The organism is Caballeronia sp. DA-9 (assembly GCF_051615025.1).
GTDB lineage: Bacteria > Pseudomonadota > Gammaproteobacteria > Burkholderiales > Burkholderiaceae > Caballeronia > Caballeronia sordidicola.
Window position 1 is genome coordinate 1 of the sequence record NZ_CP195133.1, and the last position, 115343, is coordinate 115343.

A 115343-nucleotide genomic window follows, 5' to 3' on the forward strand; every position below is an offset into this window, starting at 1 on the left:
ATGACCGATTTTTGGCAACACTGTTCCGCATTGCTGGAGCGCGAACTCACGCCGCAGCAGTACGTCACGTGGATTAAACCGCTGGCCCTCGTCGATTTCGATGCCGATGCGAGCACGCTGCGCATTGCCGCACCCAACCGGTTCAAGCTCGACTGGGTGAAAAGCCAGTTTTCGGGCCGTATCGCTGACCTGGCCCGGGATTTCTGGAAGGCGCCTGTCGATATCCAGTTCGTCCTGGATCCCAAAGCCACCGCGCGAAAGGCGATGGGCGGCGCGCCCGCGCCCATTCCGGCGCCGTCGTCACCTTCGCCTTCGCCCGCGTTCCAGCCGCGCGCCCAGGCGGACGCTGCCGCGGAACGGCCAAATGGTGGCCACGCGAACGCCAGCGCCCATATCAACGCGCTCGCCGCGGAAGCGGCTCAGGACGCGCAATCGCGGCAACTCAACGATCAGTCCGACGTCGGCGACCTCGACTTGCCGAGCCTCGACGCCAACGAAGCCGCCGTCGCGCGCCGCACATGGCGGCCGGGCGGCACGGCCTCGTCCGGCGAAAACGATTCGGCCTACGAGCGCTCGAAGCTCAACCCCGTTCTCACCTTCGACAACTTCGTGACGGGTAAGGCGAACCAGCTCGCCCGCGCAGCCGCGATCCAGGTCGCCGATAACCCCGGCATTTCGTACAACCCGCTCTTCCTCTACGGCGGCGTGGGGCTGGGCAAGACGCACCTGATTCACGCCATCGGCAATCAGTTGCTGCAGGACAAGGCCGGCGCGCGGATTCGCTACATCCATGCCGAGCAATACGTGTCGGACGTGGTCAAGGCTTACCAGCGCAAGGCTTTCGACGACTTCAAGCGTTACTACCATTCGCTCGACCTGCTGCTGATCGACGATATCCAGTTCTTTTCGGGCAAATCGCGCACGCAGGAAGAGTTTTTCTACGCGTTCGAGGCGCTGGTGGCGAACAAGGCGCAGGTGATCATTACCAGCGATACCTATCCGAAGGAAATTTCGGGTATCGACGACAGGCTGATCTCGCGCTTCGACTCGGGCTTGACGGTCGCTATCGAGCCGCCGGAACTCGAAATGCGCGTGGCCATCCTGATGCGCAAGGCGCAGTCGGAAGGCGTGAGTTTGTCGGAAGATGTTGCGTTTTTTGTCGCAAAGCACTTGCGTTCGAACGTGCGCGAACTGGAAGGCGCGCTGCGCAAGATTCTGGCGTTCTCGCGGTTCCATGGGCGCGAGATTTCGATCGAATTGACGAAGGAAGCACTGAAGGACTTGCTGACGGTCCAGAACCGGCAGATTTCGGTGGAAAACATCCAGAAGACGGCGGCGGACTTCTACAACATCAAGGTCGCCGACATGTACTCCAAGAAGCGCCCGGCGAACATTGCACGGCCGCGCCAGATCGCCATGTACCTGGCCAAGGAACTCACCCAGAAAAGCCTGCCCGAAATCGGCGAACTGTTTGGCGGCCGCGATCACACCACGGTGCTTCACGCCGTGCGAAAAATCTCCGCCGAGCGCGGCACGGACGCGCAGTTAAACCACGAACTGCACGTGCTCGAACAGACGCTCAAGGGCTAGCTGCGCGGGCATGTCGGCGGGTCGGAAAACGGGCTTGTTTATTGACGAAATTGCCCCCATTTTCGGGGTAAGGGCGGGTTTTGAGGCACAATATGGGTTTAACCGTCCAGCGGCGCTGGGCGGCGTTTTGGCGCAAGCCTGGCACGTGTGGGCGGCAGTGACCGCAGGCACGTGACACGAGACCGTCCCAAAGCAATCCATGCGGTGGCAAGGCCTCCATGAAAGTGGCGGCAAAAGCGGCGGGCGGCCGTCACATCAACGAAGGAACTCTATGCAACTGGTCAAGACCGAACGAGATAATCTCCTAAGGCCGCTGCAAACCGTGAGCGGAATCGTCGAGCGCCGTCATACGTTGCCGATCCTCGCCAATTTGCTGATCACCAAGACTGGCGCCGACGTGTCGTTCCTCTCGACCGATCTCGAACTGCAGATCACCACGCGTGCCGACTTCGGCACCGGCAGCGACCAGGTCGCGACCACCGTCGCCGCGCGCAAGCTGCTCGACATCCTGCGCGCCATGCCGCCGGGCGAAGTGTCGCTGGATCTCACCGACAAGAAGCTGACCGTGCGCTCCGGCAAAAGCCGCTTCGCGCTCCAGACGCTTGCTGCCGACGAGTTCCCGACCGTCAATCAGGCAACCGAATTCGGCGCGAGCCTCTCCGTTGCGCAAAAGACATTCCGGCAATTGCTCGGCATGGTCCACTTCGCCATGGCGCAGCAGGACATTCGCTATTACCTGAATGGCATGCTGCTGGTCGTCGACGGCGACCAGTTGATGGCGGTTGCAACGGACGGCCACCGGCTTGCGTTTTCATCGATGAAAATCGAGGGCGGCACGTATGCCCGCCAGGAAGTGATCATTCCGCGCAAGACCATTCTGGAATTGCAGCGCCTTCTGGAAGACATTGACGACGCGCTGGTCATCGACATTGCCGCGAGCCAGGTCAAGTTCACGTTCGGCCAGGTCGAACTCGTATCGAAACTCGTGGAAGGCAAGTTCCCCGACTTCCAGCGCGTGATCCCCAAGTCGCACAAGAACACGTTCCTGATTGGCCGCGAGGAATTGCAGCGCTCGCTGCAGCGCGCGGCTATTTTGACGTCGGACAAGTTCAAGGGCGTGCGCTGCCTGATCGAGCCGGGCCAGTTGAAGATCATGTCGACCAACGCCGACCAGGAAGAAGCGCAGGAAGAGCTGGAGATTGCTTACCAGGGCGACAGCGTGGACATCGGCTTCAACGTCACGTATTTGCTCGACGTGCTCGCGAACCTGAAGATCGACATGCTGCAAGTGAGTCTTGGTGACGCGAGTTCGAGCGCCCTGATCACGATTCCCGAGAACGACGAATTCAAATATGTGGTGATGCCAATGCGCATCTGATGCGGCCAAAACCAAAAAACTTTCCAAGGGGCGCATTGCCCCTTTGGCATTTTTAAGGTGTTTCGAAAAGTCTCGATCAGCGCCGCGCACCACCCCCGCAGTGATCGCTCAGCGACCGCGTATTGACCCAGTAGTGACGCAGAACCGGAAAAAACCTCATGACTGAAAACCCAATTTCGCAACCCGACAACGCTTATGGCGCCTCCTCCATTCAGATCCTCGAGGGTCTGGAGGCGGTTCGCAAGAGGCCGGGTATGTATATCGGCGATACGTCGGACGGCACGGGTCTGCACCACCTCGTTTTCGAAGTGCTGGACAACTCCATTGACGAAGCGCTGGCCGGCCATTGCAACGACATCCACGTCACCATTCACGCCGATAACTCCATCTCCGTGACCGACAACGGCCGCGGCGTGCCAACCGGGCTCAAGCTCGACGACAAGCACGATCCCCGGCGCAGCGCCGCCGAGATCGTGATGACCGAACTGCACGCGGGCGGCAAGTTCGACCAGAACAGCTACAAGGTCTCTGGCGGCTTGCACGGCGTAGGTGTGTCGTGCGTGAACGGCTTGTCCGAATGGCTGCGGTTGACCGTGCGCCGCGATGGCAAGAAGCACTTCATGGAGTTCCGCCAGGGCGTGGTGCAGAACCGCGAACTCGTGGCCGAAAACGGCATTACATATTCGCCCATGCCCGTTGTGGGCGACACCGAAAACCGCGGCACCGAAGTGCACTTCATGCCCGATGTCACCATCTTCGGCAACGTGGAGTTCCATTACGACATTCTCGCCAAGCGCATGCGCGAATTGTCGTTCCTCAATAACGGGGTGCGGATTCGCTTGACCGACCAGCGCAGCGGCAAGGAAGACGATTTTGCGTTTGTCGGCGGCGTGAAGGGCTTTGTTGATTACATCAACAAGACCAAGCAGGTGCTGCATCCGACCGTGTTCCACGCGACCGGCGAGAAAGACAATGTCACGGTCGAAGTGGCCATGCAGTGGAACGACAGCTACAACGAAAGCGTGCTGTGCTTCACGAACAACATTCCGCAGCGCGACGGCGGTACTCACCTGACCGGCCTGCGCGCCGCGATGACGCGCGTGCTGAACAAGTACATCACCGATCACGACATCGCGAAGAAAGCGAAGATCGAAACGAGCGGCGACGACATGCGCGAAGGTCTGTCGTGCGTGTTGTCGGTGAAAGTACCCGAACCGAAATTCAGTTCGCAGACGAAGGACAAGCTGGTTTCGTCGGAAGTGCGCGCGCCGGTTGAAGAGGTCGTGGCGAAGGCGCTCGAGGAGTTCCTGCAGGAAACGCCGAATGACGCGAAGATCATCACGAACAAGATTATCGATGCAGCGCGTGCGCGTGATGCCGCCCGGAAGGCTCGTGAAATGACGCGCCGGAAAGGCGTGCTCGATGGCGTCGGGTTGCCGGGTAAGCTTGCCGATTGCCAGGAGAAGGATCCGGCGAAGTCCGAGATTTATATTGTGGAGGGTGACTCGGCAGGCGGGTCGGCGAAGCAAGGACGTGACCGGAAGTTCCAGGCCATCTTGCCGCTGCGCGGGAAGGTCTTGAACGTGGAACGCGCGCGTTTCGACAAGCTGATTTCGTCGGAGCAGATCGTGACGCTCGTGACCGCGCTTGGAACCGGGCTTGGCAAGGACGACTACAACCTCGACAAGTTGCGCTATCACCGCATCATCATCATGACCGATGCTGACGTGGACGGAGCGCATATCCGCACGCTGTTGCTGACGTTCTTCTACAGGCAGATGCCGGAGATCGTGGAGCGCGGGTTTATCTACATCGCGCAGCCGCCGCTTTACAAGATCAAGGCCGGCAAGGACGAGCGGTATCTGAAGGATACGCACGAGCTGAACCAGCATATGCTGAAGCTCGCGTTGCAGGGTTCGGAGCTGATTCCAAGCGAAGGCGCCACGCCGATTACCGGCGATGCGTTGGGCGAGCTCGCGCGTGCTTATCTGTTGGCGCAGGCTGTGGTTGATCGCGTCAGCCGGTTCTATGACGTGAACGCGCTCGAAGCGGTAATGGACGGCATCGTGCTGGATTTGTCGACGCAAGAATCCACTGTGGCTTCGGCCGCGGCGTTGCAAGAGGCGTTGCGCGCCGATCCGTTGAAGCCTGAAGTGACGGTTGAGCCGGCTTACGACGCGGTGCGCGAGATCCGGTCGCTGCATATCAATCGCCGGCATCATGGGAATGTGAAGGTTTCGGTTATCGATGAAGACTTCCAGTTGACCGCCGATTACAAGCAATTGCAGACGACAGCGAATACGTTCAAGGGGCTCATCGGGCCGGGCGCGTTGATCAAGCGCGGGGAACGGTCGATGGCTGTTGGCGATTTCAAGAGCGCGATGAAGTGGCTGATCGCCGATGCTGAACGCAACGTCACCAAGCAGCGCTATAAGGGCTTGGGTGAAATGAATCCGTCGCAGTTGTGGGAAACGACGATGGACCCGACAGTGCGGCGTTTGTTGCGCGTTCAGATTGAAGATGCGATTGCCGCCGATGGCATTTTTACCACGCTGATGGGCGACGATGTTGAACCGCGCCGGGCGTTCATTGAATCGAATGCGCTGCGGGCGGGGAATATCGACGTTTGAGGGTTTGTGTAGCCGTAGGGCGCCAGAGTAATTGCTACTGGCGCCACAGTTTTGCTACTAGGCGCCGAATTTGGTGCTAATGCCCTACACGGGGGTTGTTTCTCGGAATACCTGTTCGTGTTCTCCCCAGCACGCCCGCGCACAGCCGCGGCCGGTGCGCGAATGGCGGCGACCCAGCCGTTCTAGGAGAAAGCTAGCCTGTTTGGCCATGGTCGGCGCCGGCCCACTTGGACAGGCGCGAGCAGCGATAGGAAAGTCGCTGAATACCACGGGTTCGCATCACTACACGATTGGCTGAAGACGACCCACAACGGACGGCGACCGCAGCGGGCATCGGTCGTTCAAATCGCCCCGTGCGATACTTTAGATTTAATCTTGGCTCGATCCGTGAACATCGTCCAATATCGTCGTATCAACGTCGTCGGGGCTCCGGGATCAGGAACCACGACGCTGGGTCGCGCGTTATCGGTCCAGCTTGGCTTCAGCTTTGCGGACGCTGACAGCTTTTATTGGAAACCCACCGTTCCACCGTTCAAGGAGAAATTCGATCCCGAGGTGCGATTGGAGATGCTTCTCGCTGAACTCGCGTCATCCAATGCATCGATTGTTTCCGGCTCGGTGTGCGGCTGGGGCCGCGAACTGGAAGATGCTTTCGATCTAGTTATCTTTCTCTCACTGCCAACTGATCTACGACTTCGGAGGATAGAGGCGCGGGAGATATCCTTGTTCGGCCGCGCCGATCCGGAATTCATCGCTTGGTCTGCGCAGTATGAGCAGGGAGAATTACCAGGGCGCAGTCGGGCGCGGCACGAAGCGTGGTTGAAAAGTCGTCAGTGTCGTGTCTTGCGATTCGAACAAGATCAGGCCATAGAAGATCGGGTGCAAAAAGTCATCGAGTTGCTTTCAACCGCTGGCTGATTTTCCATCACTTGGATTGTCGCAAACGGAAAGGTGAATGCCGGTTCATGGTCGCGTGCCGCCTCATGCACCGTGGGTACGCGCATTTAGATAGTCATCAACGCGCTTAAACAGCAATTCGCAGCGTTGCATCGTCGCGTGACTATCAACCAATTCGTTACGGTCGAGGATGGCGAATTCCTGAACAACCGAATCGACTGGAAACTGCTGCCAGCTTAGATCAATGTGGTACCAGTCATCGCCGCCACGAAGCCCATTCCAGAAGTGAACATCTGCTTTTTCTCCGGTCCAGACCTTCCCTTTAATGATCTCAGTTTCGGGGTAGTAGCGCTGCACCACTCGGGATGTCGGATAGCACTGACCCAGGGCAGGATTTCCCGCTAGCTCAACTTCCAAATAGGCGGTTCGTTTGTCCCAACAGGCGATCAGCGCTTCACGAAGGCGAAGCATGAAATTCGGGGGGTGTGCCATAGTCGGGTCCGATTTATCGATACAGAGCCACGGTGCTTACATCAGACTGGGTTGCCGCCAATAGTGCAGCGGGGCGTCGAAAGATTGTCGGCGTTTCAGGTAGTCATGTCGAGCGACCGCTCCTGGCCCGGTCACTGCCTGACGGCGATCGGCAGCAGGCGACCCCACAAGAAACGATCGCGTTGATTGAAACCGGACATCCGGACCGATGCCGTGCGCGGAACTTCGCCCCTGTCTGACCGTCACAAGTGCTTGACGGCGAAGGATTTGTAACGTCTGACGGCAGAGGGAGGAATCCACACGATGTCAATAGCCGCGAGTCCGATTGATCCGATCACTGGCATTCTTGAAGCTTTCAAATCTCACAATGTCGTCTCGATTTGCGATGGTGGCCACGGCTGTGAACAAGCTTATGCCTTTCGGATTTCGCTGATCCGGGACCCGAGATTTGCTTGCATCGTGAACGATATCGTAGTTGAAAGTGGCAACTCCCTTTATCAGGAGATGATGGACCGATTCATTGCAGGGGAAGACATATCCGAAAAGCAAATCCGGCGAGCCTGGCAAAATACTACGCAGCCCCACGATGTGTGGGATCGTCCCGTCTTCGAAGGGCTTTTTCGTGAAGTCCGCCATGTAAATGCCTCGCTCCCAAGAGACCGTCAGATTCGTGTATTGCTAGGCGATCCGCCGATAGACTGGTCGAAGATCAAGAGTGCCGAGGAGCTTGATGAAGCGTGGCGAACGGTAGGCGACCGCGACAGTTGTGCAGCAGAAATTATCCAACGTGAAGTGCTGGAAAAGCAGCGCCGCGCCTTGGTCGTCTACGGCGGCATGCATTTATTGCGTAAAAAACTCTGTTGGCAAGCGAAGAACCAAAAGCAGGCGGAACAACGATTTACCCCCCTACCGAATAGCATCGTTTCGTTGTTGGAAGGCCGAGGCGCCGAGGTCTATTCTGTTTGGGTGCCGGTCTTTGTTGATCCGGCGACTCTGCAGTCCGAAGCCTCGTCATGGCATAAGCCGTGTCTTGCGCGCATCCGGGGCACACCGCTCGGAGAAGCAAGTTTTCGTTCGTATTATCCGCATCCGATGTTCATCAAGGACGGCGATGTCACGGTGGAAATTTACGTTGATCCGACACGATCTCCTGTGATGCAAGATTTGTTCGACGCCATCCTTTATCTTGGGGCGCCTTCCGGGTTGACCTGGAGCCAACTCTCTCCTGGGCTTTCATCTGACCCGGAATACATCGAGATGCGGTCGACCCGAGTTGCATGGGCTGGAATTCCCGATCTCGGTTAAGGAACGAGAATCCAGTCAGCCTCGTATTCTGGCTGATTTCATCGCGTTCGCTCCCTATCGTCCACGGCGCAACGGGTCCGTTCGATTGTCGACAAGTTGGCCGCCAACGTCGAACGTCCCAGACTGGCCGAACTTTGTCCGATGCGATCGATCCAGTTCGACCCGCAGACTCAATCAGACGCAAGACAATCGTGCAGGCGTCCATGCGACCGACAAGTTCTTATCATCGTTCAGCGGATCAGGCCCCGTGTCGAACGCGACAAGAAATCGTAAAAGGGTTGAACCTCAGGGTGAGCAGCCGCAATCCGGGCTATTTCCGGCTTCGCTTCTTCCAAAGTTTTTCTACTCCGGTAGAGTACTCTGTAGGCTTCGCGAATTGCCTGAATCGCGTCTTTGCTGAAACCTCGACGCTCCAACCCAATGGTGTTCACGCCCTTTGGAGATGCATGATTGCCTTGCGCCATTACATAGGGTGGCACATCCTGCGCAATGCCCGAGCAACCGCCGACCATGACATGAGCACCAACCGAACAGAATTGGTGAACCGCGCACAAGCCACCGATGATCGAATGTTCATCTATCGTGACGTGGCCTGCGAGTGTCGCGTTATTAGCCAAAATACAGTGGTGAGCAACGACGCAATCGTGCGCAACGTGGGCGTTGACCATAAGAAGGTTGTCGCTGCCGACCTTTGTGACCCCACCGCCTTGGACAGTCCCGCGATGGATCGTGACACTCTCACGTATTTTGTTGCGATCTCCTATCTCGACGAGAGTCGGCTCTCCGGCGTACTTCAGGTCCTGGTTGTCTTCTCCGATCGTGGCGAACGGATAGACTATGTTGTCTCGGCCAATGCGGGTGTGCCCGCTTACGACGACGTGAGACCTGAGTACGGTGCCATCACCAATCTGCACATCGCTGCCAACGCAGCAATACGGGCCAATGCGGACGCGAGCGCCGATGATAGCGCCTTCTTCAATAACTGCGGTCGGATGGATGACAGCCGTTTTATCGATCACAAATATAGCCTCGCGGAAATGCCAAGGTTTGGCCTTGTAGTTCAATTCGAATGGAATAGCAGCAAACTGCAATTCGCTTTTCGGGCAAATTATACGAGTCTTCGCTCTCGCCCGCCGCCGACCTTTCAGCTAGCTATCGTCGCCTGATATCAGGATCGCTTGTCTACGGTCGCGGCGCATCCCCGAGCGTTCGAAATTGGCCGGACCGCGCCTGACTGATGGTCGCGCTAACGATTCTGGATGGGCCTAACTATTCACGCAAGGGTGAATCCAGCATCTCAAGGAGGCACACTCCGTTCTAAATCAGTTCGGCGACGCGTACGATAATGAGCGCGGCCGGCACGAGCATTACTTGTGCACACAAGGTCCCGATAACACGTGCCCCGGCAAGGGTGGTCATAGCTCGCCGAAAGCTGTTTTCGGAGATTCGGCCTTCGATCACGTCGTCCGTCATGACCGAAACCTGCGGGTCGATGACCACAGCCAACACTACCGTCGCAAAGCCATTAATGACCGAAGAAAGATTAGCGCATGTCACGCGCAAATCTGGCTTTATGTATCCCGCATAGAGCGACGCGAATACACCGACGGTCCAAATGGCCATAGCGAAGATGTTTAGAGCTATGACCGTCCCGGAGACGCCGGCACCGTTCGCTAACTGAGATATGTTTTGGCGCGACGGAACCCGTGCGCCGTCCCGCATATAGTTGATGCCGCCACGGCTGAAAATGTGGAGCAAAAGGCGCGGCAACGAACGATTAGCCTGGAAATGCTCGACAGCGCGACTGAAATAACGCTGGAACGTTGGGATCAGCAACGCGCCGGCTATGCTTGCCGCGGTGGCCGTGATTAGGAAGAGCCGGAAATCACCGAGCAGGCCACCCTCCAGATGCCGAGCAATATCAAGCTCCACGCGCTTAGCTATGAACGGCCCTTGAAAGGAGTTCGCCGTTCGGGATACTAGGGCGATGATTCCGAACAGAGAGAACGAAACGGCGATACGTCGAGTGTGAACACCTGCGATCCGCACAGCATAAGCCAGCGTCGCGATGACATGGATTACGAATGTAAGTGCGCAGATGAACAAAAGCTGGGTGTCCATGCCATCCCGGCGAGGTTGGGCGAGAGTTGAAGTCTAACCGGAGCGCCGCCAGCCGGTTCGATTGTCACCAAACTGACGGTCGATACCGAAGGTCCGAAATTGGCCGCAAGCGCACGCTCGCCGGCCACCGCCAATCACACTTCGGTTTGCTCCGCCATTTCGAGAGCATCGTCTACCTCGATCCCAAGGTATCGCACGGTGCTTTCGATTTTTGTATGGCCCAAGAGCAATTGGACCGCGCGCAAGTTCTTAGTGCGTCGATAGATCAATGACGCTTTCGTTCGTCGCATGGTGTGGGTACCGTACGCGGTGTCGTCAAGCCCGATCGACGCGACCCAACGATGAACGATTCGCGCATACTGGCGCGTCGACACATGCGCTGAGGCATGCAGTCGACTTGGAAACAAATAGTCGGCAGGCTTCAACCCCCGCGCCGAAATCCAGGCAGCGACACTTTGACGAGTCTGCTCCGTAATTTCGAACTGCACTGGTCGATGCGTTTTCTGCTGCATGAAAGTCGCGCGAGCTACGACATGACCTCCCATGGAGACGTCATGCACTTGCAAGCGCGTCAAATCGCACGCTCGAAGCTTACTGTCGATCGCAAGGTTGAACATCGCCAACTCGCGAGCGTTGGACGACATCTGCAGCCTTGTTCGAATCGCCCAGATTTCCCGGAGCTTCAGCGGAGGCTTCTGGCCGGTTAGCCTTCCCTTATTCCACGGCACCCGACGGGCGCCGGAAGAAGTAAGCGTTTCCATGACAATCTCCTCTTCAACAAAGGGAGATCGATTGTGCGCTTTGCGGAACGGTCGATCTTCGACCCCTATCTGCCCTTCGCGACGAGCTTAGAGACATCCAGAGATCGATCATTCGACGGCGATAGATCGTCTTCGCCGGAAATATCGCCCGACGGAAATGCTGCTCACTCAGGCCTCGACGGTTCCGGGGCGACCGAGTTCGATACAGGTCGAAAAAACTCCAGCAGCCATCTGCCATCCGGCCCCGGCAGACGGTCAGATGGATAGACGGCCTGAAAAGGCATCATGCCTGCGGATGGCCCTTCCAGCTCGATGCGCGTCAAACGTCCTGCCTCCAGGTCGTGCTCTGAGCCATCGCGGCATGTGTCCCCAGCCCAAGCCCGCGCGCAAAAAAAGCATGCTTTGCGCCGAGATTAGCCAGCCGCCAGATGTTCTTTCCCTGCAGCCCGTAATCAACGCCGCTCGTCAGCGACGAGCGATCGGTGAGAACCAGTTGCGTGGCATCCTGCAAGTCACGCAGCGCAACCGACCCGCGTCCGGCACGGGCTTTTCGCACTACGTGGCGTCAAAGATGGGCGCGATTCGTCTCGTTTGCGCACTCGCCAATGAGCTTGCTGCCGACAATATAATCGTCAATGCAGAGCATCCGGGACGATGGCATGACATGGGAAACAACGTCATCGTCTCCGGACGTGCTGGGCTTTAAGGCTACGTGGGCGCCGAACGCCGACGCAGCACCCGGCTCCTTGCGGAGAAGCCGGAGCATTGCGTTGTCGATTTTTCCGACATCGTCATGCCGGGCATGAACGGCATAGAGTTGGGTGAGGAGATTCGCAAACGCTACCCGCACATGCCTGTAATTCTTGCGAGCGGCTACAGCCACGCGGTCACTCAAAGGCATGGGCAAGTGTTCAAGCTCCTGCAGAAGCCCTATGCGATCGACGAACTCGCCCGCACGCTATGAGAGGTTATCCGCCGCAGATAGCTGTGGCGCGACAATCTGGATGAGAGACACCGTTCTCATCTTGACGGGCAGCAGATCGCGTTCCGCAACCTCAAGCGTCGTGTTTAGTTATTGGTTTAGGACGACGGTTGTATGCGCAGAGAAAGCCGCTCTGGCGTCTTTGCAATGATTCGCTGCAGCCGCTCAGTGGCTTCGACGACGGCGGCAAAACGCACCTCTCGCAGTTGTCGATCGTGTTCATTTAAAACAACGCCGACGGCGTCGACAGGTGCCGAGCGGATTGTCCAACACCTTCGGCATTCCCGCGATTGCCGCGATCAAGCACAGCCGTCACTCTGGCTTCGACTTCCTGGACCCTAGACAGCCAGAATTCCAAAGCCCGACTCGGCGAGGAGTCGGGTAAACAATACCGATTGTGCCAACGATACCGCCTCGCGCCGGCCGCTGCGTCCCAGGCGCGCCGCTTCGAAACCTATCCGAACCTGAAGAACCATTGCGTCTGCCTCTGAAAGAGGTATGGGGAGCAAGAACGACTTCGCAGTGCGACCTCAAGACCCCTTTACCGATCTTTTCTTGTTTGAACTCGGCATATGTGAGCAAGGGCGGTTGGTAAGCGATCGCTACTGCGTCGACGTAAGCACACGTGACCAATCGGCAATGTGTCGGGTTGCCCGCAACGCACGCGCGAATTGCCTGCCTTATATCCGCACAGACTTCTTCCTTCCAAAAAAAGCAGCCACCCATTCGTGTGACAAATTATCCACACACGGTCGTTCGCGGAGCCACTTAAAACTTCACCTTATATCCATTTCTCCCTTAACAAAAGGGACCTTTAACAGTGGTGAAAAGTAAGGATATCGATATCGCATGCCAACCGCTTGACAGTGCTTGATCGCACGCGCAGCATCACGAAACGCTGCATTCGGATCGCTGATTTATCTCTGGTAGCAAACCCATGCAATAGATCGGACGAATTCGACCGATTGCTAGGACAAGAATCGCCGTGCACTCAGGTTCACGGCGCAAATCAGATCGGTGGTTAATCCTTATCGTGGCGAGGCGCTTAGTGAGCACTGGCGAATATTTGCTTCCGAAACGCGTTTTGCGCTTTCCGGCGATTCAACGCAAGCCTCGTCGACTTGCTGCTCTACTTGTCTTCGTTGCATTGCTGGATGCGTGCCAGAGTACCAATCAAACGGTCGGTACGCTGAGCGGCGCCGGTGTGGGCGCCGGCGTAGGCAAGATCTTCGGAGGCAATACTGGCGCACTCGTCGGCGGGGCGCTCGGCGCGGTGATCGGCAATCTCATTGGTCGGCAGCTCGATGCGCGTGACCAGGCCCGGCTCGAAGAAGCCAAACGAACTGCGCAGGCCACCAATCAAACGGCGCGTTTTTACGCCAACAGCGCAAAGTCGGAGGTCGTGGTTCAGCCGAAGACGTATGTCGTCTCGCGCCCCGCTCTGCTGCTTGCAGACGACGTCGGACTAACGCCGCTCACGGTGATTCCCCCGAAAACGACCTATCTGGCCGTCGATACGCCTGTCTATCGCCGCCCCTTCGACGGCGAAGCACCCAAGATGGTGATCGAGAAAGGCACACCGCTCACGGCGATCGCGACCGTCGATGGCGCCGCATGGCAGCTCGTCGGTCGCGGCGATTACGGCATCGGCTACGTACCCGAACGATATCTGCGGGAGCGCAGCGCCACCGCAAGAAACACTCAGGCGCCCGCTGCCAGCGCGGCACGTAAAAGCTCGCCGGCATCGTCACGGCAAGCGAAGCCGACGCCGAGCGGCCCTACCACCAACGACTTGCTCAGCGCCAATGCCGACTACACGCCGCCACCAGGCGCAGCACCGGTGGTCAAGGCCACGCAGGCTGACTACGAACGTGCGTCGTACCAGGGTCAGGCTCGGGCAATCGCGGTCAAGAGCGCGCAGGCGGGGACGGGGTCTAGGCAACTCACCAACGCAAACGTGGTGTGCCACGATCTGACGACCACGCTGTTGAGCGACCACAGCACCGAGACGTCGGAGCAGTGCGGGAACGATCCGCCGACACTGCGCAAATAGATCGGGGCGCCGCTCGCCAGAATAACGACCGCCGTCAACTGCGATCGTCATGATCCGCGGCGCGATACGAGCAACGCTGCCAAGCCTGATGGACGACCAACGTGGAAACTTATCAAATGCATGCTTCGACTTCGCACGCCCCGCAGCCGCATTCCGCCAGGTGGCGCATCGCGTGGATCAAGATCGCCATGTCGTTGTTCATGATGCTGCCTGGCGCATGGATCGGCGTCAGCTTTGCCCAAGGTGCATCGGGTTCGTCTCCTGCGATGAGCGCCAGCGCCTCGGCAGACTCCGATGCTTCATCAGGCAATCAGGATGCCGCTTCACCGAACGGCGGGGGAGATACGGCGGCTATCCAGGGCGATCTCCAGCTCTTGCGTGCGATGGCGTGGGGAAGCACGGTCGTGGCAGTCCTGATCGCGCTCGCGGCCTACGTCTATATGCACAAGAACCTCTGGCCCAACGACTCGCTGTATGGCCTGATCATTACGCTGGTGCTCGCGCCGCTCTTCCTGCTGCTCTGCACGATGCTCATCCTCTCGCCAGCGGCCAAAGACTGCGTCGACGCCACGCTGCAAGCCACGTCGGACATTCCCTACGATGCGGTCTGCGGCAAAGCACGCGAAGGCGTCGCGGATTTCGCCGGCATGAAGTCGCTCTGGGCTCTTGCCTCGCCGCCGGCGGTCAACGCCGCTGGCCTTCCTATTCCCTACCCTCCCACGTTCGTCAAGATTCTGATGTACGTGTCGACGCTCATTACGGGCGTGGTGCTGTATTTCATTCTGAAGCCATCGTGCAGGCGTTTCCTGGCACACCGCCGACGCTGAGCGCGGACGAGCGTTCCGGTGGCAGCGCGACGATGGCCTGCCGCCTAACACTAAGAGGAGGTGCCATGAACAACGTACTCATCGGCGTGGGTGGTTCGGGACAACATGTCGTCCATGCGTACCTGCGCATGCTGGCGTTGATTCAATGCAATGCGCGCGATGTGCCGCATGTCTACATCATCGATGCCGATGCCACGCTCGGCGGTGCAACCGATGGCCGGCTCAACCTGTGCTATGAAATCGACCGTCTGCATCGGCAACTCGTCAGTGCCCTGTCGCCCAAGCATCGGGCCCATTTCGCCCTTGTCAGGCCGTACTTCCAGAGCGATTCAGAAAGTCAGCCCGGCCGCGTAGAGACCGCGCTCGAACTGTCTAAATGCCCCGCCTATCTGACCGATATCTTCCTGACCGACGACCCGCACCCGTCCGGGCGGCACGCCGAGGCAAATGACCGTACGGTGGATCTGTTGCAAGGCATGATGGCGAACGCCAAGATCGGCGCAACGGCATTCGCCTACAAAATCCAGCGCACGCGCAACGACGACCGTTTGAAGAGCATCAACTTCGGTTATGCCGACGAAGGCTCCGGCATGCGCAGTAGTCTGCTCGACGACGTGCGCGGAGCTAGGGTTGCCATCGTGGGGTCCAGCTTCGGCGGCACCGGTTCGGGCGTGATTCCCGCGCTCGTGCGGCACCTGGCGTCCCTGTCCAGCGCAGGTCCCGCGGCGACGCGTGCGTTCATGACGCTGCCGTGGTTCGACATCGATGCGGGCGGCGCGTCGGCCGCGGCAATCCGGCCCAACGGCATCGACCCGAAGACGCGCAATGCCGCCACCGGCTTGCGCACCTATCTCGGCGAACTCGACAACGGTATCGCCAACGCGAACTACGTTATCTCGCAATGTCTCGGCGACAATGCGACCCGTGCGGATCGCGGCAATACCCATCAGGGCGAAGACCCGCACGTCTTCAATCTGGTGCTCGCGAGTTCCATCGAGCAGTTTCTCTGGGACAAGTCCGACTCGGGCGCCGTGGCGGGCAGTCAGGCAAACAGGAAGCTGTTTGGTCTGGTCGTGTCTCAGCCCGAGGAAAAACGCGGTCGCTTCGACGCCCAGAAATCGGCGCACTTGCGGTTTCGAATCGACGCCGACAAGTATCTGCAGCTCGTCGATATCGTCAAGGAAGCGGAAGTGCTGGCGCTGGCGCTGGAGAAAGGCGCTGAATTCATTGCGCCGGGCGATCGTCGCTTCTCCGTGGGCGGTGACAAGCATGACGAGCCCGAAGCCTTGCGGGAATTGTGCAAGACCATCGCGACCACCTACGATCAAAAGCCGCTCAAAAAGGCCTGGCTCGGGCTTGGCAAGGAAACCGCCCCAGACGAGATCTATCAACGTCTGGCCGACGCGCTCAAGGAGTACGCCGAGACCCTGCGGCGTTCGCTCGTCTGGCTGGACGCGCATCGGGCCGCCGACGACGGGCAACAGCAAGGCTTCACCGGCCTCGCGCTGGATCACCTGTTCGACAGCGAGCTGGGCGAAGGCGGCCGGTATAAAAGTTCGCGCGCGATCGGCGAACAGACACTGGCTTCGCGCTGGGACGCGTATGGTCTCAAGGTCATCAGCGTCGCCACCGGCAATACCGAGCTGGGTCGCACCACGCCCCGCGTGGCGCAAGCGTTCGCGCTTTTCATGAATGGCCTGTCCGGGCAGCAGAGCTTCGTTGGCGAATTGGCCGAACTCGTCGCCAATCAGCCTGGTTCGCCCATTTATCATGTGGTCGCGGCCATGCTCGCCCGGCAAGTGGCCAAAGCGGTCGAGAAGGCGCGAAACCAGCGCATGGTGCTCACCGCCGCGCAAGACAGCGCCCCGCGCGGCGAAGCTACGGCGTTCATCAAGCGGCTGAATACCGAAGCGACGCCCGAGAGCGCGCGCCTGTGCGTCATCGACAAGCTGAAGCTCGATGCGCCTATAGGTGACGTGGACCAGCAGGACTATGACAGCCCGATACAGGAAACGCACCCGCTCAGTCTGCGGCAGATCGATCCCTACCTCGGCGTCTCACCGTTCGGCGACAAGGACGTGGCGGCGGTGCGCAAGATGGCCGACGAACGCGGCGCCTTCCCAGAAGCCGCGCTGCAAGGCATACCGAACATCCTGGCGCCCAAGCTGCTGCAGCAATGGCGGCTGAAACGCGCCGATTTCGTGGTGCCGGGAAGCCGCCCCTTGCTGGACGAATCCGGTCGCCCCGTGTTGCGGTCTTCGGAACAAGGGCTTTATCTACATGCTTGCCGGATCATCGAGGCGGCCTTCTGGCTGCTCTTTACCGACGATGCCCGCATCGCCCTGAAAGAGTATCAGGATACGGAGCACTCGCCCCGATCGCCGTTGGTCGAGTTGATCAATTCGGAAATCAAACGGCTCGAACCGCGCGGCCCGGAGAACCGGCTGCCACGCAAAGTCATCGTGTCGCAGCCTGGCGCGCAGGGCGCGGGCCGCGTCGTGTTCGTGAACGATCCGCAATGCGCCTGGTATCTGGCAGCCAATCACGAGGCGCGGCGTTTCTTTGCCCACGTCTATGCCGAACTGCCGACCGTGCGTTACGGCAACTCGGAACTGGATCTCGCGTGGCGTCACAACACTTCGCGCGCGACGGTCCGCCCTGAACGCGGTTCGTATCAGGAGCGAATGATCGTCGGCTTTCACGACTATCTCGCCCGGATTTCGGCCAATCATCAGAACCGGAACCTGCCCTGGGCGCGCGCGCTAAAAGACATTTGCGCCGCACTGAAAGCGATCGTCGCCGACGTCAGTCTCGACCCGCCGACCACCGCGCGCGTGGCCGATATCGACGTCATGACCGACGCCGCAACGGGACAACTCGGCTCGCTGGAAATCCGGCGACCGGTCGCGCTCTCCGCCTTGCAGGGTATCTTCGTCAAGGACCCCATCTACTTCTTCGTCGGCGACGACACCCGGGGCGAAGCTCAATGGGCGGGACTCTGGCCGGTCACAGGCGCCGCCTGGGAACATCTAGTGCCGCCGGAAGGCGGCCGGGAGATGGACAATCCCATGACGGTGCAGCACATGCGCGATACCGCGCTGGACCCGGTCGAGCGCTCGTCGTGGAACGTCCAATCCATCCGCCTGAAATTCAAGGAATTGGGGCTTTACGAAATCAGCCGGCCTTTCGACAAGGGCGGCACGGGGCGGCCCACGATCATTCCAGGGACCAACGAAACCTTGGACAACCTCGACTGGGCCGCGGCCGTGTGGCCCAACTTCGAGGCGCCCGACTGGACTACCTACGTAGCGGGCGGCTTTTGGCAGGGCGCAAGAAAGCTCGAAGATTTCGACCTCTACGCTCACGATTTCGAACTGAAGGACTGGTGCCTGATCTTCTACGGTGACGTTCGCGACCGGAGCGGCGCGACGAAATTCGGCGAGATTGGACGCATTGAAAAGCGCATGCCGGTCAAGCTTCGCGGCGTGCCACGCGCGGTCGAACTGGTGATCAATCAACGCATTCTCGGCTCAATGCCGATCCGCCTCGGCCAGCTTCCGCCCAACACGCAAAGCGCGGCCTGCGAACTGGCGCTCGATTTCGGTACCTCGAACACCTGCATGGCCATCAAGCTCGGCGATGAGCCCAGACCCATGCATCTGGCCTTGCTGGCCGGCGAAGCCATGCCGCTTCGCAATGCCCGCCATGAGCCGCTACCGGAGCTCACCGCGTTCATTGGACCGCGCAAGCCACCGGGGCTGCAAGCTTCGATTGCGGACATGCAGTTCCGTACACCGAAGAGCCCGCTCTTCGTGTTTCAGAGTTTCGACATTCCCGACAAAAAGCACACGCCGCGCAGCGTGCCTTCGGAACTCATCAGCCTGAAGCCGAGGGACGATCCGGAAATCGCGGTCTGGCTGGCGCAACGGACCACGAAATTCGAAGCGGAGCTCGCAGTCGATTCGACCTTGACCAAGCACCCGGCCGAGCTGCGCGAAGCGGTGGTCACGCCGCATTACACGCCCTTCCCGCCTCATCCCGGCGGGATGAAAGAAGCGCGCGATCTGGCGCAGTTCTTGGGTAGCGGCTTCCACCAGGACTTCAAGTGGCCACCGCCAAGCGGTGAAGAGGACAACATCGCGTTTCGGGCGGTGTACATCGAGCAGATCCTGCTCGCTGCGGCGGCCACCTTGCGGTGCGCGGGCATCAGGATGATCAAGCGTCTGGTCGCCACGTATCCGGGCGCCTTTCGGACCGAGTACCGCGACCGCTACATCGCCGATGTCAACAAGATCGTCGACCACGTGCTTGCCGCGACGGGCATCGAGTTCGACCGGACCAGCAACCTACGGGTCCAGCCGCGTTCGGAGACCGTGGCGGCGCTGGCAGCCACCAATCCTGGCGAAGAGACCATGAAGGTGACCATCGACATGGGTGGCGGAACCACGGATGTGGGCATCATCGTGCCGAAGCCGCAATCGGCCCAGCAGCCCTTGTTCTCCTACATGTCGAGTATTCGCTACGCTGGCAACGATTTGCTGCGCGCGGTGGCGAAGTCGCCCTCGTTCCTGACCTCGCTCGATACCTCGCCGGCCAGCGCCGACGACGCCGCCGCGCGTTTGAAGATCGTGATCCGCAACAGCATGCAGCGCTTCAACGACGCCGCCGCGCGGGTGGTCGCACGGGCCTTCTTTGAAGGCCTGTTCGAGTACATCGTCACGGTGATCGCGGCGGTCGTGAACCAGCCGGATTTTCCGGCTGGCAAGCGCATCGATATTTATTTGTTCGGCAATGGCTTCAGGCTCTCGAATGTGTTTCTCGAGCAGAACGCGTTCGATATTTTCGGGGCCGTGGTGCAACAGTGCGTGCGGCACGGGCTGATTTCACAGGCTGTTGCCGACACCATACATCCGATCGAGAGCGACAACGACCCGAAGCTCGACCTCGTATCGGGCGCACTCAAACTCTCTTCCGAAGCGAATCGTATCGACCTCAGCCGGGCCGCTGAGATGCTTCAACGTGTAGACAACGCCGGGCACAACCGGGTACCGATCTGGTACCCCTGCGTGCACAAGGGTTCGCAGACCAGCGAGCATCCGGTGCTCGGCACGCTCGAGGAGCGCGAAAAGATGCTCAGCGATCCGGGCTTCGTGGATGCGATCAGGATCGACGAAATGGACACCGAGAAGCTGAAGGCGAGCTTTCCGATTACCAGCCAGTACTGGCGCAACGGCCAGCAAATTGCCGCCATCTTTCACAACGCACCCGGTGGCGCCCTGATGGCGCTCGGCCAATATTATCTGGAAGGCGTGCGTCATACCGAGTCGTCTTTCGCCGCCGTGGTCTTGAATAAACTGGCCGGTGAACCCCAGCAGCGTCCCTACGATTCGCCCTACTGAGACCGTCCATGCGCACAGTGACAACAGGAGGACGGCGGGCAGCGATCATAGTCGGCGCCTTGCTTTGCATGATCTGCACCGATGCCGAATGCGCCAAGGCACCGTCGGCCAGTTCGGCGAATGCCGCGTCGGAGGTCGCGCCGGCTCATGGACGGAAAGCGAGCGATGAAATACCCCTTTTGGCCAACGGTCGTTTCACCGAACCGGCATCGCCAGCCAGCATCGCCAAACCCGATCCTGGTAACGGATCGACCGCCGAGCCGCGGGCCGATCCCGAACTGGCGCAACGCCTGGAAGAAGAGCTGGGCAGCGTCCGCCGGTACGCCGTTTTCGCCACCGTCGCGGCTATCGTCTCGGTGCTGATCGGTGCGGTGACCTTATTGTTCATGGCGCACTTGCACAACCGCATGGGCAAACAAACGCCATCCGGCGATCGCGACGATCGCGCCGATATCCCGACCGCCCTCGACGCAATCGTGAAGCGACACGTCGCCACGCTGTCGGCGGCCACCACGGACGGCCTGAAGCGCATCGAACGCCAGTTGGAGTGGCAACGCACGTCGAGCGATGCATCGTCCGATCTCATGGATAACGCATCGCCCACGCAGGCTTCGTCACCATTGACGGAGCCTGGCGATCCGCTGGCCACGGCGTCGAACCCAACGCAAGTCGCGCGGCCCGACCGGTTCACTGGATTAGCCCCTTCCCCTGCGCCGAGCGGCTTCGAGCGGCCGGCCGAACGACCGACTGCCATGACGCGCGCCGAACTTGGCGCCTTGATGTCGGCTATCAGGCAGGCCATTCGCACGGTGGCGGAAACCGGCTCACCGATCACCGCGGCCAACGTCGCTACGCGGATCGCTTCGGCCATGACCGACGAAAGCCAGCGCGCCGAGTTGGCGCGCGCCGGTCTGACGGTCGAGTTCTACGACAGCACCGGCCGTCCTTCGAGCCAGGCCACCGATCTGATGGCGATCTGCCTGGAAGCCGTCGGCGGGTCGACACGCTTCGTGTTTCCGTTTCCCTACGCCGGCAAAGTGGCGCGCTACGTCTACTGGTTCGGCCAGGGCGACTACAAGACGGGCCCTGTTCTGGCGGAGCTGCCCGCGACCGCGGAAGTCGGCACGGATGGCCTTCTCACGAAAACCAAGAACGGTATGCTGCGCAAGACCTGAGAGGAAAGCATGAACCGACAATCGTCCATGCGGGTAGTTCTGACCGTCATCGCGCTTCACTGGGGCTTGGTAGCGAGCGCCGCAAGTTCCGTGAGCGCTGAACAAACGGCCACGACCACGGCCGCGGCCGCAACCGCAACCGCTACGCGCGGCGGCATACACGTCGTTCTCGATGCATCTGAAAGCATGTGCGGCTTCTTTCATGCACAGGACCCGAAGCGAGTCATGCTGACGCTGCTGAGAAAGGGCGTGGTGCTCACGGACGATCAAGCGGGCAACCAGCTTTATTTGCTCAAGCAGACCAGCAAGCATGACGCCAATCCGCTGCACGACGTGGTCGCCGCCCCGCCGACCATTCAGGCAACCGCCGAGAACATGAGCCACGCGCCGAACAAGTCGTCGTGTCAGCCGTTCTCCGGCGTCGACTCCAGCATGGAGCTGATCTTCAATGCCAAGTCGCCGACGCGGCAGGCGGAAAGCATGATTCTCGTCACCGATGCGCAATTCGACGAACCCGATCGCGAACGCTTTCTGGACGGTTTCGCGAACTGGGCTCAGGATGCGCTCAAGGGTGCGGACGCTGTGTACGCGGGGTTCGCGTTCGCGAACGTGCCCTTCGATGGCCGCTATTTCCCTGTCTCCGATCCCGATGCCAAGCGCCGCGCCGCCGGCTATACGCTGCCGCAGCATGCCCGCCCGCTTTACATTTTCTGGTTCGCGCGATCGAGCAAGCATCTGGCGATCATTGAGGACTTCGTGGCAAGCCTTCTGCCGGACGACACCGCGGCGCAAACCCGTGTCCAGCACCTGCTTCCAGTGCTGCAAACCGGTATGGAGCCCCTCCGTCAGCCGTGGTCCGCCATGCCCGGGCTGGGCAGCCTAATTAAGGGCAAGCCGCAACTCGACGTCTCGGTCTACGACAAATCGCGCACGCAGGCCATGCTCAGGCAATGCGCGACCGTCACCGTCAGCGCGTCCAGCGTGGACGTCAGGGCGAACGCGAAATGTCACGATGGCAAGGCTTTTTTCGACGGCGTCACGGCGGTCGACGTGAAAGCGCAGCTGGTCTCGAACAGTTTGATCAAGACCACCGTCGAAGGGCGGCCGGCCGGCGAGGACCCGGTCTTGCTCGGCACGTTCAAGCCATCGACAGCGACGAAGCCCGCCAGCTTCCGTCTGCACAGTGTCTTCGCCGACGATTCGCGCACCACTGTTTCCATGAACGAGCATTCGATCGATTCCGATCTTTGCCCCGTCACGCGCGCCGCGCCGGCAAGCGGCGCTTCGCCGGACGGCAATGCGTGCGTGGCGAAGCTTCAGGGCAGAACGTTCCAGACGGATATCCTGGTGGCGCAACTGGTCGCTCGCCAGAAACGCATCACGGCCGACGAGCTCGAGCCACTCAATAACGTCACCTATCGGCTGACCTTCACGCCTCGCAAACCGTAGGTCCCCGCATGACGATCAGCATCAGGGTCACGCATCCATCCGGAAAGATCGACTCCGACGTCTACTGGATCGGCTTTCTGATCGTCCACGACGAGTATTCGACCCAGGGCCATGCCCTCGCAGTGAGTTCGGTGGAGATTGCCTCGCTCGGGCTATCGGTGTCGGAAAGTCAACGTGTTTCGGGTGGCTTCTCGTATCCGATCGACTTGCGCAACGATCCGGACTATCGCGTCGACCGCGCGACGGTGTCGAAGTACTACCTGAAGATAGATGATCTGGACACGGCTTTCGGGGCTTTTCCGCATGTGAAAAACGTGGAGTTCGCCATTTTTCGCAAAGATGGCGCCACGCTCGAGCCGCTTGGCGGTGCCACGTGTATCGAGTTTCACCTCGTCAATGAAGTGGTCCGCGCCGGCATCGGCGGCGACGACATCCGGCATCGCCTGTTGCGCCGGACCTTTGCGTGCGAACGCGGCGGCAGGCTGGAGCTTCAGCTCGGCACCGCCTGGCTCGCGGACCTGGCGGCCAACGGCGGCATTGCGGCAGTCTGCGCACGCTTGCGTCAGAAGCTCGACGAGGAGCGCACGCCGCGGCCACCGCCAACCACAACGGCAGTCGTCCCCGTCCCACCAGACAGGACCGGAAGCCAGCCCGCGTATGGGGACGAGACAAGGACCACTACTCCGCAAAGTGATCCGCCTGACGTCGAAGACGTGTCAGGTGTCAAGCCGCCTAAAGAGGAGGATTCCGTCCACAAGAATCCGCCTGAACCGGGGTTGGGTCCTGATTGGCGAACCAAAATCGAACCTGAAGGCGACCGCCGGCGAAACTGGAAGGTGGTCATCGGCTGCTGCGTTGTACTGGTGCTGGTGGGCCTTGCTTACCGATGGAACGCGGGCACCACGCTAACACCCGAACCCGAACCTGCTCCCACCCCGGTGCCCGCGCCTACCCTGGCGCCCGTGCCGACCCCGGTGCCCGCGCCTACCCCGGCGCCCACTTCTACTCCTGCGCCCTCGCCGCCGCCCAAGAGCCGGGACGAGATCTACACGTTCGGTTACGTCGACCACCTCGAGCATGTCCGCGGCGCGCTGCAAGCCATCAAGGCCTCCAACGAGGCGCAATTCACGGCAAATATCACCTGGCTCGAAGATAACAAGCAAAACTCCATGCTCGATCCGGACCGCAGCGCGGAACGTGGGCGGTTCAACGACAACGTCGAGAAGCGCATGCACGCGGCCGATGCCCAGTCACGCCCCGATCAGCTCAAAGCGATAGCCGAAGAGCTGGTCGAGTTTCTCGAGGTGAACTTCGGACTGGCACGGGCTCAACTCAATCTTGCACTCACGCACGTGCTGCTCAACCAACCGAAGCAGGCGCTTGCGCCAGCCTTCCATACCATCGTGTTCAATCCGCGCGGCGGCAACGGTTGGGTCGCGCTTGGTCTCGCGCTCGCCCTGGCTGGCGATCGTGATGGCGGTGCGGAAGGCTTGTGTGTAGCGCTCAAGGTGTCGTCCTATTCAGACAACACGCTGCGCCTGATGGCACGTCTCGAGGATGGTGAGGCCTACAATCGCACGGTCATCCGCGAGGCGGCCCACAAGACCCGCACGGTCTGCCCGAATGAACGTTGGCAATGAGCGCTCTGCGTGGGTGTGCAGTCGCCTTGCATGCCCACGTGTCGATGCCAATTCGAATGATGTAAGCCATCGAGGCAGGAAGCTTTGATGCGTCGCACGCTCGTTCACGACTGAACTATTTAGCTATCTTGATCTATTATTGTCATCGCCTTTCGATTATCGTCTCGCTATTCGCAACGGTTAATGAAGACGTTTTGCGAACGTGTGTGCAGGTCAGGCGGCAAGCGTTCCGCCGGGAAGTACAGCAACGCGTGAAACGAATGTGCCAACCAGGTTCACTTCTCCGGAGCAGATCGACATGATCGCAGGTGCGGCACGGCAAGACGCATGTTTTGGCCGCAGTGGAAGGTGCGGCATCCGCCGCACGCCTGCGCGAATTGTTCTCGTGCTACTGAGCGCGACGCTATCGGTGTCGCAAGCGAATGCACAACCGCGCGTCAAACCGGCTTTCGATCACGCCGCTCATCCGGATCGCATGAAGCCGCAGCCGCCACCCACGGTCGATCGCAACAAGAAATCGCCTTCGTCCAGCCGAGGCGACTTCAATCGCGCGGCGGGCGTGCCTGAGCACAAGCCAGTCACGGTGGACCGCAGCAAGCCGTCTCCCACCACCATGAGGAACGATTTCAAGCGCGCCGCCGATCCGAAGCCTCCTAACGACGGTGGCGGTGGCGGTGGCGGTGGTGCCGGTGGCGGTGGCGGTGGTGGCGGTGGTGGCGGTGGTGGTAAGAGCGGCGGTGGCGCAGCGCCCCCGCCAGGCCCCAAGTAAGCCCTGCTGCTCGCTTCATCCATTCGTCGTTCAAGCGCACAGCTGGTTCAAACCGGAGTATCTCGATGGCTGATCGACCCGTGAACTATCACGTCGTTGCGCCCGTCGTCGCTCGCGCATCGCGCTCGCCCAGGCGAAGTCGCCCTCAACGCGCGCACGCAGGCAAGGCGATGCTGCTCGGCCTGGTCTTTTGCTTGGCCGGCATGCGCATCGCCGATGCGCAACCCAGACCGAAGCCGGCTTTCGACCACGCGGCCGCTCATCCAACGCCCAAGAAAGCACCCGAGCACATCACGCCCGAGTTCAACCGGGTAGCCAAGCCGCCACATAAGGACACTAACGACCGCCCGGCGCCCGCCTTGAAACCGAAGGGCCCAGCGCCTTGAGTCACGCGAACGGCCCGTCCCCATCCAACACGACGCGCGACGCTTCCCCGCACCCAGCCGGATATCCTCCATGAAAAGTTTATTGGCTGTCGTCGTCGCCGTGATCGCGCTAGTGTCGGTGTTGCTCATCTCGAACGCACCGAGACACGGTGGGGGAACCCAGTCCAACGGGCAGTCGGACAATCAGAACTCGAAGACCACAGAGCACCACGCATCCGCCAGTGGCGAATCGAGCGCCAGCCCGGCAGCGCCGTTGTCCGAGTGCGATTTCTATGCGGCCGATCCGGACGATCCTGAGCGACCGGAAGACCCCAACGGCGGACGCATTGCTGGCGTCGTCGTGAGCCAAGTGGATTCGAAAAACGCGCTGCGTGCCTGCTCCAGCGCCATGCCGGGCGAACACGCTTCCCTCGCCCAGCGTCGCGAGCGATACAACCGCGCCCGCGTCGAACTGCAACTCGGACGCTATGGCGCGGCCCTGCCTGCATTGCAGAAGCTTTGCTCGGATTCGTATGGCATTGCGTGTTTGCGTCTTGCGCAAGCGTATCGCCAGGGTTTCGGTACGCTCGCACCGGACGATTTCATAGCCTACGAATATGCGCGCGCCGCGCAGGATGACGACGTCTCCGCCGCAGGCGACGTGGTGCACGACCTCGAACCGGTGGTCGCGGTGTGGAAGCGCGTGCAGGCCAAGGAACTGGTCAGGCAGCTCCTGATCGGCAAACTCGATCGCATACCGGACACGGCCAGCACGCGGCGTTACTTCTACACGCTTTTTGTGCAGAGTGAGAAGCAGAATTCGCAGTGGTACATCGCGCTCATGTCGAATCAGGATTATTTGCATGCGCGGCAAACCATCTGGCCGGTGCTTGAAACACGGCTCCGGCTATCGGCGGCGGATACGAAGCGCATATACCAGAAAATCACCGGCGATCTCTCGGCCACCACCGACTGGCGCAGCCTTTTCGCGGCGGGTGGGTCGTCGGTTTTCGAAGTCAGGACCTGGCTGGAGAACGCCGATTCGGTGCAAGTGGCCCTGGGTGCGCAAGACGCGCAGAAGCTGTTTGAGTGGTTCAACGGCTGCGGCGGCTGCGTCACGGCACGCACGCGCTACCAGCAAAATCTCGCGGGGCTGATGCGCCTATGGGCAACGCGGCGCCCGGGCGCCGACCGCGCGGACGTGGTCTGCCCGCTGCTGACCGATCGCACGCAGCCCCATTGCCTTCCCCTCGACGACTACCACGGCACGGACGACAGCGGACATGCAAGCGGGTTCGTGAAGCATGCCGCGGGACAATGACGGTGCGCTGAATTTGAGGCGATCAGAATCCGCCCATCTTCATGATTTGCCCGGCCAGTACGAATCCGCCCGCGATGGCCAGACCCCAATAAGGCCACCCCGCTTACCTCGCCACCCACCGCTTTTCGCTGGAGGAGGCGCCACACGGCTACGACATGTTCAAGCACAAGACCGACGGCTGCGTGCAACATCATGACCCGATTTACCGCCGCATCCTCCGTCGTGGCGATGACGCTGCTTGCGAACGCATCCTTAGCGCAAGAACGATCCAGTCCTTCGACTGACATGGCGCGCTTGCAACAGGTCGCCAGCTTTGAGCACCAGGTCACAGGAGTCACCGTTTTCGACGGACGGGCGCATCTTCGTTCATTTCCCGCAGTGGACAGAAGATGCGCCGATCTCGGTTGCTGAAGTGACCCGCGACGGCCAGATCAAACCTTACCCGGACGACGAGTGGAATTCATGGCGCAACGACAAGAAAAACCAGATATCCGCCGGAGATCATTTCGTGTGCGTCCAAAGCGTCGTCACCGATTCGCACGGCGGCCTTTGGGTCCTTGATCAGGCCGCGCCAGCCACAGCCTCGATTGTGCCGGGCGGCCCCAAGCTGGTGAAGATCGACCTCCAGACGAACAAGGCTGCGCGGGTAATTCACTTCGACGAGACAGTGGCACCGGAGGGAAGCTATCTTAATGATGTCCGGTTCTCGCCAGATGGGCAGTATGCCTATCTGACCGATTCTGGGGCCAAGGGAGCGCTCCTTGTCCTGAATCTGCAGACGTGCATGGCCAGACGCGAACGGCCACCTGAGCACGAAGCTGGAAAAGGATGTGGTGATCGAACCGACGCGCAGGCACTGCGTCGACCCGACGGTCGTGGGGTCGAATTCGCCGCTGACCGCCTCGCGCTTTCCGCCGATGGACGAACACTCACTGGCCGCACGCTCTATCGCATCGCGACGAACGCCTTGTAGAACCCGCGGCTGTCGGAAAAGGATCTGGAAGCTCGTGTTGAGCGTGTCGCCGAAACGGAGCCGACGGATGGTCTTTGGATTGACGAGCGCGGGCGGCTTTATCTGAGCGCTATTGAGCAAGACGCAGTCAAGGTCCGTGACGGCGATCGCATCACTACCCTCGTACAGGACAAGCCGTTGCGCTGCCCAATACGTTCTCGGAGGGATCTGACGGCACCATCTATGTGACCAGATCCCACATCCAAGACATGAGCTGGTTCAAGCCCGAGACCGGCCCGCGCCTTGAGACGCAGCTGTGGCGCATTGAACGACCCCGGGGCCCGCAGTGACGCGCAGGACGGGGCTAACGCCGACCACTCGCTCCGGCCGTCGGGCAGCTTTGAGAGTAGAGGAGCCGTTCAAATGGCAGCTTCCTACCGTCGATGAGTGGCTGTTTCTGGCCGAGTCTCCGCCTGACGGCGATTGGCGCTACCCGACCCATTCAAGCCTGTGAGCGCGGGAAGAGATCGACTATAGCGGTCTGAATCGCCCTTGGTATCGTATCCCACTGCAGAATCAGGATGCGGGGTTTTTCGGGGAATGCGCAGGCATCTGACGACCTGCCTGCAATGAGGCGAAAGACGAGTCGTATGCATGCCTTGAGAAGGCGCGTGCAGAACCCCACCAAAAATCATCCTCTTGGCTTTGGAAGATAAACTCTATCCGTTTTGATAGACGTCTACTTCGCAGGCATGAAAACTTTCCATCTGCTGGTACCGGTGTAGAAAAAAGTACGACTAATTTGACAATAGCCCGCGCGAAGTCGGCTCGCCACAATAGCGTCCAAGTCGTTCGGAAATGGTTTCCGGACAGAACCTGGAGCTCAGCATGTCTTTTTTCGATTCGGTTTTTGATTTTGTGGATGGTGCAGTTGGTGCGGTAAGCGATCTGGCGGTTGCGACGGTCGACACTGTGAGTGACCTGGCCAGTTCGGTAGTCGGCACGGTGATGGAGAACCCTGGCACGACGGCGCTGGTATGCCTCGGTACTCTTGCAACGGGTGGTGCCGCTGCGGCCTTTGCGGGCCCCATCGCTGCCATTGTTGGTTCGACGGGGTTGTTGGGCGCAACGGCTTCCGGTACGGCCATCAGCTCGCTCTCAGGGGTCGCGCTTACCAACGCGTCGCTGGCGGCGCTGGGTGGTGGCGCTATCGCTGCGGGAGGCGGAGGCATGGCGGCTGGTGTTACGGTAGTGGCGACAACCGGAGCGGCAGCGGGTGCTGCGGTAGGCGTCGGTGTGGCGACGGGTGCCGCAGAGGCAGAGGCAGTGCGTAAAGGGTAGGCATACATGGCTCGCATCACCAAGGCACAGAAGGCCGGTCTAGATTTCTTGGACATAGTTTTCTTTAACGAACTGGTCGTTTACCGAGGCATGGACGCCGAGGAGCGCCGACAGCTTGAAACGGTCATTCGACGAGTCACGCAAATGGCTGAGAGTCGGTACTCGGATCGTGAGTCCGAGATCGTCAAGCATCTGGCGTACTACTTTCTGGAGGTAAGCCTAGCCAACACCACTGAGGAGTTGACACAGGCTATCCATGTGGAGGTGCCACCGCCGGACTTGCCAAAGGAGACCATAGAAGCTATCGATCGCTATAGGAATAATTTCCAGATGGCTTTCATGCTTGCGATGACAGAAAAGTCCACGGGCATTGTGGCCAGTTACGCCTTGGAAATTGCTGATGCCTTGAAGGGTGAGTTCGTTGGCTACTCCGCGCTGGTCCGGAGAGATCTGCTCAAACGCTGCTTTGTCCGCGAGTTCAAGGATGTGTCAGTGGGCGTCTATTGCTGGCTAACCGTTGCGGGAGTGCTACCGGTGACGAAAAACAGTCCGGATCGTATAGGTAGCGAATTTAGTGACAAGTTCATAACACGTCTTGCGTTGCTTGCCGACTACGAAATGATTATGCACGGCTTGAACATGACGATAAGCAAGGATAACTCTATCTGCGTATTTCTTGGAAAGCAGGAGTTCAACTTGAAGGAGGCGACGGTCGATCGTCTTCTGGATATACAAAGGCACTTCAACGAGGCCATTACCAAATCGAGCTTGCGCGGCATCCCACTGATCAACACGCGAGATTTAGCGAGCACAGCGCAGGTCCAGGGTTTTTTCGAGCAGTGGGGCACTCGCAAGGTGCGGTTGCGTATGCACACGGGGACACTGGCCAGTTGGCTAGGCATCCTGGGGGCGGGCATGGTGGAGCTGCAACTGCGGCGCGAGTACGATCATGCCGCTCACAAAAAGTACCCCAATGGCGCCGAGTCCGTTGAGATCACTAAGTTGAAGGTCGCGGCAATCTTCAATGCGTGTGACAACCAGCACACCATCACCGAATTTGTGAAGGACAAGCTTTCGGAGGCCGGTCTCAAAATCAACCCCGACACGCTGTACCGCAATCACTCGATGATGAGAAAGACCATCCTCCGGTTGCTGGGCGTGTACTGCAAGCTGACGCGTGATGCAGGGGTTGTCGTGTCGCCCATCTACGATGACACGTACTATGGGCCGACTTTCATTAATGCAGACAAGCTGACCCAATGAAAGCTTCAGCTCTGTTGACAACGCACATCAGGCTCCCGTCTGCGTCCCGCTGATCATGTATCGGTCGGCAAATAATTCATTAGGCTTGTGAAGCTTGCGCCGAAGTTGTGGATCGCTGAGTGAATATTTTTATATCGCATTGGCGCCGCCCTTTACGCTTTGGATAAAACCTAACTCCTCCAATTGTCATCGATTCGAGGACGTTCGTCGAACGACCGGTTGTGGCCGGTCACTGCCTGACGCCGATCGGCAGCAGGCGACCCATCTCGGTCGCACGATGCCGATGACGTTCTACGGCTGCTTGCAAGGTACACCGGTCACTGGCGATTGCGGACGGATTGCGTTGACATGATGATGATACCCTTTGCCCAAATCGCCTTCTTCGAGTTTGCCAAATGCGCAAAAAAAAGCACCTTGATAACGAGAGTTATTCGTAAATCCGGCGGCAATCCAGATGCGCGTGTTTGGCAGCGGACCGATCATCGGCTCAGGCGCGCACGCGCAGCATCTCGGGATCAGCACTCCTTTGTGGACAAAGTCACAAATGTGCCGCCGAGGCAGAATGTCGTCAACTTCACCAGCCGTCTATACGGTCAGCGTCGGATAGTCACCGCCTTCAATCCGTCGGCAGTCAATCCATTCAGGCTCCTGGACATGCTTTCTTGCCGTCTGCTCCTGGCTGCGGAAACGGCTGCGGTTGTCCCGCAAGCGTTGCATCCAGATTGGCCTGCTGTTCCTTCATGGTCAGAATTTGCAGGTCAGTGGCCGCAATTCCGCTGGTTGCGCAGTCCTTAATAAGTGCAGCGAGCGCAGACGCAGCGCTGGCGTTATCGGTCAATACTTGGCTTGCTGCTTTTGCTTGCGTCTGTGCGTCGACAGACGGAGTGCCACCAAAGGAAATGCCATTGGTAATCGCAGTCGATAGTTGAGTTTGTGCTTGTTGGTTAAACGCACTATTGAGTGCTTGGAGATATATGTTGGGGTCTTTCGTTTCAGCAATAGTTGCATTGAGAGTGACCGGGTAAACGCGGACCGCGTTTCTCGCCGGATAAACTTTCGTCAACGACGAAAGTCCATCATCCGTGATGTTTTTTGTGATTGATGACGCGTCCAGAGTGGGAAGCGCCGTCCATGAAATCGAGCTGGCAGTTGACAAAGTTATGCTCGTCAACCTCGGACTCGGAGCTATCGACTGGAATGTCGCGCCGAATTTCGCAGGCGTCGTGGATGCCCCAGCGGCTGCGCCTTGCAGTGAAATCGTCAGCGCGAGCATCCGACGATCGCAATCTTGCCCGTTTTCCTGCGAGCAGCTAGCCCCATCGATCAGACTACGAGGATAGAACATCGCAACAGGCTCCAGAGCTACGATGTTGCTAGCACCCGGCGAGTTCCTCAACGCCAGTTCCGCATAGAACTGCGGCTCCGCAAGCCTGGTTTTGACATCGTTTCCGCTCGAAACCATAGGGTCGATCACGAAACTTTGTTTTCCGGCTGGGTCAACGGACTCAATAAAGAGCGGCTCGCGTATGGGCAAGCTGTCGAACACCATAGGTGCCATGTTCGCATCCTTGCATGCCGGGACCGAGGCAGCGAAGTCGTCCTTTGCGCACCAACCGCGTCCGTCTCCGCCCGGAGCAGCGTACGCGACAATAAAGCAACCCGGCGGCGTCAAACTCTTATCGGTCTTGATCGAGTAATAGTTTCGATTTTGTACATTGCTCACTGTAAATCCGTTTTTGTCGGCCTGCGCTGCGCTATTTAGCGCGGCGAACGGTACGGCCAGCGCAGCATTAATCAGATCTCCGCCCAGCGCGGCGAGAATCGCAGGTGCGGCGGCAAATCTCGGCGCCGCGCCGTTGACAGGCGTCTCACTCGGACACGATTCAAGCGGCCAGACATACACAACCCTAGGGTCCGCCACTTTGGGCCCGCTCGCGCATCCCTCAAGCGCGGCACATACAAACAAGGCGACGACAGCGAGTGCTTTCATAAGGCCTCTTCTAATTGAGGAATTGTTTCAGCCAATTGACGGCTTCCGGAGTCATTTCTTCGTAGACACCACCCCCACCCCCGCACTCACTACTAAATACGGGAACACCCACCGCAGAATGTGACACGATGGCACTGATCCGATTGGTTCCGCCGGCGGCTCCGGTCAAGAGCCCTGCACCACTGTCGCCCGAACAGATATCGGCTATCGCACCACTATTGGTAGACGCCATACGGGTTGTATTTCCTAGCAACTCTCCCTGCCCGCAACTCTTTGTTGCGTCAGCCAAAGTTGAGCAAGGAGCGGCAACCACCGTGCCCTGCCATTTCGCGTCTGAAGACTCCGGATACACATAGCCGTAGCTCACAAGGGTAAATTGCGGTCCGTCACCAGTGCTCCATCCCACCTGATACAGAGGAAAATTGCGGGGATTTAGATTGTCACTGCCGGTCAAGACGGCGATATCTCCACCAAGTTTTCCGAGCGCGGCAGATTGATCTGGCCCCGTCATCCCCATGAAGCTCTCACAGTTAAGCGGCTTATATTGATGCAGAACTTTGACAACCCCAATAACTTTTAACGATGCGCCCGTCTCAATTTTTGCGGGTAGGCCGAGGCAACTGCAATGGTCTGCAGTTAGCACGGCATGCTTTCCAATCAGAGTTCCAGTGCACCAATCTCCTGACGACCCAACAATCTTCACAACGGAAGCGTATTTCGAATCGTCGTCAACGGCGAAATTTGGATTGATCTGCTGGGGGCGATCAATAAGAGACTGCAGGAGCTGCGGATTCTGGATAGAAGCCGAGAACGGCGTATGACTCACGTCGTCAGCCGTAAGGGTATTCAAAGGCCATTTTTGCGCCAAGTGATGATACGCCGCTACGACAGCATCCAAATACCTCATCGTACCCGGGTCGCCGAATTTCTTTGCGGCTACCAGTGCCTGTTGCTTCGCCTCGCTTATTGTTGAGGGAAGCTGCGTCAGAGAGGGAGCTTCGGTTTCACTGTCAGCCATGCTAAAGACCGAGGAACACGCCGACACTACCAAAGCAATCAGGGTTCGCAGCGTCATGATCAAGGTCGCCTGCCTGAGTGTATCTGATGACTAATGAGCCCGTAGCGACGCCAAAGCGGACAAGCTGGCGAGCCAAAAGGCAGCAGCTTAAACAGCGGATGCGCTCGGCAATCGATATGTCGTCAGCCTCATCGAACCGCTCGCAGCGCTGGAGCTGGATTGGCAGGGCGCAGCAACTGCCGTGCATCGCGCCGCAAATTCAGTCGCTATGAATTTTTCGGCTTGAGGCCAAGGTTTTTGCGTATTTCAAGGTCAGCTTCCGTAAGCAGCTCCTTGAACGCGGCATCAAGCGGGATCCGGAAGTCTACCTCCCGCAATGGCTCGCTCGACTTGGCAACCTCGGCGAACACAGGCGACAGCGCGGCAATGCGGTCGGCTGCAGTCGGATGGTTTGCGTCCTGGAACGTCCACCCTCCGGCTTCGCTGCCGTACATGCTCGCGGCATCGAGAATGCGAAATACCATCTGCGGCGCTCCACCGGCCATCATCACCGCAACAGGGTCGCCTCCGGCCTCCTCCGACCAGATCATGAGCCGGAAGCCGAGCGCATCGGCCTGAAACTCCTGCTCGCGAGTGCGAACTTCCGCTTTCAAAGCCGTGGAAGGCTGATCCGCCCCACCACCCACTGTGTGCACGAGCATTGGATCGGTCGGTGCGACGGGCTTCATGAACCGCATGGTTGGTTGGTTGCTGTGGCTGCCAGCCAGACGGAACTGAACAGCCTGATCGCTGACATGCCCCAGGATCACGTGCGACGTCTCATGTGAGATGAGAAACAGATCCATCGCGCCGACCAGCCGTGCGTGTATATGGTTGTGGTTCTCGTCCAGCGTGACCTCTGTTGCTCCAGCCGAGCTCCCATCACGGACCAACCGAGACATCGCATCGGCGAAATTGTGAACAATGTAGGGGTTGTCGTGAAGTCGCTGGCGGATCGCCTCTTCGGAATAGTCTAGACCAACGGACTGGCCCATTGTGATCGGAATGGCATCTGCAATCGATTTCGACAGCGCTCCAGTGAAAAAGAATATGTCTCGGTTCAAGATCACCAGCGGTACTTTGCTGCGCGGCGGGAGAATGGCTTGCGCATCGAATGTCCCGGTGGGCAGCGACCCGAATCGAGTCACCAATGATTTCGGGAAGTGCGCCAACCTGATTGAATCCAATTGCCTAGTGTAAAGGCTGATCAACGAACTAAACAGCGGCGCTTCGAACCGGGTCGGCAATATAATGCAGGAAAGCGACTTCACGAGCTTGTCGACCAATACAGGGTCGAGAGCACATGTCGTGCGCGCAAACAGATTTGGACACGCCTTGAGCGCGCGAGCCTTTAGTTCTGCAAATGTTGCCACAGATCGGGGGCTATCCAGCTCCGCCCGGGAGTACGGATCGGTAAGCTTAGGATTATCCGTATAGATCTGTCGTTGCTGCTCCTCGAGATATCGGGACGCATCATCAGTATCCGACTGGTATAAAACCTGATGCTGACACTCGCCTTTCCCGTGACTGACGCCTTGTGCGACGGCGGATACCGAAAGCGCACCGAGTGCGCACAGCAGCGATAAAAATCTGAGATGGCGACTCATTGACCACCTCCATTTGCTGGACTGGCTGGTCCAAACGGAGAGGCGATGACCCGGTAGTTTGCAAGGTAAAAGCTCTTGTCCCCCGCAGACAGTACGGTGGGCCATGCCTGTCCGTGATCGCCAAGCGGCTTGCAAACGGACTTGTCTCCAGATTTGTAATAACTCACCGGAAATAGATACAGCATCACGGACTGCTGTTCGGTGGTGTCACTGTTGATCAGCTTCGATTCCAGAGGGCCGGCCTGCTGGGCGAGGATCTGCGCATAGTACTTCGCATCCATGTTGAAACGCGCCTGTTCTTGGGTCCAATAATTGGGTTTCCCCATCAAGTACGTGATAATCGTGTCCATCTTCAGGTCCTGCTGGCACTGCGGATTGAAATGCTCGTGCGAAAGGCCGATGGCATGACCAAACTCATGCAGGACGGTTGTGTGTGCATACGAGACCCGCCACGCATCCGCATTCTTGCCATGAAAGTACTTCTCGAGGTCCGTAGGAAAATTCTGGAAATTCATCGTCGGATCGCCCGGACCGACATTCTTGGCGAGCACGCCGATAAGAGACCAAAGTTCTTTCGAGAACGCAATTGCGTTCTTCCTGTTCGGGGCTGTGCAGCAATTCTTCTTTGATGGTAACAAGCGGACTTCCCGTCACATGAGCACATGCGTCGTCGCGCTCGGTCTTCTAAGCCCAGAATAACCATCCGAGCGTGACAGAGGCGCGCGAACTGAACACCCGGGTAGCAGATGGGCGCCATTCGCCAGCAAGTCTGCCAGCGGTCATACTTTTTTGCCATTGAGGCTGTGGCTGACGATACCGAAGTTCGTAGCAGACTAGCCCGACGAAGGTCGACTGCAGAAGTTCGGCACAACGCCAAACCGTTGGCCCGGGAGCGATCTCGAACTTCCGAGATCGGCCAACTTCGGACGCTGACCCGCGCTATAGCATGGACATTCGAACGTCGGCTCTGCGAAACCAACGGACTGTCCCACCGTTACGCTCGCGGCGCCTGACTTCAACGGAGGATGGCCTCTTGCTTGGCGTCCGGGCTGGAAGCGCCGCAAGCCAATTTGGTTCTTCCGACAGTGCGCATCGATGAAGTGACGAATGTATGACAGCGCACAGAACTCTTGTTTCGTCCATTGAAAGCATATCCACATGTTCTACTATCGTTTTGCATCTTTCACGTAATTTCAAATATCGATTGACGTAGTGGAAAAGGCCGTCCGTCAATTCCAAGGGACAGCTGCTTTATCGCGGGATTTCCCACGCCTAATAGTTGAGTAAAGTAATTGCTAAACTGGGAGATTATGCACACCGAGATAGTGGCTGGCGCGCCCGAACGCAGGCGGATCTATCTTTCGTCGGTTCTTCCTTTCCAAGCGGGCCTCTGTCGACAGGAAAAAAAATTCGCTTGCATACACGATGGCCGTCGGAGTCAAGGTGACCGACTACAAAGTCGATCATCGGTTCTGGCCAACGGGCACTACGAAGGCGCCGACCTGTTCCGCGACACCGCATTCCTCAAAGTAACGCCTTCCCTCGATCGTCAGGGGGACTGGAAAGTCGCTCACTGGTGGGCGAGCCGGCCGAGCGACGTCACGACAGACATGCTGAGCTTTAACAATGCGCCCCGATGGGGAAACACAGCTCAAGCTGCCGTTCGTGAATCCCAACCGGCCCGGCATCGCCAGAGCTTTGCGGCTGGTCGTTCGACCGTCGCAATGAAGGTGATCGGCCGTCGAACGTACGCCGTTGCGAGCGCATGTCATGACGGCTCGAGTTCACGTCGCCCGAATTCATACCTGTCTCAGGAATCGAGATGTCTACCACAGAAAACAGCGTTCCGCTCGACGATCAACTGAAACTGGCAACCATCGAAAAAACACGAGCCGAGTGCGACAAGTTGAAGCGTGAGACGCTAGAAGCGCTTCGCAACGCCCGAAAGGCGCATTGGGTGGAACTTGCGAAGCTGGTCGGTGGATTGATCCTAGGAGTAGGCGGCTTTGTTGCAGCAGTTACGCAATACGAAGTGGGCGAACTTCGCGCGAAAATCGCCCACAGCGATCTGGAGCAGGTGAGGAAAGCTAAGAAAGAGGCGGACACGGCGCTTGCCGGCGAGCGGAAGGATCTCGCGCGCGTCCGAGCGGAAAAAACCGAGGCCGATAAGCTGCGCGCCGCGGCGATTCTAGATCGCGATCAAGCGGTCCAAGATGCCGCGAAAGCGACTGCGGAATTTCGAACCAGCCTGGCCCAGGTTACGCAAGACTACAGGGCTGGAAAAGCCGAAGCCCAACGACCACTAACTTACTTGCAGTTCAAGGGCTCCATCAAAAGAGAACTGATCGACGAGCTTCGTGAGACGCTAAAAGCTGCGTCGTTCAATGCGCCGCCCGCCGAACGGCGTTCCGGAGACTATTCGAGCCAGGTCAAGTATTTCAACGCCGCTGATCAGGCTGACGCGGAAAAGCTCGCGCGCTCGGTGGAAGGGTTTTTCCGCTCGAAGGGATGTCCAATGACGATGCCCGTCGCACGCGCCGCCGCCGCCCCCGGCCAAACCCCGCCGCTGGAAGTATGGATCTCGGGGTCCTGTTCGTGAATGCGTACGACCAGTCCGAATTGCGTCGAGAGATAGCGCCGAAGATTGCTTGATGGTTGGCGAAGATCAGCATGTGTCGGTGACTGGCGGATGGGCACTCTCGGTCGGCAAGGAAGCGAGCGTTTCAATTCCAGGTGACCTGACGACGACGGTAAGCAAGGGCGGGACGGTATCGGTCATCGAGGAACAGCAGGATTTTCGTCGGTTAGACACTTGCCGTGCAGGCAACGGAATCGATCACGTTTTAATCTCACCCGACCAGTATGACGCTGAAGAACGACTGGACGATTCATATCAAGGGCGCCGATTTCACCGTGTAATGACACGGCAAGCAGAGGTTCACTACGGGCGGCAAAACTTTCATGTCGGACGATTTGCATTGGACCGGAAGCATCGGTCTCTGCCACCATGCCCCTCAACGCGTCAGAAAAAAGTGTACCGACTGGGTTGTGGTCGGACGCGCATGGCCGTTCGGGCGTGTGACGCCGTGAGCGTGGCGGATTTCGCCGACATATGAAGCTTTCAATATTGATTCGGGTATCTAAACTTACATCGGTACTCAGCCCCTTTCTTTCCGCCTAGGTTTGCGCTGTCACGGTTTCAAATTCCGATTGCTTCATTAGTTCGAATCTGAAAAATATCAGAGACGCGCGATCCAGCCGCGAACTTGATTGGGCGGATATCTGACCTCGCCGCCCGCCGGCGGAGCATCGCGCGCAAGGAGGTTATATGGCTAGCATACAGGTTGCGCAGGCCGCACTGATCGATGCACTCGCATTGCTCATGAAGCGGCGTATCAGCACGACGGATCAGAACGAGCAGGCCAAAATCGCCAGCGCGATCGACGACATCAACGGCATGCTCGCGCAGTTCGGTCAGGCGAGTTTGCTGGAGGCCGCGAGCAACATCGCGAAAGCCACACAGGATCTTCAGGGCGTGGTCGCGAGCGTGGCCCCCGGGCCGTTCGGCACCTACCTCGGCGACATGCAGTCGATCCTGCAGCGCCTCCAGGGCGTGCAAAGTCAGATGCATGCAAGCGAGGCCTTGCCGCCCGCGCCGCATCCGGAGTTCGCGGCTGCGGCCGGCGCGCAGTCCGCGCAGGCGCCCGCTCCCGCGCTGTCACCGCCCAAAAACTCGACTTCCTATGCCGATCTCCAAAGCGAATATCTCGCGTACTTCGATGCCTGCGTGCTGAGCGTGGACCATGCGGCCAATGTCAAGTACTACATCGGGCAGATCACGAAGTCACAGAGCATCTATCAGAGCGTCGGCGGCGGCCTGAACATTCCGTGGTTTTTCATTGCTATCCTGCACGGACTCGAGTGCGGCTTCAACTTCAACGAGCATCTGCATAACGGCGACCCGCTGACCGCCCGCACGATGTATGTTCCGGCCGGTCGTCCGGTCGCGGGGGCGCCGCCGTTCACGTGGGTCGAAAGCGCCAACGATGCGCTGGTTTTCGAAGGATTCGCCGGGCAGGCTGACTGGAGCACCGCGCGCATTTTGTATCGTTTCGAGCGGTACAACGGTTTCGGCTATCGTCCGCATGGCGTTCGAAGCCCGTATGTGTGGAGTTTTTCCAACCTATATACGAAGGGCAAGTTCGCTTCCGACGGAGTGTTCGATCCGGATGCCGTATCCAAACAATGCGGCGCGGGCGTCATACTCAAGGCACTGCAGTTGCAAGGCATCATTTCGTTGAGCCGGTGATGGCGGGAAGCGCATCGGCGCGAGGCGCCGCGACCATAACGAAGCGGAGATCATCATGAGGAAGCCTGCCTGTTTCCTCGTCCTTTGCGGCTTACTGAGCGGCTTGCTAACCGGCGCGCTATTCAGCGTGCCGACGGCCAAAGCAGCCACCTCTCCCACGAAGGCGACCGTCATCGTGCCCGTTAGCGGCGGGGCCACCGCGCTGGATGAAGCCGTTCAGGTCCGCATCGACGGCGATGCGCCGATTTCATGTGACGACATCGATCTGTTCATCAACGATAAGCCGGGGCTGGTCAAATGCACCGCCGGTCCCGGCGACCGCTCGCTGTTGTTTACGCTGTCGCGCGATGCCGCAGACGCCGACCAGAACAATCGCAAGAGCTGGGCCGCCATTCTCGGCCAGCCAATGTCGGCGACAAAGACTGTGCACATCATTGTCCGGTCGGGCAAAGCGCCGTTGCTGGTCGAGTTTGACGACGTCGCGAAAGCGGGCGCAAAAAAAGACGTCAATACCGAATTGGACATCAGGCTGCGTGTCTTCAACGGTTTCGTCATGCTCGGGGGGTTGTTGCTAGTTGTCGTCGTCAGCGCTTGCACGATCGTAGGAGTGCACATGGGACTGGGGCGCGACAGCGGCATTGCGCAGATGCGCTCCGAGGAACTGCCGTTCAGTCTCGGGCGATGTCAAATGGCCTTCTGGTTCCTGCTGACCTTTTGGGCCTTTTGTTTCATGTATGCGCTTGTTGGTCAGACCGATACGCTCAACAGCGAGTCGCTCACGCTGATGGGAATCTCCGCAGGGACGGCCCTCACGTCCATCGTGATCGACAAGACGAAAGACGCGACGTCGAACATCGAGAAGGCCGTCAACGCGCTCGGGCTGACCTCGCGCTGGCACGTCGATTTGCTGCATGACATCGTGTATCCCTACACGCGCCAGCCGCTGCCGGGCTTCCTCCGCAATGGCGTTCGCAGCATATTGCGCAGCCGTCAGATACGCGATTGGTCACGCCGCCCCGATCTGACCGGTATAACCGCCGACTCACCAATTTCAAAGGCTCTATTTCCCGGCTCCGACCCCTCGGTTGCCGCCACCTACAGGGCGCTGTGGGACAAGTACGAAGCGCTGGTCGAGCCGATTCGATCGAACGGTTTCATCTCGGATCTCGTCACCGACGCAAGCGGACCGACGATCGGGCGCTGGCAGATCGTCGCGTGGACTGTGACGCTGGGCATGATCTACATTGTCAGCACGTGGGAGCATCTCGAGTTGCCGGAGTTCGGCACGACGCTGCTCTCACTCATGGGTATCTCGAGCGGCATCTATCTCGGCTTCAAGGTCCCGGAAAAGCAGGTGCCCGACGCGCAGTCGCAGAATCCCGCCAATGCCGCCAAAAATCTGCCCCCGGTGCAGAGCCCTGCGCCTGGCGCTGGCGGCACCGCCTGAGTCGCGCCTGTCTATCCGACTCGAAAGTGATCCGGGAACGATCGAGGGGTGGGTTTCCTGATCACCGTTTGTCTGCGGCACCCGTCACACGTCGGCCTCTGCCCGACTAATCATGTGTTGGGAGTTCGATCATGATCAGAACGGAAGCCGAGCAAAGAGGCTACGAGGCCGGGCGGTCCGGCTTGTCGCAGTCACGGGGCCATTCACTGGACCTGGAATGGCTGCGTGGATATTACGAAGGGGCCGAAGCGGCGCGTGAAGAAGATCGGAAGATGGACGTCATGCGAGACGAAATGATCGATCGCGACCGGTCGTTTCGCATCATGCTCTGTTCCATGTTTCTCATTCTCCTGCTGCTTCTCGTGGGACTCGAGCCTATCTAATACCGTCGAAGAAAGCCTCGGAACCAGCTTCTCAGTGTAACGAGCAATTCAAGTTTGAGCGGCAACGATTGGATGCCGTCGTCGCGCTCGAACGCGAACGTCTGACGCTCGAACGTTACCGCATCGACAACGAACCCAGAACGAGCCTGTCTCCTCCGGCCGATCTGCTGATCCTGAAAGACTTCGTTGAATCGGGAAGATCGGAAAACGATCTCGCGCCCGTGGGCCCTATCCTGAAACTCATTTCTTCCATGGCTGACGCAGGCACCATGACAGCGGCTACCGCGGAGAACCTGAGCGCTGACATCGTCAAGGACGCGTTGAAGCAGACTGGCGAAGCTGTCAAGCAGATAGCGGTGAAAACCGCGTCCAACCTGATCGACAAGTACATCCACGGCAAGTCCGAGAAGGGGCCGCCGTCACACGCCAATGGTTCGCTCGCGACCGCGATCGTGGAAGTCAAGGCGTGTGAAACGAGCCGGACTTGCTCTTGTCCGCTGCCGCCCGGTCCTTCGAAGCCGTCGCTGCCGCCGCATCCGCACAAGAAGCTAACCTGCGGTGATTTGAGGGAGTAGGTCTGCAGTTCAAGAAAGGGAAACGGCCCTGAAAGGGCCTCGGGAAGCCATAGTTTGCCCTAGTCGCACACTCCGATCTGTTTTCTGGAGTTCGATTGTCCTTCATGCACCGCGCGCTCTATCCAATCCGTGAATACAGAGAACGCTGCGCAATTGTATTCGGCGGCGGGTCCTATAAACCAAAAGGTTTTGTCGCAATAAGGAGGTTGGGCCAAGCGGAGGCGATATCTTGAGTATTGCTTATGCCGCCAACGTATAGACTGCTCGGTTGCAGTCCGCGCAGTGCTGTGGTAACACTTCATCTGCCTTTTTTTTAATCATGTGCATGACTTCGATGCCGCTCAACAAGATGCAAGTGCAACGAAAAATTCTTGAATTCCAGCATTGGACGAATGCGCCGCTTGATAGCCCGATGGTACTGCTCGACGACGTTGTTCAGATACTTGGCCTGACGAATCTTAATTGACGTTTCGCGTTCGCCGTTAATCGCATGTAGCCCCGCGAGATTGGCGCCGCTCTTGTCGATCGTCACCGTCTCCGGAACACCGTTTTGATCGATGGCCTTTTCGAAGTAAAGCCGTGCGGCAACCTTGTCCCGCCTGGCTCCCAACAGAAAGTCAACTGTATCGCCCGCTTTATCAACGGACCGATACAAGTACTTCGACTCCACGTTTGACCTTGACGTAGGTTTCGTCCATTCGCCAGCGTCTACCGACTGCGCGTTTGTGACGTCGTAACAACTTTTCCAGCGCCGGCAGAAGTTTGGTGGCCCAGCGATGCCGGTCAAATGATCGACCGACACTCCTCGTTCGGCCATCATCTCTTCCAAATGACGCAGGCTCAGCGGATAGGCCACTTACCAGCGCACACAAGTCAGCATCACATCCAACGGATAGTGCAACCGTTTGAACACCTTGTCCGTCGTCATCTTCGATCAAGTCTTTCATTTTTCGCGCGCTACGATCGCAGATCGTTTTAATGTGACAGAGCCACAAACCGCGGCGGACCTTTCGAAAGGCAGTTGCATGGCAGTGACAACCTGGTCATCCGATAATTGACTGAGAATGCCGACCGAGTTGGCGAACCAGCGAACGTAGCGCCAAGTTTCGTCTACAAGCCACGCGACGCAAACACGAGTCCTAGCGCGAAGAACTACCGGCCTTGGCGTATCCGTCCCGCCGTCCTGAGCTTTTTGCGCACTTGGGCCGCGTGACTACGCTTGGAGTCGTCTCCGGTGGCGCGGCCAGCGCACGCGTCATTGGGGATAAGCGAAGAGATCGGCTTTGAAGTATTCGCCCTCGCGCATCTGGCCGCCCGACGCACTGTCGTACACCACGAGAAGCAGCGGCGCCGCACCATTCTGCTCGAACAGTGTGATGCCTTCCGGGTGATCCACGCGGTCTCCATAAGGCAGGTCGAGCAGCATTTCGAGTTGTCGTCCGTCGACGCAATTGCCCTGTTCATGCCCGAGCGCATCGCGCCAGCGGAAAACGCGCATCGGGCCATCGAGCACCATCGTCGGGCCGGCGAGAATTAGGAGATCATTGCCGTAGGCACACAGGTCACGAATGCCGAGTCCGTCGAGATCGAGAACATGCCGCACATAATCGCGATCCTTACGATCCGTCGGTCGAAGCTCAAGCTCGCCGTTCGTGCGAAGATCCAGCGTAATTTGCAGGATAGTCGCCCAGCCGCGCAACACCGGTCCACGCAAGCCGAGGAAAACGCGGTCGTTCGCCACTGCCATGCCTTCAATGTCTAGGCCGTTATCCTTCGACGGTAAATCGAGAAACGGCGCATACGTCTTGCTCGTGCGCAATGTCTTGATGAGCGCGTTGTCCCCCTTGTCGAACGGCAGCGCATGCCCCGACGGCGGATGCGCCGCCAGCGCGCGCGCGTCGCCGCGCCGGTCGGAGCGCGTGAAGTCCAGATACCCCAGCAGATAGCGATTGTCCTGACGGCTGATCTTCGAGAGCGCCTTGAAGGCATCGGCGTCGGAATCGTCAGGGCGCGGCTTCTTGCGGCGCAGACTATGCGAGCCGACGAGCCACAGGCGCTCGTTTTCCTTGTCCCATGCAATGCCTTCGAGATCGATCTCCTCTTGCTCCTTGCCCGGCAAGTCGAACGATCGCGTGAGATCCAGGCTCACGTGATCCTTGTAGTTAGCGTAGTCGTTGCTCGTTAGTCTTTCGATCGTGGTCGACTCGTCGCCCGCGACCCACAGCGCGTTGTCGATCTGCTCGACCGCCGAAAGACTCGCGGGAGTCGTGTTCGCATCGCCGCCTTCGAAGTAGAGACGCAATTGTCCTGTCGGACGCGCGGTGATGGCCTCGCCTGGCATGTTGAACCTCGTGTTGGTGTCGATACGGCGCGGATGATTTCGAATCGTCATTTTGCTTTCCAGAATATAAGCTAATCGAAAGGATTCCAGAAAATGAAGCGGCTTGTGTGCGCAAGCGCACACGCGTTCCAGGCCGCAGAGGTAAGCAATGAATTTAAAGCGCGAAATGCTTCGGCCGGCCGACCAGTCATGACTGTTGACGGCTTTCAAATTAGATAGTCATCCCGATTTTAAAGGACGCGGGTTCACTTTTTGATCCTTGACTTATGAAAGACGTGTAACTAATTTGAAATGCGTGGCCGATAACCATTTCAGACAGATTGCATGAAGCCCGGATACGGCATGCGATCGCGCGCGTTCTTTACACGTCAGGAGACCGCCATGCCGTCGCGCTTCAAGAGACTTTCGCTCGCTCAGTTCAACGGGCTGGTAGGGCAGTTCGACTGGGTCCGTCGCATCAATGCTGTTCACATGCATCACACGTGGAAGCCCTCGCATGCGGACTTCAAGGGCGAATCGACGATCGAGTCGATGTGGAAGTTTCATACGCAGACGAACCACTGGTCCGATATCGCACAGCACATTACCATCGATCCGGACGGCATGATCTGGACAGGCCGCAACTGGAACATGCCGCCCGCGAGCGCGGTGGGTCACAACGGCAATGAATCGGCAGGGCCGTTCATGTTCGAGATGATCGGCGACTTCGACGCGGGCCGCGATCCATTCGAGGGCGCGCAGCGCGACACGGCCATCGGCGTCATCGCAGCCATCCAGGAGCACTTCGGACTTGTTGCCGAAACGCTCATGTTCCATAACATGATGTCGTCGAAGACTTGTCCGGGCGATTCAATCGATCGCGCCGCGATGATCGCGGCTGTCACGGAAGCACGCGCAGCGCTCAAGACGCGCCCGCGAGGCGCGAACGATCCTTTCCCTGCGCATGCTATCGAGCCGGACGCGGACATCGAAGAAGCGCTGTCCATGCTGCGGCGCGCGCCTTCCACGCTACACGACGACCCCAACGCCGAGCACGGTGACCACGCGCATACGGCGCGGGAGGACGGTCGCTCGCGCGATACCTTCAGGGACCTCACGCCTGACGATCTTCAGGCCATGCGTCCGCACGTCGTCAACCTCACCATGGGGCGCTTTTCGAACGACGGCGAATGGACTACATCGGCGACTGATGTCGATGCGATATTCGACGACCATCTCATGCAGGCATTACGCGAACGAGAGGCGGCGTCGGAGCTGTTGCGCATCGTCGTGTTCTCGCACGGCGGTCTGGTCGACGAGAAAAGCGGTCTTCAGATCGCGCACAAGGCGCTGCAGTGGTGGAAGGACAATCACGTCTATCCGCTGTATTTCGTGTGGGAAACAGGCGCGTTCGAGAGCATCGGTCAATTGCTCAGGCGTGCGCGCGACGAGGCGGGAGCATCACGTGATCTTGCAGATTATACGAGTGATCTGATCATAGAAAAAGTGGTGCGCGAGTTGCGCGGTCCGCAGATTTGGGGCGCTATGAAACTGAGCGCGTTGCAGGCGTCCGAGGCCGATTCGGGCGGTGGCTGGTATGTGGCGAAGCGGCTCGCGGCTTTCTGCAAGGACCACTCGGGCAAGGTGGAGGTACATGCGGTCGGACATAGTGCGGGGTCCATCTTCCTTAGCTATTTCATTCCGGCGGCGCTCGACCTTGGCGTGCCGCAGTTCAAGTCGGTGGCGTTTCTCGCGCCCGCCGCGCGCATGGATCTTTTCACGCGCACGCTGCTGCCGCACGTTGGCGAGTCGAACGGCATCGAAAGCCTGTCCATCTTCACAATGAGCAAGGACCTCGAGAAAGCCGACAATTGCGCCTTCATCTACCGGAAGTCGCTGCTTTATCTGATTCATCATGCGCTCGAACCGGAGTCACGCGCGCCAATTCTGGGTCTCGAAGAATCGTTGCGCGCCGAGCCACAGCTCGCGTCGTTCCTGAAGATGCCCGCGTCGCGCGCGTTCAATATCGTTTGGTCGAAGACGGCTACCGGGGCAGGCAGGAGCGCGAGCAGTTCATACACGCACGGCGGATTCGACGACGACGCGGCCACCATGAACAGCGTCCTGCGCCGCGTGTTGAACAAGAGCGACGCCGATCCCATTACCGACTACGAGCGTATCGTGCCCGCTTCGCGCGAGGCGCAAATGTGGGGCGCGGGCGCGTATCCGTACACCACTCCCGCCGACTCACCCGCTTTGCACGTGACGCGGGGGCGGTTGCGGCGCAGCGAGCCGCGTGTCGCGAGCGAGCGTGCGGGGCGGCGGCGTGCGTTGTGCGTGGGCATCAACGGCTATCCGACCGCACCGCTCAGCGGTTGCGTGGCCGATGCGAAAGCATGGCGCGACGCGCTCATCCGCTTCGGCTTCGAACCGCCGGCGCTGCTGCTCGATCAGCAGGCGACGCGCGCGCAGATCGTGAGCGCGCTCGGCAGTCTCATCGACGGGAGCCGCGCGGGCGATGTCATCGTGTTCCAGTACTCGGGCCACGGCACGCAACTGCCCGATCTGAATGGCGATGAAAAAGGCCCGGACGGCAAGGACGAAGCGATCTGCCCTTACGACTTCGCTAACGGCGCGTTCCTGATCGATGACGACATAGGCGAACTGTGCGACCGGCTTCCGGCGGGTGTCAACTTCACGCTTTTCACGGACTGCTGTCATTCGGGTACGATCTCGCGCTTCGCGGGCGCAGGCCCCAACGGCGGCGTGATAGCGGGGCCGGGCGGGGCACGGGCGCGCTTCGTCCTCCCCACGGCGTCGCTGATCGCGGCGCACGAGCGCTTTCGCCGGTCGGGCTCGACGTTCCGCTCGCGCGCGGTTCGTGCGGCGCAGGCCGAGGCGCGCCGCGAGTTGCTGTTCGCCGCGTGTCTTGCCGAAGAAGTGGCGTGGGAGAGCAACGGACACGGCGCATTCACCGACCGCGCAATGCGCGTGCTGTCGGGACCGGGGGCGTCGGGGCTGACGAACGCCGGCTTCGCGCAGCAGATGACCGACGCGTTCGGGGCGAACGCGACTCAGCATCCGCGCCTGTATGCCATGAGCGATGCGCAGGACAACCTTCTCCTGCATCCGCTGGGCATCGCGCCCGTGAGGTTCGCAAGGCCGCAGGCGTTAGTCATCGACAACGGGCACGCGAACGCGTATCCGGCTGGCAATGGGTTTATCGACGGCAAAGGTTATGGCAATGGCAACGCGAACAGCGATGTTGTTTCGCCAGACATGCACGACGGCCGCGAGAACGGCGACGGCATCTACGCGGGCGAACTGTATGTGAACCGCGTGATCAGTGCGCTGCAGAGCGCGATCGACGAACTGCGGCGCGGGCTCGCCTGAGATGAAGCGCGCGAATATCTCGTCTCCGGCCGCCGGGCCGGCGACGCCGGAGGCTGTCGCGGCGCGCGCGCAGAGCCGCGACAGCGCGCAGCCGATGCGCACGGTCAACCTGCGTGCGCCGCTCGTCGAAGGCTGTCGCGACGGCTACGGCACGCGCTACGGAGTCGGCGCGAACGTGATGCGCACGCAGCCCGTGCCGCCGCTGCGCAAGCCGCAGGAGCCGCTGTACCGGCCGCTGCGCATCTACGCGCTAGACCCTGCGGCCTCGCGTCTCGAAGGGGCGCTCGCTGAGCTGAACGTTCCCTACGAACCGCTCGAACCCGGGCCGGTCGGGCGTCTGCTGCGCGTGGAGGATATCGACGACACGCGTGGCGTGCGTTATCGGCGGCTCGATCTCGACGATCACAATGTGCTGCTCAGGCGCGGTGTCGATCCGTCGCCCGCCGATCCGCGCTTTCATCAGCAAATGGTGTATGCCGTGTGCAGCAATGTACATGCGGCGTTTTGCGCCGCGCTTGGACGGCAGGTTTCATGGGGATTCAAGCGTACGGAAGGCGCCGACCAACTTATCATCCGGCCGCACGCGTTCGAAAGCGACAACGCGTGGTACGACGAAATCAACGGCGAGTTATGCTTCGGCTACTACGCCGCGCGCAACGGGCCGTCCACCGATCGCACGCTGCCCGGCGGATATGTGTTCACCTGCTTGTCGCATGATATCGTCGCGCACGAGATGACACATGCCTTGCTCGACGGCCTGCGCTCCAGCCTCGCGGTGCCGAGCGGTCCGGATGTCGGCGCGTTTCATGAAGGCTTCGCAGACCTCATCGCGCTGTTTCAACACTTTAGCTATCCGGAAGTGGTGCTCGCAGCGATTCGCGCAAACGGCGCGGACATCGGCAAGGCGCAGTTGCTGACCGATCTGGCGCGCCAGTTCGGGCACAGTCTCGGTCACAAGCAGGCGCTGCGCAGCGCGATCGATGCCGATCCGCCGCGCCAGTACGACCGCCGTCTCGAAGCGCACGAACTCGGCAGCGTGCTGGTCGCCGCCGTGTTCGAGGCCTTTGAGACGGTGTATCGGCGCAAGATTGCGCCCTACCTGCGGCTCGCGACCCACGGCACAGGAATTCTTCCACCCGGCAACGTGCCCGCCGAACTCGCACAGATGCTCGCCGAACAGGCGAGCAAACTCGCGAGCCAGTTTCTCAATGTGCTTATCCGCGCGATCGATTACTGTCCTCCTGTCGACCTGTCGTTCGGCGAATTTTTGCGCGCTGCCGTGACCGCGGATTTCGATCTCGTTCCCGACGACAAGTGGGGCTACCGCGAAGCGCTCATCGATGCGTTCCTGCGCCGCGATATTTATCCGCGCAACGTGAGCAGCCTTTCGGAGGACGCGCTGTTGTGGCGTCCTCCGGCCGTTACGCGGGCGTGCATTCGCGAACTGGATTTCGCGCATCTGCGTTTTCGCGGCGATCCGGCGCACCCCGCTGAGGCTGCGGAACTCGTGCGACAAGCGCACGTGCTTGGCGAATTCGTGTCGCGTCCGGCGCATCGCGTGGATTTCGGGATCATCCCGCCCGGCACGAGCGATGTGAGCGGGCGCTGCATGCATGCGGCGCCGGTGCAGGTCGAGTCGATCCGGACCGCGCGACGCGTCGGCCCGAACGGGCAGGTGATCTTCGATCTCGTCAGCGAAGTGATTCAGACCTGCGAAGTCGAACCCGGCGCACGCGGGCCGGGCTTCACGATCTACGGCGGATGCACCGTCATTCTTGGCCCTGACGGGGACGTGCGCTATGCCATCTCAAAAAGCGTGCTCGGCGACGGACGCATGCAGCGGAGGGCGGATTACATGGCGTCGTCGCAAGGTAAGGCGTATTGGTCTATCGCGGGTGACCGTTACAAGCAGACGCACCCGCTTTTCCTCGCGCTTCACGGACACGACGCCGAAACGACACCTGCGCGGCCTCCGAAAGGTCGCTAAGGCATCTGAGTACGGCGTTCATAGACCCCATCCGTAGAGGCAGAAAATGTTCGGAAAAACGTCCGCTGGCATCGAACTGGGGTTTGGCTGCGCAGCAAATTCGGCGGGCAGCGTTCCCGAGGCAGGCTACAACCGCGATTCCGCCATGCCGTATTCAGCGCGCATTGCAATGTTCAGCGTTCACGCAGGCGAATGCGATTGCAGTAGATCGATGTCAATTTCTGCTCAGATCGTCGATCGGCATCCACGAACATGACCCACGGCTCTGATAGCGGCGACGCGCGGGTCAGGGCGGATAGGCGGTTTGCATCGCCAGACGAGAGGTGCATTGTGCTTTACACTGGCGGGACAAAAATAAACCAAAAGCTGCGACAACCACATGACCACTAATACGTACATCCCGCTTGACCAAGCCGAGAGTGCATCGCACAAGAGCGCCGAGACGCTGCTTGCAACCAATGTCTATAGCAAGCTACGGGAATTTATTCAGGCCGCGGTTGATTCGCTTGGAGACGGAGACAGCGGACGCGCATTTCACGCTAATCGCAGACACAATGCCACGCTGATTGACGGCGCGCGCGGCACGGGGAAAAGCTCGGTACTGGTGAACCTAGCTACCGCTCTAGATTCACCGGACGATGGATTGCTCAAGAAGGTCCACATTCTGAAACCCGTAGACCCGACACTGCTCGAAACGGACGACGACCTGTTCCTTAACGTCATCGTGGCTGCCGTTTTGTCAGATAGCGCGGTTATCGAGGCGCAGGAACGAAAGTCGCAGCAGCGCCAAGACTTGCAACGCACACTGCAAAACCTGGGGGGCAAGCTTGAAAGCATGCAATCCCAGAGGAACGAGCGGGGGCTGGACAAAGTCCGGTCCTTTATAGGCAATCACCAATTGATCGAGGAGGTACATAATTTTTTCGCGGCTGTCCTAAGACTGCTTGGTAAAAAGCTGCTGGTGCTGACGATCGATGATGTTGATACCTCGCTGAATCGTGCATTCGAAAACCTAGAAGTGGTGCGCCGATATCTGACGACACCATATGTGCTACCGATTCTAAGCGGTGACCTGAGCCTATATCACGAGGTAACGTGGCGCGACTTTCACGGCAGGTTGCTGAAAGACACCACCTACCAGCGACGCGACGCGTACGATCGCGCACATCAGTTAGCAGTGGAATATCAACGCAAGGTCTTGCCGTTCCAGTATCGGTTGGCTATGCCCAATATTTCTGACTACCTGAAGGATGAACAAATATTGCTGGGCCACGCCAACGGCGAAAAGAACCTCTCGCTACCTCTATTCCACGCGTGGCTGGAAGGATTGGTTAACGGCTCGGTAAACGGCTTGGAAAACAGTTATCTTCCGGTGCCACTGACCAGCCTCCGGGCTCTGACGCAGTTGGTTTACCGGTTGAAAAAACGGATTCCTGAGCTATCCACGCACATCAAGAATGACTGGAGTCCTCTGCGGGTGCGCAGGGCGCTGCTCATGCCGCCGGCGACGGCAGATGCGTTAAAAAATTTCCACGCGGCGTATCGGCTCGGAGCGAGCAACGACTCCGCCTATGCGGATTTTGAAAGGGACGTGAGCGCCACAGGAGACCAAGATCAGAGCGACGTCACACCTTTGCGAAGAATCGCAGATGCTTGGTGCGGCGAACTTGCCGACCACTTCCGAGTCGAGCCGGAAGCGGGGCCAGCATATATGGTGATGCTAGCGTACCAATACTGGCAGACCAAACCGGGCGTCGACGAAGTCTGGCGAAGTGTGTTCGATACTCCGTTGTTTCAGCCGTTGCGACACGACGAGCTGCAGTTCCCTGAATTTGACCGAAAGGCGGAACTCAGCGAATGGCGCGACCAATTGCGGGGGCGAGCGCCGGAAAGCTGGCTGGCACGACTACCCGTGAAAGCTATTTTGCCTTACCCAGTCCCCGAAGCGGGTCGAGCGACTCGCCTGTCTGACGACTTCAACTCTTCAGGCGATGGTGCGGACGATGTGAATCTGTTGCTCGAGCTCCTGCTTCATCGCAACTTCTACTCAAGTTCGCAACGCGGATTACTGGTCTGCACCGGACGCGTGATTGAACTTCTCGTGACGAGCCTGCTGAGGGACGTGGACGACCGGGATATTGGCGCCATCTTGCAGAGACCACCCTTCTATTCCTTTAGCGCCTTCGCCGGGACTAAGACAATCCCGATGGGACAAGACGACGATTCGGTATATGCCGAACCTGCCGATGAGAATGCTCCGCCCCTGCCGCAACACGCGCACGCAATTGCAAGGTTGGCAATTGCGATCAACAAGTGGCGGAACGATTACGGCGTGGCGCGGCTTCATGTCTCGCCGTGGCTGATCTACAACGTGCTCAATAAGACAATCAATCAGGCGTGGCTTTTCAATCGCCCGCTTAAACACCGCGAACAGCCCAAAACGGTAACGACTGCGGATGTAGCGTGGACCGCGCGTCAAACCTTCTACAGTCTGTGGGCCGCCTTCGGTAGTTTCGAAAAGGGGCCGCTGTTCGGTTTGCCAGACGTAGTTGCATACATGAACATCGGCGAAGGTGCGAATTTCCAGAACAGCAATCTGTACTTGACGAATGTTGCACCGTTCTACAATACCAGTACTGAGTCGACACACAGCTTCGGCGCGCGGATTCGCGCAGTGACGGCTGTCCTCGGCGAGCATCCATTGCGCGCGCTGATTGATCGACACGCCGAAACACCGAAACCTGCAGTACCGCGACCTGCGGCTGTGCGTCAAGTCCAGTTGTCCAAATCCGACGACACCGACATCTCGCCGCGGGCGGTGGTTGCCGACGCCATGCGGATACGCCGCCTGAACTTGCCTACGGAGACCGACGCTAAAGTTTGGCTTAGGGAAACGTTGGGTATTTCACGTGTTACGGATAAACCCGTCCGACTTTTCGTTTCTGCATTACGGAAGCTAAACGCTGGGCGAAACGCTTCTTTAGAATTGGCAGCAACATTCCGCCACCGGTTCCCTGAGGAAACTAAGCTCGCAGGGGATCTTACGACCGCGGTCAACGTTGTATTCCCGACCAAAACCCCTTGACCCATGTTCAAACGATCCCTCGAAGAACTGGCGATCGGAGGCCTCTTCAGTAGCCCGGACGTCGCATCGGAATTGCTGAAATACCTGACCGGCGAGTTCGACATCGACGAAGATACGCTGCGCGAGAATTGCTTTACAGCACTTGAGCACACGCTTGAGCGCGAGTACCGTCGTCAGTATCGCCGTAACGACATTGAGCGCGTGGTATCGGGCATTGGTACCTTCCTCACATCGCCAGAACTGCCTGTTCTCGACAAACTGTTCGACCGCTTGATGATGCGCGACGGTGACTACCTTCAATACCGCGAAAACCAGGTACAGGCCTTCGTGCGTCTTGCCTCCGATATCGATCCCACGTTGCTTGCCGGATGGCACATCGCCGGTTGGCTTGAACGCGCATCATCGCCATTGCCAAGTGACTTGCGTCGCATCGTCGCCGCGCAGTTGCCGATGTTCGTGCCTTTGCCCGCTTCGAACAAACCCTTCGCAGAAGGACACGTGCATCTCGGCGGTATCACCTTCGACGGGCTGTTGCTTGCGGAAAGGCTGCTATCGGACAGCAACATTGAGGAAGCGGGCAACAGGGCAACGATCAAGCGGCTTCGGCGTGTGCTTCGGGTGCTGCTCGAACACTCGACCGCGCCGGCCAAAAATGCCGGCGAAGCATGCGCCAGTTCGGATCTTCGTGCGGCGCTGAACGATGCCGCGGACGACACCTTCGTCAGCGGCAAGAGCAACCTTCATCTGCCTCTCGACTGGCCGACGTTCGCGGACGAATGCCTACTGAGCGGGCGGGTCGACATTCACTGGTTGCTGTTTCAACTCGCGACCGCTGTCCTCGAAAACCACGTCAGCCAAGCGTGGCTGTGGCTAGTAGTCTATCTGTGGTCAATCTTCCGAGCACCCGACGCCCAGTTCTGTCAGCGCGCCGCCGTCTGCTATCTGTTAACTGAACTGATGCAGTTGCGGCATCAGATCATCATGGATGGGCAGGGATTGACTCGCTTCGCGAGAGACTATTACCCCGCCACGTTGCGTAAATCAACAAACGTCGTTGCCAACACCTCCGACATTGCGCGGCGGCTCCTCGTAGGCTCGGCCGATCTTGCCGAAATCAAGATCGGAACCGGCACGTTCGGTCCGGATGTCGCGAGCACGTTTGCCGCAGCGGTCGCTGCGAATGAAAACATTACGAAGCCCGAACTGCCAATGGCTCGATCTCAGGACGGCGGCCCGACCTTAGATCCGCACTTCAGGCCGTATGTCGACCTCCTGAATCGCTGGCATTTTTGTGCGCATCTGTCGCGCTCGATCAAGGCCGCTGACACACGCCATGCGTATCAGCAATCGCAATGGATAGCGGTCAAAGCACTTCACAGTACATTAGAGCGGCAGGCGGGATGGCAGAAGGAAATGTTTCTGCGCGGCGACGTAAATCCTGGTTATACGTTCCAGCCGGCACGCTGGTTGCGCGGCCTCGATGTGGCCGGCGATGAGAATGTCGCACGCATCGAACTGTTCGCGCCGATGCTGCGCTGGCTGCGCACAGGCTTGCCTACGCGCCCCGAATGCGAGCGGGCATCTGCCGGTTTCCATTTGAGCGTCCATGCTGGCGAAGACTACGCACACCCAGTGTCGGGCATGCGTCACGTCGATGAAACGGTGCGCTTCTGCGAAATGCGCAGTGGGGATCGGCTCGGCCATGCGCTCGCGTTAGGCATTGATCCAGCCGTTTGGTGCGGCCGTCACGGTGACATGGTACTGCCGGTTGACGAGCATCTCGATAATTTGGTTTGGGCCTGGCACTACGCCTGCGAACTCAGCAGCCATTTGCCGCTGGCGGGACGAATTCTGCCGCGCCTTGAGCGGCGTATCGCCCGCTTTGCGAGCGAGGTGCCTTGGCTAAACGGTTCGATTGAAGAGCCACTATTGTGGCCGCGCGCACCTGACAACATTGAAACGCACGATCTGACTCGAAGTATGCACGCGATGCACGACCGCCGAGTTATTCCGAGCAAAGCGACGAAGTGCACTCCCGATAAGCTGCACCAAGCGTGGTTACTGCGGCGCAATTGTGCGATCAAACTGCATGAAAACATTCCGGTCGCAATCTATGATGACGTGCTCGAAGCCGCAGTGCCCGACTATATTGCCTTAAACCAAGCTTGGCGTAGCCTGGATAAGGAAACGCCCGAGTCGATTTATCTCGCGCGCGAGGCGTTCTACGCAACGAGCGCTGCGCCGCCGAAAAAGTCGGTGTTGGTGCGCCTGGCGAGCCGAGGCGACGCGGATCTCATGCTGCCGTTTGAGGGCGACAGTACAGGCTCGTCCGCCCAATTTTTGTATGACTACGACTCGCCGGACGACTTAGAGTTCATGCACGCACTCCAAGACTACCTGTTGCAACGTTACGATCAGCAAGGCTTGATCCTCGAAACTAATCCGACCTCAAACGTCTACATCGCAAGGCTTAATACATACTTGGAACATCCGATCTTTCGTTGGAACCCGCCCGACGACAAGTACCTAGTGGCGGGAGAGCGCTACAATCGGTTCGGGTTGCGGCGCGGGCCGATCCAAGTACTCGTCAATACCGACGATCCAGGCATCATGCCCACGACGCTCAGAACCGAATTCGCACTGCTTCTCGATGCCGCTATCGAGAGCGGCTATTCGCGTACGAACGTAGAACTGTGGCTAGAACGCATTCGCCAAGCCGGAGTTGATCAATTTCACAAAAACCATCTACCGGTGTTTCCGAATGCTTAGGGAATTGTGTGAACCGGCGGCGCAGCGTCAACTTTCAGCGCGGGCCACAGGGATCTGCGCAAACTGTCGAGCCGTACAGTCAAACGTTGATAAAAAAACTTGCCAGAGCGTTCCTGGCTGATAGAAAGATAGAAATAAGCCGATCACGTGGTCTCCCTCAGATCGGATCGAACGACTTACTGCGCATTTCGTTGCTCGTCGTGACGGGAACCTTTGCGAAAACTAAGGCGAGTTCGCGTGCGACACCCTGGTTTTCTTGTGGTCGGCATATGGCAAGCAGGTGGCGAAGCGCTGAGGGGATAGGGAGGTTTGACGCATCCATCTTTGCAATGGGTTCAGCATGTCGCCTAGCGTGGCGCTGTCGCTGCATGTCGCGATTGCGATCGCGACATGCAGGATGCGTTTGGCGGTAGCGACGCCAGTAGTCGGGGTGCCGTGCGCGCCAGGTGCCCTGAGCCTTCGCCTGGTTCTCTCGATAATCGGGATCGGTTTGCAGGCGCTCGCGCTGCCAGGCTCGTCGCCGGGCCAGCTGGCAGGCCGCCAATGGGCAGTAGCGTTGATTCACGATGTGTACGAGCGGAGTGAAGCGGGCGCCGCAGGCGGCGCAGATGCGATCCGATTTCATGTCAGGGATACACGCTGAGATCACGAGTGGTCTCGCGCCGCCCGGAGCGATCCATTTCGGAGCCTCTGGACGGTAGCGACCCACCCGAGACGATTTTCCTGCTTTCTAAGGCGCCGGTTGCTAAGGGCCTCATCCCGGCTCGCACGAGCCCATGGAAAAGCGGTCATTAATTAGGGTTGCACCAAAACGCTACTACTTTGGCGCGAAAGTAGGCCAGTTGCAGGACCTCTGTCACGCCCGACAAGACATCTTTGGCGCAGCTTCATGTAAGCCTTTGATTTTTTGTATGCGCTGTCGCATCAACTGTGGCGCCCTACGGTAGCGATTGATGATGAAAAGCCAGTCACGTTTTATGTGGCTGGCTTTTTTGTTTGTGATTCACAACTCATCCAATCCCCCCCGAAGCTCACGAGCCCTCGCGTCAATCCCAGCCTTCGCGTCACCATCCATCCTGTCCAACTGTTTATAAACCATAACCAGCCGCGAGTTCCCCTTTAACCGCCCGGCATTGCGCTCAAAGAAATCCCAATACAGTGCGTTAAACGGACATGCCGTTTCCCCTAATCTCGCTTTCCGGTCGTAGTGACATTCTTTGCAGTAGTCGCTCATCTTGTCGATATAAGCCGCGCTCGAAGCATACGGTTTCGTCGCCAGTCCGCCGCCATCGGCAAATTGGCTCATACCAAGCACGTTCGGCATCTCGACCCATTCGAATGCATCGACATACACGCCTAGATACCATTCGTGCACCTCAAACGGATTGATCCCGGCAATCAACGTAAAGTTGCCGATTACCATCAATCGCTGAATGTGGTGCGCATGCGCGCTTTCAAGTGATTGCCCAATCGAATGTTTCAGGCATCGCATGTTGGTTTCACCGTTCCAGAACCAAACAGGCAACTTGAGCACATTTCCAAAACCATTCGATTCACGATACTCGGGCATCCGCGCCCAGTACACGCCGCGCATAAACTCGCGCCAGCCGATGATCTGCCGGATAAACCCCTCGACTGCCGGCAGAGAAGCATGTCCATCGCGATACGCTCGCTCCGCACGCGCGACGACCTCGCGTGGATTCAGCATCTTCACATTGAGCGAAAACGACAGCAGCGAGTGAAACAGACGCGGTGCTTGCGTGTTCATCGCGTCCTGATAATCGCCGAAATCAGGAAGCGCAAATTCGATAAACGAATCGAGCTGCGCCAACGCTTCTTCGCGATTCAAAGGCCACGGCAATCGATCTTCACGCGGCTCTCCAAAACTTTTAACACCGGCATCAATAATCTTTTTCCACAGTGCTGAATGATCATGCGCGATGCGTGGATCGCACGGCTCGCGCGGAATCCCACGCCACGATTTTCGATTGTCGTGGTCGAAGTTCCACTGACCGCCGCAAGGGCTATCGTCCGCGTTCATTAGAACGCGATATTTCATTCGCATCTGCCGATAAAAATTCTCCATTAGCCACTGTTTCTTGTCGGCGAAATATTCGGCGGCTTCATTGCGTCGCGTATAAAAATGCTCCGTATCTGTCATTCGACACGGAACGTCTAATTGCTCCGCATATTTAGCCATTTGCTGGTCTACACGCCATTCATCCGGCGCTTGCCATTCGAACACGTTTGCCTGGTAATGACCGATCAGCCAATCGAGATTCGCAGGCAAGCTTTGCTCGTTGTCTGGATCATCAATGCCGAGATAATGCACGCGATGTCCCGCCATTCTCAGCCGCTGCGCGAAGTCGCGCATTGCGGCGAATATTGCGAGGATCTTCTGCGCGTGATGCAAAACATAATCCGTTTCCTGACGCACTTCCATCAGCACGTAGATGACATTGGCGTCCGTTTCCGAAAACCAGCCGTGCAGCGGGTTCAATTGGTCGCCAAGAATCAATCGAAGCGTGGTCATGCTTTATCTCTCCGATGCCTGGTTACGCAACGTGAAATTGTGAAAATCGATCCTTCTTGTCGGCAATGTACGTTGGCGCGTTTAAAGTGGCTGGTTCTTTGGAACGTCTCGGCATTGCTTGATATCCGGCGTGCACAAACGATGCCCGACCACCGGCCAGCTTATAAAAACTCATGAATCCACCCAACTTGCATCCAGCTCGACAGACAGGAGGAATGCGGCAGCCAAGCGCGGCGGCTCAAGCGCGCCTCGGCAAAATCGCGGAAGCATTTCGTGCGGCATGTGCCGCCGGCGATTATCAAAGCGGTGCAAATTTCGCGGCTGAGGCGCTTACCCTTACGCCCGGGAACATGACAATCCTGCCGGACTACGCGTTGTGCCTGATGCGAATTGATGCGTTCGACCAGGCGTATAAAGTCTATAAAAGCATTCATGATGCGCCGGCGAGCCAGCGCAAGCTAGCCGCGCCGACGTGGCTGGATGGTCTGGTTGAAGTATGCGGCTGGCTAGGCAAGACCGAGGAGATGCGTGAATACGGGCTGCGTTCGCTGCGCGCGTCCGACGCCAAATGCAGCGCCAATCCGAGCGGACCGATTCCCGATCATGCGCCGCCCGCATTCAACGCGGCTAACCCTGCTGAAAACGTCATCGCGTATTCATTGTTTGGCGCGAACCCGCGATATTGCGAACCGGCCGTGCTGAATGCCGAATTGACGCGTGAGCTGTTCAAAGGCTGGACGTGCCGTGTGTATCTTGACGCGACCGTTCCCGCACACGTGCAGCAAAGGTTAAAGGACGCGGGTGCGGACGTCGTTTTCATGAGTCCGGATTCGGGTGTTCATCCGCTGATGTGGCGTTTTCAGGTTATCGATGACCCCGCCATCGAGCGCTTCCTTCTTCGCGATGCCGACGCATTACTCTCCGAGCGTGAAGCGGCCGCGGTTCAGGAATGGGTCGAAAGTCCGTATTACTTCCACCTCATTCGCGATTATTTCACGCATACCGAACTGATTCTCGCGGGCCTTTGGGGCGGGTGCGCCGGGATATTAAAGAACGCCATTCAATCGATGCAACGATTCGCCGCCGCAAACGCTGCGAGCGGACGGTTTATCGACCAGCATTATTTGCGTACGAACGTATGGCCGACGCTGCGTAAAAGTGTACTGACTCACGACGATATATTCGGTTTCCACGACGCAAAACCGTTCCCGCCACACGCGCCGAACCGATGGAAAATCGAGAAGTTTCACGTGGGCAGCAATACGAGTTACCAGGCCATAGGCGGCGCTAGCGCACTCGCCAATAACGCCACGCAAAAGCTCGTTTTCAGTTCCGCAGACGGCCAAGCTATATTCGACTACGAAACGTTAGTAAAAAACGGAGAATGGCGATTGGACGTGCCGTTTTTTATCGTGGAAAAGCTGGCCGCGAAAGAAATTGCGGTGCGTGTCGTGGTGCCTTAAGCGCCCACGACCTCCACCGTCGAAAAACCGACTCCCACGCTTTTCGCCACTTTGATCTGCAATGGAATGCGCTCCTTGAGCGCTTCCACGTGACTGATCACACCAATCAGCTTGCCGCTTGCATTCAGTGAATCGAGCGCGTTGAGCGCAATCTCCAATGTCTCGCCGTCGAGTGTGCCGAATCCTTCATCGAGAAACAGGGAATCGATGGACGTCTTGAAACTCACGAGATCCGATAAAGCCAGCGCGAGCGCGAGGCTCACGAGGAAACTTTCTCCGCCCGATAACGTGCGGGTATCGCGGGCGGCATCGCCTTGCCACATATCGAGCACTTCCATTTCCAGTTCGCCCGCAAGCTTTCGGTTAAGCTGATAACGCCCATGCAACTGCATGAGTTGCCGGTTCGCGAGATAGATCAAATGATCGAGCGTGAGGCCTTGCGCAAATTTCCGATACTTCGCGCCATCGGCGGAACCGATCAGGCTGCTCAAGCGTTGCCACAGGTCGTATTGCGTGCGCTGCGTATCGATTTGCATGTATAACGCCTGCTTTTCCACGCGTAACGTATCGTCGCTTTGAAGCTTCGCGCGAAGGCCGCCTTGTTGTTCGCTCAGCGTCTTCATGGAAAAGAGGATTTCATCGAGCACCCGTTGAATCGTTTCGCCATCCTGCTCGGTTTTCGGCTCTTTCAATAATTCGGCGCGGCGGTTTTCAGCATTCGTTCGCAGCGTGCGCACTGTAGTCGATAGTTCATCGAGTTGACGTTTCAGCGTTTGCAATTCGCCGCGTTCCTCGTGCGATATCAGCGCAGCGTTAAACGATTGTTCATCGATAAACACGCTGCCACTTAACGCATTCAACCATGCAAGCGCTGTTTTCTCAGCATGTGCTTTTTCTTCGTTCAAGCGCGTCGTGAGCGTCCGCTCGGTGCCTTCCAGCAAAACGGTCTTATCGCGGGCGATATCGTAGCGTTGTATTGCCAATAAAAACGCTTCAGCCGGATCGCGATTGGGGGAAATGACTTCGGCTTCCAATCCGGTGAAATCCTTTTCGCAAGCTGTCCAGCGCACCGACCATTTTCCAGCTTCAGCCGATGCGGTTTCAAGCGCCTGCCGTGCGCGGTCGGCTTGCTGGTTCAACGCGCGAACACGTTCCGATTCCTTCTGCCACGCTTTCCATTCATCATCGCGTTTGGCGAGCCAGGATTGCCATTGAGTCCACGAATCAAGTCGCGCGTAACCAATAGCGATTACGGATTCATCAAGCACGTGCTCTCTCTCCCGCAACACGCTTTTCAACGCCTCGATTTGATCGGCCGTTTCCTTCAGCGACTTTTCATCCGCGATCTGCTGCTCTTCACTTAGCTTCAGCGCGTGTTGATGTTCGAGTGCATTCCGCTCAGCCACATTCGCCGCGCTCGCGTGCTGCTGGAGCAGGGTTTTCTGTTGATCCACTGCGTCAAGCGTGTCCTGCGCCAACTTAAGCCTGAACGCGTGTTCCTGAACAACCGCGTCGAGCGTGTTGCGATCAACCGATTCAAGCTCAAGTTGCGCGCATATCGATCGCCAACTATCGGCGTGTCGCGCCTCATCTTCGAGCCATGTATCAATGCGCTTTTTAAGCGCGCTTACCAAGGCATTCGATTCGGCGATCGCCACATTCGCGGCAAGAAGCTCCTTGCTTTTTCCAAGCAACGCGAACTCCTTTTCCTTCAACGCATGTTCGGTCGCGGAAGCATCGAGCGTTTGATACGCGCCAATGGACGGGTGCTCCGTCGATCCGCACAAGGGACACGCTTCGTCGGGCTGCAACGCCGCGCGGTGTCCAGCAAGGTCGAGAATGCGCCGCTCCTGATCGAGCAACTTGCGTTTGTCGTGGACTTGCTCAGTCAGTGTCTCGATGTCTTTCGTGAGGCGATCATGTTGCTCGGCCAGCAATAGGCCAGACGTACTTTTCCGCGCCAGTTCTTCACGATCCAACGCCAGTTGCCGCGCCCCGCGCGCGATTGCCTCACCCGTATCAACCAGCTTTCGGAACAGATGCTGCTGGTCTTGAAGCCGCTGGCAACGCGCCTTCAAGTCGGCTTCGTTTTCGCCGTTAAGCGTGCTCAAGATTTTTTCACGCTGCTCGCGTTCGGTCTTGCGAGCGAGTTCCGCCGTCGCCAAAGCGTTAGTTAAGGCGATGCGCTTTGCATTGATTTCGCTGGCCCGTGTATCAATCAGCGAGCGCAAACCAATGCGCTTCCTATCGGTCGCCTCGATGTCATTCAACGTCTGCTGGCGTGCATCGAATTGATGCTGCCAAAGCACGATCTGCTCGCCAAGTTTGCGTCGATGTGGATGCAGATCGAGCGCGGATTGAACGGTTTTGACTTCGGATAAAACTGTGTTCAACGCATGCTGACGAAGCTCCACAACGCGCGCGCCCAACACAGATGCCGATAGCAAACCACGCGCGGCATCAAGCGAAGCGGCATGCTTTTGGTCTTTCGCAATCGCGGATAAACGCAATGTTTCCGCATGCCGATCACGTGCCGATACCATCGCTACATGATCGGCACGAAGCTTTTCCGCAGGCTCACTCGTGGCGAGACGATCAAGCGAAGGTTTGGCGCTGGCGATATTTGTCTCGGCTTGCTGCTGGTCCAGCAGCGCCTGCTCAAGCTGCTTTTCGGCATCCGATAGCGCGATTCTCCACGCGAGCATCGCGCGCGTTTCATCGGCGCGCTTGCCGAGCGCGGTTTCCTGAACGGCCAGCGCGCTGCATTCCTGCCGCAAACCATCGCGCTGCTCTTCAGTCAGCAATTGAACGCCATCGGCGCGGACCAGCAGCGTATCAAGCGCGAGTTTTTCTTCGCGCGTGCGCTCGAAGACATTCCGCGAGATCGTGCCGTAGATATCCGTGCCGGTAAGCTCTTCCAGAAGCTCTGCGCGTTCGTTCGCTTTCGCTTCGAGGAACGCGGCGAAGCCGCCTTGCGCGAGCATCATCGATTTGGTGAAGCGGCCGAAATCCAGGCCCGTGATTTCTTCGACCTTGCGTAGCTTGTCCGCAATCCGCTCGGTCAGGATCGTCCCGTCGAGCCGCGCGAGTTCGACCTTGGGCGCTTGCAAATTGCCATCGGCTTTGTCGCGCGCGCGACGCTGGCTCCAGAACGCGCGATACCCCTCGCCCTTCACCTCGAACTCGACTTCCGCGAGACATTCGAACGTGTGCCGCGTCATCAGCTCGTTCGTGCCTTGCGAAACCGTGTCCATGCGCGGCGTGCGGTGATAGAGCGCGAGACAGATGGCGTCGAGCAAGGTTGTCTTGCCCGCGCCGGTCGGGCCGGTGATAGCAAACAGGCCGTTATCGCGAAACGGCGGCTGGCTGAAATCGATTTTCCACTCACCCTTCAGCGAATTCAGATTGCGCAAACGCAACGATAAAATCTTCATGCTGCATCCGCCGCGCCAATCTGTGCGACCACTTCGCGATACATCGATAAAAGCTGCGAGCGCGTGTTGTCATCAATAGTTTCCGATTGCAGGCGGCGAGCAAAAACGTCGTCAGGCGTCAGTTCGTTCAACGTTTCTTTCGCCTGCGATTGAAACGCGTTCGCAGCGGACGAGCGCTCACGCCGAACGCGCAACACTTCAACGGGCATGTTCTCCGTTATCTTCTGGATATGCGTTTGCAGATCGCTGAGATAGTCGTCGGCGCGGACCACGATTTCCAGCCATATCGTTTCGCCTGCAGCCGCTTGGGACGCAGCCGCCGAGACCGCGGCATCGAGCTCTTTCAACGATCCTCTCACCGACAAAAGCTGTTGAAAGCATGGAACGTGAAGCGTGGTTACGCTCTTGAGCCCATCGCTGGAAACATCCACGAGCAACATTTCTTTCTGCTGCCGCACTTCATCGAAGCTCAGTGCAATCGGCGATCCGCTATAACGGATGTGCTCAAACCCGCCAACTTTTTGCGGCCGATGAATATGCCCGAGCGCAATGTAATCCGCCGCTGGAAAAGCCGCGGTCGGAAATGCTTCCAGCGCGCCGACATATATTTCGCGCACCGATTCGCTCGCGCTCGCGCCGACCGTTGTCAAATGTCCCGTCGCGATGATCGGCAAATGCGCGCCGAGGTCCGCACGCTTTTGCTCAGCTAACGCAAACAACGCCCGATAATGCGCATGAATCGCGTCCTGCAGCGACTGCTGTTTATCGCGTGCGCTTTGTCCCGCGATGCTTTGCAGAACATCGCGCGGACGGATGAATGGGATTGCGCAGACAATCGCGCCGGGATGGCCGTCGCGCGTATTGAGCACGCGAACCTGCTCGTTCGGATCGTCCTGCACGGACGGAATCACCACGGTATTCAGCGCCGTCAGCAAATTGCGGGATTCTTCAAGCACGGCGACCGAATCATGATTTCCCGCCAGCAGCGTCAAGCCCACGCCTGCGTCACGAAGCGCCAGAATCAGCGAGTAATACAGTTCGCGTGCGTAACTTGGCGGCGCGCCGGTATCGAAGATATCGCCGGCTATCAGCACCGAATCCACCGCATTCAGCCGCGTCTGCTCGATCAACCACGCAATCAGCTTCTGATGTTCGGCTTGCCGTGAATGCCCGAGAAAATACTGGCCGAGGTGCCAGTCCGAGGTGTGCAGGATTCGCATCGATAGGACGGGTTGGACATTGTTTTAGTGAATGCCAGTTTAACGGATCGATTTGCCCCGCAAGGGGCGAAGAATCGTGAAAGCGCCGTAAAACGATGCAATCGCACCGTGTACGCGTACACTTCGGCTTCTATTGCGCGAAAACAGCGCGCGCCGGCCGGTCCGGCGCCCTTTTTCAGGCTGCAACCCCATCCATTACGCTCAATTCAATCATGTTTATCTGCCGAAACCAGCCGTGCGGCGCCGAATGGCAACTCGCCGACGTGCTCATCAAGAATGAAGGCCAGGGCCTGATGTTCCGTTGCCCCATGTGCGGCGCGCGCAACAAGGTGCTGCGCCACGACGCACCCGACGGCACCATCACCTACGAGCAGGACAATTCGGTCCCGCCGAAACCTGCGGCGAAGTAAGAACAAGTAACAACACAAGCTCATGACCACGCCAACTTCATTCAGCGCCTTGCCGCTGTCGCCAGCAATGCTGACGAATCTCGAGCAGCTCGGTTATCTCACGATGACCCCGATCCAGGCCGCAAGCCTGCCGCTCGCGCTTGCGGGTCACGATCTCATCGCGCAGGCCAAGACGGGTAGCGGCAAGACGGCCGCGTTCGCGTTGCCGCTGCTGGCGAAGATCGACCCGAAGCTTTTTTCCGTGCAGGCGCTCGTTTTGTGCCCGACGCGCGAACTCGCCGATCAGGTGACGCAGGAAATCCGCCGGATAGCGCGCGCGGAGGACAACATCAAGATCCTGACGCTGTGTGGCGGCTCGCCCATGCGCCCGCAGATCGCAAGCCTTGAGCATGGCTGCCATATTGCCGTGGGCACGCCGGGCCGCCTGATGGATCATCTGGAGCGCGGCACGCTGGCATTGAGCGCGCTGAAAACTCTGGTACTCGATGAAGCCGACCGCATGCTGGACATGGGTTTCTTCGACGACATTGTCGCGGTTGCGAAGCAATGTCCGAAGGAACGCCAGACCTTGCTGTTCTCTGCAACGTATCCGGAAGGCATCGCCAAGCTGAGCCAGCAATTCCTGCGCAAGCCGCAGGAAATCAAGCTCACGGAACAGCACACGAATTCGAAGATCAAGCAGCGTTTCTACGAAGTCGACGACAACGAGCGTCTCCACGCGGTAGGCCTGTTGCTCGATCATTATCAGCCGGTCAGCACACTTGCGTTCTGCAACACGAAGCAGCAATGCCGCGATCTGCTCGATGTGCTGGTGGCGCAGGGTTTTCATGCGCTCGCGCTGCACGGTGAACTCGAACAACGCGAACGCGATCAAGTGCTCGTGCAGTTCGCCAATCGAAGCTGCTCGGTGCTGGTCGCAACCGACGTGGCGGCGCGCGGTCTTGACATCGCGCAACTGGAAGCGGTGATCAACGTGGATGTCACGCCCGATCCCGAGATCCACGTCCATCGCATTGGCCGAACGGGCCGCGCGGATCAGGAAGGCTGGGCGCTGAGCCTTGCCAGCATGGACGAAATGGGACGCGTCGGTACGATTGAACAGGCGCAGAAAAAGGAAGTGGAATGGCACAAGCTGAGCGAGTTGACGCCAGCGAAACCAGGCCATTTGCAACCGCCCATGGCGACGCTGCAAATCCTTGGCGGCCGTAAGGAAAAGATCCGTCCCGGCGATGTCCTCGGCGCGCTCACAGGTGACGCTGGTTTCGAAAGCTCGCAGATCGGCAAGATCAACGTGACGGATATGGTCACGTACGTGGCGGTATCGCGGGATATTGCGGACAAGGCGGTGAACCGGTTGTCCGCCGGAAAGGTGAAAGGCAAGAAGGTAAAGGTGCGCCGGATCTGAAGCGCCGGGTCCGCATTTTGCGCTACGGTTGATTCCGTGAAACCGGTCAGGGCGGATATGCGTATCAATGCATATCCGCCTTTATACCTTGGTGCGCATATGGTCCGTCCTGCTCGCATTGTCATTCTTTTGTCCGCGCTGATGTTTGGCTTGAGCGCATGCATTTCTTCCCCGCCGAATCCGAATCCGCGCGCCACGAGCGAAGAGATGCTCGCGCCTTCGGTTGATTTGCCGCGTTATATGGGCCGCTGGTACATCGTTGCGAATATTCCGTACTTTGCCGAGAAGAATTTCGTAGGCAGTTACGCCGAATGGAAATTGCGCGATGACGGCAAGATCGACGATTCCTATTACGCGCACGAAAATACATTTGACAGCCCGCTGAAGCATTATCAATTCACGGATTCAATTGTTCCCGGCACAAACAACGCGCAATGGAGCGTACGGGTTTTCTGGCCTATCTACGCGACTCAAAAGACGCTTTATGTTGATCCGGATTATCAATATACGATCATTGGATATCCCGATCGCAAGCTCGGCTGGATCTTCGCGCGTTCTCCGACCATCAGCGATGCAAAATATCGCGAACTTCTTGGCCGGCTGGATGAGATGGGCTACGACACATCGCGGTTTCGCCGCGTGCCGCAATTGCCGGATCAGATCGGCATGCCGGGTTTCCATTCGCCCGGCCAAAAAGAATGACCTGCTCTTGCCGAAACGCATAACTTCAAACCCGGTAACAAGGGATCGGACTGATCCGATAGCTGGTGGCTAAAGCGCGATTTAGCATGAACAGGTTATCCACTTCGTTGAATACGCCTGCCATGAATCAACTTTCCGAGCCGTTTTCCGTAGCGTTCAGTAACCATCAGGCCGGTCTTTTGGCCGACGCCGAAAACGGTTATCGGACAGTTCTTGAGGCGCGCCCGGATCACGTGGACGCGTTGCATTACCTCGGCGTTTTGCTGCATCAACGTGGCGAAAATGAAGAGGCGGCGAAGCTGATGGATCGTGCCCTTGGCCTTGCACTGCATGCATCGGCATGCTGGAGCAATCGCGGGTTGGTGGCAGCGGCGCTGGGTGATCTCCCTTATGCCGTGGAATGCCATGAGCGCGCGCTTGTCATCGATCCCGATTTCACGAACGCACGCAATAACCTTGGCGTGGCGCTGCAAAAACAAGGTCTCTTCAACGAATCCATTGAGCAGCACAAGACACTGCTCGCTCAAGACCCCGATTTCTTCGATAGTCAGACCTGCAAAATTCAGTTTGCGCGACGAGCGGAGCCGACGGCGCAGTCTATCGGCGAAGCGAAGCTGGCCCGTCGAAAGCGGTCGCGATGCAGGAGTAATGGATGTGGCGTGACATTGACGAGCCAATGCAGCGACGCGAGGATAAAAAATATAGGCCTCAGGCCTAGGCGGACGATTGCGCGCAGTAACCAGCGCAAGTTATAGCCAGCAGCACACAGCACCGCGTGTAGCGCATCGCCGGTTTGCCCCTTGAGCCAGCAACGCCGCATGCCGTGGTCGTGTTTCACATGGCCGATGATCGGTTCGATCGCCTGCCGTCGCTTGAGCCAGCGTCGCTGTGTGCGGGTCAGTGTCTTGTGTTTTCCTCGATGAATCAGGTGTACTGATGATACGTCGGCATCGACACCGCGAAACCCGAGATCGGCCAAGACGGTCTTCGGCTGCACTGTACCGGGCACATCCTGCAGCAGAATGGAACTCTGTTCGAGTTGTTCGGCCAGCGTGTGGCCATCGTAAGGGTTGCCGGGGAACGCCCGCGCACCGATGATCAACCCTTGCTTCTCCGTAATCGCGAGACTGACCTTGACACCGAACTCGTAGGGCTGTCGGGCTTTGCCCTTGCCGATGCATTCGACTTCCGGGGCATGTAGCGCGTAGAGCTTGCCCTTATCCTTGGGCCGCTGTCGGCAGATGCGCCAAGCTCTCTCAAGCCAGACGCGCAACTGGGCCTGTCGCTCACGCGTGGCGCCCATCAATTTACGCTCGATGTCGCGCAGCAACCGTCCCAGCACGGTGCGTTGGCGTTTGAGCACCCGTCGCAGGCGCTTGAACTGTTTGGCGTGCGCATAGCCACCAGCTCGACGACGCAGGCTTTTGCCTTCGCGCTCATACGTCTGCTTCAGTGTCAGTCCGGCGCGTTGCGCCAACTGCACGAGTCGGGCCCGTGCCACTTCAAGCAGGCGGCTGTCGGTCGGATACGCGATCGCCTTCTCCTGGACCGTGGTATCGACAATCACGCGCTCAAATTCGACCGGTGTAACCGCCTTCATCTGCACCGCGGCCGCGATCGTCGTCGCCAGCAACTCTTCGACGCCCGCTTCGCCCAACGCTTGACGAAACCGTACCAGGTTGGTCGGGTCACACGGCAGACGCGGCTGGAAATAGTCCTCGCCGCAGAAGTACTGGAAATACACGCTCTCTGCCCAGCGCTCGCACACCGACTCGTCGCTTTCGTTGTATGCGTGTTTCAAATACAGCAAACCCACCATCAACCGGACGGACAGGCGCGGACGCCCTGCAGCGCTGACACCAGCACCCGCGAGCTTCGGCGTCACGCCGAACAGATCAACCTCTGCGCTCATCCGCCCTTCGCGGGCACGGCGCTCGAACATCGGCGTCAACGTCGCTTCGATCGACGACCATGGCATCCGGTTAGCCAGTACGGCGAGCGGGTGACGCAAATCGATCATCGCGTCCAGGCGGCTGCAGAAGAAATCGGGCGTGCTCATCGGCAGTTCTCAACTCCCAGAAGATATGCCAATTCCATATTGATTCTGGGAGTTTTGCAACCCCTTGCTCACGCCCATTCCCACACCGCCTCTAGCTTCACGCCATTCTGCAAGGCCGACTCGATAGCCGGCTAAATCTCGGCGGCGCCTTCGCAGCGGCAAAGCGCTACGAAGAAGCGCTGGAGACTTATCAGGAAGCGCTTCGCCGCAATCCGGACAGCTTCGAGGCGCATTTTGGCAAAGGCAATGCGTTGCGTGAGCTCAAGCGTTTCGACGAGGCGGTGGCGAGCCTGAATCGTGCATTGGCTTTAAAGCCGAATCACTTCGAGGCGCGTGTGAACCTTGGCACAACGCTTGGGCTTCATGGCCGGTTCGTAGAGGCGGAAGCGGCATACCGCCAAGCGCTGACCTTACGCGATGACCCGCAGATTCACGCGTGCGTGGGCGCGGCTCGCGGTTCGCAAGGCCTGTTCGAGGAAGAGGAATCGCACTATCGGCGCGCGCTTGAACTTGCACCCGATCACGCCGATGCACAGCACAACCTGGCGTTGCTAGAGCTAAGACGCGGCAATTTCAAGGAAGGCTGGGCGCTTCATGAAGTGCGCTGGCGCTCGAGCAAATATCAGCCGATAAGCGTTCCAGGCGTTCCGGAGTGGCACGGAGAACCGCTGCAAGGCAAGACGCTGCTGGTTGTGGGAGAGCAGGGACATGGCGACATGATCCAGTTCGCACGTTATGTGACGGTGCTTGAGCAAATGGGCGCAACCGTGGACATGTGGGTGCCGGAGAACATCGTGGAACTGGTGAAGAGCGTGCGCGGTGTTCGCCGGGCAGCGTATCGCGGTCCGACACATGGGTACGATTACTGGACGCCTTCCATGAGCGTGCCGCATCATGTGTCGCATCTCGTTCCCGGCGCGCTTGCTGACATACCGTACATGAGCGTGAGCGCGGAACGGATTGGCATGGGCCCAACCCGCGTAGACAAGCTGGCCGCCGGCCGCAGGAAAATTGGGATTGTATGGGCGGGCAGTCCGACTTTCGGCAACGATCAATTCCGTTCCATGCCGTTCTCCGCGCTTTCGCCTTTGGCGGATGTGCCGGATGTTGCGTGGTTTTCGCTGCAAAAGGGCGCGGCGCGCGATCAGCTTTCGAGTCCGGATTGCGCTCTGAAACCGTACGATCTAACTGAAGATCTCCGCGATTTCGCCGATACCGCCGCGCTTATTGAACAACTCGATCTGGTGATCACGGTCGATACCTCCGTTGCGCATGTGACGGGCGCGCTCGGCAAGCCCGTATGGGTGTTCTTGCCGGCGAACAACGACTGGCGCTGGATGATGAATCGCGACGACAGCGTGTGGTATCCGAGCGCGCGGTTGTTCAAGCAGACCACGCTCGGTGACTGGACCGAGCCCGTGACCAAGGCAAAAGCGGCGCTGATGGCGATGTAAAAAGCGCCGCTTATTTGGTTGCGGTTTGCATCGGTTCGCCGGGTTTGTCGCGGGTAATCAGGCGCAAGCCGCTCGCAATACTTGCCACGCCCGCGAACCCCGCGCCAAGCGCGAGCGCCAGCGCCGGTCCGCGATGACCTGCAATGCCGAAGCTGAGTGCTACCAGTGCGGCCCCGGTCGCCTGGCCGACCAGCCGCGCCGTCGCGACCACGCCGCTCGCGCCGCCGCTTCGCTCGCGCGGCGCGCTCGCCATCAGCGCTTTCAGGTTCGGCGACTGGAAGAACCCGAAACCCGCGCCACAAATCGCCATGCGAATGCAGATATCGAATGCGTGGGGATGTACCGGCAACAGCGCCAGCGAAGCCATTCCCGCGCACATGACCGCCAGGCCAACGCCGCCAAGCAAGCCAGGCGGGTGCCGATCCGACAAGCGGCCGGCCACCGGCGCGAGCAACGCGACCATCACGGACCACGGCGTCATGAGGAAACCCGTTTCAACCTGGCTGCGCCCGAGCACGCTTTCGAAATAAAACGGTAGCGACACGAACGCGAGCCCTTGCGCCGCGAATGAGCAAACAGCGGTAGCCGTCGATAACGCGAACATCGGCCGTTTGAACAGATCGACGGGAAGCATCGGCGCGGGGTGACCGCGTTCTCGACGCAACATCAGGGCGCCCGCGACCACGGTTACGCCGAACGCCATCAACACAATATGCGTGGGCGCGCGCTGCGCCGCCTCGCCGAGCGCGAACACCAGCGCGGCGAAGGTCACCACATTCAAGCCGGCCGCCACGCGATCGAAACCGTGTGTGGTGCGCGGCGTTTCAGGCAACGCAGACCAGCCGATAAACAATGCCGTCAAGCCAATAGGCAGATTCACCGCGAACAGCCAGGGCCACGTGCCAAGCGAAAGCACGATCGATGCAACCGTTGGCCCGACCGCGAACGATATCCCCACAATCAACGCATTCAGCCCGAGTCCACGCCCGAGCCGGTGATGAGGATAAATCGCGCTGATCAGCGCCGTGTTCACGCTCATGACCGCGCTCGCGCCAATTCCCTGCAGCAACCGGGCGGCGGTGAGCGTGGGCAGCGACCACGACAACGCGCAGGTCAGCGACGCCACGAGAAACAGGATCAAGCCGCCCAGATAGATTTTCCGATGCCCGACAATCCCGCCGAGCGCCGCGAACGGCAAGAGCGTGGCGACCATCGCGAGCTGATACGCGTTGATGATCCAGACGGAAGCGGCCGGCGTCGCGTGAAGATCGTGGGCGATGGCGGGAAGCGCCGTGTTTGCGATGGCGGTATCGAGCGTGGCAAGCGATACGGCCAGCAGCATGGCCGCCATGCCGCGGCGTTGCTGCGCGGTCATGGGGGCATCGGGGAGAAGCGTGGTTGGGTCGGGCACGGTTTTGAGATGGAAGCGAGATCGGCGGCAAGACCGACACGATACGGGATCGCGGCAAAGCTCGCCGGGCGACCCCGCGCGAGCTTTCAAACAGGTGTCAGTACAGGCATGCCGGCGAAGTGGCAGGTGGCGTTATCGACGAACATCTGCACCGACGCCGCCACGGCTTCCGGCGACCGGCCGCCCACGTGCGGCGTGAGGACCACGCGCTCCGAGCCGGTCAGCAAGGCTGGCGGCGCCGGTTCGCCCTCGTACACGTCCAGCCCCGCGCCCGCGATCACGCCGCGTTCAAGAGCATCGGCAAGCGCGGCGGTATCCACGACGCTGCCGCGCGCCACGTTCACCAGATATCCGCGCGCGCCTAACGCGGCGAGCACGTTGGCGTCGATCAGATGTTTTGTTCCCGCGCCACCCGGCGTCGCGACCACGAGGTAATCGGCCCATTGCGCAAGCGCGGTTGCCGAATCGAAATATGTGTAGTTCACGTCCGCGTTCGGTTGCCGATTGTGATAACCGACTTCAATATCGAATCCAAGCGCGCGTTTTGCGACCTTCCTGCCGATATTACCCAGGCCGATCACACCGAGTTTCTTGCCCGAGAAGTTCGGTTGAAACGGCAGTTCGTCACGCCAGACGCCTTCGCGGCACGCGCGGTCGAGCGCCGGGATCTGCCGAACCACGCCGAGGAGCAGCGCAAATGCGTGATCGGCGACGCAATCGTCGTTCGTGCCCGCACCGTTCACTACTACGATATTGCGTGCCCGCGCGGCGTCCCGCGCGATGTTCTCGTAGCCCGCGCCCAGTGCGCCGATCAGTTCGAGTTTCGGCAACCGGGCGATCGATGCCGCGTCCAGGCCCACGGTGCCATTGGTCAGCACGGCGCGGATTTCATCGGAGTGGTGCGTGAGGGCGTAATCGAGTTTTGTTTGATCGAGGGCGTTAATGAGCTTGAAAGCCGCCGATACGGTTGCGTAGCTGTCGGCCTGAAGTGGGATCAATACGAGAACGGTGGGAAGCATGTCATCAAGGTCAAAGGAGCGAGCGCTCAGTGTCCCATCTTCTATTTTTTTTCGCGTGCCACGGACATCCGATATTTTATTTGTAAGCGTATCAACCGAGGTCGAAGGCATTTAGGGTTTACACCTAAATTCACAATAATCTCTTGCCTGCTTAGGGCTTAATTTTCGGACTTGGCTTACCTAGACTGTATCCATAGAACGCGATCAACGTTGATCGCGGGAAAACAAAAGTCGGAGGTAAGCATCATGAAGTCACTTATTCAAGCCGTTGTGGTTGCCGCGGTCCTGGCTGTCCCAGCAGTAAGCTTTGCTCAATCGAATCAACCGCTTACCCGCGCTCAAGTAAAGGCGGAACTGGTTCAGATCGAAGCCGCCGGCTATAACCCTGCCACTGCAAATGATTACGACTACCCTGCGAACATTCAGGCTGCAGAAGCGCGGGTAGCGGCGCAGAATGGCGCCCAAACGGGTTACGGCGGTGTATCGAGCGGTACGTCCGATTCCGGTTCAAATGTTCATTCCGCGACAGGCGACAGTGTCCGTTCCGTCTATATGGGTCACTAATCTTATCGGGATCTGGCAATAGAATTTCTTTTCATATCATTTCTACTGCCGTGCGCTAAGCAGTTCGCTTCTTTTTAAGCCCAGATAAGAACCTCCTCCACCGGGCCGCCCGGTGGATTTGCCCAGCTTCATTGTCTGGGCTTTTTTACGCCGGTTTCGTGTTTCGATAAGCGTGACCTACACTGTAATAACCGGCGAGGCATTTGAAGGAGGCGCCCGTGACTGAGTCAATGATTGGCTTTGTTGTAGGTCTTGCGGTTTTGATCGTAATGGCGGCGGTGCTAGGGCGGCGGTATAGGCGGGATCATCCCGAGAATTCGGACGGCCCGGCGAAGATGCGTGAGTGGCTCGATACACATCACATGAGCTGGCTGCATCACAAACACTGAAGCGCTCTAAAAAACACGAAGCCCGCGATTCCGCGGGCTTCGTGTTTTATTCGTGCGAACAGCCGCTACGCGTGACCGGCCGGTTTCAGGTTTCTTGGAGGCTTTCGTCCATCCGCTTCCGCCTTTCCGTATTCAATTGCAAAGCGGCACGCGTCGTCCGGTTCGTTGAAGTAGCCGAGCACGCCAGACGCCCAGCGCGCGCCATCAGGCTTGGTGACGATGATCATCGATGCAAAACTGCCGCGCTCGCCTGCGGCAAGCGGCATCAGGACGTGGTCGTTATAACTTACTGGAATGGCATGCATTCGGCCTCCCGCTGAACAAATCCAGAATCTCGAGCGTGTAATTCTGGGGGCTTTCGGCATTTGCCATTGTGAGGAATTGCAAAAAAGGGAAACAGCGCGTGCGGAATGATTATTCTTCTGATGGAAGCGCGCAAAAGCAAAAGCAAAAGGCCGGTTAGCTTTTTTGCTAACCGGCCTTTCAAATACTTGGTGGGGCGTGACAGATTCGAACTGTCGACCTACGGATTAAGAGTCCGCTGCTCTACCAGCTGAGCTAACGCCCCGGAAAAACTGAATCCGAATTATAGCGACGTTTTCTCGAGTTGCGCAACTATCGGCGCTACAAAATCCGGAATTCCCTCCCAATGACAGCCGAAAGCGTGGGCGCATATGGCGCGGCCGTTCATCCGTTATCTCGAAAATTGAATGCGGGAACCGTTATCATGGCGTTCGAGCGGCGAACGGCCGTGCTTAAAACAGCCAGACATCATGGACGATTCCGCTATCCGCACTTTGCTCGAAACCACCTTCGCGCCGTGGATTCGTGACCTGGGGTTATCGCTGGAAAGCGCTTCGGACGAGCGCGTCACGCTCCGCCTGCCGCATGCCGACAAACTGCGTCACGCGGGCGGCGTGATCTGCGGCCAGGTTTTCATGGCCGCCGCCGATACCGCCATGATCGTTGCCATTTCGCACGCACTCGGCGGTTTCCAGCCGATGACCACCGTTTCCCTGACCACGAGTTTCCTGCGTCCCGTGAAAGCCGGCGATGTCCTTGTCACCGCGGTCATTCTGCGTCGCGGCCGCAATCTGGTCTTCGGCGAAATCGAACTCCACGATGAAACCGGTGCGCTCGCCGCGCACGCGACCACCACTGTCATGCTTCTCGCCTAAAAAACCATGTTCGATCAAGTCGTATTCGCCGGCGGCGGCAACCGCTGCTGGTGGCAGGCCGGTTTCTGGGACGTCGTCCAGCCGGAACTGAAGCTGCGTCCGCGCGTCATCACCAGCATCTCGGCAGGCGCGGCCACGGCGTGCATGCTTTACACGAATCACTCGGAATGGGTGATGGACTATTACTCCCACGTGCTGCGCGATAACTCGAAGAACGCGTATTGGGGCAATTTGCTGCGCAGCGAATCGGTGTTTCCGCACTATCGGATATACCGGCAGGCATTGCTGGATATCTATGGCGACCGGTTTCAAACGTTGAAGGCTGCGCCGGAAATTCGTATTGGTGTGTCGCATTTGCCGCGTTGGCTCGGCGCACGCAGTGCGGTGGCGGCGGGACTGATCGCCTATAACATCGAGAAATACGTGCGCAAGAAGTTGCATCCGACACTTGGGCAAGCGCTCGGTTTTCATCCGGAATTCGTAAAGGCGCAAGAGTGCGCGACGGTCGAGGATCTCGCTGATCTGATCCTGCAATCGTCGAGCACGCCGCCGTTCACGCCGGTTCTGCGCCGGCAGGGGCGGCCCGTGCTCGATGGCGGCATGGTCGACAATGTGCCGGTGGGCGCGCTGGATGCATCGCCGGGACTGGTTCTGGTGATGGTGACGCGCGTGTATCCGCGCCCGCGGATATTCATGGTCGAGCACGGCGAACATGGGAAGCACCGCGACCAGCGCCGCGTCTATGTGCAGCCGTCGCGGAAGGTGCCGATTTCATCGTGGGACTACACGAGTCCGGCGCTGATGCGGCCGGCGTACGATCTGGGACGCGCGGACGGCGAGCAATTTCTCATCCGCTTGCCCGAAGTGCTGAGCGCAGCGGCGCAACACTGAACGGGAGTGTCGAACGATGACCAAACAGCACAAGTACACGCTGCAAGTCGCCTGGACCGGCGATCAGGGTTCAGGCACGTCGAGCTACGACGCTTACTCGCGCGACCATCTGGTGCGCGCGGCGAACAAGCCTGCCATTGAAGCATCGAGCGATCCGGCCTTTCGCGGCGATGCCACGCGCCACAATCCGGAGGAGCTTTTCGTCGCGTCGCTCTCGTCGTGCCACATGCTCTGGTATCTGCATCTGTGCGCCGTGAACGGCGTTGTGGTGACGGGCTACGTGGACGATCCCATCGGCACAATGGAAGAAACGAAGCAGGGAAGCGGCCGTTTCACCGACGTTCTTTTGCGCCCGCAAGTGCTCATAGGCGCGGGCGGCGACCTGAAGCTGGCGGAACGCCTGCACGAGGAAGCGCATGCGTTCTGCTTTCTCGCGAACTCGGTGAACTTCCCCGTCCGATGCGAACCGTCCATCGAAATTTCGACGATCTGAATTATCGCCGGCGTCCACCAACCAGTGCTTCCGGATTGGCGACGCTGGATGTGTCGCCGGCGTCGAAAGCGAGAATGTTCTTGAACGCCGCCGAAAAATACAGCTCGTAGCTCTCACGTTCCACATAGCCAATGTGCGGCGTGCAAATGACGTTTTCCATGCGCAGCAGGCTGTAACCCTGCAGGATCGGCTCGCTCTCGTACACATCGATAGCAACCATGCCCGGCCGGTTGTGATGCAGCGCGTTGAGCAGCGCGTTTTCCTCAAGCAACTCGGCCCGGCTCGTATTCACAAACAACGCAGTCGGTTTCATGCGCATCAGATCCGCTGCCGTGACAATGCCGCGGGTTTCGTCGTTCAGACGCAGATGCAGCGAGAGCACGTCGCTTTGCTCGAACAACGCCTCGCGGCTCTCGGCAACGTCGATGCTATCGGCGTGCGCGGCGGCTTGCGAATGCTCGCGCCCCCACACCACCACCTTCATGCCGAACGCCTTGCCATAGCCGGCAAGTATCTGGCCGATCTTGCCGTAACCCCAGATGCCAAGCGTCTGGCCGCGCAGCACTTGCCCGAGTCCGAAGTTTGGCGGCAACGCGGATGTCTTCAGCCCGGATTGCTGCCACGCGCCTTGCTTGAGGTTCGCGACGTACTGCGGAATGCGCCGCTGCGCCGCCATGATCAGCGCCCACGTCAATTCGGCCGGAGCGATCGGCGACCCGGTGCCTTCCAGAACGGCAATCCCGCGCTCCGTACAAGCGTCGAGTTCAATGTGGCCGCCCACCTTGCCGGTCTGGCTGATCATGCGCAGCCGCGGCAATTTATCGAGCAGCTGGGAGCTGATTCGGGTGCGCTCCCGGATCAAAACCAGGGCTTCGACTTCCGAAAGTCTGCTAGCCAACTGTCCGAGCCCGCGCACCGTGTTATTGAAGACCTTGACTTCGTGATCTGCGAGCAGATTGAAGCAATCAAGCTTACGAACGGCATCTTGGTAGTCGTCGAGAATGGCAATTTTGATTGGCATGGATTGGCTTTTGATAGGCATCAAACGTGCTGCAGAAATTCGAAGATGGACAGGAAACGACGAGCTAAGTTCGGGTAATTACGTATAAATTCACCGAAATCCAGGCATCGCGTCTTGTTAAGCTGCTATTGCGCTGTCGTGGTAATTGCCGGCCGCCAACAGCTAATGAACGAATATCGAATGCGTTTCGAATGCGCAGCGAGCCATCCAGCGACTCATTGGCTCATTCACGCATCGCCAAAGCCGGAAAACCGGCAATCGATGGAGACATTCCTATCTCTTTTTAACAGTTTGTTCCGTGCCGACGCAAGCCGCGATTCAGACGGCAGTCGGCGCCAGACCCGTCAACTCCCGACGCAAGCCTTGGTTTTGTGTCGCCACCAGCGCGTGAGTTCCGCCGTGCAGAGCATCTGGCGACCTGAAATGCGCCTCTCGCGAGCAGCGCCGGCGGGTTGCAACCGTTTTCTCTTCCAAGAACGGAGTGTGCTCGATGAACCAGCCCGCAGTGGTGGACCAAAATGTCGCCGGCAGTGAAGCGCCAGCATATGTCAAGAACCGCAAGCTCATCGACTGGGTACAGCAGATTGCGGCGCTTGCCAGGCCGGACCGGATTGAATGGTGCGACGGATCGGTGGCGGAATACGATCGTTTATCCCAGCAGATGGTCGACGCGGGCACCCTCAAGCGCCTCAATCCCGCAAAAAGACCGAATTCCTACCTGGCGTGTTCCGATCCGTCTGACGTCGCGCGCGTCGAGGACCGCACGTATATATGTTCGGCGCGCTCTGAAGAGGCTGGTCCAACGAACAACTGGATCGATCCGAAGGAAATGCGGGGCACACTGAACGGCCTGTTCGACGGCTGCATGCGCGGACGCACGATGTATGTCGTGCCGTTTTCCATGGGGCCGCTCGGTTCGCCCATCGCGCATATTGGCGTGGAACTGACGGACAGCCCATACGTGGTGACGAACATGCGCATCATGACGCGCATGGGCAGCGCCGTGTATGGCGTGCTGGGCACGGACGGCGAGTTCGTGCCGTGCGTGCATTCGGTCGGCGCGCCGTTGCGAGCGGAGCAAAAGGACGTGCCGTGGCCGTGCAATGACACGAAGTACATCGTCCATTTTCCGGAAAACCGCGAGATCTGGAGCTTCGGGTCGGGTTATGGCGGGAACGCGCTGCTCGGCAAGAAATGCTTCGCGCTACGGATTGCATCCACAATGGGCCGCGACGAAGGCTGGCTCGCCGAGCACATGCTGATTCTCGGCGTGACATCGCCGGAAGGGCGCAAATATCACGTCGCGGCGGCGTTCCCCTCGGCTTGCGGCAAGACCAACTTCGCCATGCTGATTCCGCCGCACGACATGTCGGGCTGGAAGGTATCGACGATTGGCGACGACATTGCTTGGATCAAGCCAGGACGCGACGGCCGTCTTTACGCGATCAATCCCGAGGCCGGCTACTTCGGCGTGGCGCCAGGCACGAGCGAGAAGACCAACTTCAACGCCATGGCAATGCTCAAGGAAAACGTCATTTTCACGAACGTGGCGCTGACCGACGATGGCGATATCTGGTGGGAAGGCATGACGGACACGCCGCCGGCGCATCTGATCGACTGGCAGGGCAAGGACTGGACGCCTGAGTCCGGCACGAAAGCCGCGCATCCGAACGCGCGGTTCACGGCCCCGGCGGCGCAGTGTCCTTCCATCGATCCCGATTGGGAAAATCCCGCGGGCGTGGCTATCGATGCGTTCATTTTCGGGGGACGCCGTTCGGACACGGTGCCGCTAGTGACGGAGGCGCGCAACTGGCGCGAGGGCGTCTACATGGCCGCGACCATGGGATCCGAAACAACGGCGGCCGCGGCCGGCCAGCAGGGCGTCGTGCGGCGCGATCCGTTCGCCATGCTGCCGTTCTGCGGCTACAACATGAGCGATTACTTCGGGCATTGGCTCAAAATGGGCGAGCGGCTCACGCAGCTCAACGCGAAGCTGGCAAAGTTTTTCTGCGTGAACTGGTTCCGCAAGGGCGCGGACGGTAAGTTTGCGTGGCCCGGTTTTGGCGACAACATGCGCGTACTGACGTGGATGATTGGGCGTATAGATGGCACGGCGAAAGGCGAAGAACATGCGTTCGGATTTTCGCCGGGCTATGGCGACATCGACTGGGGCAAGCTTGATTTCTCGCATGAGCAATTTGAGCGGGTGATCTCGGTGCAGGACTCCGCATGGCGTGCGGAACTGGAACTTCACGACGAATTGTTCAAAAAACTGGCTCAAGGGCTCCCGCAAGAACTCGCCGAAACCAAGCTGGGCATTGAGCAACGCCTGTCGGCGTAATAATTCGAGCGCGGGATTAGTGACGGAAGTCGACATAATCAACGACAAGTCGTTATGTAGGCGGCATCCCGTCATTTCCCTGCTTTACTGCGTCAAAATTGCCTGAGCCAGCTTTTCAAAATTGGGTCGTGAATACTTTTCGGGCGTGGGTGTTCCGGATTCAGCAACAATCGATCTTCTTTCACCTTACTGCTTGGTAAAGTCGAAATCTTTTATCGGGAAAAGTGAGATTTCCGGCAACTTCTGCACGAAAACGCGAGTCCTAGGATAATTCCGAATTGCTTCAGGAATTTAAAAGAGGCCGTCTAGCAGCAGGAGTAGTCTCATGGATCATTTGCAGTCGATGAAAGTATTCGTCCGAGTGGCGGATCTTGGCAGTTTTGCCCGCGCAGCCGGCGCCATGGATATCTCGAACGCCGTGGCGACGCGCCATATTGCGGATCTGGAAGGGCGGCTCGGCACGCGTCTGCTCAACCGCACGACGCGCAGCCTCTCGCTGACCGAATCGGGTCAGGTCTATCTGGAACGCGCGCGGCAGATCCTCGATGAACTCGAAGACGTCGAACAAATGGTCGTGGCACGCAACCACGAGCCAGTTGGATCGCTACGAATTGTCGCACCCGTCGTGTTTGGCTTGCATAACCTTGCGCCGGTTTTGCAGACGTATGCGCAGCGCTATCCGAAGGTGGTGCCCGACGTGACGCTGGTCGACCGGCAGGTCGATCTGGTTGAAGAAGGTTTCGACGTGGGTATTGTGATCGCGCGCCAGATGCGCAGCGCGAGCATTGTCACGCGACGCCTGACGACCGGCTGCCTGACTGTCTGCGCCACGCCCGCGTATCTTGAAAAGCACGGCGTGCCCTCACGGCCTGAAGATCTGGCTGAACATCCGTCGCTCAGTTTGCCATCGGAATATTTCGGCGATGAGCGCGTGTTCACCGGTCCCGAAGGCGAAGTGCGCGTGCGGCCGACGAACGTGATCGTGGCGAACAATACCGAGATGCTGCGGCAGTTCGCGCTGCTTGGCATGGGTATCGCGATCCTGCCGAGCTACCTGATCGGCAACGACACCACGCGTGGCAAGCTGGTGAGGCTCTTGGGCGACTACAAGCTGCCGCAGGTCGAGATCAACGTGGCGTATCCGAGCCGCCGCCATTTGCCGGCGAAGGTGCGCACGTTCATCGATCACCTTGTTGAGTATTTCAGCAAGACGCCGAATCACCAGCTTGGCGAACAGTGGGTGAAGGACGGCGCGCTGCAGCCGGGTTCTCCCGCCATCAACGACGACGACAGCGAGCCTTTGGTTGCTCATGCGGCATATGCGGAGGCGGAAGGCGGCTCGCGTTTTGAATCCCGTCCCACTGACGCTGCTAACGCCCCTTCCGATGACAGCAAGCTCAATGGCAAGCCGGTCAAGTCGCGCACGCGTTCGCCGCTATCCATGCCGTCGCCGTTCTGATGGAGAGGACTTTGCCGTGCGTCACTGTATGAAAGAAAAAGCCCGCGAATCGCGGGCTTTTTCGATTGGTGCCGGCCTCAGGGAAATTAACCCGTCTTCCGAGCCGCCGCCTTCTTCGCTGCAACTTTCTTCGCAGGCGCTTTCTTCGCCGCAGCCTTTGCAACCGTTTTCTTCGCCGCGACAGTCTTCGCCGCGACAGCTACGTCGCCGTCGCCCTCGTCTTCTGCTTCTGGCGCCGCCGCACCGCGTTTAACGGCGGTCTTCGCGCCCGGCTTCGGCTCCTTCTTCTCAAACTCGAAGCCAATCTTGCCGTCCGGCTGCTTCACAAGGAACGCCTTGAAGTTGCGGCCCGTACGCGACGACTTGAAGCCAGTCAGCAGGTCCGTGCGTCCTTCTTCGAGCAACTTCGTCATCTGCTCGCGCGACATTTCCTGCTGCAGAATCACCTTGCCCGAGCGGAAATCGCAGGTTTTCGGATTCGCGACCGAGTTCTCGCAGACATAGCTCATGCCGTGTTCGTACACTTTCGAGTGACATTTCGGGCAAGCGCCAACCGGGGTTTGGTCCGAGAAATCCACGGGTTCGCCATCTTCGCCGCCGGAGTCCTGACCGAAGTCGAACTCGAGCTTCCAGTTCTTGATTTCGTCGTCGAAAGCGAGCTTCAGGATTGCCGAGAACGGCCGGCCCATCTTGCTGCGGAAACCGGACAGCGGCCCAATGGTCTTGTCCCTGATCAACTGCTCGACTTCGGGAATCTCGAACTGCCGTCCGCCAGGAATCTTGGACATCGAGAATTCGCACTTCGTACAAGCGAATCGCCGATAGTTCTCCTTGATCTGGCTGCCGCAATTGGGGCACGGCGTTTCGAGCGTCGCATAGTCGCCGGGAATGGTGTCCGAGTCGTATTCCTTCGCGCGCTTCACGATGGTCTGCGTCATGCGCGCGATTTCCTGCATGAACTCGTCGCGCGGGAGATTGCCGCGTTCCATCTGCGACAGCTTGTGCTCCCACTCGCCGGTCAGCTCCGGCGCCGTCAGTTCCTCTACGCCCAGGCCGCGCAGCAAGGTCATCAACTGGAACGCCTTGGCCGTTGGAATCAGCTCGCGGCCTTCGCGCACCATGTACTTCTCGCCCAGCAGCCCTTCAATGATCGCCGCCCGCGTGGCTGGCGTTCCCAGTCCCTTCGCCGCCATTGCCTCGCGCAACTCTTCGTCTTCCACGAGTTTGCCCGCGCCTTCCATAGCCGAGAGCAACGACGCCTCGTTGTATCGAGCAGGTGGTTTCGTGACGAGGCCATGCGCCGCGACCTTTTCGACGTCGACCTTCTCGTCCTTCTGGACTTGCACGAGGTTGTCGTCGTCGCCGCTGACTTCCTTGCCGTAGACCTGCAGCCAGCCCGGCTCGACCAGCACCTTGCCTTCAGTCTTGAAGTGATGACCCGCGACTTCGGTAATCCGCGTGGTGACCAGGTATTCGGCTGCCGGGAAAAACACCGCGAGGAAACGCTTCACGACGAGGTCGTACAGCTTCTGCTCCGGTTCCGACAAGGATTTCGGCGCCTGCAGAGTCGGGATGATGGCGAAGTGATCGCTGATCTTGGAATTATCGAAGATGCGCTTGTTCGGCTTCACCCAGCCCTTGTCCAGGACCTGTTTCGCGTGCGGCAAATAGTTGTTGCTCTCCTTCAGCATGGCGAGCGTGTCTTTTACCGTCGGGATGTAGTCCTCGGGCAGCGCGCGGGCATCCGTACGCGGGTAGGTAAGGACCTTGTGCTTCTCATACAACGCCTGGGCCAGGCCGAGCGTGTTCTTCGCCGAAAAACCGAAGCGGCCATTGGCCTCGCGCTGCAGGCTCGTCAAGTCGAACAGCAAGGGCGACATCTGCGTGGACGGCTTGGCTTCTTCCGTAACGGTGCCGGTCTTGCCGCGGCAAGCCGCAACAATCGATTCGGCGGCGGGCAAGCTCCACAGCCGCGAATCGCGCTGTTCCGGATCGCCTTCGACGCGCTTGAATTTCGGGTCGAACCAGCGTCCTTCGTAAATCCCTTTCGCCGCGATGAATTCAGCGCGCACTTCCCAGTAATCGCGCGGCACGAACCGGCGAATCTTTTCTTCACGTTCCACGACAATAGACAACGTTGGCGTCTGAACGCGGCCAACGGTGGTCAGGAAGAAACCGCCGCCCTTGCTGTTGAACGCGGTCATTGCGCGCGTGCCGTTGATGCCCACCAGCCAGTCGGCTTCAGAGCGGCAACGGGCGGCATCGGCAAGAGGCTGCATGTCGGCGTCGCTGCGCAGGTTCGCGAAACCTTCGCGAATGGAGCCGGCCGTCATGGACTGGAGCCAAAGGCGCTGCACCGGCTGTTTGGCCTTCGCGTGCTGCGCGATCAGGCGGAAAATCAGCTCGCCTTCGCGCCCCGCGTCGCAGGCGTTGATCAGCCGGTCAATGTCCTTGCGCTTGAGCAGCTTGGTCAGCACCTTCAGGCGCGATTCGCTTTTTGCGATCGGATTCAGGTCGAAATGCGGCGGAATGACCGGCAGATTGGCGAAACTCCACTTGCCGCGCTTGACGTCGTATTCCTCGGGCGCGGCAATTTCCAGCAAATGGCCCACCGCCGACGACAGTACGTAGTCGTCGCTCTCGTAATATTCGTCATGCTTTGTGAAACCGCCCAAAGCGCGCGCGATGTCGTTCGCGACAGAAGGCTTTTCAGCAATGATCAGGGCTTTGGACATGACTCGATTCTAGTTAGGGACTGGCATGAGGCCGGTTTCCGCGGCTTGGTTCGCGGGGTTCGGGCTCGTTAACGTCCGCTTTATAGCATATGGCGTGCGGCGCGCGGTTTGGCTTTTAGCGAAACGCGCGCTGCCGAACGGTGAATGTGGGCGCTTCGTGATCCAACCGTCAAAGACGTTTCACTTGGCGGGTGCGTTTTTCTTGAGCGGAGTCTATGCGGTGACCAGCGCGGGCCGTATTTTGGGTGCTCCGGTCATGCCCGGCAATGCGCTCAGGTCCGTCAACATCCTCGCAACAATGGACGTTTGCGGCAAAACCGTGCCGAAAAACCGCGTGGTCACAGCGTCCTCGATCAATATGGTCGGGAAGTTCTCCACGTCGAGGTCGTCGAACCGGTCCGCCTGATTTTCAATATCGATCCACGCAAAACAGATGTCCGGATGGGCATCTGCAAGCTTGTCGAAACCTTCCCGATAATCCCGGCACGTCCCGCACCACTCGGCGCACAGGCAGGCGACGAGCAGCGTGCCGGCGCTGGCCATGCGCTCGGCGATCTGGTCGGCGTCGGTGTCGAGATTCAGCGCGGGCATGATTCCTTTTGGTCCTTGCGTCGTTGTCCTGGGCGTTTGGTGCGGCGTAGCAAACGGCTGATTTTGTGGCGAATGTAGCATGACGCCAAAGATCAGCGCTCGACGCGGATAAATCGGCCGCCCGGCAACGCGCCGATCCGCCCCGACATTTCAAGTTGCAGCAGCAGGCTTTGTAACGTTGCGCCATCCATTTCGGTGCGTTGACCGAGAATTTCAAGCGTGGCGGGGGAATGACCGAGGGCGTCGAGCAGACGGTCGGCGTCGGGATTTTCAACTTTCGCCGATGCCCACGACGCGGTCGCCGGCCGGTTGATCCTGGCGCTTTGCAGTTCCAACGCGAACTCGTCTTCGTTTGGTTCGCGCTCACTGAGGTTTTTCACCACGCGCGTCTTGCCGCGTTTTCGCGGGGCCGCCGCGGTTTCAGTTTCAGTCGTTACGTGAATGCCAAACTCTTCAAGAATGTCCTCGGGCGTTTCAACGAGCTTCGCCCCTTGCTTGATCATCCGATGACACCCGCGCGAAAGCGGCGCGTGGATCGATCCGGGTATGGCGAACACATCGCGTCCCATTTCGTTCGCGAGCCGCGCGGTGATCAGCGACCCCGAACGCATGGCCGCTTCGACAATCAACACGCCGCTCGAAAGTCCGGCAATCAGCCGGTTGCGCTGAGGAAAATTCGCTGACCGCGCGGGTGTTCCGAGCGGCCACTCGGAGACAATTACGCCGTTTTCCGCGATTTCATGCGCGAGCGCGTGATGCAGCGACGGATAAACCAGATCCGCGCCGGTTCCGATCACGGCAATCGTGCTGCCCGGTCCGCTCAAGCCGCCGCGATGCGCGGCGCCGTCAATTCCGAGCGCAAGCCCCGACACAATGGCGAGCGCCGCATTGGAAAGCGCTTGAGCGAAGCGCTTTGCGTCTTCAATACCTTGTGGCGTCGCGCTCCGGCTGCCGACAATCGCCACCGCCCGCGATTGCAGCAAGTCCAGCCGTCCCTTTACATATAGCAAGGGCGGCGGATCGGGCATGGTCAGGAGCGCCGGTGGATAAGCGGTATCGGCAAGCGTGACGATTGCATTACCTTTGATGGACGCCCATTCAAGCGTGCGCGCGAGGCATTCCTCGAAGGAGCCGAGTTCCGAACCGGGCGGCGGCGCGAGCACGGCGCGCGCCGCTTTCTCGCCGGCGATACCCGCAAGCGCACCGAACGATTGATTAAGCACAGCGTGCGGACTGCCGAATTCCGCAAGCAGCGCGCGCAATGCAATGGGCGGCAAACCGCTCGCGTTTGCGAGCCGCAGCCAGGCTGAAACGTCCTCCGGGTCGGTTGCGCCCAGGCGGGGCGCGGCGTCGGCCGTCGGCAACAGGAAAGGCGTCATGTTAAAATTTTCATATACCGAAATAAAAAAGCTTGGCCGGGCGACCACGTTCAGGGCGCGCGGGACCAGGGCGTTGCCGCAAAATTCGCGGCGCTGAACGGGCGTTGAAGTACGTTCATTCAGCCCAATCATCTTCCGGATACCGGCAATCTTTTACAACCTGGCCGAATGGCCGACTATCGCGCGCCACGGCGTGCATCGATAATCTGAATCATGGCTCTGCTACACATACTCACCTACCCGGACAAGCGGCTGCACAAGGTCGCGAAACCCGTAGAAGTCGTCGACGACCGGATTCGCAAGCTCGTCGCCGACATGGCCGAAACCATGTACGCGGCGCCCGGCGTCGGCCTGGCCGCAACGCAGGTGGACGCACACGAACGCGTGATCGTGATCGACGTCTCGGACACGCATGACCAGCTTCAGGCGTTCATCAACCCTGAAATCATCTGGTCGAGCGACGAGAAGAAAGATCATGAGGAAGGCTGCCTGTCAGTTCCGGGCATCTACGACTTTGTCGAGCGGCCGGAAAAGGTCCGCGTGCGGGCGCTGAACGAGAAGGGCGAAACCTTCGAGATTGACTGCGAAGGTTTGCTGGCCGTGTGTATCCAGCATGAGATGGATCACCTGATGGGACGTGTGTTTGTTGAATACCTGTCGTCGCTCAAGCAGACGCGGATTCGCGGCAAGATGAAAAAGCTCGAAAAGGCGCTGTGACGCGTCGATTCATGAAGTTTGATGCGGGAATTTGCAGGTTGGCGGATCGATGACTCAAAAGCTGCGTGTCGTGTTTGCAGGAACGCCTGAATTTGCGGCTGTCGCGTTGGCTGCTATTCATGCTGCCGGTTTTCATGTGCCGCTCGTATTGACGCAACCCGACCGGCCGGCTGGGCGTGGCATGAAACTGGCCGCGAGTCCGGTGAAGAGGTTTGCGCTCGAGCACGGCCTGGAAGTCGCGCAACCGACGTCTTTGCGTCGTAACGGCAAGTATCCGGAAGAGGCGGTTGCCGCTATTGAGCGGCTGAAGGAGACGCCGTACGACGTCATGGTGGTCGCGGCATACGGCCTGATCCTGCCGCAGGAAGTTATCGACATACCACGGTTCGGCGCAATCAACATCCACGGTTCGCTTTTGCCACGCTGGCGGGGCGCCGCGCCGATTCATCGCGCGATTGAAGCGGGGGACACCGAGACCGGCATCACGATCATGCAGATGGACGCCGGCCTCGACACCGGCGCCATGATCCGTGAAGGGCGCATTGGCATCGAGGCGCGGGACACAACTGCGACGCTGCACGACCGCATGGCGCAACTGGGCGCGGATCTCATAGTCGGCACCCTGCGCGATCTGGAGCGCGACGGCGCTCTGCCTTCAACGCCACAGCCACAAGATGGCGCAACTTACGCAGAAAAAATCGCGAAACACGAAGCGGCGCTCGACTGGCGTCGTCCGGCGAGTGCGCTGGCGCGGCAAATTCGCGCATTCGATCCGTTTCCCGGCGCGTTCGGGACCATCGGGGGCGTTGCGGTGAAGATCTGGGCCGCTGAACCTGTCGAGTTGAAGGCAGACGCAGAGGCGGGTGTAATCCTGGAAAGCGATGCTGAGGGTTTGGTCGTGGCCTGCGGTCGGGGCGCGCTACGCCTTACGCAATTGCAAAAACCGGGCGGCAAGCGCTTGCCGGTGCGCGAATTCCTGGCTGGATCGCCTATTGTGAAAGGGCAGCGCTTCGAGCTTCGGGAAGTCGCGCCAGGCGCCTGAATCAAATTCGATTGCAACTCTCCGTCGTTTTTCAAAGGTCTCCCGCAATGCTCGGCATCACCGGTTTCACTCTGTTTATTCTGGCGGTTGTGCTTTTGAGCGTGACGCCGGGTCCGGACACGGCATATGTCGTCGGAAGAAGCGTGGCGCAGGGACGCGGGGCGGGCGTGGTATCGGCGCTGGGCATTGCGGCGGGCTGTCTCGTGCATACGATGGCTTGCGCATTTGGCCTGACGGCGTTGCTGGCGGCTTCCGCTACTGCGTTCACTATCGTCAAGTTTGCCGGCGCGATTTACCTGATCTACCTTGGCGTGAGACTGATCTTCAGGAAACCGGCCACGACCGTGGCTGCCGGACCCGGAGTTCCTGAATCACGCGTGAAACGCGAGCCGAAGTCGCTGCGGCAAGTTTTCATGCAAGGTTTCGTCACGAATGTGTTGAACCCGAAAGTGGTGTTGTTTTTCGTCTCGTTCATTCCGCAGTTCGTTGCGGCCGGCAGTCCGCACAAGACACTCGCGTTTCTTGCGCTCGGGTGCGTGTTTGTTGTCATCAGTACGTTCTGGAACACCATCGTGGCGTGGATCGCCGGCAGCGTGACCGAGAGATTTTCCGGCAAGCCGGGTGTCAAGCTGTGGCTGGACCGGGTGGTCGGCAGCGCGTTCGTCGGACTAGGTATCAAACTCGCAACTTCGCACAGGTGATTGAATTTTTCCGCAGCGCCCATATCTAACATTTTGCTTACAATCATGGCCGGTAGATTTGGTCAGGCAAATGGGCCGATAGGGCCGCTCGCGCTAAACGCGCATTGATATTTGGGTGAGGAGTTCAGACATGTTCAATTGGGTCAAAACTGCGATGCTGATGGCAGCGATCACGGCCCTTTTTGTCGTGATCGGCGGGATGATCGGCGGCAGCAAGGGTATGGCGCTCGCGCTGGTCGTCGCCCTTGCGATGAATTTTTTCTCGTACTGGTTCTCGGACAAGCTCGTGTTGAAGATGTACAACGCGCAGGAAGTCGACGAAGCGACCGCACCGCAGTTCTACCGGATGATCCGGGAACTGGCCACGCGCGCACAATTGCCTATGCCGAAGGTCTATCTGATCGACGAAGCCGCGCCGAACGCCTTTGCAACGGGCCGTAATCCGGAGCACGCGGCGGTTGCGGTGACTACCGGCATTTTGCGTGTGTTGTCAGAGCGCGAATTGCGGGGCGTGATGGCGCACGAGCTGGCACACGTGAAGCACCGCGACATTCTGATTTCGACGGTTTCGGCGACCATGGCCGGCGCCATTTCCGCGCTCGCGAACTTTGCAATGTTCTTCGGCGGACGCGATTCGGAAGGACGTCCGTCGAATCCGATCGCGAGTATTGCGGTGGCCATTCTTGCGCCGATAGCCGGCGCGCTGATCCAGATGGCGATATCGCGGGCGCGTGAATTTGAAGCCGATCGTGGCGGCGCGCAGATTTCGGGCGATCCGCAAGCGCTCGCGAGTGCGCTTGAGAAGATTCATGCGTATGCGTCCGGAACGCCGTTTCCCACGGCTGAGCAGCATCCCGCAACCGCGCAGATGATGATCATGAATCCGCTCGCGGGCGGCGGTATCGCGAATCTGTTTTCCACACACCCGGCTACGGAAGAACGTGTCGCCCGGTTGATGGAAATGGCGCGGACCGGCCGGATGGAGTGATCGCTTTTTGTCCGAGGCTGCATCTGATCGGGCCCGTTGCCACGAATCTGGCAGCGGGCCCGATCTTTTAAGTCGTTTTTATTCTTCGAAGTCCCTGGCCTTGTCCGTTTGGCCAATGTCGCTCTCGCCGATCTCGGGCCAGCATCGCTCACGGGCTACAATGCTTCGTTTGTGCGGACCGGCATCGGCCGGCTCGAACGCCTTCGCCCCGACATGACCGAAAAGCCTTCCCGACGCCGCGCCGTATCGCCCGCGGATAACATCCGTGCGTCGTCTGACGCCCGCCTCGCCACGCTTCACCTTGCCCCTGATTCACTGGCGTTCGCGCTTGACGCCGCCGCGCAAGCCGTCGGCGCTGTGCGCGCCGGCTCCGCGCTGCCCGCCGCTTTGCAGACGGTAATCGCCGCGACGCACGTGGCCGTATCGCGCGGCGCCACGCAGGACATTGCGTATCGCACCTTGCGTCGCCTTGGCGTTGCTGACGCGCTGCTCGCCAAGCTGGTGCGCAAGGCGCCGCCGCCGCATGTATCGAATGTGATGGCGTGCGCGTTTGCGCTGCTCGTGGACGACGAAGCCCACGCGGCCTACACGCCGTTCACTGTTGTCGATCAGGCCGTGAACGCCATTGCCGCGCGGCGCGAGTTCGCGTTTGCAAAGGGTCTGGTCAACGCCGTCCTGCGCACCTTTCTGCGCGAACGCGAGACCTTGCTCGCCGAAGTGCAGCGCGATCCGGTGGCGCGCTTCAACTATCCGGCGTGGTGGATCGACGCGGTAACGCGCGGCCAGCCGGACGAGTGGGAAAACATCCTCGAAGCGGGCAATCGGCAAGGCCCGTTGACCTTGCGCGTGAACGCGCGGCGCATGAGCGTCGAGCGCTATCTCGATGTCCTGAAAGGCGAGCACATTGAAGCCGAAGCCGCCGGCCTTCATGCCGTACGTCTGAAGACGCCAATGGCCGTGGACAAGATCCCTGGTTTCGCAGACGGCGTGGTCTCCGTCCAGGACGCAGGTGCGCAACTCGCCGCGCAGCTGCTGAACGTGCGCGACGGCATGCGCGTGCTCGATGCGTGCGCCGCGCCCGGCGGCAAGACCGGCCACGTGCTGGAGCTGGCGAACGTTGAAATGATCGCGGTCGAAAGCGACGCGGGCCGCGCACGGCGCATTGGCGAAAACTTGCAGCGTCTGAATGTGCAAGCCGAGATTCGTGTCGGCGATGCAGGCAATCCCGCCGACTGGTCCGACGGCGATCCGTTCGACCGTATTCTCGCCGACGTCCCGTGCTCGGCTTCGGGCATCGTGCGGCGTCATCCGGATATCCGCTGGTTGCGGCGTCCGTCGGACATTGCCGCACTTGTCGAAGAACAGCGCCGCATCCTCGCGGCGCTCTGGCCGCTGGTCGCCACCGGCGGCGAGTTGCTCTACGTAACGTGCTCGATCTTTCCCGAAGAGGGCGAGTTGCAGGCGCAGTGGTTTGGAGAGGCGCATGAAGATGCGGTACGATTGGACGCGCCGGGGCAATTATTGCCGACAGCCAGCCATGCCAGCGCGGCTCTGTTGCAAAATTCACCGGACCCGGTCACGAACTCGCTGACGGACAATTCAGGCGAGGCGCAACGTACCCGTTCAACATCGACGCGGGACACGGAGGCCTTTGCGGACCACGACGGATTCTTCTACGCGCGCTTTCAGAAACGGTGACGATCAAACGCTTTTTTCCGCTGCGACGCGCGCTCGCCGGCCAGACTCTGCCGGCCCTATTGTTGAGCCTTGCGCTGAGCTTCATGTTGAGTCTCACGCTGTCGTTTCTGCCAGTCGAGGCGGCGCAGGCTGATCCTATTGCCGTGCAGCGCGCGTCGCTGCAGGCTGACGGCACGGGCTGGAGTCTCGACGCGCGTTTTGATTTCGATCTCAACAGCAGTCTGGAAGATGCCGTGAACAAAGGTGTGCCGCTCTACTTCACGACTGATTTCGACCTGGCGCGGCCACGCTGGTATTGGTTCGACGAGGAACCGGTCAGCGTGTCGCAAAGCATCCGGCTGTCGTTCCAGCCGTTGACACGCGAGTATCGTGTGTCAACGGGTGGTTTGCAGCTCGGCTTCAGCACGCTTGCCGAAGCGCTCGCGGTGATCAAGCACGTGACATCGTGGCATGTGATCGATCGCAATCAGGTCAGGCCCGGCGAGACGTACACGGCGTCGGTGCGCATGCAACTGGATATTGCGTTGATGCCCAAGCCGTTCCAGATCGATGCGGTCAACAACCGCGACTGGAATCTCTCCTCCGACTGGAAGCGGTTCACTTTCACGGCGGCGCCCAATGCTAAATAAGCTCCGCCGCCGGCCGCTGCGCCGTACGAACATGACGAGCATCGTGGTCCGCGCGCTCGTGGTCACGGTCGCGCTGACCGCCATCCTGCTGCTCGTCATGCTGGCGCTCGCCAGTGCGAACACCGAGTTTTTCGATCGCTATTATCAGTGGCTCTATGCCGCGAATCTCGCGGTTGCGGTCGTGCTGATACTGATCGTGATCGGACTCGTGCTGATCATTGTCACGCGCGTCAGGAAGGGCAAGTTCGGCACGCGGCTGCTCGCCAAGCTCGCGTTCATCTTCGCGCTCGTGGGCGTGGTGCCCGGCGGGATCATCTATGTGGTGTCGTATCAGTTCGTGTCGCGAAGCATCGAATCATGGTTCGACGTGAATGTGGAAACCGCGCTCACGTCCGGCCTGAATCTCGGGCGCGGCATGCTCGATGCGTCGTTGTCGGATCTGCAGAACAAGGGCCGCCTGATGAGCGACCAGCTTGCGAGCGCCGATCCAACCAGCCTCACGCTCACGCTGCTGCGGCTGCGCGATCAGTTCAACGTGCAGGACGCGACAATTGTCGAACCGGCCCGAAGCGGTTCCGGCACCGCGCCCGACGTCCGCGTGGTCGCGCAGGCATCGAGCAATTTCGCCGCGCTCGTGCCCGACAACCTGCCAACGCCGCTGCAACTCAATCAGGCGCGTGGGCGTCCGTACGGCGCCATTGAAGGGGAAGTCGATGGTGATTCGAGCCTGACCGGGCCCAAGGGCGCGCTGAGGCTTCGCGTGATCGTGAAGATTCCGGATAGCTCGACGGCCGAACTTCAGCCGGCCGAGCGCTTCCTGCAAATCGAACAACCGGTCAGTACCGCGCTCGCGCGCAATGCCGACGCCGTGCAGCGCGCGTATCGCGAGTACCAGGAAAAGGCGCTCGGGCGTACCGGTTTGCGCAAGATGTATATCGGCACGCTGACGCTGGCGCTGTTTCTCGCGACCTTCATCGCAATGATGCTTGCGCTCGCGCTCGGCAATCAGCTCGCGCGGCCGTTGTTCCTTCTGGCGCAAGGCACGAAGGAAGTGGCCGAGGGCGACTATACGCCGAAGCGCGAAGTGAAATCGCGCGATGAACTGGGTTTTCTCACGCAGTCGTTCAACGCCATGACGCGGCAATTGTCCGAGGCGCGCGCGGCGGTGGAGAACAACCGGATCGCGCTCGAGCATTCGAAGGCATACCTCGAAAGCATTCTTGCGAACCTGACGGCGGGTGTGTTCGTGTTCGATCGCCAATTCCGCCTGACCACGGCCAATCGCGGCGCGGAACGCATTTTCCGGCAGCCGTTCAGCGGCTCGCTGAACTTGCCGCTGGAGCAGATTGGCGTGCTGGCCGAATTTGGCGCGATGGTGCGCAAGGCTTTCGCGGATCGCGATGCAGCCGCGAGCGGTAGCGGCAGGCCTATCGGCGATCGCGGACATTGGCAGCAACAACTTGCGGTTCCCGTGCCGGGCGAGACCGATCCGCTGACCTTGCTGGTCCGGGGCACGCAATTGCTGACATTGACCGAAAGCGATGCCGACGATGCCGAAACCACCGGCTACGTAGTCGTTTTCGACGACATCTCGGACGTCATCTCGGCGCAGCGTTCCGTTGCGTGGGGCGAAGTCGCGCGGCGGCTTGCGCACGAGATCAAGAATCCGCTCACGCCAATTCAGCTATCGGCGGAACGCCTGCAAATGAAGCTCGCCGATAAACTCGCGCCCGCCGACGCCGACGTGCTCAAGCGGGGCGCCACGACCATCGTGAATCAGGTTCAGGCCATGAAGCAGATGGTCGACGATTTCCGCGAATACGCGCGCACGCCGCCAGCGGTGCTGGGCAATCTGCAGCTCAATGACCTCGTGGCCGAAGTGCTGACGCTGTATGGCATTGAAGAAGGCAAGAGCCCGATCAATGTCGAGCTGACAAAACTGCCCGTGATCCGCGGCGACGCCACGCAACTGCGACAGGTGATTCACAACCTGTTGCAAAACGCACAGGACGCGGTCGCCGATGTTGCCGAGCCGCGCGTGCTGCTTGAAACGAAGACAGTAGAATATGGCGACCCCGATGCTTCCGGACATGCCCGCGTGGCGGTGCGGCTGACGGTATCGGACAACGGTCCTGGTTTTCCAGCGCGAATTCTCTCGCGTGCATTCGAGCCCTATGTCACCACGAAGGCAAAGGGCACGGGTCTGGGTCTTGCAACGGTGAAGAAGATCGTCGACGAGCATGGCGCCCGCATCGACATCCGCAATCGTTCGAAGACTGCGGACGTGATCGAAGGCGCGCAGATCTCGATTTTGTTCCTGCAACTCGCGGACGATACCGCCGAACCGGGCGCACCGCCGCCCACGGCGGCGGCGGGTCATGGAACGGCAAAAGCATTAGTGCAGACAAGGGCAGCGTAAATGGCAACCATCCTGGTGGTAGACGACGAAATGGGCATCCGGGAATTGCTCTCGGAAATCCTGAGCGACGAAGGTCACGTGGTGGAGACGGCGGAAAATGCGCAGCATGCGCGGGAGTACCGGTTGCGGCAGGCGCCGGATCTCGTGCTGCTGGACATCTGGATGCCCGATACCGACGGCGTGACGCTGCTCAAAGAGTGGGCGGCGCAGGGCAAGCTCACCATGCCGGTGATCATGATGTCGGGCCACGCGACCATCGATACGGCTGTTGAAGCCACGAAGATCGGTGCGCTCAATTTCCTGGAGAAGCCGATTGCCCTGCAGAAGTTGCTGAAGGCGGTCGAGCAGGGTCTCGCGCGCGGCAATGCGCCAGCGCCGGTGGCTTCGACCCCGTTGCGGCCGCCGCTGCCATCGGGCGCAACAGCGGTGCCGGCGTCGGCGGCATTGCCGGTGGCGTCGTCGCTGAATCTGGGCGGCGACGGCAATGGCGTGGCTCCAAGCCCGGTGGCGAATCCGGCGGGCGCGACTGCTTCCATCTCCTTCGACATCCCGTTACGCGATGCACGCGACGCCTTCGAGCGTGCGTACTTCGAGTATCACCTCGCGCGTGAAAACGGCAGCATGACGCGCGTCGCGGAGAAGACGGGACTTGAGCGCACGCACCTTTACCGGAAGCTGAAACAGCTTGGCGTGGACCTTGGCAAGAACAAGAGCGAAGCTTGAAGAGCATGCTCAGCAAGGTTTCCAGAGCGGGCGCCTGAAAAGGTCTGGCGACCGTTTCACGAAAAAAATAGGCAAAAGCGCTTGAGCGACATAATCCCCTTTGATATACTTTCGTTCTTCGTGGCCCGGTAGCTCAGTTGGTAGAGCAGCGGATTGAAAATCCGCGTGTCGATGGTTCGATTCCGTCCCAGGCCACCACAGTTGCAAAAAGGCCCGGAAACCGAAAGGTTTCCGGGCCTTTTCCATTGCGCGCCGACAATGCCGTCGAAACAGCGACATGCTAAAATCCTTGGTTCTTCAAGGACTTGGCTGATGTGCAATGAACTTTGATCGTTAGCCAGATCATGCGCAACCAACCAGGAGTTTCACGGTGACTCGAACAGACGCTAAAGACAGCGCGCTGGTGCTGTTTTCCGGCGGCCAGGATTCGGCCACATGTCTCGCCTGGGCGCTCGACCGCTTTTCAACCGTCGAGACGCTCGGGTTCGACTACGGGCAGCGGCATCGCGTGGAACTCGAATGTCGCGAGGGCTTCCGGGCATCGCTTAAACAGCAGTTCCCGAAGTGGGCCGACCGGCTCGGCGACGATCACACCATCGACCTGTCCGTGCTCGGCGCCATCAGCGACACGGCCATGACACGCGAGATCGAGATCGAAGCGACCGCGAATGGTTTGCCCAACACGTTCGTGCCAGGACGCAACCTCATGTTCATGACGATCGCGGCGGCCATTGCGTATCGGCGGGGATTGAAAGTGCTGGTGGGCGGCATGTGCGAAACGGATTTTTCGGGCTATCCGGATTGCCGCGACGACACCATGAAGGCGCTGCAAGTCGCGCTCAATCTCGGCATGGACAGCCGCTTCCTGCTCGAAACGCCGCTCATGTGGCTCGATAAAGCCGACACCTGGCGTCTGGCCGAACAGCTCGGCGGCGAAGCACTGGTGGAACTCGTGCGGGTGGAAACGCACACGTGTTACGTCGGCGAGCGCGCCGAGTTGCACGCGTGGGGTTTTGGCTGCGGCCAATGTCCGGCGTGCAAGCTGCGCAAGCGCGGCTTCGAGGCTTATCAATCGGGTGAGCAAGTCACCACGGAACCAGTCTGATCATGACGTATGCAGTAAAGGAAATCTTCTACACGTTGCAGGGCGAAGGCGCGAATGCCGGCCGCCCCGCCGTGTTCTGCCGCTTCGCCGGATGCAACCTCTGGTCCGGCCGCGAGGAAGATCGCGCGGAAGCGGCCTGCCAGTTTTGCGATACGGATTTTGTCGGCACGGACGGCGAGAACGGCGGCAAATACAAAACGCCGGCTGATCTGGTGGCAATGATTTCGTCGCAGTGGCCGCAGGGCGAAGCGCACAAGTTCGTGGTCTGCACGGGCGGCGAACCCATGCTGCAAATCGATCAGTCTTTTGTGGATGCACTGCACGCCGCGGGCTTTGAAATGGCGATCGAAACGAATGGATCGCTGCCGGTGCTGGACAGCATCGACTGGATTTGCGTGAGCCCGAAAGCGGGCGCGCCGCTGGTTGTGACCAAGGGCAACGAGTTGAAGGTCGTGGTGCCGCAAGACAACCAGCCGCTCGCCGATTACGCGAAGCTCGACTTCGACTATTTCCTCGTGCAGCCCATGGACGGTCCTTCGCGCGACATGAACACGAAGCTCGCCATAGACTGGTGCAAGCGGCATCCGCAATGGCGACTGTCCATGCAGACACACAAATACCTCAACATCCCCTAACGCGAATCACCCAAGCTGAGCCGACGTGCAGACGATTACCCGAAAACTCGAATTCGATGCGGGCCACCGCATCCCCGATCACCGCAGCCAGTGCCGTAATCTGCACGGTCATCGGTATGTGCTGGAAATCACGCTGCAGGGTGAACTCGTCGAAACCGAAGGCGCGCCGGATCGCGGCATGGTGATGGACTTCGCCGACGTCAAGGCGCTCGCCATGGAACACCTGGTCAACAAATGGGACCATGCGTTCATTGTGTATGCACGCGACGAAATCGTGCGCGGCTTCCTCGAGCAAATGGCGGATCACAAGACCGTTGTGCTCGACCGCATTCCCACGGTCGAAAATCTCGCGGCCGAGGCGTTCCGGATTCTCTCCGGCGTCTACGACGCCCATTACGGCGTCAATCTGAAACTCAAACGCATTCGCCTGTACGAAACGCCAAATTGCTGGGCTGACGTCGAAGGCGTCTGACGCGGTTCGGTCGCAACGCCGCCGCTCTCCGCGGCTTCGCTTTTGTCACGGTATGATCGTTGAAGATGTTGAACACGCCGCGCGCTTTGCTGCGGCGCATCTCAGCGACAGGCTAACGGAGCGAGACATGCCAGCGAATGCTTCCGCCACGGCTGATCCAGCGAGGATCACGCCATGAGCACCTACACCAATCTCCTCAAACAACGTTTCAGCGAGCCCGGCACGCTATACGGCATGTGGTTGTCGCTCGGTTGCGCGGACGTTGCCGAAGCCGTCGCGCACGCGGGCTTCGACTGGCTTTGCATCGATATGGAGCATTCTCCAAACGACAGCCAGGACGTCGTTTCGCAACTCCGCGCGATTGCTGCAGCGCATCTTCCGACCGAACCGATTGTCCGCGTGCCCGCGCATGATGGCTGGCTGGTCAAGCGCGTACTCGACGCCGGCGCGCGCACGCTGATGTTCCCGAACGTGGAGACGGAGCAAGAGGCGGCTCACGCCGTGCGGCTGACGCAATATCCGAACGCCGATGCGCGCGACGGCCTGCGTGGCGCGGCCGGCATGGTGCGCGCGGCGGCTTATGGCGTTCGGCGCGACTATGTGACGTCGGCGAATGCGCAGATATCGACCATCGTGCAGATCGAGTCAGAACTCGCGCTCGCGAACGTCGAAGCGATTGCCGCGACGCCCGGCGTCGATTGCCTGTTTATCGGGCCGGCGGATCTTGCCGCGAGCCTCGGGCATCTCGGTGATTCGAAACATCCCGACGTGCAGAAGGCGATCACGAAGATTATCGATACAGCGAAAACCGCTGGCATTGCGAGCGGCATTTTTGCGCTCGATGCCGCGAGCGCACGGCAATACGCAGAGGCTGGCGTGAAGGTGATTGCGCTGTCGTCGGATGTGAGCTGGTTGTTAAAGGCGACGCGTCAGGCGTTGCAGGAGGCGAGGGCATGAAACCCGGATTATTGGGCGCGGTTTGTGTAGCGTTGATGCTGACATATGGCGCGGCAAACGCACAGACGGTGAAGGGCAGCGACATGGCTACGCAAAACGCCGTCGCCGATTACAACGCCGGCAATTTCGGTGCGGCGCGCTCGGAGTTTCTTCGCGCGGCCAAGAAGGGCAGCCGTCTCGCCGAATTCAATTACGCCATGATGCTGGTGAACGGCGAGGGCGGCCCTGCTGATGTCGCCGAAGGCAAGAAATGGCTGCGCAAAGCCGCCGATGCCAACATGACGCAAGCGCAGTTCGTCTACGGCAAGATGTTCGATGACGGCCAGTTTGTGGATCGTGATCCGGCTGAGGCGCATCGCTGGTTTCTGCGTGCGGCGAACCAGGGACACGTGCAAGCGGAGCTTGCGTTGGCGAATCAGTTCCTCGATGGCCGCGGCACCCCGCGCGATAACGCCCAGGCCTTCGCCTGGTACAAGAAGGCGGCCGAAGGCGGCGACATGACCGCGCAATACGTGGCGGGATCGTTCTATGAGCGCGGCGGCGACGGCGTGCAGAAGAACATCAACGTGGCGCGCGCGTATTACGCGGCGGCGGCCGCGCAGGGCGATCCAGCGGCAAAGTTGAAGTATCAGCAACTGAGCGCAGAGCTTTCCCACGAACGGCCGCAGTAAAACAAAAGCCCGCGACGCTCAACCATCATCAGTCAAAGTCGCGGGCTTTTCGCATCAACACAACGGTTACGCTTTCATCAATCGCTTCTGTCGCGACACGCTCATGATCAGGCCGACCGCGACCCCAAGCGTGGTCAGCGCCGTACCGCCGTAACTCATGAATGGCAGCGGCACGCCGACCACCGGCAAGATTCCGCTCACCATGCCAATGTTCACGAACGCGTAGGTGAAGAACGCCATGGTCAGCGACCCGGCCAACAATCGGCCGAATAGCGTCGCCCCGTTCGCCGCGATAAACAATCCGCGCGCAATCAACGCCATGTAGAGAAAGAGCAGCACAAGGCCGCCGGCAAGCCCGAACTCCTCTGAAAACACCGCGAAGATAAAGTCGGTATGTTTCTCCGGAATGAACTCCAGATGCGCTTGCGTGCCCTTCAACCAGCCTTTGCCGAACGTTCCGCCCGATCCAATGGCGATCACCGCCTGAATGGTGTGAAAGCCTTTTCCGAGTGGATCGGAAGTCGGATCGAGCAGCGTGCAGATGCGGTGCTTTTGATAATCGTGCATGAGCGGCCAGTTCACTTCCGGCTGGCAAATCCGCTCCTGGAAGACGCCAATACTCGCCACCACCAGCACCGCAGCAATCAGCACCGGCACGATCAACTTGAAGCTCAAACCGGCGAAGTAGATCACGAATATGCCCGCTGCGAACACGAGCACGGCCGTTCCGAGATCGGGCTGTTTCGCGATGATCGCTACCGGCAACAGCAAGATCAGAAAGCCGACGATGTAATCCCACCACCGTATCTGTCCTTCGCGCCGCTGGAAATACCACGCGAGCATGAGCGGCATGGCGATCTTCATGATCTCGGACGGCTGGATGACAACGCCCACATTCAGCCAGCGTTTTGCGCCTTTTCGCGTCAGCCCGAACATGGCGACCGCAATCAGCAACGCCATGCCGAACGTGTAGAGCGGCACGGCGAAACGCATCAGCGTGGGCGGCGGGACGTTGGCGAGAATCCACATCAGCCCGAACGTCAGCATGATGTTGCGCAACTGGTCCTCGACGCGCCCGGGCACATCCAGACTCGCGCTGTACAGCGTCACGATTCCAACGCACAGCAGCAGGAACACAATCAGCGCGAGCGGTTTGTCGAAACCCGCGAACATGCGCTTCGTGCGGTCCAGCCAGGCGCGCTTGTCGAACTGCATCGCTTGCATGGCGGTTCTCCTTCTCGTCTACTCGTCGATGCCGCCAGATGGCGTCAACGTTTGAATGGGGTTCTTGCCGTTATTGCGAGGAATCGCCGCAGTGGGCGCAGGTTCCTTCGGCGGTTTGGGCGCGGGTACGGGCGCGGGCGACGCCTTGCGCGCTTCCTTCGCATTCGATACCGGCGCTGTTTCCTTCTGTCCATTGCTTGCGTTGCCGCTGGCGCGCGGCGTTTCGCGCGCTTCGGTTGCGACGGGCAGGATAGGTGCATGGGGTGTTGCGAGCGCGCGCAGCATCATTGCAGCCGGCGACGGAGGCGCGACCGGCGCTGCGGGCGCCGCAGCCGAAGCCGCGCTGCCTGCTTCGGCAGAAGAAGCCGATGACGCCGCCAAAGCTGAAGCCGATGAAGCCGATGAACCCGCCACAGCCGGTGAAGCCGCTGCCGCATTCGACGCCGCACCAGGCGCCGACGCCGCCGCCGGATTGAACGCCGGCGATGCAGCCGCCACCGATGCCGGCAACGCCGCGTCCACTGCCGACTGCGAGCCGCCAATCACGGGCGCCGTAGCGCCTTCCGTCGCCGAAGCCGCCGCCGCCACGGCCGCCGCTTCCGCGCCAGGTTTCAGCCGGTCGACGAGGTAATAATCGAGCACTCTCCGTGCAATCGGGCCTGCCGATTCCGCGCCCCAGCCGCCGTTTTCGACAATCAGCGCAATCGCGATAGTCGGATGCTCAGCCGGTGCGAACGCGATATACAACGCGTGGTCGCGCAAATGCTCGGCGGTCGCGTGACCCGAATAATTCGCGCCCTGCAACGAATAGACCTGCGCGGTCCCCGTCTTGCCGGCCGACAGATAAGGCGCGCCGCGGAAGATCTTTACCGCGGTGCCGTTGGTCACCACGCCTTCCATTGCGCGCTTGACGAAGTCTATGTCGGCCTGTTTCACGGCAATCTTGTCGCTGGGCGCGCGCACCGTGAGACGCACGGCCTTCGAGATGGGGTTCTCGACTTCCTTAACCAGGTGCGGCTTCATCACCACACCGTCATTGGCGAGTGTCGCCGTGGCGTGCGCGAGCTGCAAAATGGTGAACGAGTTATACCCTTGCCCAATCCCGAGGCTGATCGTCTCGCCTTCATACCAGCGCTGCTGTTCGGGCTTGCGATATGCCTTCTTCTTCCATTCCGTGGACGGAAGAATGCCGCGCGCTTCGCCGTTGATATCAATACCCGTGATCTGCCCGAAGCCCCACGGCTTCATGAAGCCGGCCATCGCGTTCACGCCGAGATCATGGGCCAGCATGTAGAAATACGTGTCGTTGGAGACCACGATCGCGCGATTCATGTCGACCCAGCCCTGACCCGCGCGCACGTCGTTGCGGAAGGTGTGGCCGCCGAACGTGTACGAGCCCGGATCCTGGAAACCCCAGCCCGGCGTGCGTTTGTGCAGCGTCAGCGCGGCCAGCGCCATGAACGGCTTGTAGGTCGAACCCGGCGGATACGTGCCGTGCAGCGGGCGATTCAACAGCGGGTGATCGGGCGAATTGTTGAGCGAATCCCAGGTCTGCTGGTCGATACCATCGACAAACGAATTTGGGTCGAAGCTCGGCGCCGACACGAACGCGAGCACGTCGCCCGTCGATGGTTCGATTGCCACCAGCGCGCCACGCTTGCCCGCGAACGCCTGCTCGGCGACCTGCTGCAAACCGATATCCAGCGACAACACCAGGTTGTTCCCCGGCGTGGCTTGCGTACGCGACATCGTGCGAACCGGCCGGCCGCCCGCCGTCACTTCCACTTCCTCGAAGCCCGTCAGCCCATGCAACTCGGTCTCGTAGCTTTGCTCGACACCGATCTTGCCCATGTAATCGGTGCCCTTGTAATTGTTCGCGTCCAGGCGCGGATCGTAGTGATCGGTATCGGCGTCGTTCTGGTCGCTCGCTTCGTCGATACGCTCCTGGTCGCGTTGCGAAATCCGCCCGATATACCCGATCACGTGCGCCGCCGTCGGCCCCAGCGGATATTGACGGAATAGCCGCGCGCGCACTTCCACGCCGGGGAAGCGAAAGCGCTGCGCAGTGAAACGGGCGACCTCTTCGTCGGTGAGACGGGTGCGGATAGGTAGGCTCTCGAAGTTCTTCGAGTCTTCCAGCAGCTTCTTGAAGCGCCGCCGGTCGCGCGCATCGACGGGAATCACGGTCCCGATGCGGTCGATTTCATCGTCGAGCGTGGTGTTGATCTTCGATGGCGTGATTTCCAGCGTGTACGCCGAATAATTCTTGGCGAGCACGACGCCGTTGCGGTCCGTGATGATCCCGCGGTTCGGCACGATGGGCGCGACCGAGATGCGGTTTTCGTCGGCTTGCAGTGAGTATTTGCTGAAATGCCAGACCTGCAGGTACAGGAAGCGCAGGCCGATCAGCCCAAAGCAGACGAACACGAACAGGCCGGCGGCTGCCACGCGCAGGCGAAACTTCGATAACTGTTGTTCGGCGTTCTGAAATTCGGTCATGCAATCTTCGCGGGGACCGCGTGTATGGCGACTGTGGTGTGCGGCTTGGCAGACACGCGGACAGGCGCTTGAATCAACTCAGATGGGACGTGTGTCGTCGGGATCGGTGGCGCGGCGCTGCGGAATCAGCAGCAGGAAACTGGCGAGCGGCCACAAAATGGCTTCCACGAATCCATCGATCAGATAACCCCAGCCGGGAAACGCCGCGCCGGTCAAGAGGCGAATCACGAACGGAACGATCTGCGCGCCGATCAGCAATGGCGCGACCACGAACGTCTGCACCGGCAACGACATCCACAATACGCGCCTGTGAATGGTAATGGCGCCGTACGACAGCAGCGTATACGCGAGTGCATGCTCACCGAGCAGACTTGCATTGTGAACGTCCATCAACATGCCGAGCAAAAACGCGATGCCCATTCCGACACGACGCGGCTGGTGAACGTTCCAGAACAACAAGACCACAGCCACGAAATCAGGCACGCCGAACATCCGGCCCCACGGCATCAGGTTGAGCAGGAACGCAGCGGCGAGGCTGAAAGTAATGAAGTACGGATTGACCGGCTGCAGGATGTATTGCGGGCGGCTCATGGCGTGCCTCCGGGCGCGGGCTTGCGGACAGGCTCTTTCCTGGCGTGCTCGGATTTCCTGCTTGCCCTGGGCTCGGGTTTCTTAACGGCAGCAGCTTCGGCCTTGTTCGCGGCAGCGTCGGATGCGGTTGCGGCCGACGCCGCCGGCGTTGAGGCAGGAACCGGATTTGCCGCGGCCGGCGCGCTGCCGCTTTTCGCGGGCGACGCCTTTTTCTTGCCCTTGTTTTCCTTCGCTTCCTTCGCGGCGGCCGCGGCCTCTATCTCTTCAGGATTCGGCGGCTGGTTGACCTCGTAATGCAGCACGAGCAACTGGCGCGCGCCGCGCACTGGCGCAATGGGCAGGCAGACAACGCGAGCGAACGCGGTATCGGCTTGTTTATCGACGCGCACCACCTTCGCCACCGGCAACCCCGGCGGATAGATTCCGTCCAGGCCACTTGTTACGAGCTGGTCGCCGGTTTGTACGTCGGCGCTGATGGGCACGAAACGCAGGTCGAGCGTGTCGCCCTTCGGCGTGCCATAAATCACGCTGCGCAATCCGGTGCGCACTATCTGCACGGGCACAGCCTGGTCCTTGTCGGAAAGCAGCGTGACTTCGGATTGCAGCGGGAACACGCGCGTGATCTGGCCGATCACGCCATCTTCGTTGACAACCGGCGCGCCGTCCTGAATGCCTTGCTGCGAACCCTTGCCAATCACGACTTTCTGCGTGAAGGGATCACGCGTGTCGTATTGCACTTCAACAGGAATGGTTTGCGTGACAGCGCGCGTTTGAAGCTGCAACAGCGAACGCAAATGCGCATTCTCGACGTTAAGCTGAGACGCGTCGCCCGCTTTCACCGACAACTCCAGGTTCTTTTCCTTCAGCTTCGAATTTTCGGTACGCAGGTTTGCGCTGGTCACCGCCAGATCGGCGGCGCCCATGAAGATGTCGCGCGGCACGAGCGCGGCGCGCTGCAACGGGTATAACCCCGCGCCCAGCACGCCGCGCACGATTTCAAGCGTGTTGAAACGTGCGTCGGAAATCAGCAAGGCGATAGCGAGCACCACGAAGAAGATCAATCGCGCGAGAGCGGATGGACCTTGCTTAAAGAGTGGCGGCGGACTGTATTCCATGGTCGGCGCCGAGGGCGTGAGCAGTTAAATCGATGCTGCGGGCCCGCGTGGAGCGGCGGCCCTGCCCGGCGCAGCGCGTTGCAGCCCGGGTAAGACCGGGCCACATGAACGCTTGCGCAAGTCGCATACCTCGCGCACGTCGCAGTTGTTCCATTGAGCGAGTGCGTGCTGTGGGCGCCTTCGTAAAAGGCGTCAAGGCTTACTCGTAGGAGAAGATGCTGCCGAGCTTGTCCATGCGTTCGAGCGCCATGCCCGAACCGCGTACGACGCACGTCAGCGGATCTTCAGCAACGAGCACCGGCAGGCCGGTCTCTTCTGCAAGCAGCCGGTCCAGATCGCGCAGCAACGCGCCACCGCCGGTCAGCATCATGCCGCGTTCGGCAATGTCGGCGCCCAGTTCCGGCGGCGTCTGTTCCAGCGCGATTTTCACCGACGAAACGATCTGGTTCAGCGGATCGGTCAGCGCTTCAAGAATTTCGTTGCTCGAAATGGTGAAACTGCGCGGAATGCCTTCTGAAAGATTACGGCCCTTGACTTCCATCTCCTTGACTTCGGAGCCAGGGAATGCCGAACCGATTTCCTTCTTGATGGCCTCGGCCGTTTGCTCGCCGATCAACATGCCGTAGTTGCGGCGAATGTAATTGACGATGGCTTCGTCGAACTTGTCACCGCCCACGCGCACCGAACCCTTGTACACGATACCGCCAAGCGAGATCACGCCCACTTCGGTTGTGCCGCCGCCGATGTCGACGACCATGGAGCCCGTGGCCTCGGAAACCGGCAGGCCGGCGCCGATGGCAGCCGCCATGGGTTCTTCGATCAGATAGACCTGCGACGCGCCGGCGCCATGAGCCGCTTCCTTGATCGCGCGGCGTTCGACCTGGGTCGAGCCGCAGGGCACGCAGATGATGATGCGCGGCGAGGGCGAGAACATGCGCGACTCGTGAGCCGTCTTGATGAACTGCTTGATCATCTGCTCGGTGACCGTGAAGTCGGCGATCACGCCGTCCTTCATGGGCCGGATGGCTTCAATGTTGCCCGGCACCTTGCCGAGCATTTGCTTCGCTTCGCGGCCGACAGCCTGAATGGTTTTCTTGCCATTCGGACCGCCTTCCTGGCGAATGGAAACCACCGATGGCTCGTCAAGAACGATGCCCTTGCCACGCATGTAAATCAGCGTGTTGGCGGTGCCGAGATCAATCGCCAGATCGTTTGAAAAGTAGCTGCGCAAAAAACCGAACATTCAAAAATCCTGTCTCGCTGGGAGCCGTGCCTCGCTTCGAGCGCCAAAGGACGGCAGCGGAAAAAAATGGCAGCCTGCAGCCGGACTTAACTGGTCGCGAACATTGCAAGACTGCGAAGAAAATCTACCGGAGGATGCAAGCAAACCAGGCGCACATTTCTCTTAAAAACCTGTAACAAAGAAAAGGCCGCTGGCAAGTCGATCCGGATTTGGGTCGAACGCGTAATGATACCTTATAATTTTGGGGTATTCGAAGGAAAAGGACGGTACATTTTGCCATCGTCAGGCCTGCTTTCTAAGGCTCCTTATCTCGAATTGAAGTCGCGCTGTTTTTAGTGCGAAAGTCGTAAAAATAGACCGGTGAAAACATATGTCTCTGACCCTGACCGATGTAAAACGCATTGCGCACCTCGCGCGGCTGGAGTTGCCCGAGCACGAAGCCGAACCGACTCTCGCGCGCCTGAATGATTTCTTCGGTCTCGTGGAGCAGATGCAAGCTGTGGACACCGCAGGAATCGAACCGCTTGCTCATCCGATCGAACAGATCCAGCAAGTCGAACTGCGTTTGCGAAACGACGCTGTTACAGAGCGTGTAAACCGCGAAGAGTTCCAGCGGCCCGCGCCCGCCGTGCGCGACGGCTTGTATCTCGTGCCGAAAGTGATCGAATAGGCGGCGCGGCCGAATTGCAACGGCAACGCAACGGCAACGACACAGCAACGCAACATCGCACGAAAATTAAAAGGCGCGGCACACGGCGTCTATCAGGAAGAACGCAATGCATCAGAAAAGCTTGACCGAACTGCGCGCGGCACTCGACGCAAAAACCATCTCTGCCGTCGAACTCGCGCAGGTGTTTCTGCAGCGTATCGACGCCGCCCGCGATCTCAACGCGTTCATCAGCGTCGATCACGATCTCACCGTCGAGCAAGCCAAAGCGGCCGACGCGCTTATTGCCAAAGGCGAAGCAGGTCCGCTCACCGGCCTGCCGATCGCGCACAAGGACGTGTTCGTCACGCGCGGCTGGACGTCGACGGCGGGATCGAAGATGCTCGAAAACTACACGAGCCCGTTCGATGCCACCGTTGTCGAGCGCTTGAAGAGCGCGGGCGTGGTGACGCTCGGCAAGACCAACATGGACGAGTTCGCGATGGGTTCGTCGAACGAAAACTCGTACTTCGGCCCGGTCAAGAATCCGTGGGACCTGAAAGCCGTGCCGGGCGGATCGTCGGGCGGATCGGCCGCGGCGGTCGCCGCGCGGCTCGCCCCTGCCGCCACCGGCACGGACACGGGCGGCTCGATTCGGCAGCCGGCATCGTTCACTGGCATTACCGGAATCAAGCCCACGTATGGACGCGTTTCGCGTTACGGCATGATTGCGTTCGCCTCGTCGCTGGATCAGGGCGGACCGATGGCCCGCAGCGCCGCCGATTGCGGCGTGCTGCTCAACGCGATTGCATCGTTCGATCCGCGCGACTCGACGAGCCTCGAGCGTGACGACGAGGACTACACACGCTATCTCGGCCAGCCATGGTCGGGTCATGACGCGAACAAACCGCTTGCGGGCTTGCGCATCGGCTTGCCGAAAGAGTTTTTTGGCGAAGGACTCAGCGCCGAAGTTCGCAGCGCCGTGGACGCCGCGCTGAAGCAATACGAGGCGCTAGGCGCAACGCTCGTCGATGTATCGTTGCCGAAGACCGAGTTGTCCATTCCTGTGTACTACATCATCGCGCCGGCGGAAGCGTCTTCTAATCTGTCGCGTTTTGATGGCGTGCGTTATGGCCATCGCGCGGCCGGGTACACCGACCTGCTCGACATGTACAAGAAGTCGCGCGCCGAAGGTTTCGGCCCGGAAGTGAAGCGCCGGATTCTGGTCGGCGCGTACGTGTTGTCGCACGGCTACTACGACGCGTATTACCTGCAGGCGCAGAAAATCCGCCGCATCATCGCGCAGGATTTCCAGGAAGCATTCAAACATTGCGATGTCATCATGGGACCGGTCGCTCCATCGGTTGCATGGAATCTCGGCGAGAAAACCGACGATCCCGTCCAGATGTATCTTGCCGATATCTACACGTTGTCGATCAGTCTCGCCGGCTTGCCGGGCATGAGCGTGCCGTGCGGCTTTGGCGCCGCGGGCTCGGCGCATGCCACGCGGCCCGTTGGCTTGCAGATCATCGGCAACTATTTCAACGAAGCCCGGTTGCTGCAGGTCGCCGACGCATTTCAGCGCGCGACCGACTGGCATTTGAAATCACCGGCGTGGGAGGAACTGTCCCCATGCTCAACTGGTTCGCTGTCCCCCGAGGGGGCGCATGCCTCCCTTGAGGCGGCTCGGCGGGAGGCATGAATATGCAGTGGGAAGTTGTGATTGGTCTTGAGACGCACGCGCAGTTGTCGACGGTCTCCAAGATTTTCTCGGGCGCCGCCACGCAATTCGGCGCCGAGCCGAACACGCAAGCATGCCCGGTCGATCTGGCCTTGCCCGGTTCCTTGCCTGTAATGAACCGCGGCGCCGTGGAGCGCGCGATTCGCCTGGGCCTTGCGATAGGCGCGACGATCGCGCCGCGCAGCATTTTCGCGCGTAAAAACTATTTCTATCCCGATCTGCCAAAGGGCTATCAGATCAGCCAGTTCGAGATTCCGGTCGTGCAGGGCGGCAGCGTCACGATCCACGTTCCGGCGAACGAGAAAACCGGCAAGGCCGCATACGATAAAACCGTCAACCTGACGCGCGCGCATCTGGAAGAAGACGCGGGCAAGTCGTTGCATGAAGACTTCGCGGGCATGACCGGTATCGATTTGAATCGCGCGGGCACGCCGTTGCTCGAGATCGTGACGGAGCCGGAAATGCGCAGCGCCGCCGAAGCCGTGGCGTATGCAAAGAGCTTGCATACGCTCGTGCAATGGCTCGGCATTTGCGATGGCAACATGCAGGAAGGATCGTTCCGCTGCGACGCGAACGTGTCGGTGCGTCCGGTCGGCCAGGCCGAGTTCGGCACGCGCGCCGAGATCAAGAACCTGAATTCGTTCCGTTTTCTCGAAGAAGCGATTCAATATGAAGTGCGCCGGCAGATCGAGTTGATTGAAGACGGCGGCACGGTTGTGCAGGAAACGCGTCTGTACGATCCGGACAAGCGCGAAACGCGGTCCATGCGCAGCAAGGAAGACGCGCACGATTACCGCTATTTCCCTGATCCGGATCTGATGCCTTTGGTGATAGACGAAGCGTGGATTGCGCGCGTTCGCAGTGAGTTGCCGGAGTTGCCGGAAGCCATGCAGACGCGGTTTGTCCTGGAGTACGGCGTTACACCGTACGACGCGGTCGGACTGACGTCGTCGCAAGCCATGTCTGCTTACTTCGAAGCGGTGGTCGCCAAAACCGGCGACGCGAACGCCAAGCTCGCGGCAAACTGGTTGATGGGCGAAGTATCGTCGCAACTGAATCGCGAATCGCTGGATATTGGTAACTCGCCCGTTTCTCCCGCGCAGCTTGCACTCGTAATCCAGCGCATTGCAGACGGCACTATCTCGAACAAGATCGCGAAGGATATTTTCCAGGCGATCTGGGAAGAGAAAGCCACCGACGAAGCGGCGGCCGACCGGATTATCGAAGCGAAGGGGTTGAAGCAGATTTCGGATTCGGGCGCGCTGGAAGCGATTATTGACGAGGTGATGGCCGCCAATCAGAAGTCGGTCGATGAATATCGCTCGGGCAAGGAAAAGGCGTTCAACGCGCTGATTGGCCAGGCAATGAAAGCGACGAAAGGCAAGGCAAATCCGCAGCAAGTCAACGAACTTTTGAAGAAGAAATTATCCTCTTGATTCAATGACTGACGGCTGAAGTACTCGTGGGTTGCTGCTGGGCTGGTCTGGCAGCAACCCTTTGTTTTAAGAACGGTGGTAAGCAGGAGCGCGTGCGTGGCCAAGAAACCTGATCTCGACGATTATCGCGTGCCTCACTTCGACTCGAAGAAGCCGAAAGCCTTTGATCTTGCTTCTATTGACTCCGCATCGAAGCCATTTTCGTTGGGATCGAAAGACGAAGATCGCGCGCGTTTGAGCGAGCTGAACGCGGCGCTCGACACATTGCAGGACAAGTTGCACACGCAGCGCAAGCAACGCGTCTTGCTGATCTTGCAGGGCATGGATACAAGCGGCAAGGATGGCACCATTCGCGGCATTTTCCAGGACGTCGATCCGCTCGGATTACGAATTGTGCCGTTCAAGGCGCCTTCCGAAGTTGAAGCGGCGCATGATTTTTTGTGGCGCGTTCATTCGCAGGCGCCGGCTGCGGGCGAACTGACCGTATTTAATCGCAGCCAGTATGAAGATGTGCTCGTGCCGCGGGTGCTGAAACAAATCGACAAAGCCGAATGCGAGCGTCGATACGCGCATATACGCAACTTTGAAGCGCTTTTAGCCGATAACGGCACGACTATCGTGAAATGCCTTTTGCATATTTCGAAGGACGAGCAGAAAGCGCGCTTGCAGGCGCGCATCGATAATCCGGAAAAGCATTGGAAATTCGATCCGGCCGATCTCGAAGCACGAAAGCAATGGGACGATTATCAGCAAGCTTATGCGGACGCGCTGGGCGCTACGTCGACCGAATTTGCGCCATGGTTTGTCATTCCCGCTGATTCAAAAACGCATCGTAACGTCATGGTCGCGGAATTGATCACGCGCACCATGCAGGATTTGAAGCTCGAATATCCGCCAGCGAAAGAATCGCTGAAGGGGATCAAGGTCGAGTAGTTCACCAACATACAAGGACGCTTCATGTTTCGTGTCATCACCGCCAATTTGAACGGTATTCGTTCGGCTGCGAAGAAAGGATTTTTCGACTGGTTCGGTCAACAGGACGCAGACGTTGTGTGCGTACAGGAAATCAAGTGCTCGCAGGACGACCTGACCCCGGAATTTCTGGCACCGCACGGATTCCAGGGATATTTCCAGCATGCCGTGAAGAAGGGCTACTCCGGCGCGGGGCTTTATACGAAGCACGAACCGGATGAAGTGATCATCGGATTTGGCAGTACGGAATTCGATCCCGAAGGGCGTTATGTGGAAGCGCGTTTCGGCGATTTGTCCGTGATTTCGGTTTATGTGCCTTCAGGCTCCAGCGGCGAAGAGCGGCAACAGGCAAAGTACCGGTTCATGGCCGAGTTCATGCCGCATCTCGAGAAACTGGCGGCGACGCGTGAGGTGATCCTGTGTGGCGACGTGAATATCGTGCATAAGGAAATCGATATCAAGAACTGGAAAAGCAACCAGAAGAATTCCGGTTGCTTGCCGGAAGAGCGCGCATGGCTCACCCAGTTATTCGATGAAAAATCCTACGTGGATGTGTTCAGGACGCTCGATCAGCGGCCCGAGCAATATACGTGGTGGAGTAATCGGGGACAGGCGTACGCGAAGAACGTGGGGTGGCGGATCGATTATCAGATCGCGACCAAGGGCGTTGCCGATACCGCGACCGCGACCTCGGTTTTCCGCGAGATAAAGTTCAGCGATCATGCGCCGTTGATTATCGATTACGACTGGAAGATTTGAAACGGACGCCAGTTGAAGCTTCAATACGGCTTATGAACGTGGCTTCTTGAACCGTCCCATTCCGGCATAATTCGGCAATTGGTCTACCGTCCGGCCAAGCGCCTTGGCGTACAACGGCATCATGTCGGGCAACCGCTTCATAAGATCATGAACGCGGTCCGAACCAAACGGATGCATCCAGATAAACCCGTTCGGCGTGCGCCGCGTCGCCGAATCGATCTTCTTCCATAACGTCACGGCGGCGCGCGGATCGTATCCCGCACGGGAAGCAATCTCGCTGCCGATCACATCGGCTTCGGTTTCATCGGCTGGCGTATAACGCATGGCCAGCAACTGCTCGCCGATACCCAACGGCGCCGAGGTGATATCGGCGAAACCGAACAGCGGCGGAATAGTGCCCGTTGTCAATTGCGCGGCCTGCTGACGGCCCAGGCGGTCACGCGCGTGCTCGCGCAACGCGTGCGCGATTTCATGGCCAATCATCATGCCGAGTTCGTTGTCGTTGAGCCGCAGCCGCTCGATCAAACCGCTGTAAATCACAATCTTGCCGCCCGGCAGGCAATACATGCGGATTTCGGCGGAACGCACCACATTGACCTGCCATTTCCAGTTTTTCGAGCGGTCATTCCATTTGAGCGCAAACGGAATCTCGCGATTCGTGATGTCGCGGGCGCGTTTGACGAGCGCGTTGTCGTCGCCAAGAAGATGCTTTGTGCGCTGGGCTTCGTGGAGGATTTGCAGGTACTCGTCGGCGGATTGCTGTTCCAGCGTTGCCGATGGAATCAAGTTGCGGAACAACGCGGCATTGCCAAAGCGAATCTGGCCGCTCGCCGCCGAGTAAGGCTGCTGCGCGGCAGAAGCCGCGGGTTGTGAGGCCGCATCAGACGCCGCGAAGGTCACGCCGGCGTGAAGCGTCATGGCGCAGGCCGTGACGCGGATTAACGCGTGCACCTTCATTGGACAGGTCTCCAGGGCGCGATTTTCGGCAACAGTAACATGCCGGGAATCGACAACGCCGCGCAAATCATGAAGTACTCGAACCAGCCCGTCTGCGCGACCACAAAACCGCTCGATGCCGACGCCAGCGTGCGCGGCACCGAAGCCAGACTGGTGAACAGCGCAAATTGCGTGGCCGTGTAGCGCGGATCGGTCGTGCTCGCAATGTACGCAACGAACGCCGCCGTCGTCAGGCCCGTCGCGAAGGTCTCCAAACCATAGAGCGTGGCCAGCGCCACGGGCGACGGGCCAATCCTGGCGAGCCATGCAAAGCCGAGCGTGGATACGATCTGCAAGACGCCGAAGATCCACAAGCCGCGCCCAATGCCGATCTTCACCAGCCACATGCCGCCAACAATCCCGCCCGCAATGCTCGCCCAGAACGCCACTGTCTTGGCAATCACGCCAATTTGCGTCTTGTTGAAGCCGATATCCAGGAAAAACGACGTGGAAAGCGTGGTCGCCATCGTGTCGCCGAGCTTGTAGAGAAAGATAAAACCGAGGATCAGGAGCGCTGTGCGCCAGCCGTCACGCCCAATAAATTCGCGAAATGGGTCAATGATGGCATCGCGCAGATTCTTGGGCGGCGTGCCGTGCACTTCGGGTTCCTTGACCACCAGCGTCAGCACCACGCCCGGCAACATGAACGCGGCCGTCACAATGAACACCGTGGACCACGGCAAATGATCGGCAAGAATCAGCCCGAGCGAGCCGGGAATCAGCGCCGCGATCTTGTACGCGTTCACGAAGACGGCGTTGCCGAGGCCCTGTTCGGTATCGGCGAGCAGTTCGCGGCGATAGGCATCGATTGCAATATCCTGGCTCGCCCCGAAAAACGCGACAAGCGCGGTCAGCGCCGCGACGGTCCAGATTTCCTGTTTCGGCGATATGAATCCCAGCGCGCCAATCGCCACGCCTACCAGCAATTGCGTGACGATCATCCAGCCACGCCGCCGCCCAGGCCGCCAGCCGGGCAGATGCGGCACATAGCGGTCCATCAGCGGCGCCCAGATGAATTTCCAGGTGTACGGGAACTGGATCAGCGCAAAGAGGCCGATTTCCTTGAGATTCACGCCTTCGGTACGCAGCCACGCCTGAACCAGGTAGATGAGCGTGAAGAGCGGCAACCCCGACGTGAAGCCAAGGAACACGCAAATCAGCATGCGTTTGTTGATGAACGCACGCCATCCGGGGTGATCTTCGTGAGCGGTTAGAGCGGGCGCCTCGTGTGGCGAGTTGGACATATGAAATCGGTTTGATGCGGTGGGCGACGCGCGGGCGGCGTGCTGGCGATCAGTTCAGCTACGCTTTACGCGATAGACCGCAAGGCTACCACGCCAGTTCGCGCCCCAGCGGATCGACTGCCCGCCGTGCAGCACCACGCGATCAAGGATTTCGATACCCACTTCCGGCGCCAGCGCCTCGAAATCCCGGATGGTGAGAACGCGCACGTTCGGCGTGTTGTGCCACTGATAAGGCAGCGTCTTAGATACCGGCATACGCCCTTGCAGCACGGTCAGCCTGTGCCGCCAGTAACCGAAGTTCGGGAACGAGACGATGCATTCCCGCCCGACGCGCACCGTTTCGCGCAGGATCGCCGCGGTTTGATGGATCGTTTGAAGGGTCTGCGAAAGAATGGCGAAGTCGAAACTCTCGTCTTCGAAAAGGCGCAGCCCGTCTTCCAGATTCTGCTGGATGACGTTCACCCCTTTTTGCGCGCAGGCGAGCACGCCGGCGTCATTGATCTCGATGCCGTAGCCGGTTACGTCGAGTTCCTCGCCGAGCAGCGAGAGCAGCGACCCATCGCCGCAGCCCAGATCCAGCACCGATGCATTCGGTTCGACCCAGCGCGCGATTGCCCGAAAGTCCGAGCGCAGAGCAAGAGAATCCAGCGTGATTTGATTCATGCGCGCACCTCGGCGGCGATGCGTTCGTAATAGGCGCGCATCAGGTTGTGATAGCGGGCGTCGTCGAGCAGGAAAGCGTCGTGGCCGTGCGGAGCGTCGATTTCCGCGTAGCTCACCGTGCGTTTGTGATCCAGCAGCGCTTTCACGAGCTCGCGCGAACGGGCCGGAGCAAAACGCCAATCGGTGGAGAAACTCGCGATCAGATATTTCGCCGTGGTGTGGGCAAGCGACCTGGTCAGGTCGCCGTCGAAGGCTTTGGCGGGATCGAAGTAATCGAGCGCGCGCGTGATGAGCAAGTACGTGTTGGCGTCGAAGTATTCGGCGAATTTGTCGCCCTGATACCGCAGGTACGACTCGACTTCGAACTCGACGTCGAAATTGAAGTTGTACGCGTCGAGCGCGCCTTCCGCCCGGCGCAACGCGCGGCCGAACTTGGCGGCCATGTCGTCGTCGGAAAGATAGGTGATGTGGCCGATCATGCGCGCCACGCGCAGGCCCCGGCGCGGTTTCACGCCATGCGCGTAGTAGTCGCCGCCGTGGAAATCGGGATCGGAGAGAATCGCGGAGCGCGCGACTTCATTGAACGCGATGTTCTGCGCGGAGAGCTTCGGTGTGGACGCCACCACGATGCAATGCGCCACGCGCGCCGGATACAACATGCTCCACGCCAGCGCCTGCATGCCGCCAAGGCTGCCGCCCATGACGGCCGCGAATTTTTCGATGCCGTAGAGATCCGCCACGCGCGCCTGGGCATGCACCCAGTCTTCGACGGTGACCACGGGAAAACTCGCGCCGTAGGGCTTCCCGGTGGCGGCGTTGATGCTCATGGGCCCGGTCGAGCCGAAGCACGATCCCAGATTATTGATGCCGATGACAAAGAACGTGTTGGTATCGAGCGGCTTGCCCGGCCCGACCATGTTGTCCCACCAGCCGACGTTCTTGGGGTCGTCGGCATACACGCCGGCCACGTGGTGCGACGCGTTCAGCGCGTGACAAACCAGTACGGCGTTGGAGCGCGCGGCATTGAGTGTGCCGTAGGTTTCGACGACGAGATCGTAGTCACCAAGCAAGCTGCCGTTCTGCATGCGCAGCGGCTCGGTGAAATGCAGTGTCTGGGGAGTAACGATACCGATTGATTCCATTCATCCGCCTGGAGAAAACAAGGGCGGCTAAACGGCGTCGGCGGTGCGCGTGAGAGAAAAAGCAGCGCGGCTGACAACCTCTTTAGCCGCATTTATAGTGAACCGGGTCAGGGTTCGCGCGCCCGCAATCGAGTCAGCAAATCGGCGCGATAAAACAAGATGAGCGAATAAGTATATCGGATTTTGTGAAGTGGTTCTCTTAGCGCAGTTCGTTCAGGCGTCTCAGGGAGCGAATCTTCAAGTCGACATAATGTGGCCGGCCGCTGTGCGTCTGAACAGATCGGGCGCCGCTCGCATTCAGGACGGCCGGCAAATGCCCGGTAATCCAGACGGTGCGGATTCCCAGGCGTTTATAGCTTTTCAGGTGCCCGCGCGTGTCTTCGACCAGAACCGCGTCGGCAAGCGCCACATGCGCGCGGCGCATTGCACGCCGGAGCATGACGGCATCGGGCTTGGCGCGCCAATAGCCGCTGCGGTCCTGCATGTCCTCGATGGCAATGACGCGCTCGAAAAGCTTGCCAATGCCCAGTTC

At 59.4% G+C, this 115343-nt stretch carries 89 protein-coding genes, 2 tRNA genes and 2 pseudogenes (1 of these 93 running past the window's edge); 60 read left to right on the forward strand and 33 right to left on the reverse strand.

Annotation, left to right across the window (positions count from 1 at the left end):
* The 4 genes from dnaA to ACRWA7_RS16250 all read left to right on the forward strand — a co-directional run bounded on the left by dnaA (position 1) and on the right by ACRWA7_RS16250 (position 6516).
* The gene (gene dnaA / locus ACRWA7_RS16235) at positions 1-1590 is read left to right on the forward strand and encodes a chromosomal replication initiator protein DnaA (RefSeq protein WP_438394928.1); all 1590 of its coding nucleotides are present in this window, start codon (positions 1-3) and stop codon (positions 1588-1590) included.
* Positions 1591-1861: 271 nt separating this feature from the next.
* A complete protein-coding gene (gene dnaN / locus ACRWA7_RS16240; protein WP_060817560.1) occupies positions 1862-2968 on the forward strand; it encodes a DNA polymerase III subunit beta in 1107 nt (368 codons plus the stop codon).
* Between the two features lie 158 nt (positions 2969-3126).
* Positions 3127-5598, forward strand: a complete 2472-nt coding sequence (gyrB, locus tag ACRWA7_RS16245; protein WP_060817559.1) for a DNA topoisomerase (ATP-hydrolyzing) subunit B — start codon at positions 3127-3129, stop codon at positions 5596-5598.
* Positions 5599-5985: 387 nt separating this feature from the next.
* Positions 5986-6516: an AAA family ATPase gene (locus ACRWA7_RS16250; protein ID WP_438394931.1), complete on the forward strand. Its 531-nt coding sequence runs from the start codon at positions 5986-5988 to the stop codon at positions 6514-6516.
* A 63-nt stretch (positions 6517-6579) separates the two neighbouring features.
* Here ACRWA7_RS16250 and ACRWA7_RS16255 read toward each other — a convergent pair whose 3' ends face one another.
* The gene (locus ACRWA7_RS16255; protein WP_438394933.1) at positions 6580-6987 is read right to left on the reverse strand and encodes a YunG family protein; all 408 of its coding nucleotides are present in this window, start codon (positions 6985-6987) and stop codon (positions 6580-6582) included.
* Between the two features lie 303 nt (positions 6988-7290).
* Between ACRWA7_RS16255 and ACRWA7_RS16260 the strand changes: the two genes are divergently transcribed.
* Entirely contained in the window at positions 7291-8292 is a 1002-nt protein-coding gene (locus ACRWA7_RS16260) for a hypothetical protein (protein ID WP_438394934.1), read from the forward strand.
* Positions 8293-8522: 230 nt separating this feature from the next.
* On the opposite strand, the gene lpxA is transcribed toward ACRWA7_RS16260, so the two are convergent.
* The 3 genes from lpxA to ACRWA7_RS16275 form a co-directional block, all read right to left on the reverse strand.
* A complete protein-coding gene (gene lpxA, locus ACRWA7_RS16265) occupies positions 8523-9290 on the reverse strand; it encodes an acyl-ACP--UDP-N-acetylglucosamine O-acyltransferase (protein WP_438396855.1) in 768 nt (255 codons plus the stop codon).
* Positions 9291-9609: 319 nt separating this feature from the next.
* Entirely contained in the window at positions 9610-10413 is an 804-nt protein-coding gene (locus ACRWA7_RS16270; protein WP_438394936.1) for a lipid II flippase Amj family protein, read from the reverse strand.
* Between the two features lie 134 nt (positions 10414-10547).
* A complete protein-coding gene (locus ACRWA7_RS16275) occupies positions 10548-11174 on the reverse strand; it encodes a tyrosine-type recombinase/integrase (RefSeq protein WP_438394937.1) in 627 nt (208 codons plus the stop codon).
* A 397-nt stretch (positions 11175-11571) separates the two neighbouring features.
* Between ACRWA7_RS16275 and ACRWA7_RS16280 the strand changes: the two genes are divergently transcribed.
* The 14 genes from ACRWA7_RS16280 (at position 11572) to ACRWA7_RS16345 (ending at position 30710) form a co-directional block, all read left to right on the forward strand.
* Entirely contained in the window at positions 11572-11880 is a 309-nt protein-coding gene (locus tag ACRWA7_RS16280) for a hypothetical protein (protein WP_438394938.1), read from the forward strand.
* 6 nt (positions 11881-11886) lie between these two features.
* On the forward strand, positions 11887-12138 hold the full coding sequence (locus tag ACRWA7_RS16285; RefSeq protein WP_438394939.1) for a response regulator: 252 nt from the start codon (positions 11887-11889) through the stop codon (positions 12136-12138).
* 1066 nt (positions 12139-13204) lie between these two features.
* Positions 13205-14209, forward strand: coding sequence for a glycine zipper domain-containing protein (locus tag ACRWA7_RS16290; RefSeq protein WP_438394940.1), 1005 nt, complete (start codon positions 13205-13207; stop codon positions 14207-14209).
* 116 nt (positions 14210-14325) lie between these two features.
* Positions 14326-15036 carry a hypothetical protein gene (locus tag ACRWA7_RS16295; protein WP_438394942.1) on the forward strand — a complete coding sequence of 237 codons (711 nt, stop codon included), beginning with the start codon at positions 14326-14328 and terminating at the stop codon, positions 15034-15036.
* Between the two features lie 65 nt (positions 15037-15101).
* The gene (locus tag ACRWA7_RS16300) at positions 15102-20435 is read left to right on the forward strand and encodes a hypothetical protein (protein ID WP_438394944.1); all 5334 of its coding nucleotides are present in this window, start codon (positions 15102-15104) and stop codon (positions 20433-20435) included.
* Positions 20436-20503: 68 nt separating this feature from the next.
* Positions 20504-21610 (forward strand): hypothetical protein, encoded by a 1107-nt coding sequence (locus tag ACRWA7_RS16305; protein WP_438394946.1) that lies wholly within the window; start codon positions 20504-20506, stop codon positions 21608-21610.
* Between the two features lie 9 nt (positions 21611-21619).
* Positions 21620-23059: a hypothetical protein gene (locus ACRWA7_RS16310; protein ID WP_438394947.1), complete on the forward strand. Its 1440-nt coding sequence runs from the start codon at positions 21620-21622 to the stop codon at positions 23057-23059.
* 8 nt (positions 23060-23067) lie between these two features.
* Positions 23068-24699, forward strand: coding sequence for a hypothetical protein (locus ACRWA7_RS16315; protein ID WP_438394949.1), 1632 nt, complete (start codon positions 23068-23070; stop codon positions 24697-24699).
* Positions 24700-24997: 298 nt separating this feature from the next.
* On the forward strand, positions 24998-25468 hold the full coding sequence (locus tag ACRWA7_RS16320) for a hypothetical protein (protein ID WP_438394950.1): 471 nt from the start codon (positions 24998-25000) through the stop codon (positions 25466-25468).
* 65 nt (positions 25469-25533) lie between these two features.
* Entirely contained in the window at positions 25534-25854 is a 321-nt protein-coding gene (locus ACRWA7_RS16325; RefSeq protein WP_438394951.1) for a hypothetical protein, read from the forward strand.
* Positions 25855-25924: 70 nt separating this feature from the next.
* Positions 25925-27154 (forward strand): hypothetical protein, encoded by a 1230-nt coding sequence (locus tag ACRWA7_RS16330; protein WP_438394952.1) that lies wholly within the window; start codon positions 25925-25927, stop codon positions 27152-27154.
* Positions 27155-27467: 313 nt separating this feature from the next.
* Positions 27468-28127 carry an L-dopachrome tautomerase-related protein gene (locus ACRWA7_RS16335; RefSeq protein ID WP_438394953.1) on the forward strand — a complete coding sequence of 220 codons (660 nt, stop codon included), beginning with the start codon at positions 27468-27470 and terminating at the stop codon, positions 28125-28127.
* Between the two features lie 867 nt (positions 28128-28994).
* Entirely contained in the window at positions 28995-29447 is a 453-nt protein-coding gene (locus tag ACRWA7_RS16340) for a hypothetical protein (protein ID WP_438394954.1), read from the forward strand.
* A gap of 6 nt (positions 29448-29453) precedes the next feature.
* On the forward strand, positions 29454-30710 hold the full coding sequence (locus ACRWA7_RS16345) for a hypothetical protein (RefSeq protein WP_438394956.1): 1257 nt from the start codon (positions 29454-29456) through the stop codon (positions 30708-30710).
* A gap of 640 nt (positions 30711-31350) precedes the next feature.
* On the opposite strand, the gene ACRWA7_RS16350 is transcribed toward ACRWA7_RS16345, so the two are convergent.
* The 4 genes from ACRWA7_RS16350 to ACRWA7_RS16365 form a co-directional block, all read right to left on the reverse strand.
* A complete protein-coding gene (locus ACRWA7_RS16350; RefSeq protein ID WP_438394958.1) occupies positions 31351-32700 on the reverse strand; it encodes a hypothetical protein in 1350 nt (449 codons plus the stop codon).
* Between the two features lie 10 nt (positions 32701-32710).
* Positions 32711-33775, reverse strand: a complete 1065-nt coding sequence (locus ACRWA7_RS16355) for a trypsin-like serine protease (protein ID WP_438394959.1) — start codon at positions 33773-33775, stop codon at positions 32711-32713.
* A 209-nt stretch (positions 33776-33984) separates the two neighbouring features.
* Entirely contained in the window at positions 33985-35364 is a 1380-nt protein-coding gene (locus ACRWA7_RS16360; RefSeq protein ID WP_438394961.1) for a M48 family metalloprotease, read from the reverse strand.
* The gene (locus tag ACRWA7_RS16365) at positions 35361-36002 is read right to left on the reverse strand and encodes a hypothetical protein (protein WP_438394962.1); all 642 of its coding nucleotides are present in this window, start codon (positions 36000-36002) and stop codon (positions 35361-35363) included. Before ACRWA7_RS16365 ends, ACRWA7_RS16360 begins: the two co-directional genes overlap by 4 nt.
* A gap of 1319 nt (positions 36003-37321) precedes the next feature.
* Between ACRWA7_RS16365 and ACRWA7_RS16370 the strand changes: the two genes are divergently transcribed.
* The 5 genes from ACRWA7_RS16370 (at position 37322) to ACRWA7_RS16390 (ending at position 42078) form a co-directional block, all read left to right on the forward strand.
* A complete protein-coding gene (locus ACRWA7_RS16370) occupies positions 37322-37963 on the forward strand; it encodes a hypothetical protein (RefSeq protein WP_438394964.1) in 642 nt (213 codons plus the stop codon).
* A 729-nt stretch (positions 37964-38692) separates the two neighbouring features.
* Positions 38693-39673, forward strand: coding sequence for a hypothetical protein (locus ACRWA7_RS16375; protein ID WP_438394965.1), 981 nt, complete (start codon positions 38693-38695; stop codon positions 39671-39673).
* 127 nt (positions 39674-39800) lie between these two features.
* Positions 39801-41120, forward strand: a complete 1320-nt coding sequence (locus ACRWA7_RS16380) for a hypothetical protein (protein WP_438394967.1) — start codon at positions 39801-39803, stop codon at positions 41118-41120.
* 131 nt (positions 41121-41251) lie between these two features.
* Complete coding sequence (locus tag ACRWA7_RS16385; RefSeq protein ID WP_438394968.1) at positions 41252-41503, forward strand: hypothetical protein; 252 nt, start codon at positions 41252-41254, stop codon at positions 41501-41503.
* Between the two features lie 68 nt (positions 41504-41571).
* Positions 41572-42078 carry a hypothetical protein gene (locus tag ACRWA7_RS16390; RefSeq protein ID WP_438394969.1) on the forward strand — a complete coding sequence of 169 codons (507 nt, stop codon included), beginning with the start codon at positions 41572-41574 and terminating at the stop codon, positions 42076-42078.
* A 240-nt stretch (positions 42079-42318) separates the two neighbouring features.
* Here the strand turns inward: ACRWA7_RS16390 and ACRWA7_RS16395 are convergent.
* Both ACRWA7_RS16395 and ACRWA7_RS16400 read right to left on the reverse strand, forming a co-directional pair.
* Positions 42319-43006, reverse strand: a pseudogene (locus tag ACRWA7_RS16395) (IS6 family transposase).
* A 327-nt stretch (positions 43007-43333) separates the two neighbouring features.
* A complete protein-coding gene (locus ACRWA7_RS16400) occupies positions 43334-44470 on the reverse strand; it encodes a DUF3616 domain-containing protein (RefSeq protein WP_438394970.1) in 1137 nt (378 codons plus the stop codon).
* A gap of 330 nt (positions 44471-44800) precedes the next feature.
* Here ACRWA7_RS16400 and ACRWA7_RS16405 point away from each other — a divergent pair, with 330 nt between their 5' ends.
* The 4 genes from ACRWA7_RS16405 to rdrB all read left to right on the forward strand — a co-directional run bounded on the left by ACRWA7_RS16405 (position 44801) and on the right by rdrB (position 55632).
* The gene (locus ACRWA7_RS16405; protein WP_438394972.1) at positions 44801-47791 is read left to right on the forward strand and encodes a caspase family protein; all 2991 of its coding nucleotides are present in this window, start codon (positions 44801-44803) and stop codon (positions 47789-47791) included.
* Between the two features lies 1 nt (position 47792).
* Positions 47793-49778: a hypothetical protein gene (locus ACRWA7_RS16410; RefSeq protein WP_438394973.1), complete on the forward strand. Its 1986-nt coding sequence runs from the start codon at positions 47793-47795 to the stop codon at positions 49776-49778.
* A 379-nt stretch (positions 49779-50157) separates the two neighbouring features.
* Entirely contained in the window at positions 50158-52863 is a 2706-nt protein-coding gene (gene rdrA / locus ACRWA7_RS16415; RefSeq protein WP_438394974.1) for an antiviral RADAR system adenosine triphosphatase RdrA, read from the forward strand.
* Between the two features lie 3 nt (positions 52864-52866).
* Positions 52867-55632, forward strand: coding sequence for an antiviral RADAR system adenosine deaminase RdrB (rdrB, locus tag ACRWA7_RS16420; RefSeq protein WP_438394976.1), 2766 nt, complete (start codon positions 52867-52869; stop codon positions 55630-55632).
* 157 nt (positions 55633-55789) lie between these two features.
* Here rdrB and ACRWA7_RS16425 read toward each other — a convergent pair whose 3' ends face one another.
* Positions 55790-56257 (reverse strand): hypothetical protein, encoded by a 468-nt coding sequence (locus tag ACRWA7_RS16425; protein ID WP_438394977.1) that lies wholly within the window; start codon positions 56255-56257, stop codon positions 55790-55792.
* A gap of 378 nt (positions 56258-56635) precedes the next feature.
* Entirely contained in the window at positions 56636-58165 is a 1530-nt protein-coding gene (locus ACRWA7_RS16430) for a cryptochrome/photolyase family protein (RefSeq protein WP_438394978.1), read from the reverse strand.
* Between the two features lie 215 nt (positions 58166-58380).
* On the opposite strand from ACRWA7_RS16430, the gene ACRWA7_RS16435 reads away from it, so the two are divergent.
* The gene (locus ACRWA7_RS16435; RefSeq protein ID WP_438394979.1) at positions 58381-59628 is read left to right on the forward strand and encodes a tetratricopeptide repeat protein; all 1248 of its coding nucleotides are present in this window, start codon (positions 58381-58383) and stop codon (positions 59626-59628) included.
* Here the strand turns inward: ACRWA7_RS16435 and ACRWA7_RS16440 are convergent.
* Positions 59625-63062 (reverse strand): AAA family ATPase, encoded by a 3438-nt coding sequence (locus tag ACRWA7_RS16440; RefSeq protein ID WP_438394980.1) that lies wholly within the window; start codon positions 63060-63062, stop codon positions 59625-59627. The genes ACRWA7_RS16435 and ACRWA7_RS16440 overlap by 4 nt on opposite strands.
* On the reverse strand, positions 63059-64282 hold the full coding sequence (sbcD, locus tag ACRWA7_RS16445; RefSeq protein WP_438394981.1) for an exonuclease subunit SbcD: 1224 nt from the start codon (positions 64280-64282) through the stop codon (positions 63059-63061). The genes ACRWA7_RS16440 and sbcD overlap by 4 nt, the downstream gene beginning before the upstream one ends.
* A 212-nt stretch (positions 64283-64494) precedes the next feature.
* Here sbcD and ACRWA7_RS16450 point away from each other — a divergent pair, with 212 nt between their 5' ends.
* From ACRWA7_RS16450 to ACRWA7_RS16465, 4 genes and pseudogenes are all read left to right on the forward strand, one after another.
* The gene (locus ACRWA7_RS16450; protein ID WP_047895277.1) at positions 64495-64692 is read left to right on the forward strand and encodes a hypothetical protein; all 198 of its coding nucleotides are present in this window, start codon (positions 64495-64497) and stop codon (positions 64690-64692) included.
* Between the two features lie 22 nt (positions 64693-64714).
* Positions 64715-66097 (forward strand): ATP-dependent RNA helicase DbpA, encoded by a 1383-nt coding sequence (dbpA, locus tag ACRWA7_RS16455; RefSeq protein WP_438394982.1) that lies wholly within the window; start codon positions 64715-64717, stop codon positions 66095-66097.
* A 99-nt stretch (positions 66098-66196) separates the two neighbouring features.
* Positions 66197-66799 carry a lipocalin family protein gene (locus tag ACRWA7_RS16460; protein ID WP_438394984.1) on the forward strand — a complete coding sequence of 201 codons (603 nt, stop codon included), beginning with the start codon at positions 66197-66199 and terminating at the stop codon, positions 66797-66799.
* A gap of 122 nt (positions 66800-66921) precedes the next feature.
* Positions 66922-67227 (forward strand): annotated as a pseudogene (locus tag ACRWA7_RS16465) (tetratricopeptide repeat protein); the annotation flags it as partial.
* Positions 67228-67361: 134 nt separating this feature from the next.
* On the opposite strand, the gene ACRWA7_RS16470 reads toward ACRWA7_RS16465, so the two are convergent.
* Positions 67362-68858 carry an IS5 family transposase gene (locus tag ACRWA7_RS16470; protein WP_438391677.1) on the reverse strand — a complete coding sequence of 499 codons (1497 nt, stop codon included), beginning with the start codon at positions 68856-68858 and terminating at the stop codon, positions 67362-67364.
* Positions 68859-68965: 107 nt separating this feature from the next.
* On the opposite strand from ACRWA7_RS16470, the gene ACRWA7_RS16475 reads away from it, so the two are divergent.
* Positions 68966-70312, forward strand: a complete 1347-nt coding sequence (locus ACRWA7_RS16475) for a tetratricopeptide repeat protein (RefSeq protein WP_438396857.1) — start codon at positions 68966-68968, stop codon at positions 70310-70312.
* A 10-nt stretch (positions 70313-70322) separates the two neighbouring features.
* Here ACRWA7_RS16475 and ACRWA7_RS16480 read toward each other — a convergent pair whose 3' ends face one another.
* Both ACRWA7_RS16480 and ACRWA7_RS16485 read right to left on the reverse strand, forming a co-directional pair.
* A complete protein-coding gene (locus tag ACRWA7_RS16480; RefSeq protein ID WP_438394985.1) occupies positions 70323-71687 on the reverse strand; it encodes an MFS transporter in 1365 nt (454 codons plus the stop codon).
* A gap of 122 nt (positions 71688-71809) precedes the next feature.
* On the reverse strand, positions 71810-72742 hold the full coding sequence (locus tag ACRWA7_RS16485; RefSeq protein ID WP_060817550.1) for a 2-hydroxyacid dehydrogenase: 933 nt from the start codon (positions 72740-72742) through the stop codon (positions 71810-71812).
* Positions 72743-72988: 246 nt separating this feature from the next.
* Here ACRWA7_RS16485 and ACRWA7_RS16490 point away from each other — a divergent pair, with 246 nt between their 5' ends.
* Together ACRWA7_RS16490 and ACRWA7_RS16495 are read left to right on the forward strand one after the other, a co-directional pair.
* The gene (locus ACRWA7_RS16490; RefSeq protein WP_438394987.1) at positions 72989-73306 is read left to right on the forward strand and encodes a DUF4148 domain-containing protein; all 318 of its coding nucleotides are present in this window, start codon (positions 72989-72991) and stop codon (positions 73304-73306) included.
* A 218-nt stretch (positions 73307-73524) separates the two neighbouring features.
* Entirely contained in the window at positions 73525-73695 is a 171-nt protein-coding gene (locus ACRWA7_RS16495) for a hypothetical protein (protein WP_167353900.1), read from the forward strand.
* Positions 73696-73760: 65 nt separating this feature from the next.
* Here ACRWA7_RS16495 and ACRWA7_RS16500 read toward each other — a convergent pair whose 3' ends face one another.
* A complete protein-coding gene (locus ACRWA7_RS16500) occupies positions 73761-74000 on the reverse strand; it encodes a hypothetical protein (RefSeq protein ID WP_060817549.1) in 240 nt (79 codons plus the stop codon).
* A 187-nt stretch (positions 74001-74187) separates the two neighbouring features.
* A tRNA-Lys gene (locus ACRWA7_RS16505) sits at positions 74188-74263 on the reverse strand.
* 205 nt (positions 74264-74468) lie between these two features.
* On the opposite strand from ACRWA7_RS16505, the gene ACRWA7_RS16510 reads away from it, so the two are divergent.
* Genes ACRWA7_RS16510 through ACRWA7_RS16520 form a run of 3 tightly spaced genes read left to right on the forward strand, consistent with a single transcriptional unit; the run spans position 74469 to position 76257 of the window.
* Positions 74469-74873 carry a PaaI family thioesterase gene (locus ACRWA7_RS16510; protein WP_060817782.1) on the forward strand — a complete coding sequence of 135 codons (405 nt, stop codon included), beginning with the start codon at positions 74469-74471 and terminating at the stop codon, positions 74871-74873.
* Between the two features lie 6 nt (positions 74874-74879).
* Positions 74880-75764: a patatin-like phospholipase family protein gene (locus tag ACRWA7_RS16515; protein WP_438394989.1), complete on the forward strand. Its 885-nt coding sequence runs from the start codon at positions 74880-74882 to the stop codon at positions 75762-75764.
* Positions 75765-75780: 16 nt separating this feature from the next.
* A complete protein-coding gene (locus ACRWA7_RS16520; protein ID WP_438394990.1) occupies positions 75781-76257 on the forward strand; it encodes an OsmC family protein in 477 nt (158 codons plus the stop codon).
* A 1-nt stretch (position 76258) separates the two neighbouring features.
* On the opposite strand, the gene ACRWA7_RS16525 is transcribed toward ACRWA7_RS16520, so the two are convergent.
* Positions 76259-77272: a D-2-hydroxyacid dehydrogenase family protein gene (locus ACRWA7_RS16525; protein WP_438396859.1), complete on the reverse strand. Its 1014-nt coding sequence runs from the start codon at positions 77270-77272 to the stop codon at positions 76259-76261.
* Positions 77273-77768: 496 nt separating this feature from the next.
* Here ACRWA7_RS16525 and ACRWA7_RS16530 point away from each other — a divergent pair, with 496 nt between their 5' ends.
* Both ACRWA7_RS16530 and ACRWA7_RS16535 read left to right on the forward strand, forming a co-directional pair.
* On the forward strand, positions 77769-79619 hold the full coding sequence (locus tag ACRWA7_RS16530; protein WP_438394991.1) for a phosphoenolpyruvate carboxykinase (GTP): 1851 nt from the start codon (positions 77769-77771) through the stop codon (positions 79617-79619).
* Between the two features lie 325 nt (positions 79620-79944).
* Positions 79945-81078, forward strand: coding sequence for a LysR family transcriptional regulator (locus tag ACRWA7_RS16535; protein WP_060817545.1), 1134 nt, complete (start codon positions 79945-79947; stop codon positions 81076-81078).
* Between the two features lie 86 nt (positions 81079-81164).
* Here ACRWA7_RS16535 and ACRWA7_RS16540 read toward each other — a convergent pair whose 3' ends face one another.
* From ACRWA7_RS16540 to dprA, 3 genes are all read right to left on the reverse strand, one after another.
* Positions 81165-83813, reverse strand: a complete 2649-nt coding sequence (locus tag ACRWA7_RS16540; RefSeq protein WP_438394992.1) for a DNA topoisomerase III — start codon at positions 83811-83813, stop codon at positions 81165-81167.
* A 213-nt stretch (positions 83814-84026) separates the two neighbouring features.
* Complete coding sequence (locus ACRWA7_RS16545; protein WP_438394993.1) at positions 84027-84404, reverse strand: thioredoxin family protein; 378 nt, start codon at positions 84402-84404, stop codon at positions 84027-84029.
* A gap of 92 nt (positions 84405-84496) precedes the next feature.
* Complete coding sequence (dprA, locus tag ACRWA7_RS16550) at positions 84497-85783, reverse strand: DNA-processing protein DprA (protein ID WP_438394994.1); 1287 nt, start codon at positions 85781-85783, stop codon at positions 84497-84499.
* Positions 85784-85996: 213 nt separating this feature from the next.
* Between dprA and def the strand changes: the two genes are divergently transcribed.
* The 14 genes from def to ACRWA7_RS16620 all read left to right on the forward strand — a co-directional run bounded on the left by def (position 85997) and on the right by ACRWA7_RS16620 (position 98540).
* Positions 85997-86500, forward strand: a complete 504-nt coding sequence (gene def, locus ACRWA7_RS16555) for a peptide deformylase (RefSeq protein WP_060817542.1) — start codon at positions 85997-85999, stop codon at positions 86498-86500.
* Between the two features lie 49 nt (positions 86501-86549).
* A complete protein-coding gene (gene fmt, locus ACRWA7_RS16560; protein ID WP_438394995.1) occupies positions 86550-87542 on the forward strand; it encodes a methionyl-tRNA formyltransferase in 993 nt (330 codons plus the stop codon).
* A 47-nt stretch (positions 87543-87589) separates the two neighbouring features.
* Entirely contained in the window at positions 87590-88243 is a 654-nt protein-coding gene (locus ACRWA7_RS16565) for a LysE family translocator (protein WP_438394997.1), read from the forward strand.
* A gap of 130 nt (positions 88244-88373) precedes the next feature.
* On the forward strand, positions 88374-89231 hold the full coding sequence (gene htpX, locus ACRWA7_RS16570) for a zinc metalloprotease HtpX (RefSeq protein ID WP_438394998.1): 858 nt from the start codon (positions 88374-88376) through the stop codon (positions 89229-89231).
* A 213-nt stretch (positions 89232-89444) separates the two neighbouring features.
* Positions 89445-90929, forward strand: coding sequence for a 16S rRNA (cytosine(967)-C(5))-methyltransferase RsmB (gene rsmB / locus ACRWA7_RS16575; protein ID WP_438396861.1), 1485 nt, complete (start codon positions 89445-89447; stop codon positions 90927-90929).
* Entirely contained in the window at positions 90926-91558 is a 633-nt protein-coding gene (locus ACRWA7_RS16580; RefSeq protein WP_438395000.1) for a DUF4390 domain-containing protein, read from the forward strand. Before rsmB ends, ACRWA7_RS16580 begins: the two co-directional genes overlap by 4 nt.
* On the forward strand, positions 91548-93977 hold the full coding sequence (locus ACRWA7_RS16585) for an ATP-binding protein (RefSeq protein ID WP_438395001.1): 2430 nt from the start codon (positions 91548-91550) through the stop codon (positions 93975-93977). The genes ACRWA7_RS16580 and ACRWA7_RS16585 overlap by 11 nt, the downstream gene beginning before the upstream one ends.
* Positions 93978-94700 carry a response regulator transcription factor EsaR gene (gene esaR / locus ACRWA7_RS16590; protein ID WP_060817538.1) on the forward strand — a complete coding sequence of 241 codons (723 nt, stop codon included), beginning with the start codon at positions 93978-93980 and terminating at the stop codon, positions 94698-94700.
* Positions 94701-94822: 122 nt separating this feature from the next.
* A tRNA-Phe gene (locus ACRWA7_RS16595) sits at positions 94823-94898 on the forward strand.
* A 172-nt stretch (positions 94899-95070) separates the two neighbouring features.
* Entirely contained in the window at positions 95071-95805 is a 735-nt protein-coding gene (queC, locus tag ACRWA7_RS16600) for a 7-cyano-7-deazaguanine synthase QueC (protein WP_060817537.1), read from the forward strand.
* 2 nt (positions 95806-95807) lie between these two features.
* On the forward strand, positions 95808-96440 hold the full coding sequence (gene queE / locus ACRWA7_RS16605; protein ID WP_438395003.1) for a 7-carboxy-7-deazaguanine synthase: 633 nt from the start codon (positions 95808-95810) through the stop codon (positions 96438-96440).
* 25 nt (positions 96441-96465) lie between these two features.
* Positions 96466-96912 carry a 6-carboxytetrahydropterin synthase QueD gene (gene queD, locus ACRWA7_RS16610; RefSeq protein ID WP_060817535.1) on the forward strand — a complete coding sequence of 149 codons (447 nt, stop codon included), beginning with the start codon at positions 96466-96468 and terminating at the stop codon, positions 96910-96912.
* 174 nt (positions 96913-97086) lie between these two features.
* Positions 97087-97869 (forward strand): HpcH/HpaI aldolase family protein, encoded by a 783-nt coding sequence (locus ACRWA7_RS16615; protein ID WP_438395004.1) that lies wholly within the window; start codon positions 97087-97089, stop codon positions 97867-97869.
* The gene (locus ACRWA7_RS16620) at positions 97866-98540 is read left to right on the forward strand and encodes a tetratricopeptide repeat protein (RefSeq protein ID WP_438395005.1); all 675 of its coding nucleotides are present in this window, start codon (positions 97866-97868) and stop codon (positions 98538-98540) included. The genes ACRWA7_RS16615 and ACRWA7_RS16620 overlap by 4 nt, the downstream gene beginning before the upstream one ends.
* 66 nt (positions 98541-98606) lie before the next feature.
* Here ACRWA7_RS16620 and rodA read toward each other — a convergent pair whose 3' ends face one another.
* The 5 genes from rodA to ACRWA7_RS16645 all read right to left on the reverse strand — a co-directional run bounded on the left by rodA (position 98607) and on the right by ACRWA7_RS16645 (position 105212).
* The gene (gene rodA / locus ACRWA7_RS16625) at positions 98607-99755 is read right to left on the reverse strand and encodes a rod shape-determining protein RodA (protein WP_060817777.1); all 1149 of its coding nucleotides are present in this window, start codon (positions 99753-99755) and stop codon (positions 98607-98609) included.
* Positions 99756-99782: 27 nt separating this feature from the next.
* Positions 99783-102263 (reverse strand): penicillin-binding protein 2, encoded by a 2481-nt coding sequence (gene mrdA / locus ACRWA7_RS16630; RefSeq protein ID WP_438395007.1) that lies wholly within the window; start codon positions 102261-102263, stop codon positions 99783-99785.
* Between the two features lie 78 nt (positions 102264-102341).
* The gene (mreD, locus tag ACRWA7_RS16635) at positions 102342-102854 is read right to left on the reverse strand and encodes a rod shape-determining protein MreD (RefSeq protein ID WP_060817531.1); all 513 of its coding nucleotides are present in this window, start codon (positions 102852-102854) and stop codon (positions 102342-102344) included.
* The gene (gene mreC / locus ACRWA7_RS16640) at positions 102851-103969 is read right to left on the reverse strand and encodes a rod shape-determining protein MreC (protein ID WP_438395009.1); all 1119 of its coding nucleotides are present in this window, start codon (positions 103967-103969) and stop codon (positions 102851-102853) included. Before mreC ends, mreD begins: the two co-directional genes overlap by 4 nt.
* Before the next feature lie 199 nt (positions 103970-104168).
* The gene (locus tag ACRWA7_RS16645; RefSeq protein WP_017772379.1) at positions 104169-105212 is read right to left on the reverse strand and encodes a rod shape-determining protein; all 1044 of its coding nucleotides are present in this window, start codon (positions 105210-105212) and stop codon (positions 104169-104171) included.
* Between the two features lie 370 nt (positions 105213-105582).
* Here ACRWA7_RS16645 and gatC point away from each other — a divergent pair, with 370 nt between their 5' ends.
* The 5 genes from gatC to ACRWA7_RS16670 all read left to right on the forward strand — a co-directional run bounded on the left by gatC (position 105583) and on the right by ACRWA7_RS16670 (position 110766).
* Positions 105583-105882 (forward strand): Asp-tRNA(Asn)/Glu-tRNA(Gln) amidotransferase subunit GatC, encoded by a 300-nt coding sequence (gene gatC / locus ACRWA7_RS16650; protein ID WP_438395010.1) that lies wholly within the window; start codon positions 105583-105585, stop codon positions 105880-105882.
* 106 nt (positions 105883-105988) lie between these two features.
* Positions 105989-107560 carry an Asp-tRNA(Asn)/Glu-tRNA(Gln) amidotransferase subunit GatA gene (gatA, locus tag ACRWA7_RS16655; protein ID WP_438395011.1) on the forward strand — a complete coding sequence of 524 codons (1572 nt, stop codon included), beginning with the start codon at positions 105989-105991 and terminating at the stop codon, positions 107558-107560.
* Entirely contained in the window at positions 107557-109035 is a 1479-nt protein-coding gene (gene gatB / locus ACRWA7_RS16660) for an Asp-tRNA(Asn)/Glu-tRNA(Gln) amidotransferase subunit GatB (RefSeq protein WP_438395013.1), read from the forward strand. The genes gatA and gatB overlap by 4 nt, the downstream gene beginning before the upstream one ends.
* A gap of 96 nt (positions 109036-109131) precedes the next feature.
* Entirely contained in the window at positions 109132-109968 is an 837-nt protein-coding gene (locus tag ACRWA7_RS16665) for a PPK2 family polyphosphate kinase (protein WP_438395014.1), read from the forward strand.
* Between the two features lie 24 nt (positions 109969-109992).
* Positions 109993-110766, forward strand: coding sequence for an exodeoxyribonuclease III (locus tag ACRWA7_RS16670; RefSeq protein WP_438395015.1), 774 nt, complete (start codon positions 109993-109995; stop codon positions 110764-110766).
* A gap of 30 nt (positions 110767-110796) precedes the next feature.
* Here ACRWA7_RS16670 and ACRWA7_RS16675 read toward each other — a convergent pair whose 3' ends face one another.
* From ACRWA7_RS16675 to ACRWA7_RS16695, 5 genes are all read right to left on the reverse strand, one after another.
* Positions 110797-111684, reverse strand: a complete 888-nt coding sequence (locus ACRWA7_RS16675) for a M48 family metallopeptidase (protein ID WP_438395016.1) — start codon at positions 111682-111684, stop codon at positions 110797-110799.
* Positions 111685-111719: 35 nt separating this feature from the next.
* Positions 111720-113006: an AmpG family muropeptide MFS transporter gene (locus tag ACRWA7_RS16680; protein WP_438395018.1), complete on the reverse strand. Its 1287-nt coding sequence runs from the start codon at positions 113004-113006 to the stop codon at positions 111720-111722.
* Positions 113007-113060: 54 nt separating this feature from the next.
* Entirely contained in the window at positions 113061-113669 is a 609-nt protein-coding gene (gene metW, locus ACRWA7_RS16685; protein WP_438395019.1) for a methionine biosynthesis protein MetW, read from the reverse strand.
* Positions 113666-114811, reverse strand: a complete 1146-nt coding sequence (gene metX, locus ACRWA7_RS16690) for a homoserine O-succinyltransferase MetX (RefSeq protein ID WP_438395020.1) — start codon at positions 114809-114811, stop codon at positions 113666-113668. Before metX ends, metW begins: the two co-directional genes overlap by 4 nt.
* Before the next feature lie 199 nt (positions 114812-115010).
* Positions 115011-115343 carry the end of a pyrimidine 5'-nucleotidase gene (locus tag ACRWA7_RS16695; RefSeq protein WP_167353903.1) on the reverse strand. Its footprint extends 396 nt past the window's final position, so the window shows 333 of its 729 coding nt (coding positions 397-729); the start codon falls outside the window, past its right edge — the gene reads right to left on this strand; its stop codon occupies positions 115011-115013.

Excerpts from the sequence above, each read along its gene's own strand:
- ACRWA7_RS16620 (WP_438395005.1), top strand. The coding sequence starts at position 97,866 with ATGAAACCCGGATTATTGGGCGCGGTTTGTGTAGCGTTGATGCTGACA.
- ACRWA7_RS16330 (WP_438394952.1), top strand. The coding sequence starts at position 25,925 with ATGAAAAGTTTATTGGCTGTCGTCGTCGCCGTGATCGCGCTAGTGTCG.
- ACRWA7_RS16255 (WP_438394933.1), bottom strand. The coding sequence starts at position 6,987 with ATGGCACACCCCCCGAATTTCATGCTTCGCCTTCGTGAAGCGCTGATC.
- rdrA (WP_438394974.1), top strand. The coding sequence starts at position 50,158 with ATGACCACTAATACGTACATCCCGCTTGACCAAGCCGAGAGTGCATCG.
- ACRWA7_RS16615 (WP_438395004.1), top strand. The coding sequence starts at position 97,087 with ATGAGCACCTACACCAATCTCCTCAAACAACGTTTCAGCGAGCCCGGC.
- ACRWA7_RS16500 (WP_060817549.1), bottom strand. The coding sequence starts at position 74,000 with ATGCATGCCATTCCAGTAAGTTATAACGACCACGTCCTGATGCCGCTT.
- ACRWA7_RS16450 (WP_047895277.1), top strand. The coding sequence starts at position 64,495 with ATGTTTATCTGCCGAAACCAGCCGTGCGGCGCCGAATGGCAACTCGCC.
- ACRWA7_RS16545 (WP_438394993.1), bottom strand. The coding sequence starts at position 84,404 with ATGCCCGCGCTGAATCTCGACACCGACGCCGACCAGATCGCCGAGCGC.
- gyrB (WP_060817559.1), top strand. The coding sequence starts at position 3,127 with ATGACTGAAAACCCAATTTCGCAACCCGACAACGCTTATGGCGCCTCC.
- ACRWA7_RS16435 (WP_438394979.1), top strand. The coding sequence starts at position 58,381 with ATGCGGCAGCCAAGCGCGGCGGCTCAAGCGCGCCTCGGCAAAATCGCG.
- ACRWA7_RS16460 (WP_438394984.1), top strand. The coding sequence starts at position 66,197 with ATGGTCCGTCCTGCTCGCATTGTCATTCTTTTGTCCGCGCTGATGTTT.
- ACRWA7_RS16325 (WP_438394951.1), top strand. The coding sequence starts at position 25,534 with ATGGCTGATCGACCCGTGAACTATCACGTCGTTGCGCCCGTCGTCGCT.
- ACRWA7_RS16355 (WP_438394959.1), bottom strand. The coding sequence starts at position 33,775 with ATGACGCTGCGAACCCTGATTGCTTTGGTAGTGTCGGCGTGTTCCTCG.
- dbpA (WP_438394982.1), top strand. The coding sequence starts at position 64,715 with ATGACCACGCCAACTTCATTCAGCGCCTTGCCGCTGTCGCCAGCAATG.
- ACRWA7_RS16470 (WP_438391677.1), bottom strand. The coding sequence starts at position 68,858 with ATGAGCACGCCCGATTTCTTCTGCAGCCGCCTGGACGCGATGATCGAT.
- ACRWA7_RS16510 (WP_060817782.1), top strand. The coding sequence starts at position 74,469 with ATGGACGATTCCGCTATCCGCACTTTGCTCGAAACCACCTTCGCGCCG.
- esaR (WP_060817538.1), top strand. The coding sequence starts at position 93,978 with ATGGCAACCATCCTGGTGGTAGACGACGAAATGGGCATCCGGGAATTG.
- ACRWA7_RS16425 (WP_438394977.1), bottom strand. The coding sequence starts at position 56,257 with ATGAAATCGGATCGCATCTGCGCCGCCTGCGGCGCCCGCTTCACTCCG.
- ACRWA7_RS16405 (WP_438394972.1), top strand. The coding sequence starts at position 44,801 with ATGCCGTCGCGCTTCAAGAGACTTTCGCTCGCTCAGTTCAACGGGCTG.
- mrdA (WP_438395007.1), bottom strand. The coding sequence starts at position 102,263 with ATGACCGAATTTCAGAACGCCGAACAACAGTTATCGAAGTTTCGCCTG.
- ACRWA7_RS16260 (WP_438394934.1), top strand. The coding sequence starts at position 7,291 with ATGTCAATAGCCGCGAGTCCGATTGATCCGATCACTGGCATTCTTGAA.
- gatC (WP_438395010.1), top strand. The coding sequence starts at position 105,583 with ATGTCTCTGACCCTGACCGATGTAAAACGCATTGCGCACCTCGCGCGG.
- dnaA (WP_438394928.1), top strand. The coding sequence starts at position 1 with ATGACCGATTTTTGGCAACACTGTTCCGCATTGCTGGAGCGCGAACTC.
- ACRWA7_RS16515 (WP_438394989.1), top strand. The coding sequence starts at position 74,880 with ATGTTCGATCAAGTCGTATTCGCCGGCGGCGGCAACCGCTGCTGGTGG.
- metW (WP_438395019.1), bottom strand. The coding sequence starts at position 113,669 with ATGAATCAAATCACGCTGGATTCTCTTGCTCTGCGCTCGGACTTTCGG.
- mreD (WP_060817531.1), bottom strand. The coding sequence starts at position 102,854 with ATGAGCCGCCCGCAATACATCCTGCAGCCGGTCAATCCGTACTTCATT.
- rodA (WP_060817777.1), bottom strand. The coding sequence starts at position 99,755 with ATGCAGTTCGACAAGCGCGCCTGGCTGGACCGCACGAAGCGCATGTTC.
- ACRWA7_RS16280 (WP_438394938.1), top strand. The coding sequence starts at position 11,572 with ATGCTTTGCGCCGAGATTAGCCAGCCGCCAGATGTTCTTTCCCTGCAG.
- ACRWA7_RS16315 (WP_438394949.1), top strand. The coding sequence starts at position 23,068 with ATGACGATCAGCATCAGGGTCACGCATCCATCCGGAAAGATCGACTCC.
- def (WP_060817542.1), top strand. The coding sequence starts at position 85,997 with ATGGCTCTGCTACACATACTCACCTACCCGGACAAGCGGCTGCACAAG.
- queE (WP_438395003.1), top strand. The coding sequence starts at position 95,808 with ATGACGTATGCAGTAAAGGAAATCTTCTACACGTTGCAGGGCGAAGGC.
- ACRWA7_RS16430 (WP_438394978.1), bottom strand. The coding sequence starts at position 58,165 with ATGACCACGCTTCGATTGATTCTTGGCGACCAATTGAACCCGCTGCAC.
- ACRWA7_RS16680 (WP_438395018.1), bottom strand. The coding sequence starts at position 113,006 with ATGTCCAACTCGCCACACGAGGCGCCCGCTCTAACCGCTCACGAAGAT.
- ACRWA7_RS16540 (WP_438394992.1), bottom strand. The coding sequence starts at position 83,813 with ATGTCCAAAGCCCTGATCATTGCTGAAAAGCCTTCTGTCGCGAACGAC.
- dnaN (WP_060817560.1), top strand. The coding sequence starts at position 1,862 with ATGCAACTGGTCAAGACCGAACGAGATAATCTCCTAAGGCCGCTGCAA.
- gatB (WP_438395013.1), top strand. The coding sequence starts at position 107,557 with ATGAATATGCAGTGGGAAGTTGTGATTGGTCTTGAGACGCACGCGCAG.
- metX (WP_438395020.1), bottom strand. The coding sequence starts at position 114,811 with ATGGAATCAATCGGTATCGTTACTCCCCAGACACTGCATTTCACCGAG.
- ACRWA7_RS16480 (WP_438394985.1), bottom strand. The coding sequence starts at position 71,687 with ATGACCGCGCAGCAACGCCGCGGCATGGCGGCCATGCTGCTGGCCGTA.
- rdrB (WP_438394976.1), top strand. The coding sequence starts at position 52,867 with ATGTTCAAACGATCCCTCGAAGAACTGGCGATCGGAGGCCTCTTCAGT.
- ACRWA7_RS16375 (WP_438394965.1), top strand. The coding sequence starts at position 38,693 with ATGGCTAGCATACAGGTTGCGCAGGCCGCACTGATCGATGCACTCGCA.
- ACRWA7_RS16340 (WP_438394954.1), top strand. The coding sequence starts at position 28,995 with ATGTCTTTTTTCGATTCGGTTTTTGATTTTGTGGATGGTGCAGTTGGT.
- ACRWA7_RS16275 (WP_438394937.1), bottom strand. The coding sequence starts at position 11,174 with ATGGAAACGCTTACTTCTTCCGGCGCCCGTCGGGTGCCGTGGAATAAG.
- fmt (WP_438394995.1), top strand. The coding sequence starts at position 86,550 with ATGACTCAAAAGCTGCGTGTCGTGTTTGCAGGAACGCCTGAATTTGCG.
- ACRWA7_RS16670 (WP_438395015.1), top strand. The coding sequence starts at position 109,993 with ATGTTTCGTGTCATCACCGCCAATTTGAACGGTATTCGTTCGGCTGCG.
- sbcD (WP_438394981.1), bottom strand. The coding sequence starts at position 64,282 with ATGCGAATCCTGCACACCTCGGACTGGCACCTCGGCCAGTATTTTCTC.
- ACRWA7_RS16410 (WP_438394973.1), top strand. The coding sequence starts at position 47,793 with ATGAAGCGCGCGAATATCTCGTCTCCGGCCGCCGGGCCGGCGACGCCG.
- ACRWA7_RS16645 (WP_017772379.1), bottom strand. The coding sequence starts at position 105,212 with ATGTTCGGTTTTTTGCGCAGCTACTTTTCAAACGATCTGGCGATTGAT.
- ACRWA7_RS16350 (WP_438394958.1), bottom strand. The coding sequence starts at position 32,700 with ATGAAAGCACTCGCTGTCGTCGCCTTGTTTGTATGTGCCGCGCTTGAG.
- ACRWA7_RS16565 (WP_438394997.1), top strand. The coding sequence starts at position 87,590 with ATGCTCGGCATCACCGGTTTCACTCTGTTTATTCTGGCGGTTGTGCTT.
- ACRWA7_RS16300 (WP_438394944.1), top strand. The coding sequence starts at position 15,102 with ATGAACAACGTACTCATCGGCGTGGGTGGTTCGGGACAACATGTCGTC.
- ACRWA7_RS16485 (WP_060817550.1), bottom strand. The coding sequence starts at position 72,742 with ATGCTTCCCACCGTTCTCGTATTGATCCCACTTCAGGCCGACAGCTAC.
- htpX (WP_438394998.1), top strand. The coding sequence starts at position 88,374 with ATGTTCAATTGGGTCAAAACTGCGATGCTGATGGCAGCGATCACGGCC.
- gatA (WP_438395011.1), top strand. The coding sequence starts at position 105,989 with ATGCATCAGAAAAGCTTGACCGAACTGCGCGCGGCACTCGACGCAAAA.
- ACRWA7_RS16360 (WP_438394961.1), bottom strand. The coding sequence starts at position 35,364 with ATGAGTCGCCATCTCAGATTTTTATCGCTGCTGTGCGCACTCGGTGCG.
- ACRWA7_RS16310 (WP_438394947.1), top strand. The coding sequence starts at position 21,620 with ATGAACCGACAATCGTCCATGCGGGTAGTTCTGACCGTCATCGCGCTT.
- ACRWA7_RS16490 (WP_438394987.1), top strand. The coding sequence starts at position 72,989 with ATGAAGTCACTTATTCAAGCCGTTGTGGTTGCCGCGGTCCTGGCTGTC.
- ACRWA7_RS16320 (WP_438394950.1), top strand. The coding sequence starts at position 24,998 with ATGATCGCAGGTGCGGCACGGCAAGACGCATGTTTTGGCCGCAGTGGA.
- ACRWA7_RS16270 (WP_438394936.1), bottom strand. The coding sequence starts at position 10,413 with ATGGACACCCAGCTTTTGTTCATCTGCGCACTTACATTCGTAATCCAT.
- ACRWA7_RS16535 (WP_060817545.1), top strand. The coding sequence starts at position 79,945 with ATGGATCATTTGCAGTCGATGAAAGTATTCGTCCGAGTGGCGGATCTT.
- ACRWA7_RS16585 (WP_438395001.1), top strand. The coding sequence starts at position 91,548 with ATGCTAAATAAGCTCCGCCGCCGGCCGCTGCGCCGTACGAACATGACG.
- mreC (WP_438395009.1), bottom strand. The coding sequence starts at position 103,969 with ATGGAATACAGTCCGCCGCCACTCTTTAAGCAAGGTCCATCCGCTCTC.
- rsmB (WP_438396861.1), top strand. The coding sequence starts at position 89,445 with ATGACCGAAAAGCCTTCCCGACGCCGCGCCGTATCGCCCGCGGATAAC.
- ACRWA7_RS16520 (WP_438394990.1), top strand. The coding sequence starts at position 75,781 with ATGACCAAACAGCACAAGTACACGCTGCAAGTCGCCTGGACCGGCGAT.
- ACRWA7_RS16530 (WP_438394991.1), top strand. The coding sequence starts at position 77,769 with ATGAACCAGCCCGCAGTGGTGGACCAAAATGTCGCCGGCAGTGAAGCG.
- ACRWA7_RS16345 (WP_438394956.1), top strand. The coding sequence starts at position 29,454 with ATGGCTCGCATCACCAAGGCACAGAAGGCCGGTCTAGATTTCTTGGAC.
- ACRWA7_RS16305 (WP_438394946.1), top strand. The coding sequence starts at position 20,504 with ATGATCTGCACCGATGCCGAATGCGCCAAGGCACCGTCGGCCAGTTCG.
- ACRWA7_RS16400 (WP_438394970.1), bottom strand. The coding sequence starts at position 44,470 with ATGACGATTCGAAATCATCCGCGCCGTATCGACACCAACACGAGGTTC.
- dprA (WP_438394994.1), bottom strand. The coding sequence starts at position 85,783 with ATGACGCCTTTCCTGTTGCCGACGGCCGACGCCGCGCCCCGCCTGGGC.
- ACRWA7_RS16440 (WP_438394980.1), bottom strand. The coding sequence starts at position 63,062 with ATGAAGATTTTATCGTTGCGTTTGCGCAATCTGAATTCGCTGAAGGGT.
- ACRWA7_RS16385 (WP_438394968.1), top strand. The coding sequence starts at position 41,252 with ATGATCAGAACGGAAGCCGAGCAAAGAGGCTACGAGGCCGGGCGGTCC.
- ACRWA7_RS16675 (WP_438395016.1), bottom strand. The coding sequence starts at position 111,684 with ATGACGCTTCACGCCGGCGTGACCTTCGCGGCGTCTGATGCGGCCTCA.
- ACRWA7_RS16295 (WP_438394942.1), top strand. The coding sequence starts at position 14,326 with ATGCATGCTTCGACTTCGCACGCCCCGCAGCCGCATTCCGCCAGGTGG.